The sequence below is a fragment of the Streptomyces sp. NPDC002851 genome (assembly GCF_053591935.1).
Genome location: NZ_JBSFUT010000035.1, coordinates 1 through 90,536 on the forward strand (window position 1 = coordinate 1; position 90,536 = coordinate 90,536).

Below are 90,536 nucleotides of genomic sequence, written 5' to 3' on the forward strand. Positions count from 1 at the left end.
GACGAGCGCTCCCCCAAGCTCTCAACTGCGTTCGAGCAGGGAGGTACCCCCCTGCGCGATATCTGCGGCGGGGTCCGGGGCGGCAGCCCCGAAGCGGCTGCAAGCTTTCGGGAAGGGGCGGGTAGGGGACCAATCACCCACCCCACAACCCGCAGACACGACAAGGGCCCGGCCCCCCAACACCGGGGGACCGGGCCCAGGCCCGAGCACAGAGCATCCGGGTTACGGCGCCTACTGAGGCCCCACCGACTGCTCCACGTACTGCAGAATCGCCGCACAGTCGAGATCCCCGAGCCCCTGCTCCACCGCCCCCGAGAGCGCGGACCACGACGCCGCAGACGTCGGCATCGGCACCTGGAGCCTGCGGGACTCGTCCAGAACCAGGCCCAGGTCCTTGCGCATCAGCGTGAGCCGGAAGTCCGGGTCGTCGAAGGCACGGCGCGCCATCACGCCGCACTTGAAGCGCATCACCGGCGAACTGAAACCACTCGCGGCGATCGCCTTGATGACCGCCTCACGCGGCAGCCCGGCCTGCTCCCCGAAGACCACGGCCTCCGCGAGCGCCTGCATCTCGATGCCCATCAGCAGATTGAGCACGAGCTTCATGGTGGCGCCCGCACCGACCGCACCCAGGTGCGTGATCTCCTTGCCGAGCGCCTCGAACACCGGTCGGGCCGTGTCCAGATCCTCCGCCGGGCCACCCACCATGAAGCGCAGTTCGCCCGTACGGGCGTGCTCCGCGTTGCCGAGGATCCGCGAGTCCAGGAACCGGAAGCCCGCCCGCGTCACCCGTACATCCAGCTCCTGCGCGAACGCGGGCGGCACCGTACTCAGATCCGCGACAAGGGCACCCTTGGGCAGCGTCGAAAGCGCGCCGTCCTCCCCGAGCACCCCGTCACCGACGGACCCGGAGCCGAAAAGCACCCGCTCCACCACCGCGGCCTCGGCGAGGCTGAGCACGAGCAGATCGGCACCCTCGGCGGCCTGCGCCGGAGTGTCCGCGACCTTCGCCCCGAGCTCCCCGAGCCGCTCGCTCTTGGCCCGGGTGCGGTTGTACACGGTGACCTCGAAGCCGGACTCGACGAGCCGGGCGGCCATGCCCGAGCCCATCGCGCCCAGGCCGAGGAAGCCGATACGCCGTACAGCCATCGTCACGCCTCCTATTCCGATTCCGACAGGGTCAGACCGCGCTCGGGGCGCCGGCCGGGGCGCCCGCCGGGGGGCCGCCCGCCGGAAGGCCGGACGGCACGATGCCGATCTCGGTGAGGATCCGCGGCACGTCGTCGCTGATCCAGGACTCGGCCACCAGGCCGTTCTCGATCCGGTGCATGTCGACGCCGTGCACCTCGAAGGTGCGGCCGGTGGCCGGGATGCCGAACAGCGGGCCGGTGTGCGTACCCGTGGTGTGGAAGCGGTTCGTCACCAGGTCGCCCTCGCCGACCATCTCGTCGATGTTCACGGTGAAGTCGGGGAAGGCGGTACGCCACAGGGCGACGGCCTTCTTGAACGCCTCCGGCCCGCGCGGCAGATCGAGACCCGCGGTGTGCACCTGGTAGTCCGGGGTGAAGAAGGAGTCGACGAAGCTCACGTCGCCCTTGTTCATGCCTTCCTCGGTGATCCGGCGCACCAGTTCCTTGTTGTCCGCGACCGACATTAGGGGGTCCTCCTGGCTAGAAGTCTCCGGCTGTATTGGCGCCGGTTCCGGCTGTACTGACGCCGGTCAGACTCCCGCGCCGGGCGGCTCCCGCGCGTGGGCCCGCCGTCCCACGGCGCCCGGGCACCCTTCCCGGCCGCCCGGGACGATCCCCCGGCCTGCCGTGCCCCAACTCCCTATCGACACCGCGTACTTGAAGCGCACCATCACCGTCACAGATGCAGCACATACGCAGCAGCCGCAGATGTGGGGAGAACCATGCAGAGCCAGAGCGAAACAAGTCACCAACGCGGGGCGACGGACCGCAAGAGCGAAACCGACCGCCGCAACCGCCGGATCACCGTGACCCGAATCGGCGGCAGCGAAGTCCTGGAGGCGTGCACCGAGCCGCTCCAGGCCCCGCCGCCCGGACACGCCCGCGTCCGCGTCGTAGCCGCCGGAGTGTCGTACGGAGACATCCTGCTCCGCAACGGCGTCATCCCCGGCGGCCCCAAGGCCCCCTTCGTACCCGGCTTCGACATCACGGGCGTCGTGGACGCCGTCGGCGACGGGGTCACCGGCCTCGCCGAGGGCGACCGAGTCGTGGCCCTCATCCGCAAGGGCGGCTACGCCGAGCAGCTGACCGTGCCCGCCGAGCGCTTGGTGCCGGTGCCCGAGGAGACCGACCTCGTACGCCTCGCGGCCGCGTCCCTCAACTACTTCATCGCGCTACAGATGCTGAACCGGGTCGCCGGGGCGTCCGCCGGGGCGTCCGCCGGGGCGGATGGAGCCAAGCGGGTCCTCGTGCACGGCGCGGCCGGCGGCGTCGGCACCGCCGTACTCCAACTCGCCCGCACCAGCGGCGTCGAGGTGTACGGCACCTGCTCGGCGGCCAAGCACGACCTGGTGGCTTCGCTCGGCGGCCACCCCATCGACTACCGCACGGAAAACTTCGTCGACGTGATCCGGTCCCTGCCCGACGGCGGCGGCGTCGACGCCGCCCTCGACCCCATCGGCGGCGCTCACTTCAACCGCTCCTACGCGACGCTGCGCCGCGGCGGCATCCTCATCGGCTACGGCCAGAGCGCCGCACTCGTCGACGGCAAGGCCAAGCTGTCGATCGGCGCCCGCGGCATGCTCGGCGGCATCTTCGGACCCAAGCTCCTTCCGGACGGCCGCCGCACGCTCTTCTACAACGCGTGGAGCCTGGAGAAGAAGCAGCCGCACGCCTACCGCGAGGACCTCCTGGAGGTCGTACGCCTCCTCGACGAGGGCACCATCGCCCCGGTCATCGCCGACGTCCTGCCACTGAGCCAGGCCGGACAGGCCCACAAGCTCCTGGAAGAGTCCGCCGTACGCGGAAAGATCGTCCTGGTCACGGACGAGGAGGCACGATGAGCACCGACCACACGATGAGCACCGACCAGCTGCCCACCGCGGCAGAACTGCGCGCACGGCCCATCAAGGACCGCGCCGACGCGATCGAGGCGCACATCTGCGGCGAACTGAAGGCCGTCCTGGACATCCCCCCGGCCCACCGCTTCAGCCCCACCCGGCCGCTGCACACCCAGGGCGTCGACGCGATCACGGCCCTGCGCCTCAAGCGCCACCTGGAAACGGCCCTGGAGATCCCGATCGACACGAACACCCTGCTCCGCGACGAAACGGTCCGCGAACTGTCCCTCCTGCTAGCGGTCAAAATCGAAAACGAGGCCGCAGCAGAAGCAGCCTTCGTCACCATCACCTCCCACGCGGCCTGACCCCTCGCCCCCGGCCTCCCGCCCCCGCCCGACCGGGGCGGGGGGCGGCGAACTCCGGGAGGCCACGCACCGTTGACGCATGCGGCTCAGACCACACGGTGTTCCCATCGCAGCGCGGGATCCTCCCCGATCCAGTAGGTGTGAGCGCAGGCAGTGACGCGCAACCGCACCATGCTGATGTCGGGTTCCCCGGCGTCCTGCCACGCGGTGAGCGCCTGCTCGATGTCGTCCCACAGTCCCACGGGGCCGCCCGGCCTCTCCCGTAACAGCTGCGGATCAGCTGGAGGCGGCCCCTGAGCAGCCTCGTCGCCGCGTTGTCGCCCGGTCCGCCCCGGATCCGCGACGAGTGCGTTGAGTGTGTCGAAGTGCGCTTGTCACCCCGGGCCGCCTATGCGCTCCTCGGCGTCTCCCCGCGCGAACACCGCGCAAAGCCCGCCCCGCCGACCGGCGTGACGTCGCCCCGTACTACCTGGCACAGGCCGCGTGATCAGCCCTCTGATCAATCAGGGGATCCCCCGTGCTTTCCGGGCCGACGCCGCCTGCGGCGGGTCACGCAGACCTTGCCGCGTTGAGCCGGGAGTCAGAGCTGGACCTCGTGGCCGAGCGGGTGGGACCGGCTCTTGCGCGCATCACCCCTTGGTCTGCTGCGCGGCCTCGATGATGCCCCGTACGGCCCGACCGATCCGGTCGGCGGCCAGCTGAGGGTCGGGCTGCCCGGCGTCCAGCCAGCCGATGACGGCGTCGGTCGTGAATGCCGGGATCACCCGCGCTGCCCAGTCCAGCCAGGGCCCCGCGGGGATGCGCTGGGCGAGATTGTGCTGGGCGATCTCGGCCGAGGCCGCGGTGAGGGTGTCGATGAGGTCACGGAACTCCGGCTCTCGGGCTGCGTGGTGGAACAGCAGCCGGAAGCCGTCGGGGTCAGCCGAGGCGGCGCGGAGCAGGGCAGGGATCGAGTCGTCGTCGAAGTCATCGCTGCCCACTGTCTCGGCCAGCCGCGTGCAGGCGCGGTCGAGGACCGCTCGGTACATGTCGGCCTTGGACTCGAAGTGCCGGTAGAGCATCACCCGGGTGAGGCCCGCCTCGCCGGCGACATCGTCGAGGCTGGTGGCGGCGAAGCCGGCGCGCGCGAACGCCCGGGTGGCCGCGTCGAGGATCTGCTCCCGCCGCTCGTCCCGCCGCATCCGCCTGACCGGCTCAGGTCCACCGGGAATCACTTGCTCTGCCGCCACCGGATCACCCTCCTCTTGTTTATGTGCAAGTATACAAGTAGCTTTGTTTAAAGTTGAGTATACAAAAGAGCGTCAACTTGGGAGGCGCCATGACCATCCAGCTGCCCTTCGCTCAGACCGGCCCGCTGCACGTGCCGCCGATGCTCCGCACGCTGCAGGGCCAGGGCGCCGTGCACCGGATCCGCACCCGGGTCGGCGACGACGCCTGGCTGGTCACCGGTTACGACGAGGTGCGCCGCCTGCTCGACGACGACCGGCTCGGCCGGTCCCACCCCGACCCGGACAAAGCCGCGCGCTCCAGTGAGTCGGCTCTGTTCGGCGGCCCGCTGGGCAACTACGACACCGAGAAGGTCGACCACGCACGGATGCGGTCACTGCTTCAGCCGCACTTCACGCCGGGCCGTATGCGGGCATTCCGCCCACGCGTTGAGAACCTGACCACGCAACTCCTGGACGACCTGGTGGAGCAGGGGCCGCCGGCCGACCTCAACACCGCGTTCGCCCTCCCGCTGCCGATCCTGGTGATCTGCGAGCTGCTGGGGGTGCCGTACGAAGAGCGCACCCAGTTCCGCGCCTGGACGCAGGCCGCCGCCGACGTACTCGACCGGACTCGCTCCGAGCAGGGGCTGGGGGACCTCTTCGCCTACGGCCAGGAGCTGGTGGCCCGCAAGCGCCGCCAGCCCAGGGACGATGTGATCTCCCGGCTCTGTGCGACCGACGGAGTCGGCGACGAGGAGATCGCCATGCTGTCGATGGCGCTGTTGTTCGCCGGCCACGAGACCACCGTCGTTCAGATCGGCCTCGGGGCGCTGCTCCTGCTCACCAATCCGGACCAGTGGCAGGTACTGCTGAGCGACCCCGGCCTGATCCCGCTCGCGGTCGAGGAGATCCTGCGCGCCCCGGGCAAGGGTGGGGGCGGCATCCCGCGATACGCCCACACCGATATCGAGATCGGCGGCGTCACCATCCAAGCGGGGGACCTTGTCATGGTGGACAACGGCGCCGCCAACCACGACAGGGCCGTCTTCACCGACCCCGACCGTTTCGAGGTCACCCGGCGGGCGGCCTCACACCTCACCTTCGGGCACGGCATGCGCTACTGCATCGGCGCGCCCCTGGCCCGCATGGAACTGCAGGTTGCCTTCGGCCGACTCGTCCCGCGTTTCCCGGAGATACGGCTTGCCGTGCCGGTCGAGGAACTGCGCGTCCGCGGTGACGTGCTGACAGGCGGCCTCGTGGAACTGCCGGTCACCTGGTGATCAGGGAGCGGATATAGGTCAGAACCTGGCCGCTATGCCCCCTAGCTTGGTCCTGTCCGACGACGAATGACGGACGACGCATGACGGGACAGGACCAACAAGGCAGAGGCGGAGATCATGACGACCCCGACCCCGACCCCGACCACCGGCGAGCGAGCCGACCTCCTGGCGCAGCTGGCCAAGCACCGGCACATGCTGCGCTTCACCACCCGTGACCTGACGGACGAGCAGGCCGGGCTGCGCACCACCGCCAGCGAGCTGTGCCTCGGCGGGCTGATCAAACACGTCACGTCAGTTGAGCGGAACTGGGTCGGCTTCATCCTGGACGGCCCGGCCTCGATGGGCGACTTCACCGCCATGACCGAAGCCGACTGGGCCGCTCGGGCCGACGAGTTCCGCATGCTGCCCGGAGAGACGCTGACGGGTGTCCTTGACGCCTACGCGGACGTGGCACGCCGTACCGACCAATTCGTCCGCACTCTCCCCGACTTGGACGCCACCCAGCCGCTGCCCAAGGCACCGTGGTTCGAGTCGGACGAGCGGTGGTCGGCCCGCCGGGTGCTGTTGCACATCCTCTCCGAGATCGCCCAGCACTCCGGCCACGCCGACATCATCCGGGAGTGCCTCGACGGGGCGAAGAGCATGGGCTGAGCAGCCCTCGGGCCCGGCAGGCCCCGCATGCCCCGCCGGGCCCGCTAAGCCCTACGCATGGCTCAACGCCCGCAGCACATTCAGCCGCGCCGCCTGCCGCGCCGGGCGCAGCCCGGCCAGGACGCCCGCCAGGACGCCGACCGCCAGGATCAGCCCCACCCGCAGCCACGGCACCGCGAAGACGCTGGTGCCCTCCGCGTCCGAGGCGCGGACCAGGACCCAGCCGAGTACCCCGCCGAGCAGCAGGCCGCCCATCGCGCCGAAGGCCGCGACCAGGACGGACTCCCAGCGGACCAGGGAGCGGAGTTGGGCCCGCAGGGCGCCCACCGCGCGCAGCAGGCCCAGCTCACGGGTGCGCTCGTGGATCGCGAGGGTCAGGGTGTTGGTGATGCCGAACAGGGCGATCAGGACCGCGAGGGCCAGCATCGCGTACACCAGGGTGAGCATCATGCTCATGCCTTCGGCGGCCGAATCGGCGTACTCCTCACGGGTGTTGACCTGGAGCGAGCCGTACGGGGCGGCCGCGTCCTCGACCGCGGTCTTCCCGGCGGTGGCTGGGTCGATGCCGTCGCGGAAGACGACCGCGACGAGCGAGTCCGCGTCCTGGCCGCGGTGTGGCGCCCATGCCTCGCGCGTGAGGACGTAGTCGCCCGCCAGCTCGGTCTCCCCGTACACCGCGCCTACCGTGAAGTCCTCGTGCTTGCCGTCGGTGAAGGTGAGGCGGAGGACCGAGCCGACCTTCATGTCCCTCTTGTCCGCTTCCGTGCGGGACACCGCCAGCTCGTCGCGGCCGAGACCGGCGAACGAGCCGTCCACGGCGCCGAGTTCGAGCACCGCGGCCGCCTGCTCCGGGTCGGTGACCGTGAGCTGACGGCCCGCGCCGTCGACCTTCGCGACGCCCTTGCCGAGCCCCACCGCGGTGTCGACCTCGTCGAGTGCGGCGAGCTTCGGCGCCAGCTGCGGGCTGACCCCGCCGCCCGCGCCGCGTTGGGCGGCCCCGGCAGAGGACGTGGAGACGGCCACGTCGCCCGCGAACGAACGCGACACGGTCTCGTCCATGGTCGCCTGGAGGGACGAGGCGAAGACCGTGAACAGGGTGACGACGGTGACGCCGATCATCAGGGCCGTCGCCGTGGCCGCGGTCCGCTTCGGATTGCGCCGCGCGTTACGCCGCGCGAGCCCGCCCGTGATGCCGCGCAGCCGGGACAGCGGCGCCCCCATCACCCGTACCGCCAGAGCCGAGGCCACCGGGCCGAGCACGATGAAGGACACCAGGAGCAGCACCGCCCCCGTCCCGCCTAGCCATACGTCGGGCGACAGCGCGCCGTACACCGCAAGGCCCACGCCCACCACCGCGGCGAGCGCGCCGAGTACGGTCCGCGCACGCGACGCCCCCGACGGGTCCGTGGCCGTCTCACGCAGCACCGCGAGCGGCGCCGTACGCCCGGCGTGCAGCGCGGGAAGCAGCGCCGAACCCACCGACACCGCGACGCCCACCGCGACCGGAAGCAGCAGCGACAGCCACGAGACCACCAGGCCGCCCGGCGGCAGACCCATGCCGACCGCCGTGAACAGGGCGTACAGGCCCTTCGCCATGCCCAGGCCACCGGCCACTCCGGCCACCGAGGCGGCCAGGCTCACCACGGTCGCCTCGATCAGCGTCGAGCCGAGCACCTGCTGCCGCGAGGCGCCCAGGGCGCGCAACAGGGCGTTGTCGCGGGTGCGTTGGGACACCACGATCGCGAACGTGTTGTGGATCGAGAACGTGGCGACGAGCAGCGCGATGCCCGCGAACACCGTGAGCAGCGTGGTGAACAGGTCGAGGAACCGGCCGGAGATCATCTCCTGGCTCTCCTCGGTCGCCTCCGTGCCGGTCAACGCCTCCGCGCCCTTCGGCAGTACGGGGGCGATACGGTCGGTCAGCTCCTGCTGACTCACGCCGTCTTCGGCACGTACCGAAATGGACGCCGCCTGACCGGGCTTGGGCATCAGATGCCGCTGCGCCTCGTCCAGGGTCATGGCGGTGAAGACCTGCTGGCCCATGCCGTCCGCGCCGCCGAACGTCGCGATGCCGACGACCTTCACGTGCAGCGGGTCGGGGGTGCGCAGCATCGCCTTGTCGCCGACCTTCAGGCCGCCCGCGGTGGCCGCGCCGCGGTTCACGACCACCTCGCCGGCGCGCTCGGGTGCGCGGCCGTCGGCCAGGTCGTACGGGTTGAGCTGGGCGTCGGTGATCCAGTTCCCGGCGAGCGGCGGCGGGCCCATGCTCTTGCCCACCGGCTTGCCGTCGGCGTCCAGAAGCTGGCCCTGGCCCTGCACGCTGGGCGCTGCCGCGGCCACGCCGTCGACGCCGCGGATCTTCTCCACCAGCGACGTCGGCACGGGCTCGCGGGCCGCCGCGGCGTTCCCCGCCGTGATGACGTCCGCGCTGCGGACCACCGCGTCGGTGCCGGTGTTGGACGTGGCGAACAGCGAGTCGAAGCTGCCCCGCAGCGTGTCGCCGAGGATCAGCGTGCCCGCGAGGAACGACGTGCCGAGGAACACGGCGAGCACGGTGCCGACGAACCGCCGCTTGTGCAGGCGCAGCGACTTCCACGCGAGCCGCAGGGGCGCGGCGAGCCGCTGCCCGGGTCGGCTACTCATCGGGCCGCTCCTTCGAGTACTACGGCCTCGTCGGCCTCGAAGGGCGTCGCGTCGCCGTCGCGCCGCACGCTCAGCGGGTCGAACCGCTTGAGCCGGTCCAGGACCCGCTCCGCGGTCGGCGCTTCCATCCGGTCCACCAGGCGCCCGTCCGCGAGGAAGATCACCTCGTCGGCGTGCGCGGCGGCCACCGGGTCGTGCGTGACCATCACGACCGTACGGCCCATCTCCCGCACCGCACGGCCGAGCAGCCGCAGCACCTCGTCGCCGGAGCGCGAGTCCAGGTTGCCGGTGGGCTCGTCGGCGAACACCACCTGCGGATCGGACGCGAGGGCGCGGGCCACGGCGGTGCGCTGCTGCTGCCCGCCGGAGAGCTCGCTGGGCCGGTGGTGCAGGCGGTCGGCCAGGCCCACGACGTCGATGACCGTATCGACCCACTCCCGGTCCACGCGGGCCCCGGACAGCTGCTGCGGGAGCGTGATGTTCTCCTCGACGGTCAGCGTGGGCACCAGGTTGAACGACTGGAAGACAAAGCCGAGCCGCTCACGACGGAGCAGCGTGAGCTGCTTGTCGCTCAGCGAGCCCAACTCGGTGTCACCGATGAAGACTTGACCGGACGTGAGGGTGTCCAGGCCCGCCGCGCAGTGCAGCAGCGTGGACTTGCCGGACCCGGACGGGCCCATGATCGCGGTGAAGCGGGCGGCGGGAAACTCGACGCTGACCCCGTCCAGGGCGCGGATCCGCGTTTCGCCGTTGCCGTACACCTTGCTGGCATCGACTGCTCGGGCGGCACTGGGCATCGGGCACCATCCTTCTGACGTGCGGGGAACATGATCGGCGGGGAGAACATGATCGGTGGGATCGTGATGACCAGACTGTCGTCCGCCGCCTGCGATGTCGTCGTACGACAGGAGGCGCACGGGCTGCTTCCGGCGCGGTAGCCGGGGCGGGCCCGGGCCTCCCGACGTCCACCTCGGCCCGCTGCAGAACCTCAGGCGGCTTCGGCGGCTTCGGCAGCCTCGATCGCATCGAGCACCGCCGCCGTGTCCGACAGATCCGGAAGTACGAGCTCCGCCCCGGCCGCGGCCAGTTCGGCGGCGTCGGCGCTGCCCGTGGCCACCGCCACCACCGCGAAGCCCGCCGCGCGCGCCGCGGTCACCTCCGCCGGAGAGCTGAGCAGCAGCACGGCGTCGGCCGCCGCGGCCCCGCCGCCGTCCGCCTTCTCGACCTTCGCGCAGGCGGCCGCGGGCAGCGCGTCCCACTGCTCGGCGTCCGAACCGTAGCCGCCCACCGCGAGGTTGAGGTACCGGTCGACACCCACGGCACCGACCTTCAGCGCCGCCAGCGGCTCCAGGTCACCGGTCACCAGGGTCTGCTCCCGGTGGCCGCGCAGCCGCACCCCGGCGAGCGCCTCGGCGACACCCGGCGGCCGTCCGACGGCCGCGAGCGCGTCCCGGCGCTCCGGCTGCGCCCGCACCAGCTCCTCGACGGCCCGGGCAAGCAGCTCGGGCAGCTCCTCGTCCGGGACGCCCCCGGCGGTCAGGGTCTCCCGAAGGATCTGCGTGTCCGTGCGGGCTGCCGCCGACAGCGCGGCCGGTGCATCCGTGCACGAGCGGCCGGAGATCTTGCTGCATATCTCGCCGTAGCTCTGCGCATAACCGCTCTCGCGGTTCGCGAGAATTCCGTCCAGGCCCCAGAGAACAATGCGACGCCGACCCATGGTTCCGCTCCTCGGTGGTGGGGTGGTTGCCTGCGCACTTCCTTACGCGGGCTCATTAAAGCGGCGCTGGTACGGGCCCAGGAATGGCCGGATCTTCCGTCTGACCGGGGCGTTTTCCCGGCCGGGTGGGACTGGCGACCCGTGACACAGGGACGACACAAGCCCGAGCGTGTACGCCAGGGGCTGCCGGGAGCAGTGGGAGGACGTGTCCGACAGGCTGCCACCCCAACTGTCCGATGCGCCCGACGATCACACGGAGAGGTGGCCGATGTCGGCTCAGGAGAACAAGGAACTCGTCCGTTATGTCACCGAAGAGGGCTTCAACAAGGGCAACACCGACTTCGTCGACGAGGTGTTCGCGGAAGACTTCACGGTCCATATAGACGGAGTTTCACTGCCACGCGGCCCCGAGGCATTCAGGGCCGCGGTCGCCATGTGGCGCAACATGGCGCGGGACTTCCGTATCGACATCGAGGAAATGATCGGTGACGGCGAGCTCGTGGTCTGCAAGTTCACCGCCACGGGACAGCACGCGGCGAGTTTCCTCGGCATCGCCGCGACCGACAAGGAATTCACCCTGCGGGGCGCGGACGTGCACCGCGTCGTGGACGGCAAGGTCGTCGAGTCCTGGATCAGCGACCACATCACCGCGGTCCTGATGCAGATCGGAGCGCTGGTCCACGCCGAGCCCAACCCATCCGCGTGGACATGACAGCACGCCACGCCACAAGAGGAGAACACGACATGCAGCGAAGCGACACTTCTGCCGGCACCGTCTGGGCCTGGGGCGACAACACCTTCGGGCAGGTCGGCGACGGCACGACCACCCACCGCAGCCTCCCGGTCCAGGTGCCCGGGCTCGACGGCGTGGCGCAGCTGGCCGGTGGCGGCGGCCACACCGTCGTACGTCGCCACGACGGCACGGTCCTCGCCTGGGGCCGGAACGACTACGGCCAGGCCGGGGACGGCACCACCGACCACCGCAGCGCCCCCGTCCCCGTCACCGGCCTCCCCAAGGTGAAGACCATCGTGGGCGGCGGCGGCCACACCCTCGCCCTCCTCGACGACGGCACCGTCAAGGCCTGGGGCCACAACGGCCGCGGCGAGGCGGGCGACACCACCACGGACAACCGCACCGAAGCGGTCACCGTCACCGACCTCGCGAACGTGGCGGCGGTCGCCTGGGGCGGCGGACACAGCGTCGCGCTGCGCGCCGACGGCACCGTCTGGGCCTGGGGCCACAACCTCTTCGGCGGCCTCGGCGACGGTAGTACGGACACCCGCCTCGCCCCCGTGCGGACCCTGGAGATCGACGGGGTCACCGAGGTCGTCGGCGGCGGCGGCCACACGCTCGCGCTGCGCGAGGACGGCACCCTCTGGGCCTGGGGCCGCAACGACCGCGGCCAGGTCGGCGACGGCACCACGGAGACCCGGCTGACCCCGGTCCCGGTGCAGGGCCTGGACGACGTCAAGGTGCGCTCGTTCATCTGCGGCTACTTCCACTCCCTGCTCGTCGACGAGGACGGCACCCTGTGGGCGTGGGGCAACAACGACAGCGGTCAGCTCGGTGACGGCACCACCACCAACCGCAGCCTGCCGCAGCGCGTCGAGGGACTGCCGCCGGTCGCCGCGGTCGCCGGAGGCGGCGGCCGCAACGAGTTCGGCCCCGGCGGCCACACCCTCGTCCTCGGCCAGGACAACACCCTGTGGGCCTTCGGCCTCAACGACGCCGGTCAGCTCGGCGACGGCACCACCGAGAACCGCACCCGCCCGGTCCAGGTCCTCGGCCTCGACGACGGCCGCACCACCACCGCCATCTTCGCGGGCGGCGGCTACAGCGGGGCACTGCGCGACTGACCCGCACCCATGGACGCGCGGCTGTGCCCCGCCCGGTCGACGGAGACCGGACGGGGCACAGCCGCGTGCTGCGACGGCGCGCTCAGCCTCGGATGTCACCGCGGCGCCGCCGCCGCGTGTTCGAGGTGGCCCGAGGGCAGCGGGAAACGGGCCCGCACCCGCGTACCCGTACGGTCCGGCGCATCGCCCGCGGGGCCGAACTCCGCGCATCCGCCCAGGGCTTCGGCGCGACGCCGGATCGAGTCGAGGCCGATACCCAGACCGATCCCGTGGCCGTCGCCGCCGGATGACGGGACGCCGACCTGGTCGCCACCAAACCCCACACCATCGTCCGTCACCTCAACCGTCAGCTCCGCCCCCGGCCCCTGAGCGACCCGGACCACGACCCGCCGTGCCTCCGCATGCTTCACCGCATTCGTCAGCGCCTCATTCACCACGAGATACGCGTTACGAGCAAGGTCCTCCGGCAGCGTCAGCGGATCCGCCGGCGCCTGAAGAACGAAACCCATCCGGTCACCCGCCGCCCGCGCAAGCACCGCGACCCGCTCCTCCAAAGCCGCCACCAGATCCATCCGGCCCACCGACGGCTCACTCAACTCCCGCAGCACCTTACGGACCTCACCCACCGCATCCTCCGTCGCCGACGAAAAGTCGTCCAGAAGCGCCGCCGCGGCCTTCGGATCCCGCAGCACCAGCGTGCGCAGCAGATCGGTATGCATCCGCACCGAAGCGAGCACGGGCCCGATCCCGTCATGCAGATCACGCTGCAACCGATCCCGCTGCGACCGCGACTCGGCAAGCGCGAGATACCGCAACGTCGCCATGGCGGCAAGGTCCGCCCGCAGCTTCGACGACTGCGGCCCACCGGCCGACGCCAGCGCAGGCAACGTCAGAAAAAGCGCCACCGTCGCACACCCTGCCCCGGCCACGGCGGGCAGCAACTCCACAACAAGAAACGGCCCTTCGGACCCGTACCGACGCATCAGCGAACGCGTCCCGAGACAACCGGTCAGAAAGAGAACGGCGAACAACCCGGCCCAAGCGAGCCGAGAGCGGATGTCCTTGCTGCGCATGGCCGGGTACTCCGTATCTTCCGTCGTCATCTTCCGTCGTCAATAAGCGACTTCGAGGGTCCGGCGGTACGCGTCCGCGTCCTCGACCCGGTCGAGCAGACACCGCGCCAGATCGGCCCGGGACAGCGACCACGCGCCACGCAGCGGTCGGTCGACGGCGACGCGATAGCCACCGACCGCGGCCCCATCGGTGAGACGCCCCGCGCGCACCACGGTCCACTCCAGATCGCAGCCGCGCACCAACTCCTCCATCGCCGCCATATCGGCGTACGGCCGACGCAGAATCCGCTGCAACAGCCCCTTCACCACGACCCGTTGGGCAAGAGGCAGATCCCGGCTCTCCTGCAACCCGGTCGTCGACACCACAAGCAGCCGCTTCACCCCGGCCTGCCGCATCGCACCGGCAATGGCCCCCGTACCGGCCGAATACACCGTGGTGGCATGCCGCTTCATACCGATCCCGAGCGCCGAGACGACCGCGTCCCGCCCCTCGACAGCCGCGCCCAGCGACGCGGGATCGAGGACATCGACACGGGCGAGCGTGAGCCGCTCCTGCCGCGGCTCCGTCACCGCCTCGGGCCTGCGCGCCGCGGCGGTCACCTCATGGCCCGCGGCCAGGGCCTGCCGCACCACGGCGCTGCCGGTACCGCCCGTCGCACCGAACACGGTCAGTTTCATCTGCCGTCTCCCTCAGGTGAGTTGGCGCCGCTCCGGTCGTCGTACGCCTCGGCATCGACGCTACGGCCGGGCGGAGCGCGCGGCGTCCGGTCCCGCGCGGCATCGGGCTGCGCGGCCCTGCGTACGGACGTACGGCGAGGCGCGTACCCCGGACGGGACAGGCGCCCGGCGGGGCGGGACCGCACGCCCCTGTCCGTGGGCGCGGTGACCGTCACGATCGGGGCGACCGGACGCAGGAGGAGGGATTCACCGATGTACGACCGACCGCCTGCCCTCGCCGCGCGTGCCGCCACCGCATGCCGCGCCGCACTGTGGGGCGGGGTGCGCTGGGTGCTGCGGGCGATGGTGCACATGGGCTGGAGCCACGCGCCGACGGGCGTGGACCCGTACACCTCGGGCGCGCTGGAGTGGGTGGACCAGGTAGGCCGCCCCGACCCGAAGGCTGAGGCCCCCGACGCCGCCCGGGTGGCCCGCCTGGAACAGCCCCCGCCGGGCCACCCGGAACGGCTCGCCTGGCCGGAGCCGATGTCCGCGCAGGAGCGGGAACTGTGGGGGCAGTTGGACGACCGCGCGGCCTAGGGCCCGTCTCGGGGAGACGGGCCCTAGGTCCACTGGACACGAGTCGGTCAGCCCGTCAGGGACAGGAGCGGGAAGGCGTCCAGGCCGGGGCGGTGCTTGGTCAGCAGGGCGCGGACGTGTTCGGTCAGGCGCCAGTCGTGGCCCAGGTCCTCGACGGCGCAGCGGACGGTCGCGTACCGGGCGTCGGGGTGGGCGGCGCGCTGGGTGCGGAGCCAGGTGTCCAGTTCGTCCAGGAAGGTGTCGTCGTCGATGTGGGTGCGTGCGGTGTGCGGCCGGGCGGCTCGTCGGCGTTCGCGTTCGATCTCGCTGAATCCGTACAGCTTGAGGCTGATCTCCTCCGCGTAGGCCAGGGTGTTGGCGCGGGTTTCCACCAGGCCCTGGGCCAGCGGGTTGTGGTCCAGGGCCTGGGCGAGGGGCAGGTGCCAGACGCGGCCGCTGTGGCCGGTGAGGGGGATCGGGCCCGACCTGGTGACGCAGCGGCCGCGCAGCCCGGTGGCGGCCGCGGCGAGCAGGGTGCTGGCCTCGGACGGGTGCCAGCGGAAGACGTCCGCCGCCCAGGTGGGGACGGTGGGGTCGAGCTCGGTGCCGTGGCCGGTGAGGCGGGGCAGCAGGGTCGCTTCGGGCAGCTCGCCGTCGAGGCCGGGGGCGGCGACGTGGACGGTGGTGCGGACGCCCGTCAGGTGGCAGGCGGCGAGTGCGAGGGCGTCGAGCAGAGGGCTGGCGAGGGTGGGTTCGTCGCCGTGGGCGAGGATGTCGCCGCCCATGTCGACGACGTTGAGGTGGTCGACGCCGAGGGTGCGGGCGGTCCGCTCGATCTGGTCGGCGAGGTTTTCGATTCCGGGGTGTGGGTCGAGGAGTGCGAGTGTCGTGGGCAGGTGTGCGGCGAGGCGGGGCAGGGTGGAGGCGCGCGGTTCGATCGCCTTTGTGTCGGCGGTGATGAGCGGCACCGGTAGGGCGTCGTGGTCGAGGATCGTGAAGTCGTCCGGGGCCAGGGGGCCTGGGAGCGGGTCCACGGTGGGGCGCTCCCAGGCGTAGGTGAGGACGACGGCGTCGGCCTCGCCGCCCAGGCTCGCGTGGACGAGGGCGGTGCCGATCGGGTCACCGCCCCCGCCCGCCGCGATGAACAGCTCGGTCACGAGGCCGCCTGCGCCGTGCGGATGCCCGAGATGCCGACCGGCGTGCCCATGTGCTTCTGGGCCCGCTTGTTCTGCTCGTGCAGCCCCTCGTAGTAGTCGCGGTCCAGCTGGATGACGTGGTCGGAGAAGAACATCCAGGACAGGATGTCGCGGTACTTGAAGCCCTTGGGGGTGAGCTGGATACGGCGGCCGAGGCGGCGCAGGAGTCCGGTCTCCTCGGCGGCGTCCAGGATGGGCTCGAACAGGTGGGCCTTGTCCTGGTAGCCGAAGCGGTCCAGTTCGGCGAGGTCCAGGTCGAAGGTGTCCAGGACGAGGCGCTTGCGGATGATCTCCTCGTGGTCGAGGACGAAGCCGGTGACGGGCTGGAGCGCGTGGGCGTTTGCCTGGGTGATGTAGTCGGCGACTTCGGTCATGGACGGTTTGACCGAGCCCACCATGTAGTCGAGGACACCGGTGTAGGAGCGGGCGCCGACGCCGAGGCCGAGCAGCGGCACGCCGTGGAAGGTGAGCACCTTCTGCTTGTAGCCGCCGCGGCCGAGCTTCTTGTAGCGGACGGAGCCTTCCTGGACGTAGCCGTGGTCGGTGAAGACCTGGCGGGCGTAGTCGTAGCGCTCGTACAGGTTCGGGGACTGCGCGTACTGGTAGGCGCCCGTCTTGGAGAACCAGGCGTCCGGGCGCACGGTCAGGAAGTACGTGCTGATCGTGGCCGGGTTGAGTTTGGCGAGTTCGTCGACGGAGGTCCGCCAGGTCTCGTCGGTCTGGCCGGCGAATCCCATGATGAGGTCGGTCGACAGGTCCGGCAGGCCCTTGTCGTGGGCGATCTCGATGGCCTTGCGGATGACCTGCTCGCCCGCCTGGCCGCGCCCGGCCTCGCGGATCTCCTTCGGTACGAGGGACTGGATGCCGATGTTGGCGCGGGTCAGGCCGAGTTGCAGCAGACCTTCCAGGGTGCCGGGCTCGTTGACGATCGAGTCCGGTGTGGCCTCGATGGCCACTTCCTCCACGGTGGAGCGCCAGTTGGGGTAGACCTCGTCCAGCGTGCTGAACAGCTGCTCGAAGTGGCGCAGGGACAGCAGGCTCGGGGTGCCGCCGCCGATGTAGATGGTGCGCAGGCGGCGGGCGCGGATGATGTCGGCGTGGTCGCGCAGCTGGGTGCACAGCGCGTTCATGTACGCCGTGTAGACGTCCGCGTCCTCGCTGATCACGGTGTACAGGTTGCAGAAGCCGCACTTGTAACGACAGAACGGCACATGCAGATACAGGTTGAGCTCGGGCACCTGATACAGGCTCAGGTCCTGTTTCCAGGCCTCCTCGGCGGTCCAGCGGCCGTCGAGCGGCCGGTAGGTGGAGCGCGACGGGTAGGAGTAGTTGTACGGCGGGATGACGCCCTGGCGGATGTAGTCGTCGAGCTGTGCGGCGTAGCCGTTGTTCACGCGAAGTCGGGCCTCTCGTAAGCGAGTTGATGTGTGGTTCGTCCGAGAGTCAAGCCGCGATCGGGGGCCGGGACCCAGGTGCGGTACCCACGAATCCCGGCCTCTTGGGAGCGCGCACTCCTGTGGGAAGACCCGAACTCCTCCGGAGCGGTCGCTTCCGCAAAGCGGAAGCTCTAGGATCCCGCGTCCGGGTCGGCGGCTGGAGCTTGCTACAAGCGTGGTCGCGAAATCAACGCCGTGCTCTGGTGGTTACGTTCATGGCCGTGCCCCGGCCGGTGCGGTCTACTGCGCTGCGTGAAGAACATCCTGCTGATCGAAGCACTCGCAAACTCGGGCCCCTATCTCCTGGATGCCGCCCGGGCACTCGGAGCGCATGTCTACGTCGCCACCCACGAGGACGTCTACGAGAGCTATCCCGAGGCGCTGCGCGATCAGATCCACGGCACCGTATTCACCGACCTCACCGACCCGGACCGGGCGTTGGCGGAGCTGGCCGCGTTCGCCGGGACGACGCGGATCGACGCGGTGGCCGGCTGCTGGGAGTTCTTCACCCCGCTCGTCGCGCACCTGGCCCAGTGCCTCGGGCTGCCCGGCAACGACCCGCGGCGCGCCCACGCGTGCCGGAACAAGGCGGCGATGGCCGAGGCCTTCTCGGCGGGCCAGGTCCCGGCTCCCCGAACGATCAGCGTGCGTACGGCCGGGGCGGCGGCGCGTGTCCTCGACTACGCCGGCATTACGTTCCCGGTCGTCGTCAAACCGGCCGAGCAGGGCGGCTCCTGGGGCGTCAGCGTGGTCAAGAGCCCCGAAGAGCTCGACGCCGCCGTACGGCACGCCCAGTCCTGGCCGATCGCCGCCCCGCACGGGCTGCCCATGGACCAGAGGGTCGTCGTCCAGGAGTACATCCCCGGACCCGAGTTCAGCCTCGACACCGTGGTCCGGCGCGACGAGTACTTCCACCTGCCCGTGGTCGAGAAGCACACCACCGGCGGCGTCTACCGGGCCGAGACCGGTCACACCTGCCCCGCCGAACTGCCGCCCGCCGACCTCCGCGACCTGCGGGCGGCCACCGAACGGGCCCTGAAGGCGCTCGGCATCCGCAACGGAGTCGCCCACACCGAACTCAAGATCTCGCCCGAGGCGGGCCCCGTCGTCATCGAGGTGGGCGCCCGCCTGCCCGGAGACCACCTTGTGGACGTCGTACGCCGTGCCTCCGGCATCGACGAAGCCCGGGCCTACCTCCAGGCCGTCCTGGACGAGAAGCCGGACGTTCCCGCGCCCCGGGAGGGCGCGTGCGCGATCCGGTTCCTCACCCCGCCGCGCGCAGGCACCTTCCAGGGGGTGACCATCCTCGGCCAACACGGCGGCCTGGTCGACCAGCACATCACCACCCCGCCCGGCGCCGCCGTCGGCAGCGCCCACGACAACTCGGCCCGCATCGGCCACCTCGTCCTCACCGCCCCCACTCCGGGCCAGGCCAACGCCGACGCCGCACACGTACTGGCCCACACCCGCATAGAAGTGAACTGACATGCAGCGCATCGCCTTCCTCAGGTCCGTGCACATCCAGCGGGCCGACCCGTACATCCACGGCATCGCCCCCGTCCTGGAGCGGCTCGGTGCCGAGGCCCGCCTCTTCCACACCAGCGGTGACTGCGGCCCCGACCTGTTCCCGGGTACGAGCGAGCGGCTCGACCGTGCCGCGACGCCGGACGAATTCGTGGAGCGGATACGCGCCTGGGGCGCCGATGCCGCCGTGGCGATCTCCCTGCCGGACGAGAACGCCCTGCGCGACGCCGTCGTCAAGACCAAGCTCGAAGCCCTCGGCATCCGCACCGTCATGACCCCCCTCGCCGCCACGCGCGTCCTGTGCGACAAGTGGGAGACCAAACGGGTCCTGACCGCACACGGCCTCACCACCCCGCCCGCCGTCCTCGTCGACAGCGACCTCCTGAGCGGCCGGGCGCTGCCCGTCCCGGCCTACCCGGACGCCGTCCGCCTCGCCGCTCAGGACCTCGGCTATCCCCTCCTGGCCAAGCCGCTGTGGGACTCCACCAGCATGGGCATCGAGTTCGTTCCCGATCCGGGCGCCCTCGAGAGCTACCTGGCCGCCCGCCCGGCGGCACACGCGGTCCTGGAGAAGTGCGTCCGCGGACAGCTCTGTTCGGTCGACATCGTCGGCGCCGGGGGCCACTACACCGTCCTGCCGCTCATCCGGACCGGCACCGCGGGAGGCCCGCCCGCGTTCACCTTCGAAGACCTGCGGTACGCCGACCCCACCCGGGACGACGACTTCCGGCCCACCGCGCGGCGCCTGGTGGACCTGTGCACGGAACTCGGGGTCGAGGGGTCCGTCAACGTCGACATGATCCATGCCGACGGCGTCTACCACGTCCTGGAGATCAACCCCCGGATCGGCGGCGCCACCACGCTGTCCATCGCCGCCGGTGGGCTCAACACCTTCGTCGCCCTCCTCGACATCCTGAACGGCACCTGGCCGACCCGAACCGGCGGCGAGGCGTGCGCTCCCTCCGATCGCTACGCGATCGAATGCCTCACCGCGAACCCCACGCCCGCGCTGCTCGCCGAACTCCGCGCCCGTATCGACCTCGTCACCTGCCACGACCTGATCGTCGACGGCCACGACCACGGCGGAATCCTCACGTTCACCGTGGACCTGGGCGACGAGCGGCGTGTGGTGAAGGAACTCACCGAACTGTCCGCGCAGACCGGCTTCATCGCGGCCCCCATGCTCGACAAGATCCGCCGCCTCCTGACCCCCGCGAACCGGTGAGCATCCGCACCGGCAGGCGAGCGGCACGCCGTCGCGCCGACGACGGCGGCCGGGCGGGGCGCCGCGGGCCCATGGCCAAGGCAGGGCTGCCCGTGCTCACCGGAGCGGGCCGCTTCGTCGCCGCTCACGCGGTCGACAGCCTCGGCACCGGGCTCATGTACGCCTTCACCGTCGTCTACCTCAGCCACGCCACCCCCCTCTCCCTCGCGGAGATCGGCGCGGCGCTCACGCTGGGGAACCTGCTCGCGCTGCCCGCCCCCGCACTCGGCGGGACACTCCTCGACCGCTACGGTCCGAAAGCGGTCGTCGCGGCCGCCAACCTCGTCTGTGCCGCCGGGTTCACGGTCTTCCTCGTGGTCCGCTCCGCCTGGCAGATCAGCCTCGCCTACCTCGTCATCCAGGCCGGGATCAACCTGTACTGGACGGCCGCCCGCAACCTGGTGCCGCTCGCCTGCGTGCCCGGCGAGGAGCGCCTGTGGTTCGGGTTCATCTCGTCCCTGCGCAACCTCGGCATCGGCGCGGGCGCCGCCGTCTCCGCCGTCGCCCTGGCCCTGTTCGGCCCGGACAGCCTGTACGTGCTCATCGCCGCGAACGCGGGCACGTTCCTGTGCGCGGCGCTGCTGTTCCTCACCTGGAAGCCCGCCCGAAACCCGGCCGCGCCGGACGACAGCGGCGGCACGGACGACAGTGGCGGACCGCACGACAGCGGCGGCACGGACGAGCCCGGCCGACCGGACGACAGCGGCGGCCGCCCGCCCCGGCGCGGCAGCTGGTCGGCCGTGCTCCGCGACGGCCGCTACCTCCTGCTCGTCGCCGCCAACCTGGGCTTCGTCCTCGCGCAGATGGTGCCGCCGGTCCTGCTCGCCGTATACGTCACCGACACACTGCACGCGGGCGCGTGGATCCCCGGCACCCTCCTGGTCGTCAACACCGCCGCCGTCGCCGCCCTCACCCCCGCCCTCACCCGCCGCGCGGCCCGCCACCGCCCGCACCGCGCGATCGCGGCCGGATTCCTCATCGGCGCCGCCTCCTTCGCCCTCTTCGCCGCCCCCCTCGCCTGGACGGGCGCACCCGCCTGGACCGTCGCCACCGTCCTGGTCGCGGCGATGCTCCTGTTCACCCTCTCGGAGATCCTCAGCTCTCCCGCGCTCAACGAACTCTCCGTCGCCCTGGCCCCCGCCCGGGCCAACGGCCGCCACCAGGCCGCCTTCCAACTGTCCTGGTCCATCGGCGGCGCCGCGGCACCCGTCGTCCTCACCGCGCTCCTGAGCCAACAGCCCGTCCTGCCCTGGCTGCTCCTCGCCTCCCTCAGCCTGCTCGCCGTCCCCGCAGCCCACGCCCTCGCCCCAGCCCACGCCCACGCCCCGCCCGACCGGGAGAAACCCCAGCCGTGAACCCCACCCTCAGCCACGACATCAGGGACATCCCCGCCACCGCATGGGACACCCTCGCCACCCCGGCCGGTCTCTACCTCTCGCACCAGTGGCTCGCCGCGGGGCAGCACGACCCCACCGCACAGGCCCGCTACGCCATGGTCCACGACGAGGGCCACCTCATCGCCGCCGCACCGCTGTACCTGGTCGACACCGAACCCAACACCCTCTACCGCGTGCACGAACTCATCCCCGACCGCACACCCGCCAGAACCCTGCTCGCCGGAGCCCGCCGCGGCTACCTCAACGCCCCCCTCCTCCACCCCCGCCTCACCCCCGACCAGCGGCGCGCAGCACTCACCCACCTCGTGGCGGCCGCCCGCACCCTCGCCACCGCCCACCAGGCACAGCCCTGGTGGCTCTACGTCACCGACACGGCCGCCACCGAACTCGCCGAAGCCTGCGGCACCGGCACCGAGCCTGTGCGGCTGAGCCAGGACGCCCACATCCCGCTGCCCGGCAGCACCTTCGACGACTATCTCGCCGCCCTGCCCTCCAAGCGACGCGTCACCATCCGCCGCGAACGCCGAGCCTTCGCCGAAGCGGGATACGAACTCCGCACCCTACGGCTCTCCGCATGCGCCGACACCGCAGGCGCACTCCTCGCCCAACTCCAGGAACGCCACGGCCACCCCGCCGACCCCGCCGCCATGGCCCGCCTCCTGCGCGACCAGGCCGACGGCATGGCCGACACCGGAACCGTCCACGCCGCGTACGCCGGAGACCGCATGGTCGCCTTCAGCCTCCACTACCGCCACGCGGGCACCGTCTGGCTCCGCGCCACCGGCTACGACTACGCCCAACTGCGCGGCGCCCACGAGTACTTCAACCTCGTCTACTACCTCCCCATCGAGCACGCCTACGCCCACGGCGCCACCGCTCTCCACCTCGGCATGGAATCCCTCCGCGCCAAAACCCTCCGGGGAGCGGTCACTTCGCCGCTGTGGGCGATAGAAGGGGCTTGAGTGGGGCGATGGAAGGGGCCTGAGCGGGGAGTCGATCCGACCCATTACGGCAACGTCGGCTCCTGCCCCTCCGGGAGCGCGATCCCCGACTGAAAGGCGAACACGACGAGCTGGGCCCGATCACGCGCCTGAAGCTTCACCATCGCGCGGCTCACATGCGTACGCACCGTCGCCGACGAGATGAACAGCTTCTCCGCGATCTCGTCGTTCGACAGACCCGTGGCCACCCACGCCACCATCTCCCGCTCCCGCTCCGTGAGCGTTCCGAGCAGCTTGTGCGGCGTCGCCCGCTGAAAGCGCCGGCTGACGAACTCCCCGATCACCCGCCGGGTCACCGTGGGGGAGAGCAGCGAGTCGCCGCGCGCCACCACCCGTACCGCATGCAGGAGTTCCTGCGGCTCGGCGTCCTTGACGAGGAACCCGCTCGCCCCCGCCTGGAGCGCCTCGAAGACATAGTCGTCCAGCTCGAAGGTGGTCAGGACGATCACCTTGGTCCCGGACGTCTGCGGCGACGCGGTGATTTCACGCAGCGCCTCGAGGCCGTCCATCTCCGGCATCCGGATGTCGAGAAGCAGCAGATCGGGGCGGACCGAGCGGAGCAGCTCCAGGGCCTGGCGGCCGTCCGACGCCTCCCCGACGAGCTCCAGGTCCTGCTCGGCCTCGATCAGCGTGCGCAGCCCGAGCCGGACCAGCTTCTGGTCGTCGGCGATCGCGATACGGATCATCGTCCGGTTTCCCCCAGAGGTAGGTATGCGTGTACGTGGAAGCCGGGGGCGCCGTCGGGGCCGCGTGGCCCGTACTCCAGGGTGCCGCCGAGTGCGGCGCAGCGTTCCCGCATGCCGACGAGCCCGAAGCCGCTGCCCGCCGCCGGTGGGCCGACCGGCGCCCGTGGGCGGCCCTCGTCGGTGACCTCGATGTCGAGTCCGGCTTCTGTGCGGGTGACGTGGACGTGGGCCCGGTCGGCGTCGGAGTGGCGCAGGACGTTTGTCAGTGCCTCTTGGACGATGCGGTACGCGGCTCGGTCCACCATTGCGGGCAGTTCCTCGGACTCCAGGACGTCGTCGATCCGGCAGTCCACGCGTAGGCCGCTGTCCGTCATGCGTGCTGCGAGCGTGCCGAGGCGGGTGAGCTCTCGTCCCGTCGGCTCTTCGTGCGGCGTACCGCTCCTGCTCCCGTTCCGCGAGCGCTCCCGCTCCTGTTCCCTGAACACCGCCAGTGTGGAACGCAGTTCGTCCAGGGCCTCCTTGCTCGTCGTCCGGATGGACGCGAGTGCGGTGCGGGCCGCGTCCGGGTCCTTGCCGCTCACATGCAGCGCGATGCCCGCCTGCATGCTGATCACGGAGAGGCTGTGGCCGACCAGGTCGTGGACCTCGCGGGCGATGTCGAGGCGTTCCTCGGAGGCGTGCCGTCGGGCCTCCTCCCGCCGCACCCGCGTCGAGGATTCGCGCTGTACGCGCAGGACGGCGCCGATGCACCAGGGCAGTGCGATCCAGACGAGTGCGGAGAGTTGGAGGAGTACCTCGGTGGTATGGGTGGCCGGGCCGGGGGCCGTCGGCCAGAGCGACAGCTGGGTGGCGACCGCTACGGCGAGGGCGAGCGCCGCACGGCGCAGCGGATGGCGGGCCGCCACCGTGAACACCGCGACGCCCAGCGGGAAGACGACCGGGCCGTGCGGAAAGCCGAGCGCCAGATAACAGGCGCCGCCGAGCGTCGTCGCCGCGAACACCGCGAGCGGTGCCGTCCGCCGCCACGCCAGTGCGCCGCCGACCGCCACCAGGAGCGCGTACCCGAGCCAGGTCAGCTCCTGGCGCGGTGGTACCTGCCACTGCTCGGCCCGCCAGGAGCCGAGCACGGTGACGGCCGTGAGCAGCACGGCGAGCACCGCGTCCGGCACGGCTGCGCGTCGCGAGAGCGATGAGCGGGCCCGCATGAGCATGACCATACGGGGCGTGGGTGCCCCTCGTGGGGGCACAACTGGCGCCTCACGCCCCTGTCGCGTCGGGCCTGCCCCCTGACACCCCGGCCCGTACCCCTGAAGCCTCGCCGCCTGCCCCTGACATCCGGCCCCGCGCCCGGCCCGGCGCCCGCCCCTGCCCCCTCGCCCGTACGTACGTCCGTACTCCCCACGGCGTACGCGCGGTTACGGCGTCACGAGGACGGCCGGGGCGGGGGCCGCTCACCATACTGAACGCCGTCGACCGGCCCCGGAGGGGCGACCGGGACGAGAAGGGGGCTCACGTGAAAGGCGAGCAGGAAGGCAGACAGGACGGCAGACAGGACGGCAGACAGGAAGGCAGACAGGACGGCAGACAGGACGGCGAGCAGGCGGTGCGCTCGGTGGCCGTCGCGCTGGCCGCGGGAACCCTGTCGATCGAGCAGGCGGATGCCCGGATCGCCGCGGTGTACGCGGCCCGCACCCCGCAGGAGCGGGCCCGGCTCACCGCCGACCTGGCGCCACCCACCGCCGGGCACGGCCCGCACCCGCGCGGCGGCTGCTGTCCGCTGCTGCTGCCGCAGATCGCCGCGGTCACCGGCGTCTCGCTCGCGTTGCTGCTGCTGTGGGCGGCGCTGCCGGAGACCTGGTTCTGGCCCGTGGTGCCCATCGTCGCCATGGTCGCGGCCGTCGTGGTCCACGCCCGCCGCTGCCCCTTCAACTCGGCCAACACCGCCACCGCCAACTCGGCGCCCGCGTACGTACGACAGAAGGAGAGCGAAGGATGAGTACGAACAACGGCGGACAGGCGCCGGAGCCCGGGCAGGGGCCGAGCCACCGCCAGATCATGGTGATCTTCAGCGGGCTGCTCCTGAGCATGCTGCTCGCCTCGCTCGACCAGACCATCGTGGCCACCGCGCTGCCGACGGTGGCGGGCACGCTCGGCGGTTTCGACCAGCTCTCCTGGGTGGTCACCGCCTACATGCTGGCCGCCACCGCCTCCACCCCGCTGTGGGGCAAGATCGGCGACATGCGGGGCCGCAAACAGGTCCTGCTCGCGGCGGTCGTCGTGTTCCTCGTCGGCTCCGCGGCCTGTGGACTCGCCCAGGACATGGGGCAGTTGATCGCCTTCCGGGCGCTGCAGGGCATCGGTGCGGGCGGTCTGATGGCGATGTCCATGGCGGTCGTCGCCGATATCGTGCCGCCGCGTGAGCGCGGCCGCTACCAGGGCTACATCCAGGGCGTGTTCGCGCTCGCCAGCATCGTCGGGCCGCTGCTCGGCGGCTACTTCGCCGAGCATCTGACCTGGCGCTGGATCTTCTACGTCAACCTGCCGCTCGGCGCGATCGCGCTCGTCGTCCTCGCCGTCGTACTGCGCATCCCGGCGCAGCGCTCGCCGCACCGCGTGGACTACGCGGGCGCCGCGCTGCTCGTCGGCGCGGTCTGTGCGCTGCTCCTCATCACGGTGTGGGGCGGGCAGGAGTACGCCTGGGCGTCCTGGCAGATCCTCGCCCTCGCCGTCGCCACGGTGGTGCTCTTCGCCCTGTTCGTACGGCAGGAGCGCCGCGCCGCCGAGCCGATCCTGCCGCCGCGCCTGATGAAGGACCGGGTCGTCGTCTGCGTCAGCGCCGGACTGTTCGCCACCACCTGCGTGTTCTTCGCGGCGACCGTGTTCCTGCCGCTGTATCTCCAGATCGTCAAGGACCAGGGCGCCACCGAATCCGGGCTGCTGCTGCTCCCGATGCTGCTCACCGGCCTCGCCGCGACGACCGTCTCCGGCCGGGTCATCACCAAGACGGGCCGCTACAAGATCTACCCGGTGATCGGCATGGCCCTGATGACCGTGGCGATGCTGCTCTTCGCCACCCTCGACCGGGACAGCTCCACGCTGACCGTCACGCTCTACATGATGCTGATGGGCCTCGGCTTCGGCCTGGTCACGCAGGTCCTGGTGATCGCCGTGCAGAACGCCGTCGAGCGCCGCGACCTCGGCACCGCCACCGCGTCCGCCAACTTCTTCCGCTCCCTTGGCGGTTCGGTGGGCGTGGCGGTGTTCGGCGCGGTCTTCGCGGCCGGTCTGACCCGCTGGCTGCCGCGCGAGGTGCCGGGCGACGCGGCGAAGGGCCTCGACAGCGAGGCGCTGCTCGCCGGTCCTGAACAGGTCCGCGCCCTGGCCGCCCCCGTGCGGGACGGCGTCGCGGACGCCCTGGCGCACGCGCTCACCCCGGTGTTCCTGACCGCGGCACCCATCGCCGCCCTCGGCCTGGCCGCGGTCCTCGCGCTGCGCGAGGTCCCGCTTCAGCAGCGACAGGGCCCGCCGCCCGGCAAGGCAGGACCGGGCAAGGCCCAGGCAGGCGTCGCCAACGGCACGAAGGGAAGTACGTCATGACCACCACCTGGCACGCGATGTTCTACCCGCTCAAGGACGACGCCGACCGTGCCGCGGGCGCCGCCCTGCGTACCGCCGAACACATCGACACCGAGGTACGCGGCGAGGGCGGCCGCCCGGTCGGCCACCTCCTCGGCAGCCTCGTCCTGGTGTCCGACGGCACGGCCGTGGTGGCGTACGAATTCGAGGGCCCGCTGCCCGCGGCCGTATGGCACCTGCGGACACGGGTACACGCCGACATGGTCGAGCCCGCTCTGCGGCCGCATCTGAGGGACGTTCAGCCGGCGGAGTGCGTGATCCACAGCCTGTCCGGCGTTTGAGGACGAGCCCCGTTCAGGGGCGAAGGGGGGGGGCGCGGGGGGGCGCAGCCCCCAGTTCCCCCAGCCCCGGCTGACGGCACAGAACTTCGGGCCTAAGCCCCTAGCCCGGCCCGCCGAGCAGCCACCGCCGCCTCCGTCCGGTCGGAGACACTCAGCTTCACAAAGATCCGCGACAGATAGTTCCGCACCGTCTTCGGCGAGAGCCCCAACTGCCGGGCGATCGTGTGGTTTCCGCGGCCGTCCGCGATGAGTTCGAGCACCGCACGCTCGCGTTCCGTCAGTTCGGGGAACGGCACCGCCGCCGCCTGCCGTGGCTTCGTCAGGTGGTCCACGACCTGCGCGGCGGCCTTCGTCCCGAACACCACATTGCCGGAGTGCACCAGGTCGATCGCCCGGCTGATCTCCGTAAGGCCCGCGCCCTTGAGCAGGTAGCCGCGGGCGCCCGCCCGTACCGCCGCGAGCAGCGTGTCGTTGTCCTCCATCATCGTGAGGAACAGGATCGCCGTCTCGGGCCGGTGGGCCAGGATCTGCCGGGTCGCCTCCACCCCGCTCAGGCCGGGCAGATCCATGTCCATCAGTACGACGTCAGGGCGCAGTTGGCGTGATTCGCTCAGTGCCGCCGTGCCCGTCGTCGCCTCTCCGATCACTTCGATCCGCGCGTCACCGGAGAGCAGCGTCCGCAGTCCGGCACGGAACACCGGGTGATCTTCGGCGATGAGGACCCGAACTCTGCCCTCTCTGCCCGGTCTGCCCTCTCTGCCCTGTCCTTCTGGCGCTCGTATCGGACCCTCTTCCACGCACGCACCGTCCAACGCAGTCACGCTCGCCCCCTGTCGTGAGCCTGAGCCTTTTCCGGCATTGCCTTTCTGGCACTGGCCGAATGTAGACCGTTGACGGACGGCGGCGAAACGCCTGTCAGGGCCCGCGAAAGCGTCCCGCAAGCCCGCGCAAACGTCCCGCAAGCGGTGGCTGATTCCCTGCTCAGCCGGGACGGGCGCCCCACGACACCGGGACAACTCGGCCGGGACGCTCAGCCACTCAAGAGCCTTGGCCACCAAGAACAAAACCTTGGCCACCAAGAGCAAAAGAGAGCCTTGCCCACCAAGAGCAACGTCACCGCCCAACGCTGAGGAGTTACGGCGCATGGCTGTCCGAACCCCGAGCCCCACCAAGGAAGTTCTGCTCGCCGCCTACCGCACGATGCGGACCATCCGCACGTTCGAGGAGCGGCTGCACGAAGAAGTGCCCCGCGGCGAGATCCCCGGCGCCGTCCACCTCTACACGGGCCAGGAAGCGGTCGCCGCCGGAGTCTGCGCCCACCTGCGCCCCGAGGACCACATCGCCAGCACCCACCGCGGCCACGGCCACGCCCTCGCCAAGGGCTGCGACCCGACCGCGATGATGCTGGAGATCTACGGCAAGCAGGGCGGCCTGTGCGACGGCAAGGGCGGCTCCATGCACATCGCCGACTTCGACCTCGGCATGCTCGGCGCCAACGGCATCGCGGGCGGCGGCGCACCCCTGGTGTGCGGCGCCGGGCTCACCGCGAAGATGCGCGGCACCGATGACGTCGCGGTCGCGTTCGTCGGCGACGGCGGCGCCAACCAGGGCGCGTTCACGGAGAGCCTCAACCTGGCCGCCGTATGGGAACTGCCCGTCGTCTTCGTCGTCGAGAACAACGGCTACGCGCAGGCCACCGGCACCCGCTACCACCTGCGCGGTCTCGACGTGTCCGAGCGCGCCGCCGGTTACGGCATCCCCGGCGTCACCGCCGCGGGCGACGACTTCACCACCGTGTACGAGGCCGCCGGCGAAGCCATCGCCCGTGCCCGGTCCGGTGAAGGACCCACCCTCCTGGAATTCCGTACGCCTCGCCTGCGCGGCCACATGGAGGGCTACGACAAGGAGACGTACCGCGGCGACGGCGAGGTCGACGAGCTGTGGGCCAACCACGACTGCCTGCAGCGCCTCTCCGACCAGCTCACCGTCGCCGGACTCGCCACCGACGGCGACCTGGCCGAGCTCGACGCCGAGGCCCAGGAGGCCATCGACCGGGCGGTCACCGCGGCCCGCACCGCGCCGCAGCCGCCCCGCACCCAGCTGACCACCGACGTCTACGCGTCCTACGCGGACAACGCGTCCCACTCGTCCCACTGAGGAGCCGGAAGACATGGCGCGCACCCTGCCCTACCTGAAAGCGATCTCCGAGGGCCTCGCCCAGGAGATGCGCCGCGACGAGAACGTGGTCCTCTTCGGCGAGGACAGCGTCGGCGGCACCGGCTGCGACGGCGAACTCGGCGCCGCCTGGGGCCCGACCGCCGGACTCCACCTCGAGTTCCCCGGCCGCATCCTCGACACCCCGATCACCGAGGCCGCGTTCGTCGGCGCCGCCGTCGGCGCCGCCGCCACCGGTCTGCGGCCCGTCGCCGACATCCTCTTCTCCGACTTCGCGGGCGTCTGCTTCGACCAACTCCTCAACCAGGCCGCCAAGTTCCGCTACATGACCGGCGGCCGCGCCAAGCTCCCCATGGTCGTCCGCACCATGTGGGGCGCGGGCCTGCGCCGCGGCGCCCAGCACTCCCAGGCCCTCTACCCGCTGTTCGCGCACATCCCCGGCCTCAAGGTCGCCGTGCCGTCCAACGCGTACGACGCCAAGGGCCTGATGATCCAGGCGATCCGCGACGACGACCCGGTCATGTTCTTCGAGCACAAGATGCTCTACTTCGTGCCCGGCGAGGTCCCCGAGGAGCCCTACACGGTGCCCTTCGGCAAGGCCGCGACGGTCCGCGAGGGCCGCGACTGCACCATCGTCGCCATCGGCCTGATGGTGGGCCGCGCGATGGAGGCCGCGGCGCAGCTCGCCGAGGAGGGCATCGACTGCGAGGTTGTCGACCCGCGCACCGTCTCGCCGCTCGACGAGGAGACGATCCTCGCCAGCGTACGGCGCACCGGCCGCCTGATCATCGCCGACGAGGCCAGCCCGCGCTGCTCCGTCACCGGCGACATCGCCGCGCTCGCCGCCCGCGACGCCTTCGACGCGCTGCGCGCCCCCGTGCAGACCGTCACCCCGCCGCACGCCCCGGTGCCGTTCAGCCCCGACCTCGAGGACGCGTACGTGCCCGGCGCCGACCGGATCGCCGCGGCGGTCCGTACGACGGTCGGCACCCTCGCACGCGTCTGACCCGAACCCTCGTCAACCGTCTCAACTCAGGGAGAAACACATGAGCGTCCACCCCAACATCCAGCTGATGCAGAACGTCTACGACGCCTTCGGCCGCGGCGACGTCGACACCGCCGCCTCCTACTGGACCCAGGACTGCACCCACCACTACCCGGGCCGCAGCCCGCTCTCCGGCTCCCACAGCGGCCTGCAGGCGACCATCGACTTCGCGGGCAAGATGTTCGAACTCTGCGAGGGCCAGCTCACGATGAAGGTCCTCGACATCGGCGCCAGCGACGACTACGCCTACGCCCGCGTGATCACCTCCTACGCCCGCAGGACCCCGGCCGGCCAGGAGAAGAAGGTCGACATGCCCTTCATCAACATCATGCGGATCATCGACGGCAAGATCTCCGAGTTCTGGACCTACCCCGCCGACCAGTACGCCATGGACGAGTTCTGGACGGACTGACCGGACCGGCTCGCCACCTCAACTACGAGGAGAAACGGGAGATCCCGCGCATGACCACAGTGATCATCGGGGGCAGCGCCGCCGGCCTGGCCACCGCACTGGCCCTGTCACAGCAGCGCCGCGACAACGTCCTGATCCTGGACCGCACCGCAGAGGTGCCCGGCACGCTCGACGAGGCCCACGCCTGGACCCGGCCCACGGTCCCGCAGGGCGTCCACTCGCACGCCTTCGGGTCGCTCGGCTGCAACATCCTCAAGGAGCGCGCCCCCGAGATCTGGTCGGCCCTGCTCGCCGCGGGCGCCAAGGAGATCCACCTGACGGACTCCACCCCGCCGACCTTCGGGCCGTACGTCGTACAGGCCGGGGACGAGGACCTGCGGATGCTCACCAGCCGCCGCTCCACCTTCGAGTGGGTCCTGCGCAAGGAGGTGCTCGCCCAGCCCGGCGTGAGCTACCGCGGCGGCGTCACCGTACGCGACCTCGTCTACAGCGAGACCGACCCGAAGCAGGTCACCGGCGTACGCCTCGACGATGACACCGTCATCCAGGCCGACCTCGTCGTGGACGCCGCGGGCCGCCGCTCGCCGGTCACCAAGTGGCTGGAGGAAGCCGGTCTGCCCGCGCCGCGGCCGCGCGGCGAGAGCTGCGAAATCACCTACTACACCCGCCACTTCAGGCTCCTCGCCGACCAGGCGCCGGGCCCGCTCAACCGCGGCTTCGGCGCGGGCGGCCTGTGGAACCACTACACGGGCGTCCTGTTCCTCGGCGACAACGACACCTTCTCCATCGCGCTCGGTGTCCTGCCGGGCGACAAGGACCTGAAGAACGTACGCAACGAAGAGGCGTTCACCGCGGCCCTGCGCGCCACGCCGCTGCTCGCCCCCTGGGTCGCCGACGGCGTCAGCGAGCCGATCACCGAGGTGTACGCGATGGGCGGCCTGGACAACATGCTGCGCACGCTGCCCGAGGGCGCCGACCCGGTGGCCGGTCTGATCCACGTCGGCGACGCCGTGTGCACCACCAACCCGGCCTACGGGCGCGGCGTTTCGCTCGCCCTCGCGCACGCGTACGAGCTCGCGGACGTGCTCGCCAAGCATCCCGAGCCGACGGTGGAGCAGGCACGGGCGGCGGCGGAGGCGAGCGAGGCCCTGTTCACACCGTGGTTCGAGGACTCCGTGGCCAACGACCGGGCCCGGGCCGGACTTTGGAAGGCCACCGTGCACGGGGGTGGGGCGGCGGCCGGCGGTCCTCCCGGTGCGGCGGGTGGGCCGCCTCCTGGGGTCGGGGGTCCGCCTCCTGGTGCGGGTGGTCCTCCCGGTGCGGCAGGCGGTCCTCCGGCTGGTGGTCCTCCGCCGCTCAACTTCGGTATGGTCGTGGCCGCTTCGGCCGCCGATCAGACCGTGTGGCGCCGCGTCGCGCGGGTCATGATGACCCTCGACACCCCCGACACCCTCTACTCCTCACCGGAGATCGCCGAGCGCGTCTTCAAGGTGCTCGCCTCCGGTCCGCCGCCCCAGCTCCCGGGCGCGGAACGCGCCGACCTCATCCAGGCCGTGGGCACGGCCGCCTGAACCCAGGCCGGCCCGTCCTTGATCGACCTCCAGCCACCGTCGATCCACCCCCCCCAGCCACCGTTGACCCATCCCCCAGCCACGACGCCAATGAACGACCTTGGAGGCTCTTCTAGATGTCTGTCCAGTCCCCGTCCGCGACCCCCGACCGCGCGCCCCAGCGCGGCGGGGAGGCGTCGACCCCGGGGTACGGCGGTGTCCTGAGCATCGCCGTGTTCTTCCTGTTCTTCATCCTCGGCCTGATGTTCCACAGCGCCCTGGCCACCACCACCTACCCCGCCGCCGACGACCCGGTGAAGCTGATCGTCGAGTGGCGCCAGGACAACGCCGACGTGTCCCGCATCTCCGGGGCCGCGCTGAGCATCTCCGCCCTCGTATTCGCCTGGTTCAGCGCCTGGTTCGCCACGGTGATCAACCGGACGGGGCGTACGCAGGCGGCGCTCGTCGTCTACGCGGGCGGGCTGTTCTCCGCACTCGGGCTCTTCATGTCCGGCGTGCTCCAGTGGGTCGCACAGCGCCCGGAGACCCTGGCCGCCGAGCCGGTCCTGCGCGTCGTGCACCAGATCACCTTCGTACTCGGCGGACCCCTGGTGGTCACCAGCCTCGGCCCGATCGTCGCGATCGGCGGCATCGCCCTGATGCGCTCCGGTCTGCTCTCGAGCTGGCTCGCGTACGTGGGCGTCGCGCTCGGCGTGCTCTGCCTCGGCTCGGTGGTCATGCTGCTGCCCGAGGACGGCAGCCTGACCTACCTCGTGCCGCTCGGCAGGTTCCTGTCGCTGCTGTGGCTGACGGTGGTCGCCGTGCTGCTCGCCCGCCGCGTCGGCAAGGAACGCGGCTGACGCACCCGTAACCGGCCGAAGGCCCTCGCGCACACCGCGCGGGGGCCTTCGCCCGATCCCGTAAGACACCGGATTTCCGTACGACCCCGGATTCCGTACTGAGAAGGATGGTCAAGGATGGTCATGGATATGGTCATGAATCACGAGCCCCTGCACACCGAAGCCCTCCGCGCCCGCCTGGCCGAGCTCCAACTCCCGTACAAACTCGACGTGTTGACGAGCGTCCCGTCCACCAACGACGCGCTCGCCGCGGCCGCCCGCGACGGCGCCCCGGACCGCACCGTCCTGCTCGCCGAGGAGCAGACCGCGGGCCGCGGTCGGCTCGCCCGCACCTGGTCCTCGCCCCGCGGCGCCGGCCTCTACCTCAGCGTCCTGTTCCGCCCTGAGGGCGTGCCCGCGGCCCGGCTGCCGTGGCTCTCGCTGCTCACGGCCCGTACGGCCGCCCGTACCGTCACGGAGCACACGGGCCTGGCGACCCGCCTGAAGTGGCCCAACGACATCCTCGTGGGCCCCGGAGAGGCGAAGTGCGCGGGCATTCTGGCGGACGCGGTCGACTCCGGCACAGGCGGTGTGGTGATCGGCATCGGCCTCAACACGGCCCATGCCCGGGAGGAACTGGACGGTCTGCTGGAGGCTCCCGGCCACCGACCCACCACGTCCCTCACCCTGGAGGGCGCCAAGGTCGCGCGCGCCGACCTCGCCGTGGCTTTCCTGCACAACCTGCACCGCGCCGAGGCGTCCTGGCGGGCGGCCGGGGGAGACCCGGAGGCCTCGGGCCTGCGCGCCGCGTACGAGGCGGACTGTGCCACCGTCGGCGCCGCGGTCACGCTCGAACTCCCCGACGGGACCACGCTCTTGGGCGATGCCACCGGCCTGGACGACCAGGGCAGGCTGCTCGTCCGCACCGCCGACGGCACCGGGCACGCGCTGTCCGCCGGCGACGTCGTACGGACGCGTCAGCGCCCTTGAGGACTACGGGCCATCAGGCACACGAGCGCCGCCCCGGCGCTCACCACGGCCCCCACGGCCGCCACCGGCCGCACGGAGGACGGGTCGATCGCGAACGCCCCCGCCACCACGAGCAGCAGCAGCGAGAACGGCAGAAGAGGAAGCGGAAGAAGAGGAAGGTTGCGAAGAGGAAGGTGAAGGAGTTTCTTCATCGGATTCCTCGGATTCCTCGCTCGACGACAGAGAAGGAAACGGGCCCTGCGAACGCCCCGCCCCACGCCGAGCAGCAAACCGACCACCCGACCCGCTGGTCAACGCACCCCGGCCCCCACCCCCGAAACACCCCGCGACCGCCCTCACCGGCCCCCCGCAACCTGCCACACGGCCCGCCGCCACCAGCCCCTTGCTATGACCTTGCTGCATCCGCGCTGCTTCCGCCGCTCCTGTGCGACCGCCCCCACTGCTACCACCCTGCTACCATGCCAAGCATGAGCAGCACACGGAAGCAGACCCAGGTACGTCTGGAGCCAGAGGTGCTCGCCGCAGGCAAGGAAGCGGCACGCGCCCGTGGCCTCGACTTCAACCACTACGTGGAGCGCCTCATCGACGAGGACACCACCGGCGCCCGCGCCGCCGGAATGGCCGCCGCCCAGCGCTTCCTCGACCAGCACGCCGGATACCTCGACCAGCTCGAAGCCGACCTGGACCGGCAGCACGCAGACGTGGACCGGCAGCACGCCGCCCCCGCACCGAAGCCGCGGGGTGCCGCCGCGTGAGCATGTCCCTGCACGTCGACCTCTCCTGGATCCTTGAGGTCGCCGAGCGCGCCGGCCACCACGACCCCGCGCCCGACGACCTCGGGGTGCCGATCGCGGCCGTCGCCCGCCACCGGGCCGAACTCCTCGAGCAGCCCGTCTACGGCGGCCCCTACGCCCGCGCCGCGGCCCTCGTCCACACCCTGGGCCGCTGCCGCTGGCTGGAGCGTTCCAATCTCACCGTCGCCTGCGCCGTAGCCGTGATGTACCTCAACGCGAGCGGCATCCCCGCCGAACCCACCAAGGACCAGCTCACCCAGCTCGCCGAGCTCCTGTACGACCCCCGCTGCACCGCAGCCGCCATCGCGGAACAGCTCCGCACCTGGCACCCCTGACGTACCGGCCCCGGCCCACCATCACTTCTCGGACGCCATGGCCGCGTTGGACGTCGTGGACGTCGTGGACGTCGTGGACGTCGTGGAGGTCTTGGATGAGGCGCGAGGCCGCGAACGCGAAATCGCCACCCCCACCAGACAGAGCGCCCCGCCCAGCAGCGTCGCCGGACCGGGAACCTCGGCCAGGAAGGCCCAGGACATCAACACCACCAGGGCGGGCACCGCGTACGTGGTGGCGCCCATCCGTCCCGCTGTCGTGCGGGCAAGGGCGTACGCCCAGGTGGTGAAGGCGAGCGCGGTCGGCACCACGCCGAGATAGAGCATATTGAGTGTGGCCGAGAACGGGGCCTGCGGCAGCTCGCTCACGAGCTGTCCCGCGAACGGCAGGCACGCCACCGTACCCACCAGACACCCAAAGGCCGTGACCTGCAACGGAGTTCCGTACGACAGAGCAGGCTTCTGAGCGATCACCCCGGTCGCGTACGCCAACGCGGCAGCAACGCACAACACCACGCCAAGCACCGGGGCACTGCCTCCGTCCGACATGGACAGCCCCACCACGGCCGCCCCCGCGAAGGAAACACCCAGCCCCAACAGCAGCCGAGCAGGCAGCCCTTCACCCAGCAACCGGGCACCAAGCAGCGCCATCAGAATCGGCCCGATGTTCACGAGCAGCGCCGCAGTACCCGCATCCACCAGCCGCTCACCCCAGTTGAGGGCCACCATGTACCCCCCGAACCAGACCACACCGGAAATGACAATGCCCCGCCAGGCCCCCCGCGGCGGCAGCCCTTCACGCCGCACGACAACCAGAGCGAGCAACACCAAGGACCCCGCGAGCAGCCGGCCGAGCGCAAGCGCACCGGGAGAGTAGGAACTTCCCGCGCTCCGAATGGAAACGAAGGCCGAGGCCCAAGCAAGCACGGTGAAGCAAACGGCACCCGCGGCAAGCACGCGAGGCCCACGGGAGGAAGAGGAAGGAGTGGACGAAGAAGGCGAAGAACGTGAAGAAGGTGAAGAGGACAAAGAAGAGGACAAAGAAGAGGAAGAGGGCGAAGGCGAAGAGGGGGAGGCCATGCGAAGAACCCTAGAAGCCCATCATTTCGGCGTCCACCGAATTAACGATGGGGTGCGGCTCACTCCCAATCGGAGGACTTCAGCCCCAGGGACTCCCCGAAGGCCCGCTCACCCGCCTCCGTCACCACTACCGCCCGACCGCCACCCTCGGCCCGGACACACCACTCCAACTCCAGGGCAAGGGCGCACAGTCGCGCCCCCACCAATCCGCCCAGATGCCGGCGCCGCTCGGTCCAGTCCAGACACGAGCCGGCCAGCGGACGGCGCCCCTGCCGACCCAGATCCACCCCGACCCGCCGGCACCAGGCCCGCCCCTCTTCGCTCAGCTCAAAGACATCCGCGACGGACAACAGCCCACGCTCCGCCATCGCATCGGTGATGGCCATCCCGAACCGCCCGGCGAAGTGGTCATAGCAGGTACGGGCCCGGGCGAGCGGATCCGGCGCGGCGACCACCGGCACGGTGTGCGCGGCATCCCGATCCGGCACGGCGTACGAGACAAGCGAATCCACGAGCCGAGCAGTGTCCCCGTCAGCGATCCGCACATAGCGGTGGCGCCCCTGCCGCTCGACGACACAGAGCCCGGCGTCGAGCAACTTGCCGAGATGCCCGCTGACGGTCGACGGCGACACTCCGGCGATCCGAGCCAACTCCCCAGCAGTCCAGGCACGCCCTTCAAGAAGAGCCATACAGATGGCAGCGCGAGTCTCATCCGCGAACGCATGGGCAAGCGCAGCAAGCCGAGCGGCCGGTGCAGCGGCGGTTGCGGAGGCGGGTGCAGGGCGATCAGTCACACCTCCAGAATGCCCCAACCCTTCGCCAAGCGCCGAACCAATCCGCCTACCAATCCGCCTACCAATCCGCCTGCCAACCCCCTACCGAACGCCCTCACGGCGCCGTAAGGTAACGGCCGCTCGTTTTGATGTCGGGGGAAGGCGGGGACGCGCAATGGCGGCAGAGCCCAAACAGGAGCGCGCGCTGAAGACCCGCGATGACATCCTCCATGCCGCAGCCAGCGCCTTTGATGAGCTCGGCTACCGGGGTGCCAGCATGCGGGAGATCATGCGGCGAGCGGGTGTGACGCTGGGGGCGGTGTACTTCCACTTCGACAGCAAACAGGAGCTGGCCCGCGCTGTGATGCTGGCCCAGCCCGGCGTTCTGACCGCGAACCTGAACTCCGACGGGCTACAGCGGGTCGTTGACTTCTCGATGGAGTGGGCGCACCAGGTGAACGTCAATCCGCTGATCCGGGCCGCGGTACGCCTTGCCGTGGAGCAACAGGCACACGGCATCGGAGATGACGTCTCGTATCAGGACTTCGAGGAGATCTTCACGGAGTGGCTGGAATCGGCCCGTGACAAAGAGGAGTTGGTTCCGAACGCCGTCCCGGCCGTCGTAGCGGAGTTCTTGGTCGGTGCGTTCACGGGGATTCAGCACTACGCGCACCTGTCGGGCGGTTCGTCGACACTGTCTGACCGCGTGGTGCGGATGTGGCGACTGCTGCTGCCCGGGGTGGCTCGGAGTGAAGTCGTCGAACGGATCGTTCTGGATCCGGGCCGGGGACGCATCAACCTCGCATAGGCCGAAGGGGACCGGCCTCGGCGGTAGTACGCGTCGCGGTGAGGCGGCGTAGAACACCTCCTGATGCCAGCGCGAAGGAACTGCCTGAAACCGGCCGGTTTGTCAGTAACTGCCTTATTTATTAATGCATTTGAGTAACGATCAGGGTTTGTCAGTATAATCGAACGCATGATCTGGTTTGACTTCGGCGGGGTGCTGTCCCCGCCACTGGGGGAGTTGTTTGCCATGTACGAGCGCAAGACGGGGGTCACCCCTGAGCAGCTCTGGTGGGCGATGAGCGAGGTGTCCGCGGAACGGGGCGTGGCGCCCTTGGCGCCGGTCGAACTGGCCACCATCACCGAGGCGGAATGGGGCCGCGCGCTGGCCCGTGTCCTGGCGGCCCGCTTCCCGGGGATCGACCTCTCCCGGGCGTGCCTGGAGACCTTCGGCGAGCAGTGGTTCGACGGCGTCGCGGCGAATCCCGCGATGGTGGCAGCGGTGCGGACCGCCCGCGAGCACGGCCTCGGCGTGGGCATCCTGACCAACAACGTCGTCGAGTGGGAGCCGTACTGGAAGGCCATCGTGGCTCCCGCGGGACCCGTCGACCACGTCGTCGACTCCTGCCGGGTCGGCCTGCGCAAGCCCGAACCGGAGATCTTCGACCTCGCGGCGCGGACCGCGGGCGTCGACCCGGCCCGCTGTGTCCTCGTCGACGATGCCGCCGCCAACTGCGAGGCGGCCCGGGACCGGGGCTGGCGGGCCGTGCACTTCCACGACAACCCCGGGGCTCTCGACGACCTTGCCCGCCTCACCGGTCTGCCCGCGTTCCGCGCGGCCGCGTGCCACGCCCCCGCATAGCGCCCCACGCCCCCGCATAGCGCCCCACGTCCCCGCATAGCGCCCCACGTCCCCGCACAGCGCTCCGCGCTCCGCGCTCCCGGCCGACCCATCGACGGTGTACGACGACCAAGGGATGCTCATGGAACACAGCACAGTGCTCGGCACCACCAGCGTCACGTACATACCCCAGCTCGATCCGTCCCCGCGCTACCAGCCGCTGCCCGGCCACTCCGACGGCGGGCTGCCGCGCATCCTCCTGCCCAGCGGCCACACCGCCGTGCACCTGACCCGCTACGCCGACGTCCACCAGGTGCTCACCGACCCGACGTTCAGCCGCAGTGCCGCCAATGCCGAGGACGGGCCGAGCTTCCTGCCCACGCCGCTGGCGCCGGAGCTGCTGATCGCCCTCGACCCGCCGGAGCACACCCGGATGCGGCGCGTGGTGACGGGCGAATACAGTCCCGGAGGCGTGGCGCAGCTGCGGTCCGTGCTCGACGAGGTGCTCGACGAACGGCTCGCCGCGCTCCGGGCCGAGGACCGCCCCGACCTGTTCCGCACCGTGCTCGACCCGCTCCCCGTCCGGGTCACCTGCCATTTCCTGGGCATCCCCGCGGCCGACATCGACCACTTCCGTGCCTGGTCCCGGACCGTGCAAATGGCCCTCCCCGACGACGTTCCCACCCTCGTCGACCACTTCACCAAGGTGTACGGCTATCTCACCGAACTGGTCACGGGAGCGCGGCCGACCCAGCCGGGCGGCTTGGTCGACCGCCTCGTCGCCGGGCGCGACCGCACCGAACCCCCGCTGACCGACGCGGAGTTGGTCGGCCTGCTGATCGGCGCCCTGGTCGGCGGCGACCAGAACGCGCTGTCCGTCCTGACCAAGGCGGTCTACGCCCTGCTCTGCGCACCGGAGCTGTGGCGGCGCCTGGTGGACGAGCCCGGCATCGCACCGCGCCTCGCCGAGGAGCTGATCCGGCTCATCCCGCTCGGCTCCATCTCGACCTTCCCGCGGATCGCCACCCGCGACGTGGAGCTCACCGGTGGCGCCGCCGTCCGCGCCGGTGACGTCGTCTATGCCGATGCCTTCGCGGCCAACCGCGACCCGGAGGTCTTTGCGGACCCCGAGACCATCGACCCCGACCGGGACGGCAAACGGCACCTGCAGTTCGGCTTTGGGATGCACCACTGCATGGGCGCCGCGCTGTCCAGGATCGAGATCACCACGGTGCTCACCCGCCTCGCACACGACTTCCCCCGCCTCTCCCTGGCCGTGGACCCGGCGATGCTGCCCTGGGACCACGGGATTCTGCTGCGGCGGCCGACCTCGCTGCCGGTCCGCTGGTAGGAGAACGGTTCAACCGACGCGTACAGCGGCGTCGCCGCCCCGGGGAGCCGGAATCCGGGGCCGCGGCGCGACGGTGGCGGTGACGGTGGCGGTGAGGACCTCCTCGCCGCCCTGCGCCGCCACCACCCGGGTCCGGTGGCCCCCCTGGCTGTCGGACAGCGGCTCGGCCGTGATCCGGCACGGCGCGTCGAGCTCGGCGAACTGGAGGAACACCGCGTCGAACGCGACGGGGTAGAACGGCTCGCCCGGGTGGCTCGCCCGGGCGGCCTGACGGGCCCCCTCGAGCAGCAGCATCCCCGGGCTGTGGTCCATCGGGTGGTCGAAGAGGACCGGGTGGGAGGTGTCATTTCGCAGCAGCCAGTGGTCGTGGTGCTCGGTCCGCGCGAGCACCACGTCCATGTCCCGGTCCCGCCCGACCAGAGCCGCCGGCACCGGCGCGGGCGGTGCGGGGGCCGCGGCGACCACAGCCTCCGGATCGCTGTGGGCGCCGCGCAGCCGCCGGTAGACGGCGGGCGCGTGGCAGGAGAACTGGGTACTTGCCGTGCCCAGGCGCGCACCGTCCCGGAAGGCGGTGACGTCCATGGTTAAGGAGGTCGGCGGCGCCGTGGGGCGGCGGCGGTTGGCCGTGCACGCGATGTACAGATCGACCTCGGCCGGGTCATGGGCGCGGCCCATCGCGGCCGGGGCGACCTCGTAGTTGAGGTAGTGCCAGATCAGATGGTGCCCGAACGGTATCCCGTAGCCCGCGTGCGAGAGCAGCGGAAAGCACTGGCGCACGCTCTCGGCGAAGAAGAGCGGGTCGTACAGCTCGCCCGTCGAGTCGTAGAAGCGGTGCCGAGTGGGCCACCGCGCGGACACCACGAACGAATCCTCGCACGGCTGCTCCCAGCCGGTCAGCAGGACCTCGGCCACGTCGCGCTTGTGGACGTAGTGAGGCGGGACGGTCGAGCCGTCGAGGGCAGGCGCGACCGGATGGACAGCAGGCATGGAAGCCCCCCATTGCATGGATGCGTTGAATCCTTAGCCGTGCTCAGTTGGCGTAGATACGCCGCACCAGCAACATAACGAGTGCTCTTTTTGTTGTCGAGGCATGACTTGAAATAATGTTCGACCAACTACGGGAGCAGCGTGGGTAGTTGGCGCCTTGAACTGGGAGGTAGAGGCCGCAATGCGACGCCGGTGGCCGCTGCGGGGGGCGGTGACCGGACCGCCCAACGAGGCCCGGACGCGCCAGACTTGGCTGGAACCGCTCGGTCACGTTCCGTATCGAAGGGGTCGCGGCGTCGGCGTGCTTGGCTGGGTCCCGTCGTATCGCGAGAAGTCGCGGACGGGCGAGCAGAGGTGCTCAACAGGCGCTTTGCCGGAGCCCTGTCTTCGAACGCCCCGCATGATCGTGGACCAACCGGGTAAAATAACGGGCGTTATTTATTGGTTCGCGAGAAAGACAGGGCCCAACATGGCGGAACCCAAACAGGCGCGCGCCCTGCAGACCCGTGAGCACATCCTGCGTGCCGCAGCCGGGGCGTTCGACGAGCTGGGTTACAAGGGCGCCAGCATGCGCGAGATCATGCGGCGGGCGGGCGTCACGCTCGGGGCGGTGTACTTCCACTTCGAGAACAAGGAAGCCCTGGCCCGCGCCGTCATCCTCGCCCAGCCGCAAGAGATGGTGCCGCGCCTGGAGTCCGAAGGGTTGCAGCGCCTCGTGGACTTCACCCTGGTGTGGGCACACCAGCTGAACGTGAATCCGCTGATGCGGGCCGCCGTGCGGCTGGCCGTGGAGCAGAAGACGCACGGGATCGGTGACGACGTCTCGTACGGCGAGTTCGAGTCCCTCTTCGCGCAGTGGCTGACGGCGGCGCACGAGCTCGGGGAACTGGTCCCCGGGACCGACCCGGAGCCGGTCGCCGAGTTCCTGGTCGGGGCGCTCACCGGAGTCCAGCACTACGCGCATCTCTCCGGCGCCACCTCGGCCCTGCCCGGACGCGTGTCCCAGATGTGGACGCTGCTGCTGCCCGGCATCGCGAAGCCTGAGGTGGTCCAGCGGGTCGACGTCGACGCGAGCCGGGGGAGGTAACGTGCGCGGGGCGCCGACGGGCCGGCCGTGACCTGGCCCTGGCCTGCTGGCGTGAATCAGTACAACTGGCCAATGCCGAGGGGGACTTACTGCCATGCAAGGTGCGGGCGGCAGAGGGTACTTGCTGAGTGGTTTGACGATCATGATCACCGGGGCGTCCAGCGGGATCGGTGCGGCCGCGGCCCGCCTGTTCGCCGCCGAGGGCGCCTCGGTCGCGCTGGTGGCCCGGCGCGCGGACCGGCTGGCGGAGCTGACGGCGGAGATCGACGCGGCCGGTGGCCGAGCGCTTGCCGTGCCCGGGGACGTCACCGACGCGGAGGACGTCCAACGGGCGGTCGAGGAGACGGTACGGGCCTTCGGCGGGCTCGACGGGGCGTTCAACAACGCCGGTTGGGGCACCGCCGGGACCCTGCTGCACGAGACCGAGGACGCGGTGTTCCACCAGGTCATGGACATTAACCTGGGCGGCGTCTGGAACTGCCTCAAGGCCGAGATCGGCGCCATGCTGGAAACCGGAAAGGGCGGCTCCATCGTCAACACCGCCAGCATCGCCGGAGTGCTCTCCACCGGCGCCGTGGCGCCGTACGTCGCCGCCAAGCACGCGGTGATCGGCCTGACCCGGGCCGCCGCGACCGAGTACGGTCAACAGGGCATCCGGGTCAATGCGCTGGTCGTAGGCAGCACCCGCACCGAGCTGATCCAGGACGTCCTGGACCAAGTGCCGGAGCTGGAGGAGGGGTTCATCTCCCGCTCCGCGCAGAAGCGCATGGCCGACCCGGTGGAGGTAGCGCAGGCCGCCGCCTGGCTGTTCAGCGGTCGGTCGTCCTTCGTGACCGGCGCCGCCGTGCCGGTGGACGGCGGCTGGACGGCGTCGTAGGGCCTGTGCCGGAAGACCCTCCCCCACCCGGAGGGCGGGGGAGGAGGCGCCTCCTGCTCGAGAGCAGTCGAGGTGGGGGAGGGACTTACGACACAGGACCTGGTACGCACCCCTCGGAACGCCTGCCGGTGCGGGGCTGCCGGAACGGCACGCAACGGCAGGCGGACCACGTGGGGTTACGAGACCGGCTGCGGCACCTTGCCGAAGACAGGGGCGACATGACGCTTCGGGAGCGAGGGCGTCGTGTCCGGCGCCTTCGGTGACCTCCGCCCGTCCCCGTGGGCGCTGCTCCGCTCCATCGGGGTGTCCGTCCATATTGCCGGTCGTGCGGCGAGGCGATGGTAGGCGTATGCGGCGGACACCAGCGTCATGTGGTGGTGCCAGCCGGGGAACGAGCGGCCCTCGAAGTCGAGGAGCCCGTGGTCCCGCTCCAGGGTGGCCACCGTCGTACTCGTACCGGAGCTGAGCCGGGTGAGCGCGGCGAGCCGCTCGAACCGCTGGTCCGTCATGCTCGTCAGCCAGACCCGGGCCGGCCGCTGCCACGTGGCCCGCGAGGTGGTGAACGCCCGGTAGACGCCCGGCACGTTAGGCAACTCCACCAGGCCGGACAGGACCTGTACGTGGCCTGGATCCCGGTGCGGCGCGGCCGCCGTGGAGGTGCGTGCGCGCTGCCCGCCACGCTGCAGGAACTCCTGGACGCCTAGGGCGACCGGGGGGTACGGCGCGGTGCCGCGCGGGCCGGAGGAGCGGGGCCTGGCCGGGAGCACCTGCAGGTCCGGGGGGACCCCGAGCACGAAGTCGCGGCCCTGCTTGCCGAGGCCGCCGATCAGCGGCACGACGTTGGTGTACTCGCTGAGGTTGGCCACCACCGGCACCGGGCCCAGGGAGGTGCGGGCCGCCTGGGTCCCCACCAGGTTGAGCGCGTGCGCCCACAGTGGCCGGTGCCGGGCCGAGTCGGGGACCTTGGCGCGCTCGCGCAGCAGCTCGTCCTCGTCCCACTGGTCCGGCAGCATCACACGCCAGTCGACGGGCAGCAGCGCGCTGTCCGTGGCCAGGAACACGCCGACGCCCAGCTGGCAGCGGATGGTGCGGCCGAGCTCCGGCACGAACCGGCGGTGCACCCCACAGGAGTGCTCGCCCCGCTTGGGTAGCACGGCCGTGCCGATGGTCCAGGCCAGCGGCGTGCTGCGCTGTTCCACCAGGCGGGTCAGCTCCTCGCGGGCCGGCCGCCAGTCCCACGGGCTGGCGTTGATGAACTGCTGCAGGGACTGCGACGCGGTGGGGGAGCTGGAGACCGATGCGGCGATCCGGCGGATCGACTTCTTGCCCGGAGTGTTGAGCAGACCCTCCAGATACGCCTGGGCCCAGCGGCGCTGGTCCGCCCTGGCCAGGCTCCCGAAGAGCGCGGTGGCGAACGCGGACAGCGGAGTCTTCTCCTCGGGTATGTCCCCTAACTTCTGCTCGAGCATGGTGCGTTCCCTCCGTTGCGGACCCGATCACAGAACAATAGCGAACGATCGATATGTTTTTTGTACGGCACCTGACGCGACTCGCGCAAGTCCTTTGGCGGGGGCAGATGGTGCGCGTCGGGAGGCCGCGAGCTCGGTCATCCGCAGGTCGAAGTCCTCGCCGTGCAAGGCGAGTTGGCCGTGCGGGTGCAACGGCTCAACTATGGGTGCCCGGTGGCCGGTTCGATGGTCACCGTGGCGGTGAACGCCCGCTGACCCCCCTGGGACGCGTTGACGCTGACCCGCTCCCGGCCCCAGACGTCGGGGTCGGCGGGCTTCGCCGTGACCAGACAGGGCTGGTCGAACTCCACGTAGCGTAAGAAGGACACGTCGAATGCGACGGGGACCGAAGCGCGGGGCATGGCCCGTGCGTGTGCGGCCTGGCTCACCGCTTCGAGGAGCACCATGCCGGGCACGTGGTCGTGCGGGTGGTCGAACAGGACGATGTGCCCGGTATCGACCCTGAGCCGCCAGGTGTGGGCCGACTGAGTGGGCGTCAGGACGACGTCCCGGGCCGCCGTGCGGCCGACCCGGAACGGCGCCTCGGCTGTGGTGAGCGGCAGCGCCCCCTCAAAGGCCTTGCGCGCGTCCGCGTACCTGCCCCGCAGGCGGTCGTAGATCGCCGACGGGTGCGCGGAGTACCACAGCTCGGCGGTGGCCAGGTCGGTGCCGTCGCGGGTGGCCTCGACCCGCGCGGACAGGTGCACCGAGCCGAGCCGACGCCGCGTCACCGCGGTGTGGGTGATCCTGAGGCGCACCTCGACCGGCTCGGAACTCGTCTGCAGGGCCTCGGCGTTGATGCCGCAGCGGATGAGCTCCCAGCCGAGCCGGTGGCTCAGTGGTATCGCATGGGCCGTGTGGGAGAGCAGCGCAAGCGCCTGGCGGATGCTCTCCGCGACGAGGAGCGGGCAGTAGCGCCCGGCCTCGGTGTAGAAGGTGTGCCTGCTCGGCCACTCGACCACCACCTCGTGTGTCGCATCCGAGACCTCGTGCCAGGCCGCGACGAGCGCTTCGCCCTCGACCTTCTTGCGTACCCATTCCTGAACCGCGGCCACAGAGGGCGCCCGGGTGGCTCTGCCGGTCCCGTCAATGCTGCTGATTGCCATACGAGTTCTCCCCTGGAACGCGCGCGGGCAGCTAGCGCACGGCGACTGTGGATCGAGCCTCTGCGCCGGGATAAAATAGAGAGCACTTTTTCTTTTTGTCGAGGCAGACCTTACGGAGTGTGCTGGAGATGGCGGAGCGGGCTGTGAAGCAAGAGAGGGCAGTGCGTACTCGTGCATCTCTCCTCCGCGCGGGTGCGGAGGTGTTCGGAGAGCGCGGCTTCGCCGGCGCCAGCGTCACGAACATCGCGGCGCGCGCCGGGCTGACGCTCGGCGCCATGTACTTCCACTTCCACTCCAAAGAGGCCCTGGCCCGCGAGATCGTCACCAACCAGCCGGCGCAGGTGGTGCCGCCGCAGGAGTCGGAGGGGCTGCAGCACGCGGTCGACATCACGCTGACATGGGCGTACAAGCTGCTCGACGACCCCATGCTGCTCGCGGGCGCACGGCTGGTCATGGACCAGGAGTTCTTCATCGAGCCGGAGCAGAACTCGCACCACCAGTGGACCCAAGTCCTCTGCCAGGACTTCGCCGTCGCCCGGCGCAAGCGCCAACTGCGGGCCGGAGTGGACGAGGAGGCCCTGGCCCGCCTGGTGGTCAACGCCTGTACCGGCGCGCAGATGCACGCCCGCATGGAGAGCGGCCACCGGGACCTGCCGCAGCGCGTCGAGGAGATGTGGCACTGTCTGCTGCCCGCCTTGGCCGTGCCGAGCGCCATGGCGCGCCTCGAGTTCGACGAGTCGAGAGGGCGGGGCACTCGCTGACGACCGGGCCGGCCCCGGTCAACTCGGCTGGGCGGAGTAGGGGAAGCCGGTCGCGCGGCGCAGCAGTTGCTCGCCGTCGTTGACCCCAAGGCCCCGCAGGGCCAGTCGCCAGACGCGGGTGAGCAGGGCGACGGCGCTCTGCGCCGAGCCCTCGTCGGCCGGCTCGTACGCGCGGTCGCGAATCCAGGTCTCAGCGCCGCTGACCAGCAGGACGGCCAGCGTGGACACCGCCACGGGATCGATGCCCGGGCGTAGTTCGCCGCGCCTTGCCGCCTCCCGCAGCCGCTCGAGCAGCGCGGGGGCCCACAAGGAGGTCCAGCTCTCCGACGGCGACTGACACTCCCGGAAGAGGCGGGTGGCGGCCCGCACTGGAACCTCCTCCTCCAGGAGCATGACGAGTGCGACGGAGAGGTTGATCACGGTCTGGAGCGGCGGGTCGTCCGCCATGGCCACCCGGTCCACCGCGTCCAGGACCGCCGACTCGCCGCACGTCTGGACCGCGTTGGCCACGATCGCCTTGTTCGAGAAGTGGAACGTCAGAGCGCCCATGGAGATGCCGGCGGCTTGGCTGATCCGTGCGAGAGAGGTGGCGCTGTAGCCATTGCGGTCGAACTCCAGGGCTGCCGCCCGCAGTAGGGCCTGGCGGGTCCGTGCCGCCCGTTCCTGTCTCATAGTGCTCCCTCCTGGCCCGGAAGATCACGCGGTTGAATTGCTCTTTATAAAAAACAAAAACCACACTACTATTTTCAAGTTCGAACTGCCGTAGAAGGAAGGCGACATGGACATCAGGTTCCTGGGTCCGTTGATCGTCGAGGAGAGCGGAGTGCCCATCACGCCCGTCGCGGCGACGACCGGGCAGGTGCTCGCGCTGCTCGCGGTGTCCGCCAACCGCGTCGTGCCGACGGACGTGCTGATCGACGAGGTCTGGCCCGACGGTCCGCCCCCGCAGGCCTGGATCGAGCTGCGGTCCCATATCGACGCGTTGCGTGCCCAGATCGCGACGGCGCTGCGCAACCGCGGACGGCCCGCACCGGGCGCGGCGGCCGCCCCCGCGCCCGCGGCGGCCGACGTCCTGGCCGACCTGCCCGGTGGCTACCGCCTGAACAGCGGCACCGGCACCATCGACGCCTGGGAGTTCGAGCGGGCCGCGGGCGCCGGATACCGGGCCATGGAGCGGGAGGACTTCGACGCCGCCGCCCGCCGCCTGCGCCAGGCCCTCACCCTGTGGCGGGCACGCGCCTTCTCCGACGTCGTCGCCGGGCCGCACCTGGAGACGGAGATCGCCCGTCTGGGACAGTCGCGCCGCCGCGCCTTCGACCAGTGGATCGAGGCCACACTGCGCCTCGGCCGGTACCGCGAGCTGACCGCGGACCTGGCCGTGCTCCACGACCCCGGCCCGTTCAGCGAACATTTCGTGATCGCGCTGCACCGGTGCTCCGACTACCGCCAGGCGCTGGCTGTCTACCGGCAGCTGCGCCGGGGTCTCGAGGCCGAGCCGGGCAGCGGCGCCGGGCGCCCCGCCCCGGTCGATGTGCCCGTACTGCCGGTCGCGCGGCGGCGCCCGACCCTGCCCGTGAGACTTGACTGATTTCTCCGTACTTGACGAAGTGCGCCCCATCGGTTGGTCGCGAGAAGCACCGGCGCTCATGATCGGGTGAGTCAGCAAACCAGCCGCTCCGCGCCCGGATTCGGGCCCGCCGCAGTCGAACCTCTCTCCGTCGCTGTGAAGCCCGCGTCGGCCCGGTTGTTGCCAGGCTTCGCCCCCGATCAGGCAGGTCAAGGAACTTGGAGCGAGATACACCATGGAGAACAAAACAGCCATTGTCACCGGCGCCGCCGGAGGCATCGGCGCCGCCGTCGTCCGGTCCCTGGCCGGACGCGGCACCGTCGTCGCCGCTGTCGACCGCGATGCAGAGGCGCTCGCGGAGACCGTCGCCAAGCAGGAGGCGGACGGCCTGCGGGTGACGGCCGTACCCGGCGACGTCACCGACCCCACGGCGGTACGCGCCCTGGTCGACACGGTCGAACAGCAGCTGGGGCCGGTCGAGTTCCTGGTCAACGCGGCAGGAATCCTGCGCCTCGGAGAGGTCAGGACGTTCAGCGACGAGGACTGGGCGGCCACGTTCATGGTCAACACCAGTGGCGTGTTCCACATGTCCCAGGCCGTGGTCGACCGGATGGTGGAGCGCCGCACCGGCGCGATCGTCACCGTGGCCTCCAACGCGGGCAGCACACCGCGCGCCGAGATGGCCGCCTACTCCGCGTCCAAGGCGGCCGCCACCCTGTTCACCAAGTCGCTCGGCCTTGAGGTCGCCCGGTACGGCATCCGCTGCAACGTCGTGGCACCGGGCTCCACCAACACCCCGATGCTCAGCTCCATGTGGCACGACGAGTCAGGCCCCAAGGGCACCATCGAGGGGCGCCCCGAGGTGTACCGGCTCGGCATTCCGCTGCGCAAGCTCGCGCAGCCCGAGGACGTCGCCGCCGCCGTCGTCTTCCTGCTGTCCGAGCAGGCCGCGCACATCACGCTGCACGAGCTGACCGTCGACGGCGGGGCGACGCTCGGCGCATAGGGCGGTCTTCCGTCTCACGTATCCGTGCCGTCGGCTCGGTTGCCGCTCCTGGGGGCTGCGCCCCCAGACCCCCCGTTCATCGCGCTGAACGCGCTCGTCCTCAAACGCCGGACGGGCTGTTCTTGCCCAACGAGAGGACCCGTATGCCCGGCCTCCCGACCATCGACAGCTATCCGATGCCGACCGCCGGTGACCTGCCTGCCAGCGTGCCGGCGTGGACCGTCGACCCGAGCCGTGCCGTGCTGCTCGTCCACGACATGCAGCGCTACTTTCTCGAACCCTTCCCCGGGCAGATACGCGACCAGCTTGTCACCAACGCGGCGGCCCTGCGCGAGCACTGTGCCGCCACGGGCATGCCCGTGGCCTACACCGCGCAGCCGGGCGGCATGACCCCGGAACAGCGCGGACTGCTCAAGGACTTCTGGGGCCCCGGCATGCGGGTCGACCCGGCCGACCGCGCGGTCGTCGACGCGCTGGCCCCCGCCCCGGGCGACTGGATGCTCACCAAGTGGCGCTACAGCGCGTTCTTCCGGACCGACCTGCTGGAGCAGATGCGCGTCCACCGGCGCGACCAGCTCGTCGTCTGCGGCGTCTACGCCCACGTCGGTGTGCTGATGAGCGCCGTGGAGGCGTTCACCAACGACATCGAGACGTTCCTGGTGGCCGACGCCGTCGCCGACTTCAGCGAGGCCGACCACCGCCTTGCCCTGGACTACGCGGCCAGGCGCTGCGCGGTCGTCACCACCACCAAGGACGTCATCGGATGACGCGGACCGAGGAAGGACGCCCCATGACCCGTCAGCCGCTCGACCGGGTGCTCACGCCGAAGCCGCCGGCCTTCGCGCTACTGCACCGCCCCGAGACGACCGGACCCGGCGCCCTCGAAGTCCTCCTGGGCCGGATCTCCCTGCCCAGGACGCTCGCGGCCATCCCGGTGCCCGACGCGGCGGCCGGCACGGGTGAGCCACACCAGGAGGTGCTGGCCCTCGTGCCCTACCGACAGCTCGCCGAGCGCGGCTTCGACTGCCCCGACGACGGCTCACCGCTGATCGCCCTTGCCGTCACCGAGCAACAGACGGTCCCGCTCACCGAGGTGCTGCGGCGCGTCGAGGACGTCCCCATCGAGCTCAGCAACGGACACTTCGACGTCTCCGACGACGCCTACGCGGAGATCGTACGCAAGGTGATCGCCGACGAGATCGGCACCGGCAAGGGCGCGAACTTCGTCATCAAGCGCTCCTTCACCGCGGACATCACCGACTACGGCGTGCCCACCGCGCTCGCGTTCTTCCGCAGACTCCTGGAGCGCGAGCAGGGCGCGTACTGGACGTTCATCGTGCACACCGGCGATCGCACCTTCGTCGGCGCTTCTCCCGAGCGGCACGTCAGCCTGCACGACGGCACCGCGGTCATGAACCCCATCAGCGGCACCTACCGCTACCCGGCGTCCGGGCCCACCCTGCCCGGCGTCATCGAGTTCCTCGCCGACCGCAAGGAGGCCGACGAGCTCTACATGGTGGTCGACGAAGAGCTCAAGATGATGGCCCGCGTCTGTCCCGACGGCGGCCGCGTGGTGGGCCCGTATCTCAAGGAGATGGCGCGGCTCGCGCACACCGAGTACTTCATCGAGGGCCGCACCGACCGCGACCCGCGCGAGATCCTCCGCGAGACGCTGTTCGCCCCGACCGTCACCGGCAGCCCGCTGGAGAGCGCCTGTCGCGTCATCGAGGGGTACGAGCCCCACGGACGCGGCTACTACAGCGGCGTCGCCGCCCTCATCGGCCGGGACGCGGGCGGTGGCCGCACCATGGACTCCGCCATCATGATCCGTACCGCGGACATCGAGAACGACGGCCGCATCTCCATCGGCGTCGGAGCCACCCTGGTGCGCCACTCCGACCCGGAGTCCGAGGTGGCCGAGACCCGGGCCAAGGCCGCGGGACTCCTCGCCGCCCTGGAAGAGCGCGCCTCGGCCCGGTTCACCGCGCACCCGGAAGTCCGTGCCGCCCTCGCGGAGCGCAACACGTCCATCGCCGACTTCTGGCTCGCCGACGACGCGCGCCGGGCCCGGCCCGAGCCGGCCCTGACCGGGCGCAGGGTCCTCATCGTCGACGCGGAGGACACCTTCACGTCGATGATCGAGCAGCAACTGCGCGCCCTGGGCTGCGAGGTGACGGTGCGCCGCTTCGACGAGCCGTACTCCTTCGACGGCCACGACCTGGTCGTCATGGGCCCCGGCCCCGGCGACCCGCGCGAGTCCGGCCACCCGAAGATCGCTCACCTGAACGCGGCGGTGCGTACCCTCCTGGCCGAGCGGCGGCCGTTCCTCGCCGTCTGCCTCAGCCACCAGGTACTCAGCCTCCGGCTCGGCCTCGAACTGCGCCGCCGTGACGTCCCCAACCAGGGCGTACAGCGCGAGATCGACCTGTTCGGGAGGCGTGAACGGGTCGGCTTCTACAACACGTTCGCCGCCCGCAGCCAGGAGGACAAGGTCGAGGCCCCCGACGGCACCACCGTCGAGATCAGCAGGGACCCGCAGACGGGCGAGGTGCACGCCCTGCGCGCACCCCACTTCGCCTCCATGCAGTTCCACGCGGAGTCCGTGCTCACCCAGGACGGGCCGCGCATCGTGGCCACGCGCCTGGTCGAGCTGGCCGAGGGGGCGCTGGCTGCGCGGTGAGCGTGTCTTACGGAACACGTATGCGTGCCGTCGGCCCGGTTGCCGCCCCTGGGGGCTGCGCCCCCAGACCCCCGCTTTATCGGCCTGAACGGCCTCGTCCTCAAACGCCGGACGGGCTCAGTTGTTGCACCGCCCAACGCGACCTGACGTACCGCCGTACGACCTGACGACTTTCGCGGACCGCGATTGGCCCACGCACGGGACCGGCCCAGGATGACCTGTGCCGGCGCACCCCGAACCGCCTCCCCGCCAAGCTTCCTTCGACTAGGAGCCGTGAGCATCCCGTGAACCCCCAGGCGAGCACTGCGGCAGCCGAGCCGGCTGCCCCTCTCGAGTGGACCGAACTCGACCGGCGCGCCGTCGACGTGGCGCGCTGCCTCGCGGTGGACGCGGTGGAAGCGGCAGGACATGGCCACCCCGGTACCGCCATGAGCCTGGCGCCGGCCGCCTACCTGCTCTTCCAGCGGCTGCTGCGGCACGACCCCACCGACCCGCAATGGGCCGGCCGCGACCGCTTCGTACTGTCCTGCGGGCACTCCAGCCTGACCCTCTACAACCAGCTCTACCTGTCCGGTTACGGCCTCGAGCTCGCGGACATCAAGGCCCTGCGCACCGAGGGCAGCCGCACCCCGGCCCACCCCGAGTACGGGCACACGCCGGGCGTCGAGACCACCACCGGCCCGCTGGGCCAGGGGCTCGCCAACGCCGTGGGCATGGCGATGGCCGCCCGCCGCGAACGCGGCCTGCTCGACCCGGACGCTCCGGCCGGACAGTCGCCCTTCGACCACACCATCTGGGTCTTCGCGTCCGACGGCGACCTGGAGGAGGGCATCAGCCACGAGGCCAGCTCGCTCGCCGGGCACCAGAAGCTCGGCAACCTCGTGGTGCTCTACGACGACAACCGCATCTCCATCGAGGACGACACCCGCATCGCCCAGTCCGAGGACGTCCTCGCGCGCTACCGGGCGTACGGCTGGCACGTGCAGCAGGTCGACTGGACCACCGACGACGGCTACGCCGAGGACGTCCCCGCCCTGCACGCCGCCCTGGACCATGCCCGTGGCGTCACCGACCGGCCCTCGCTCATTGCGCTCCGCACCGTCATCGGCTGGCCCGCGCCCACCAAGCAGAACACCGGCAAGATCCACGGCGCCGCCCTCGGTGCCGAGGAGGCCGCGGCCACCAAGGCCGCCCTGGGCCTCGATCCCGAGCGCTCCTTTCAGGTGCCCGACGACGTGCTCGCGCACGCCCGCAAGGTCGTCGACCGCGGGCGCGCCGCACGCGCCGCCTGGGACAAGCGCTACCTGGACTGGCGGTCCGCCTTCCCCCAGCGGGCCGCCACGTACGACAGGTTCTCCGCCCGCCTCCTTCCCCCTGGGTGGGCGGAGAACCTGCCGGCCTTCGAGCCCGGACAGGAGATCGCCACCCGCAAGGCCTCGGGCGAGGTGCTCTCGGCCCTCGCCGACGCCCTGCCCGAGCTGTGGGGCGGCTCCGCCGATCTGGCCGACAGCAACAACACCACCATGAAGGGCGAACCCTCCTTCATCCCCGAGGAGTCGGCCACGGCAGCCTTCCCCGGGCACCGCTACGGCCGCACCTTGCACTTCGGCATCCGCGAACACGCCATGGGCGCCATCCTCAACGGCATCGCCCTGCACGGCGGCACCCGCCCCTACGGCGGCACCTTCCTGGTCTTCTCCGACTACATGCGCCCCGCCGTCCGGCTCGCCGCGATGATGCGGCTGCCTGTCACCTACGTGTGGACCCACGACTCCATCGGCCTCGGCGAAGACGGTCCGACGCACCAGCCCGTGGAGCACCTGTGGGCGCTGCGCGGCATCCCCGGCCTGGACATCGTCCGCCCCGCCGACGCCAACGAGACCGTGGTCGCCTGGCGCACCGTGCTCGAACACCACGACCGCCCCGCCGGGCTGTGCCTCAGCCGCCAGAACCTGCCCGTCCTGCGCCGCGGCGACGGCGGCCTCGCACCGGCCGACGGCGTCGCGCGCGGCGGCTATGTCCTGGCCGAGGCCGACGGCGGCAGCCCCGAGGTCGTCCTCGTCGCCACCGGCAGCGAAGTCCAAGTCGCCCTGGCCGCACGGGAGATCCTCCAACAGGAGGGCACCGCCACCCGTGTGGTGTCCATGCCGTGCATCGAGTGGTTCCAGGAACAGAGCCAGGAGTACCGCGACACGGTGCTGCCGCCCCGCGTGCCCGCTCGTGTCTCCGTCGAGGCCGGCACCGCGCTCGGCTGGTACGCGCTGCTCGGCGAGACCGGCGAGGCCGTCAGCCTCGAACAGTTCGGCGCCTCCGCCCCGTACCGCACGCTCTACCGGCAGTTCGGCCTCACCCCCGAACGCGTGGCCGCCGCCGCGCGCACCAGCCTGAACAGGGCGAAGTGAGGCGGCCGCGCCCCGGGGAGCGGTCCCGGTCGCCGGGATCGTCGCCGATCGACTTCACCTGACCGATCCGACCCGATCTGATCCGACCTGGCCTGGGGGAACCTGACAGATCATCAATTCCGAAGTGGGCTCTTTCACATGTCGCTGCCAGAATCCGGTGCCATGCGCGCTGCGTACATCGAGGAGTTCGGCCCTCCGGATGCCATTCGCTACGGCGAGCTTCCCGTTCCCCGTATGGGTTCCACCGACGTCCTGGTCGACGTCACCGCGACCACGGTGAACCCGGTGGACACATACGTCCGTTCCGGAGCTCTCCATACGTGGGTGGACTTCCCGTTCGTGACCGGCCGCGACCTCGTCGGCACCGTCGCCGACGTGGGGCCGGGCTGTACCGGCTTCGCCGTCGGCGACCGGGTGTGGTGCAACAGCCTGGGGCACGACGGCCGACAGGGCGCGGCCGCCGAACAGGCGGTGGTGGCCGCCGACCGCCTCTACCGCCTGCCCGACGGCGTCGACCCGGAGGTGGCGGTCGCCATGGCCGACCCGGGTGCCATCGCCTACCGGACCCTGTTCACCCACGGCATGCTGCGGCCGGGGGAGACGGTGGTGGTCATCGGGGCCGGGGACGACCTGGGCCGTGCCCTGGTGGCCTTCGCCGCCCGGGCCGGAGCCCGGGTCATCGCCACGGCCGACGCGCAGGACGTCGAGTACGGCGCGTCCCTCGGCGCCGCCGAGGTCTTCGACCGCCGATGCCCCGAGCTTGTCCGGAAGATCCGTGGCACCAGCCCGGACGGGGTCGACCTGTACGTGGATACGGCGGGTGTGAACACCGTACGGACCACCGTCGGCCTGCTCGCCCCGCGCGGCCGGGCCGTCCTGCTTGCCGGGGCGCTGGCCAAGCCGGTCGTGCCGGCCAGCGTCCTCTTCCTGGAGCGCGGCTCGGTCGTCGGGTTCTCGGTCGTGCACGCCCCGGCCGCCGAGCTCGCCGAGGCGGCCGCGGGCATCAACCGGCTCCTCGCGGCCGGACTGCTGTGCCCCCGGGCCACCGAGGTCCTCCCGCTGAGCGCCACCGCCGAGGCGCACCGGCGCGTGGGGCAGCAGGCACCGGACCGGCGCCAAGTGATCCTGCGCCCGGACTCATCAATGAGCCCGTCCGGCGTTTGAGGACGAGCGCGTTCAGCGCGATAAAGCGGGTTCTGGGGGCGCGGCCCCCAGGGGCGGTAACCGAGCCGACGGCGTGGATACGTGATCCGCAAGACACGCCTAGGCCGGAAGTGGTGCCCCGCGGCCGGGGAAGGGGCTGCCTGTCAGGGCGAGCAGCGGCGTGGACTTGACGGCCGTCTCCTCGAACTCGGCCTCCGGTGACGACAGGGCGATCACGGCGCCCCCCACGCCGTACCGCAGGCGCCCCTCGGTGAGCACCGCCGTGCGGATCACCACGCTGAGGTCGGCCGCGCCCGACAGCGAGAAGTAGCCGATCGCGCCCGAGTACACCCCGCGCGGCCCGGCCTCGAGCCCGTCGGTGATCTCCATCGTCCGGATTTTCGGCGCGCCGGTCATCGAGCCCGGCGGAAATGCGGCGCGCACGCAGTCCAGGGGCGAGCAGTCCCGGCGCAGCCGTGCTCGTACCGTGCTCACCAGCTGGTGGACCGTCTCGTACGTCTCGACCTGGAAGATGTCCTCGGCCTCCACCGACCCGATCTCAGCGGCCCGTCCGAGGTCGTTGCGGACCAGGTCCACGATCATGAGGTTCTCCGCGCGGTCCTTCTCGTCCGTCAGTAGCTCCGCCACCAGCGCGGCGTCCTCCTGCGGTGTGGCTCCCCGCGGCCGCGTCCCCTTGATCGGCTTGGACTCGACCAGGCCGTCCGCGGTGACGCGCAGGAACCGCTCCGGAGAGGTGCTCAGCACCGACAGCTCCCCGAAGCGGAGCAGCGCACCGAACGGTGCGGGGCTGACGCGGCGCAGCAGCCGGTAGCTCGACCAGGGTGTGAACGTGCCGTGTGCCTCGGCCATGTTGGTCAGGCACACCTCGTAGCTCTCGCCGGCGGCGATCTCCGCCAACGCGGCGTCCACCAGGCCGAGATACTCCTGTCGGTCGTGCCGGAGCGTCACCTTGGCGCCGTCCGCGGGCCGAGGCGTCAGGGGCACCTCGGCCCGCGGACGGCCCGACAGCGTGCCGAGGGCGTGCGCGGTGTCCCGCAGCCAGCGGTCCGCGGCGTCCGTACGGCCCTCCTCCACGAGCGCGAGCAGGTACGTGGTCCCGGTGGCGTGGTCGAACACGACGGCCCGGTCGGCGAAGACCATGGCGGCGTCCGGTTCCTCCGCGCGGTGCGTCGCGCTGCCGCCGCACTCCGCCTTGAGCTCGTAGCCGAGATAGCCGACCCAGCCCAGGGCGAAGTCGAAGGGCAGCTCGGGCACCGCCGTACGCACGGCGGCCAGGTCGCGGTCCAGCCACGCCAGGAAGTCCCCCGAGACCACCTCGGCGCCCGCCGCGGAGCGCACGGTGACGGTGTGGGTCCACACGTCGGCCTCGGCGACCCGGGCCAGCGGTCCGGCCGCGTCCCCCATGATCGAGAAGCGGCCCGCGGCGTCGCGCGAGGCCTGCCCCGTGCTGCTGTCCAGCCAGAAGACGGTCTCGCTCGTCCCGAACAGCTCCTCGAAGACCACCTCGTCGTTCCAGCGGGTCTCCAACTCCTCGACCAGCACGCGCAGGTGGCGTCGGCCTTGTGCCGTTGCCGTTGTCCTTGCCGTTGTCCTTGCCGGTGTCGGAGACGGTGCGGCGGTCGGCCGTGCGGGTGCCGTGAGGTCCGGCTCCGCCGTGCGCGTCGGACGGTCCGGGTGCCACTGGCGGCACAGCCGCACGAAGTTGCCGAGCAGCGCCTTGCCGTAGCGCGTGCGGATCGATTCGGGGTGGAACTGCACCCCCCACATCGGCCGACTGCGGTGCCGCAGCCCCATCAGGACACCGTCCGGAGTCCACGCCGTGGCCTCAAGGGACTCCGGCAGGTCGGTCACGGCCAGCGAGTGGTAGCGCACCGCCTCGAACGGTGAGGGCAGTCCGGCGAAGAGCTCGTCGCCGTGGTGCAGCACCGGTGACAGGCGGCCGTGCCGGGGCTCCGGCGCCCGCGCGACGGTGGCGCCGTGCGCCAGGGCCACGCCCTGGTGCCCCAGACAGATGCCGAGCAGCGGGAGCTCGCAGCGCTCCACCAGCTCGCGGCAGATCCCGAAGTCGGCGGCGCGCTCCGGAGTTCCGGGGCCGGGCGACAGGACGACCGCGTCGACCTCGGCGAGGCGCCCGAGGTGCCAGCCGGGGTCGTCGTTACGCACGACGACCGGCTCCTGTCCGGTGATCCCGGCCAGGTAGTGGACGAGGTTGTGGGTGAACGAGTCGTAGTTGTCGACGATCAAGATACGCACGGGCACTTCCGTCATCCTCGTGAAACCGTCATCCGGAGTTCTCATGAGGCCGTACGGGCCCCGGCTCCGGCATGGGAGCCGACCCGCGCCACGGACACCTCGATCAGCATGTGCTCGACCAGCTCCCGGCCCTCCCGGATGCGGATGCTTCGCAGCGCCCGCAGCTCGCGTCCGGACTCGTCGGCGATGGCGTACAGGCACGGAAGGTCGCCGCGGTCACTGAAGTGCAGCAGCGCCGAGCCGCCCGCGGTCGTCCACAGCGGCGCCTCCACGAGGTAGCGGCGGTGGGCGGCGTACCCCGGGTCGACATAGGCCTGTTCGTGGAGCGACGCGTAGCGGTAGTCGGCCGGGGCCAGGACGAAGTTGGAGTGCCAGTACACCGTGTCGAAGCGCTGGTCCGGCGCGAGCGCGTGGAACAGGTCGCTGTGCCGGCTGGACACCTGGCGGGCGACGCCGTGCCGCGCCGCGTTCCGGGCCGCGTTGTCCACCGCGTACGGGTTGATGTCCGTGGCGAGTACCCGCTCGCAGCCCGCCAGGGCGGCGCTCACCGCGATGATGCCGGTGCCGCAGCCCACTTCGAGGAACGAGCCGTGCCGCGGGATCTGTGCTTTCTCCGTGAAGCCGAGCAGTTCCATGGCGGCGTCCGTCGACGCCGAGTACGGCGGGGCGAACACCTCGGGCAGCAGCTCCCACTCGCGGCCCCGCATGGTGAACCGGCTCGGCCGCTCGCTGTCCGTGCGTGCCTCGCGACTTCGCTCCAACGACCGTATATAGCTTCGGATTTGCAATGTCAGCCCCTCCCTGGGCGAAGCGGACTGCCCCGCGCCCCGGGCATGAGCCTCGGCCAGAGCGATGCCCGGCAGGAAGGTGGTCTCGAGACACCACGCGGGCGCCGCGGCGGTGTCCCCAACACAGCTCGACGACATTTGCCCAGGTCAACGTTGACGGGCTGATTCTGCGAGAACTAGTTTCGGCCAGGCCGAGCATCGCTTTGGCCTAAAAATGGGGGAAATGTGACATGCCTGGCTATGTAAGTCCCGAGGGGGATCCCGTACTGACCGTCCTGGAGCTGCTCGCGGAGGAAGCACCGGCAAGCCGCCTCGAAGCGCTGCTGCAGCGTGTGCGCCGGGGCAGCCCGGACCCCGAGACGCTCGACCGCGTCGAACGGGCCGTGCAGCTCGCCCGGGACGTGCATGTCTCCCTCAACCGCAGCAAGCACCGCGAGGCCGGATTCGCCGCGCTCGTCGACACCGCCCGGGACCTCACGTTCCCCTACGATCTGGACACCCTCCTGAGCGTGATCACCCGGCGGGTCAGATGGCTGCTCCACTTCGACATGACGTACGTCAGCCTCCGCGACGCGGAGGGCGAGATGCGCATCCACACCTCGGAGGGCTCCACCACCGCGCTCAACACCGGACTCAAGATCGAGCCCGGCCTCGGCCTCGGTCACCAGGCCGTGCTCTCCGGAGCCCCGCTGTGGACGGCCGACTACCTGAACGACGACTCCATATCCCACGGCGCCAGCATCGACCGGGTGGTCGAGGCGGAGGGGCTGCGCGGCCTCATGGCCGTACCGCTGCGCCACGGCGACACGACTGTGGGCGTGCTCTACGGCGCGGACCGCAAGGTTCGCCACTACACACCCGACGAGATCGGCCTCATCTGTTCCTTCGCGGACCTCGCGGCCGTGGCCATAGAGCGGGCCGGGCTGCTGCAGCAGATACAGGACCAGGTGGCCGAGCTCGAACTCGACGGGTTCCGCACCCGCACCACCCTCGTGCGCTTGGAGCAACTCGGCGAGGCCTACAGCCGCATCATGAGTCTGCTCGTCTCCGGCGCGGACCTGACCTCCGTGGCCAAGGCCGCCGGTGACGCCCTGGACGGCACCCTGCAGATGCGCGATCCGGCCGGCCGCGTCCTGGCCGCCGGGGGAGACCTCTTGGACCTGGACGAGGACGCCGTGGCCAGGGGCGTCCTGGAGGCGCACGTACAGCGTGGCCCCGTCGCCGCCGACGAGCGGACCTGGATCACCCGCGTGACCGCGGGCACGGAGGACCTCGGCGTCCTCGTGCTGCGGCCGATGACCCCGCTGGTGGGTCAGGACACCTGGCTGCTGCAGACGGTCGCGCAGGCCTTCGCCGTCCACCTGCTGATGCAGCGCAGCTCGGCCGTCGCCGAAGGGCCGGTGCGCGACGAGTTGTTGGACGAGCTCCTGGCCTTGTCGGCCCCCGCGCAGCCGCCGCACCAGATGCTCCAGCGGGCCCGCAGGCTCGACATCGACCTGGAGCTGCCGCACGTCCTCGTCGTGGCCCGGCCCGAGGGCGGCGAGCAAGGCCGGGCCGTGGTGTGGGCCTCCTCCTACGCGTACCGGATGTCCGGCCTCAAGACCGTGCAGAGCGGCTGCATCGTGCTGCTCCTGCCCGGCACGGACGCCTCCGGTGCGGCCCGCGCCGTCTCCGACGAGCTCGGCCCGCTGCTCGGCCACCCGGTCTCCGCCGGGGCCGCGGGGCCGGACCGGGGGGCCGCCGAGGTCCCCCGGATGTACCGGGAGGCCGTGCGCTGCCTGGACGCGCTCACCGCCCTCAACGGCGTGGGCTGTGCGGCCTCCGCACACGAACTCGGCTTCCTCGGCCTGCTCCTGTCCGACGACTACGACGTCGACGGCTTCATCGACTCCGTCATCGGCCCGGTCCTCGAGTACGACGGGGAGCGCCTCACCGAGCTCACCCGCACGCTTGAGGCCTACTTCGCCTCGGGCGGCAGCCCCACCAACGCCGCCGAGGCGCTCCACGTCCACCCCAACACCGTCTCTCGCCGCCTGGAGCGCATCACCGAACTCCTGGGCACTCAGTGGCAAAAGCCCGGGCAGGCCCTCGAAGTGCAGCTGGCGCTGCGGCTGCAGCGGGCCCGCGCGGTGCTGCGCGGCTCGGCCTGAACGGCCTCGTCCTCAAACGCCGGACGGGCTGAATTGTTGCCCCCGCCCACAGCACCGCCGGACCGTACGAGGTGATCCGGCAGCGCCTCAGGCGACGTACTCCAGGGCGTAGGCGCCCGTGGACAGCACGGTCGCCGCGTGCGCCGCGGAGGCGAGGGTGATGTGGCGGTGCCAGCCGCGGTAGGACCGGCCCACGAAGTCGCGCAGCCCCGCCGCCTGGCCGATCTCGGCGAAGTCCCGGTCCACCCGGTGGATCAGCTTCGTCAGCCGCAGCAGCGGCACCACCGGCGTCTTCGTCAGGTCGGTGAGCCACATCTCGACCGGCGGCCGCCGCGGGTCCAGCCACTCGCCGAGCAGCAGCATCGGACGCTGCCGGCCCACCTGCGGGTCCGTCAGGGACACCCGCACCACCGACGCGAGAGACGTGCGCGCGGCGCCCTGCCGGGCCGCGTCGGGCCAGTGCACCGGTCGGCGCAACCCCTTCATCGACTCCAGGATCTGCTGGGCGGGCAGCGGCCCCGCGCCGAAGCCCGGCATAGCGCGGTCCGCCACCGTGAGCCGGCACGACGTGCCGATCCGGCCAAGCACCGGCACCCCGGCCCTGCCGAGCCGCGTCAGCGTCGGGCGGACCACGTCGCCGCGCAGATCAAGCAGTACCGGTCGACGCGGCGCGTTCCCGTGCACCGCGGTGTCCAGAGCGACAGCGGCGGCGCACTCCTCCTGGCTCTCGCACCACACGCCCTCGGGCACCTCCGCGCGATCGCGCCGCTCCTGGTCGACGACCCACTGATCGGGCAGGAACAGCCGCCAGTTGACCGGGGCGCTCAGCTCCTCCGAGGCGAACCACAGGCCGAATGCCTGCTGACCGCGGAGCATCTGGCCCGACTGCGGGGCGAACAGCCGGTCCACGCCCACGGAGTGCTCGCCGGCCTTCGGGATGTGCATCGAGCGCACCACCCAGGCCTGCGGGGCGATGGCCCACTCCACGTACGAGGCGAGTGCGGACCGCATGGGCCGCCAGTCCCACGTCGAGCTGGAGATGAAGTGGTGCAGGCTCTGCTCGGCGGTCGTCCCGCCGACGTGCGCCGCGATGTTCCGGATCGACTTGCGCCCCTTGGCCAAGAGCAGGCCGCGCAGATACTGCTCGGCCTTCTGACGCTGGTCCTTCCTGCGGAGTGCGGAGAACAGGGTGGAGCCGAGCTCGGTGACGATGTCGTCGGACACCGCGGTGCCGTCCGGCACCTGGGACGGGCGGCGTATCGGAAACGGTTCGACGACATTCCTGCTCGTGACAACGGGCGTAGGCACAACGGTCCCCCATACGGTCGGGCAGCCCTTTCGACTGCCCTTCCACCGTCGCCGTCCGGGCAGGTCCCGAACGAGGTGCGCTGCTCACCCAGTTGGGCCGCGCCGAGGTGCTTGGACCACCGGACGGCGCCCGCGGAGCCCGCTGCGGGCACGGGGCGCGGCTCCGGCGGCGAACGGAGGGTGTGGTCGGGGCACTGGGTGGGGCCTGTTGCGGCGCGGGACGAGTCGTCCGCACCCCGGGCCGGGAGACTTGACGGACTGGCGCGGGGTGCGTTGCCGGACACGGCGTAGATCCACAGGATGGAACTCCGTCGGTCCTCCATCCGGGCGATTCGACGCCGACCTCCCTTCGTGAGCAGACCGAGGCGCCGAGTCCGCGGCCCAGGACCTGTCGTCGAACTCCCGCCCGCTCCACGGCGGCACGCACGCGGACCCTCCGGGACAACGGAGCGGCACCGTTGCCGTTCCCTGCCCATCGACTCGCCCACGGGACACCGCCCGCCGCCGGCCCGGGCCACCCCTGCCTCCCCGACCGCACCGCCCAGGCCCGAGCAGGCCTGGAATCCGAGAGAGGAACCCCATGCCCACGGATCCCGACCGCAGGATCGGCCTCTGGCTCGGCAGCATGGTCGACGAGGCCGCGTACGCACACCCCGACGGCGTGGTCCTCATCGACCACGACCTCGACGTCCTGCCGGACACCCCGCGCGCGTTCACCATCGCGGAACTCGCCCGTCACATCGCCGACTTGGCGGCCCGGCTGTGGGCGGCGGGAGTGCGTACCGGCGACCACGTCGCCCTGCACAAGAGCGCCAACTTCGACATCTACCTGCTCGCCTGCGCCGTCGCCCAGGTCGGGGCGGTCCCGGTGATGCTCTCCCCGGCCCTCGAGGCCGACACCGTGGCCACGCTGCTGCGCCGGCTCGGCCGCCCGCACCTGCTGACCGACACCGACAAGCTCACCGGCACCCTGGCCCATCTCCCCGTCGCCGACCTGGCGGACCGCGTCCTCGTCCCAGCCGGACAGCACCCGGGCGCGGTGTCCCTCTCAGACCTCGCCGGTGCCCCCGAGGTACCCGCGGTGCGTACCGACCCCGAGAGCGCGGCCCTGATGACGCACACCTCGGGCACCACCGGAACGCCCAAGCTCGTGGTGCACTCCGCGAGTTCGCTGCTCGGGCGGCTGCGCCCGCAGGAGCGGCTCGCGAACGCCTTCCGGGAGGGCGAGCGCGCCCTCATCCACGTGTCGTTCGTGCACTCCCGGCTGTTCCTGGCCCTCGCGGTCCTGCTGCCGCGCGGCGTGCCCGCGATCGTGCTGCGTGACGGGGACGCCGAGCATGTGGCGCGGCTGTCCACCGAGCTGCGGCCCAGCCTGCTCGAAACCCACCCCAACAGCTTCATGGAGTGGGAGCCGCTGGCCGACGACCCGAGGCGGCCGTTCGCCAACGTCAAGTACTTCAGCAGTACGTTCGACGCCATCCACCCTGGCACCATTCAGCACCTTCTGAAGGCGTCGGACCGCCGCTTCCCGCTCTTCTACCAGATCTACGGGCAGAGCGAGTGCGGCCCGGTCGCGGGCCGCGCCTACACCCGGCACGGCGCCTCGGCCATCGACGGCCGCTGCCTGGGCCACCCGATGCCCGGCACCTCCGAGATCCGGGTGGTCGGCCGCGGCGGCGAGGAGCCGGGCCCCGACTCGCCCGGTTACATCGAGGTGCGCACCCCGGGCCGGGCGTCGACGTACTACGCCGAGGACGAGCGGTACCTGGAGCAGCTCACCGACGACAGCTGGTGGCGCATGGGCGACGTCGACTATCTCACCGACCAGGGCTGCGTCCACTTGCTCGACCGGGAGGTCGACCTCATCCCGGCCCTGCGCAGCACGCTGGAGGCCGAGGACACCATTCTGGCCCGGCTCCCGGAACTCACCGAACTCGTCTTCGTACCCGGTCCGCGTCAGGAGCCCGTCCCCGTGCTCTGCACCCTCGAGGACCGTTCCCTGGACCCGGATCGCTGGCGCGCGGCGGTCCGGGACCTGCCCGCCGTCATCGCCCCGCCGGTGCAGATGAAGCTGGACGAACTGCCGCGCACCGCAACGACGAAGATCAAACGGCGTGAACTGGCCGCGCGCCTGGGCACCGCGCCGACGGACTGACGGCAGCCCTGGGCCGCGCCGTCCGCACGAGACCTGCCGGACGTGCCAGGCGTGCCGGGCGTCCCGACCACAGTGCCGACCCGGACAGAGACCGAGGAGACGAAAGAGCGATGTCGAAGACAGTCGTCGCCGGTGGCGGCATCGGCGGCCTGGCCGCGGCGGTGAGCCTGGCCGCGCACGGCCACGAGGTGACCGTCCTGGAACGCAGGGACACCTTCGCCGAGTACGGGGCCGGGATTCAGCTGGGCCCGAACGCCTTCAGCGCCCTCGACCGGCTCGGCGCCGGTGCGGCGGTCCGCGACCGTGCCGTGTTCATCGACGCGCTGCGGCTGATGGACGGCACGACCGGGCAGACGGTCGCCCGGATGCCGCTCACCCGTGCCTACCGGGAGAGGTTCAAGAACCCGTACGCCGTGGTGCACCGGGGCGACCTGTACCAGCCGCTCCTCGACGCCTGCACGGCATCGGACCGCATCGAACTTCTCGCCGGGAAGGACGTGGTGACGTATGAGCAGACGGCCGCCCACGCCACCGCCGTCACCCGCGCCGGGGAGCGCTTCTCCGGGGCGGCCCTGATCGGCGCCGACGGCATCCGCTCCGCGATCCGTGCCCAGCTGATAGGCGACGGGCCGCCGAAGGTCTCGGGCCACACCATCTACCGGTCCGTGATCCCGATGGAGCGGGTCCCCGAAGCGCTGCGCTCGAACACGGTGACCCTCTGGGCCGGGCCCAAGTGGCACTTCGTGCACTACGCGATCGGCGGCGGCGAGTTCCTGAACCTCGCGGCCACCCGCGACGACGGCGCACCGCGGGCCCTCGTCGCCGAGCCGGTCGACAAGGCCCACGTCCTGGGCGAGTTTCCCGGCCTGGGCGACACGGCCCGCGCCCTGCTCGAACTCGGCGACCAGTGGCGGGCCTGGGTGCTCTGCGACCGCGACCCGGTCGCGGACTGGACCGCCGGCCGGGTCACCCTGCTCGGCGATGCCGCGCACCCGATGCTGCAGTACGCCGCCCAGGGCGCCTGCATGGCCCTCGAGGACGCCGTCGTGCTCGGCGACCTGCTGGGCGGCATGCCGTCCGACACCGTCCCGCAACTCCTGGAGAAGTACAACGCCGTGCGCCGTGAGCGCACCGCCAGGACCCAGCTCGTCGCCCGGGAGATGGGGCGGCAGCTCTACCACCCCGCCGGTGCGGCGGCCGTGGCACGCAACGCCATGCTCTCCGCGCTCTCCGAGGACGAGCTGTACGACAAGGTCGACTGGCTGCACGGCGGCGGGGTCGACCCGGCGTAGCCCAAGGACTGACCTACGACTGGCCTAGGACCGACCCAGGATCTGGGGCCTGTGTCGCCCCGGGCCCGGACGAGAGGCCTCGGACGGCCGCAACCGAACACCATCCCGTATCGGGTCCCTTCTGCCCGGACCCCGCACCCTTCGGAGACATTCCTGTGGACGACACCCTGCTTGATATACGGCTGGAAACCGCCCTTCAGCAGCCCGAGTGGGACGACTACGAGCAGACCGGCCTTGTCCGCAAGGAGCTCTCCCTCAGGGCGCCGTTGGTACAGGCCGCCGACGTGCGTGCGCTGCGCGCCCAACTCGCCCGCGTCGCCCTGGGCGAGGCCCACGTGGTGCAGGCCGGGGACTGCGCCGAGAACCCGGACGACAGCACCCCCGAACACGTACACCGCAAGGCCGCCGTGCTCGATCTGCTCGCCGGATCGCTCAAGCTGGTCACCCGCAAGCCCGTCGTGCGCATCGGCCGCATCGCCGGACAGTTCGGCAAGCCGCGCTCCAACAACACGGAGCTGGTCGACGGTGTCGAACTGCCCGTCTACCGGGGCCACATGGTCAACCTGCCCGAGCCCGAGGCGGAGAGCCGCAGAGCCGACCCGATGCGGATGCTCATCGGATACATGGCGGCCAGCGAGATCACCCGCAACCTCGGCTGGCGCGGCGCCCGCCGCGCCCACGCGGAGTCGACCGTGTGGACCAGCCACGAGGCGCTGCTCCTGGACTACGAGGTCCCCCTGGTCCGCGAGGAGCGGACGGGCGAACTGCTGCTCACCTCCACGCACTTCCCCTGGATCGGAGAGCGCACCCGCCAGGTCGACGGCGCGCACGTCGCGCTGCTCGCCAAGGTCGTCAATCCGGTCGCGTGCAAGGTCGGGCCCAAGATGGCCGTGGACGAACTGCTCGCCCTGTGCCAGCGGCTCGACCCGGAGCGCGAGCCCGGTCGGCTCACCCTCATCGCGCGGATGGGTGCCGATGCCGCCGCCGAGCGGCTGCCCGCCCTGGTGACCGCGGTCCGCAGGGCCGGGCATCCCGTCATCTGGCTCACCGACCCGATGCACGGCAACACCATCAGCACGCCCTCCGGGCACAAGACCCGCCTGGTGCCGACCGTGGAACGTGAGGTGCGCGCCTTCAAGTACGCCGTGCAGGCGGCTGGTGGTGTTGCGGGCGGCCTCCACCTGGAGACCACTCCCGACGACGTCACCGAGTGCGTGCGGCACGAGGCCGCCATGGCCCGGGTCGGCCATGTCTACACCAGCTTCTGCGACCCGCGCCTCACTCCGGCCCAGGCGGTGTCCGTGGTGACCGCCTGGGCGGACTGACCGGCAGGCGGCCTTCCCCGAAGCGCCCTCCGGTACGGCCCGTTGCCGTACCGGAGGGCGCTTCGTGCTGTCGACGCGGCCGCGCGCGTCTCAGGCGGGCGCGAGCAGCGCGTCGGGTGCAGCGGGCAACTGCCGGCCGAGCAGCGAGCGCAGCCTGTTGTAGGGCGCGGTGTCCCCGGCGAGGACGCCGCCGATCAGCGTGTGCGCCGAACCGTCCAGGACCAGCTTGGCGTAGCGGTCGCCGCCGCGGTCGGCGCGGATGAACTCGACGGCGCCTTCGGTGCGCGCGTGTGCGTCCCCGAAGCTGGCGACCTCGACCCCCAGGAGCTTGAGCTTCGTCGACAGGTCCGCCCCGGCGAAGACGGCGGCGCGATCGCCGGTCAGCTGCCCGGCCACGGTCTCGGCCATCCGGCAGCCCGGCGTCACCAGGCCGTAGCACCGGCCGTCCACGGCCGCACACTCGCCGACGGCCCAGATCCGCTCGTCCGCCGTACGACAGTGGGCGTCCACGCGGAAACCGCCCCGGTCACCCGTCTCCAGGCCCGCGTCGGCGGCGAGTTCGTCGCGCGGGCGCACTCCGGTGGAGAACACCACGAGGTCCGCGTCGACGACCCTGCCGTCGGCGAGCGTCACCGACCGCACGGCGCCGTCGGCACCCGCGTCGACCGACCGCAGCCCGACACCGCAGTGCGGCCGCACCCCGAGCTCCGCCACCTGGCGCCCGAGCACGGCACCGGCTCCCTCGTCCAGTTGCAGCGCCATCAGCCACGGCGCCGCCTCCACGACGTGCGGGCGCATGCCGAGCGCCTGGAGTGCGCCCGCCGCTTCCAGGCCGAGCAGGCCGCCGCCGACGACCACGGCCGGTCGTCCCGGGCGCGCCGCCGCGCGGATCGCGGCCACGTCGTCGATGGTGCGGTACACGTGGCAGCCGGGCAGGTCGTGCCCCGGTACGGGTGGGACGAACGGCCGCGAGCCGGTGGCGAGCACCAGCGCGTCGTAGCCCACGCGCGTGCCGTCCGCGCACAGCACCGTGGCGGCGGCGCGATCGACGCGCACCACGGGCACGGCCAGGCGCAGCTCCACCCGGCCGTCGTCCGCGAAGCCGGCGCCGGGCAGCGCGAGTTCACCCGGCGGGGAGCCGCGCGCGTACCTGGACAGGGCGATCCGGTCGTACGCCGGAACCGGTTCCTCGGCCAGGACGACCACCCGCCAGGCGGCGTCCCGGTCCCGGGTACGCACCTCCTGGACCAGGCGGTGGCCCGCCATACCGTGGCCGACCACGACCAGGACGCGACTCATCGGGGCTCCTCACTCATCGGGGCTCCTCACGCCGTGCGTACGCGGAACACCATCCGCGCAGGTCGTCGCCGCAGCCGCCGCAGCCCGTGGTCGCCCGGGTGCGGGCAGCCAGCTCGCCGACGGTACGGGCACCGGCGCGCCAAGCGGCGGCCAGGTCCTCGCCCGTGACGTTGTTGCAGTGGCACACCACGGCGTCCGCGGGCAGCTCGCCGCGCGCGTAGTCGGGCGGCGCGCCGAGCAGCAGGGCGAGCCGGTCGGCGGGCGCCGGCTCGGCGCGCTGGTGCAGCCGCACCACCGTCGCGATGGCGCGGCCGAGCCCGAGCAGGGTCGCGCCGCACACGCGCCCGTCGCGCAGCGAGAGCCGGGCGTACCGGCCGCGCGCCGCGTCGTGGAACACCGCGGTCTCCTCGGCGCCGTCCGGCGAGCCGAGGCACACCAGGTCCATCTCCCGTGCCTTCAGGCGCAGCAGAGGCAGGGTCCCGGTGTAGCGGGCGGTACCCCCGCAGAGCAGTACGGCCAGGACCTCGGCCTGCTCCCACGCGGCGGCGTGCCCGCCGTACGGTCCGGTGCCGCCGACCGGCTGCGCGCAGTCGCCGAGCGCGTGCACGCGCGGGTCGTCGGTGCGCAGCTCCTCGTCGACCAGGACGCCTGAGTCCACCCCGAGCCCCGCGGCGCGGGCGAGGGCGACGCGCGGGGCGGCACCCGTGCACAGCAGCACGCTGTCCGCGGCGACCCACCGCCCGTCGTCCAGGCGGAGCTTGCCGTTCTGGTACGCCTCCGCGGTGCGGCCCAGGCACAGGTCCACGTCAAGCGCGGCCAGGCGCGCGGCGAGCAGCTCGCCCGCCCGCGCCTCAAGGCGCCCATCGAGCGGATACGGTCCGCGGTGCACCAGCGTCACATCCCGGCCGCGGCGGCGCAGGGCGAGCGCCGCCTCCACCGCGAGCGGGCCCCCGCCCACGACCGCGACCGACGTGGACGGCTCAAGCGTCGCGCAGTCGGACAGCGTCCGCAGCGGCGTGACGCCGTCGGCGAGGCGGCCGTCCGGGCCGTGCGCCCAGGGCAGCGCCGGGACCAGCGGGGCGGCACCGGTGGCCAGGACGAGGCGGTCGTACGGATAGCGTGCCCCGTCACTGCCGTGCACGAGGCGCCGCCGCCGGTCGACGGCGGTGACCGCCACCCCGAGCCGCAGACGCGTGCCCTCGGGCGGGGCGGGCAGCCGCAGCGCCCCGGCCGGGAGCGTACCGTCGAGGACCAGGCCCAACGACGGCCGCTGATAAGCCGGTTCCGCTTCGGCACCGAGCACGGTGACATCGCCGCGGTGGCCGTGCTGGGCCAGCCGCTCCACCAAGCGGTGCGCGGCCGGGCCGTATCCGGCCACGACGACGCGTTCGGTCCCCGGTGCGCTCACGGTGCCGCCTCGATCCGGACCGCGCACACTTTGAACTCCGGCATCCGGCTGCGCGGGTCGAGCGCGGCGTTCGTGATCAGGTTCGCGCGCCCCTCGCCGGGAAAGTGGAAAGGCACGAACACCGTGTCGGTGCGCAGCGAAGCCTCGTACCGCACCCGGGCGAGCACGCTGCCGCGCGCCGAACTCACCCGCGCCAGCTGCCCGTCGGCGAGCCCGGCGCGCCCCGCGGTGTCCGGGTGCACCTCGACGAACGGCTCCGGCTCGGCCTCGGCGAGCGATGCCACCCGCCGGGTCTGCGCGCCCGACTGGTACTGGGCGAGGACCCGCCCGGTCGTCGCGTACAGCGGGAAGCCCTGGCTCGGCAGCTCCGCCGAGTCCCGGTGCTCGACCGGTGCGAACCGGGCCCGGCCGTCCGGGTGCGCGAACCGGTCGAGGAACATCCGCGGTGTGCCCGAACTCCCCTCGGGACACGGCCAGTACAGCGCGTCACCGCCGTCGAGACGGTCGTAGTCGATGCCCGAGTAGTCCGCAGGCCCACCCCGCGTCGCCCGGCGCAGCTCCTCGAACACCTCGCGGGGTGTGCGCGGATACCGTTCGGCCGGCTCGCCGAGCCGGGTCGCGAGCCCGTGCAGCACCTCGAGGTCGCCGCGCACCCCGGGCGGCGGGTCGAGGAGCCGACGGCGCCGCAGCACCCGCCCCTCCAGGTTGGTGAGGGTCCCTTCCTCCTCGGCCCACTGCGCAACCGGCAGCACCACATCGGCGAGACGGCTGGTCTCGGACGGTACGAAGTCGGCGACCACCAGCAGGTCGAGCCGGGAGAGCCGCTCGGTGACATGGCCCGCGTCGGGCGCGGACACCACCGGATTGGAGCCGAGCACGAGCAGCGCCCGCGGCCCGTCGGCACCGCCGAGCGCATCGAGCAGCTCGTACGCGCTGCGCCCCGGGCCCGGCAGCCGGTCCTTGTCGACGCCCCACACCGTGGCGAGGTGCGCCCGGGCCGCCGGGTCGAGCAGGGAGCGGTACCCGGGCAGCTGGTCGGCTTTCTGCCCCATCTCCCGCCCGCCCTGGCCGTTGCCCTGCCCGGTCAGCGTGCCGAAGCCGCTGCCGACGCGCCCCGGCAGCCCCAGCGCGAGCGCCAGGTTGATGAACGCCGCCACCGTGTCGCTGCCCTTGCTGTGCTGCTCGGCGCCGCGGCCGGTGAGGACGTACCCGCGCTCGGCCTCGGCGAGCAGCCGCACCGCCGCGCGCAGCTCGGCCACCGAGACGCCCGTCACGGCCTCGACCCGCTCCGGCCACCAGGACACGGCCCGCGCCCATGCCTCCTCGAACCCGGCGGTGCGCTCCTCGACGTAACCCCGGTCCAGGTGCCCGTCCGTGACGGCGAGGTGCAGCAGGCCCAGGGCCAGGGCGAGGTCCGTGCCGGGCGTCGGCTGCAGGTGCAGCGCCGCGCGCCCGGCCGTGCGGGTGCGCCGCGGATCGATGACGATGAGGGCCGCCCGGTCCAGGTGGCGCAGGAGCGGCGGCATCGTCTCGGCCGGATTGGCGCCGGCGAGCAGCACCACGTCGGCGTGGCCGAGATCGGTGACCGGGAACGGCAGCCCCCGGTCCACGCCGAACGCCGCGGTCTGCGCCGCGGCCGCCGACGCCATGCAGAAGCGGCCGTTGTAGTCGATCTGGCTTGTGCCGAGCGCCAGGCGGGCGAACTTGCCGAGCAGGTAAGCCTTTTCGTTGGTGAGCCCGCCACCGCCGAAGACCGCCAGGGCGTCCGGACCGTGCGCCGCACGGATCTCCGCCAGGCGCCGCGCCACCAGGTCGAGGGCCTCGTCCCAGCCGGTGGCGGCGAGCCGCCCGTCGGCGCCGCGCACCAGCGGTGCGGTGAGGCGATCCGGCACGTCGAGCACGTCCGGCGCGGTCCACCCCTTCTGGCACAGACCGCCCTGGTTCACCGGGAAGTGCGGGTCGGGGCGGACCTCGACGGCGCCGCGGTCGCCGGCAAGGAGGGTGCCGCACTGCAGCGCGCAGTACGGGCAGTGCGTCGCCGTGGCCGGGACGCCTCCGGTGGATGTGGCCACGGCGTCACACCCGCCCCGCGGTCCTCGACCGCACCGGCTGCCCGGCCCGGGCCCGTGCGACACCGGGGGCGGTGCCCTCGTCGCGGCGGCGCAGATACACGCCTCGGGTGACGGCCAGGCAGATCGCGTAGAAGCCGAGGAACACCGCGAACGCGACCGTGCCCGAGCCGGACGAGCCGTAGGCGGAGCGGAACGCCAGGTTGATGCCGACGCCGCCGAGCCCGCCGACCGCCCCAGCGATGCCGATGAGCGCACCGGACATCCTGCGGGCGCGGGCGAACGCCGCCGTGGCGTCCCGGCCCGAGGCGATGGCGCGCTCCGCCTCCAGGGCGTGCACGGCGGGGATCATCTTGTACGTCGACCCGTTGCCGATGCCGCTGAGCACGAACAGCACCGTGAAGGCGATCACGAACAGGGGGAACGACCTGGCGGCCGAGGCGACGAGCAGCGCCGCGGTACCGCCCGCCATGGCCGCGAAGGTCACGAACGTGACCCGTGCGCCGCCCCACCGGTCGGCCAGCCTGCCGCCCAGCGGGCGCGCAAGGGAGCCGAGCAGCGGCCCCAGGAAGGTGTACGAGGCCGCCTGCAGGGCGCTCGCCCCGAATTCGCTCTGCAGCACCAGGCCGAAGGCGAACCCGAAGCCGATGAACGAACCGAACGTGCCGACGTAAAGGAGCGAGATCCACCAGGTGTGCCGGTGTGCGGCGGCCTCCCGCAGCGTGCCCGGCTCGGTGCGCGGCGAGGCGAGGTTGTCCATCCGCAGCGCCGCGGCAAGGGACACCAGGACGATCAGCGGCAGATAGATGGCCGCCACGTACGACGGGTGCGTGTCCCCCGCCGTCGCGATGATCAGCAGGCCGAGCAACTGCACCACGGCCACGCCCAGATTGCCGCCTCCCGCGTTGAGTCCGAGTGCCCAGCCCTGATGCCGCTGCGGATAGAACGCCGTGATGTTCGTCATGGACGACGCGAAGTTGCCGCCGCCGACACCCGCGAGGGCGCCGATGACCAGGAACACCCACAGCGGCGTCTGCGGACGCTGCACGAAGAACACGGCCAGGCTCGCCGGGACAAGCAGCACCGCCGAGGCGAACACCGTCCAGTTACGGCCGCCGAACCGGGCCACGGCCGCGCTGTACGGCAGCCGCAGCACCGCGCCGACCAGCGTCGGCACCACCACGAGCAGGAACTTCTCGGACGGCGAGAAGGTGAAGCCGATGTCCGGGGACATGAAGAGGACCAGGACCGACCACAGGCTCCACACCGAGAACCCGATGTGCTCCGACAACACCGAAAGGACCAGGTTGCGGCGGGCCACAAACCGCCCCTCGCGTTCCCAGAACGCCTCGTCCTCCGGGTCCCACCGCACGATCCACCGCCCGGCCGCGGGCCTGGCCCGGCCCGCGGCCCGCTGCGGGGACGTTATCTGGGGGGACGTCACGACGAAGCTCCGCTCACGGCTGGGCCCAGGTCCGGTGCCGGAAGTTCCGCCTTCGGGGCGTCCGCCCGACGGGTGGTCACCGCGACTTCCGGGACCGGCCCCAGGGCGCGGTCGACCAGGTGTGCCGCGCCCCCGGTGTAGCCCACGGGATCGCACAGTTCGGCCAACTCGGCGGTGGTGAAGCGCCCGCCCAGGCCCTCGGCCGTGGCGAGCACCTCGGCCAGCGGCACCCCGGTGCGCTGCGCCTGCTGCGAGGCCTCGGTCAGCAGCCGCTTGGCGGCCGCCCTGCCAAGCTCCGGCGTCAGCACGGCGGCGATCCGCTCCGACACGACCTGACTTCCCGTCAAATTCAGGTTGGCGCGCATCCGGGCCTCGTCGACCCGCAGCCCCTCGGCGAGCTCCACGGCCGTGTGCGCCGCACCGCCCGCGAGGCGCAGGCACTCACGCAGCAGCAGCCACTCGGCGTGCCACACTCCGCCCGAGCGCTCGTCCTCGGTCACCAGACACTGGGTCAGCGCCCCGGACAGCGCGGGGACCTGCAGCGCGGCGGCGCGGACAAGGGTTGCCAGGACCGGGTTGCGCTTGTGCGGCATCGCCGACGAACTGCCCCGGCCCGCCACCGTCGGCTCGGTCACCTCGCCGGTCTCGGTGCGGGTCAGTGCCTGCACGTCGACGGCGATCTTTCCCAGGGCGCCGGTGGTGACGGCGAGGGCCGCCGCCACGTCGGCCAGCGGCGTCCGCAGCGCGTGCCACGGCAGCACCGGCCGCGCCAGGCCCGTCTCGGCGGCGAACGTGTCGACGAACTGGTCCAGATACGCCTCCCGGTCGAGCACACCCTCGCTGTCGAGCACGGCGTACTCCAGATAGCCGGCCAGCGTGCCGGCGGCGCCGCCCAGCGATGCCGGCAGCCCCGTGTCGAGGACCCGCGCCAGGCGCAGATCCGCGTCGAGTACCAGCGCGCGCCAGCCCGCCGCTTTCAGGCCGAAGGTCGTCGGCACGGCGTGCAGCGTCAGCGTGCGCCCGGCGACCGGGGTGTCCCGGTGCCGGGCGGCCAGTGCGCCGAGCGCGGCCGCCACCCGGCCCAGATCCGCCCGCACGAGCCGCAGCGCCCGGGCCGTGACCAGCATCGCCCCGGTGTCGAACACGTCCTGGCTGGTGGAACCGCGGTGCACGTATTCGGCCGCCGCTGGATCGCGCTCCGCGACCAGCCGGGTCAGCTCCTTCACCAGGCCCACCACGGGGTTGGCGGCCTCCCGGGAGCCGAGCGCCAGCTCCCGCGCGTCGAACAGCTCCGCCCGCGCCACCGCGGCGATCACGTCCGCCGCGCCCTCGGGCAGTGTGCCGAGCCGTGCCTGCGCCCGGGCCAGTGCCGCCTCGGCGTCCAGCATGCCCTGCAGCCACGCCTCGTCGGACACGGCCTCCTCGACGGGGGAGCCGACCCGCACCGGGGAGAGCAGTCCCGTATCGAACCCCGCCCGCGCGGTCACACGATCACCCCCGACAGGTCGGCGTCCGTCACCATCGGGTGCAGGCCGTCGGGCACATGGGCCACCGGAGGCAGACGGAGGGCGGCGCGGGCGATGGCGTCGGAGTCACCGAGGGTCACGGAGTCCACGCCCGGGCGGATGCCGGCGGCCGTGACCCAGTGCACCGACTCGGTGGGCACGCCGTAGGCGAAGCGGCGCGGATGCGCCTGGCCGCGGCCGTCCAGGAGCCGGTAGGGCCGCTCCGTGACAGCCAGGCCACCTGTCTCGTACGCGGTGCCGTGGCTGCTGTCGATCCGGTACGGCGCCGCCTGGTCGGTGTTGAGCAGGTGCTGGAGCAGCGGATCGGCGGTGCGCCGCAGGTCGGGCTCGGGCAGCCGGGCCTCGATCAGGACCGTGGCCGGCACCGGCGTGCCCGGCACCGCCTGTGACTCGGCGACGAACCGCGGCGTGGTCGGGTCGACGCGCACCTGCGTGCCCGGACCGGTCAGCGTGAGCACCCCGGCCTCGATCAGCGCGATCATCTCCTCGATGCGGGAGGTGGGCGGGCCGATGGACAGGAACGCGTTGAGCGGCGTGTACCAGCCTTCGAGGTCGTCGCGGTGCGAGTCGCCGTCCAGCCCGCCGTGGTCGACCGCGAGGCGGATCTCGTTGCGCAGGTCGCGCAGCACGTCGAGGGCGGCCTTCAGCGGGCCGCTGACGTTGCCCTCACGGGCCGCGCGCACGTCGTCGGCCAGGTATCCGAGGAGCCACTCCTGGAAGTCCGCGCGGTCGGTGAACTCCCGCTCCCCGTACGGACGCGACAGGCGCTCCCAGTCCCAGTGGTCGGCCTCCTCGATGCCGTACTCCGCAAGCAGGGCCGAGGGGTCGTCGGCCGGTTCGAGGGCCAGGAAGCGGTCGGTGAACTCGGCGCGCAGACCGTCGCGGCCGCGGGAGTCGAGCAGCGTGCCGTAGTACACGCTCTGCACCTCACGCGAGATCAGCGGCCACAGCTCCGCGTTGAACGACACGTTGTTCCGGTCGCCGCCCCGGCGCAGCAACGCGATGAACTCGGGTGTGAGCAGCCGCGGGAAGTAGCGGCCGTGCGGGCCCTTCTCGTTCTCGCCCCGCGCGTGGTACGGGATGCCGCGCCGGGAGAAGGCGTACAGCTTCGGCTCCCGGCCCGAGGGGCGGTACGCGAGGCGCTCGCCCGCACGCACGAAGGTGCCGCCGCGCCCCGCGGTGAACAGGGCCATGTAGTCGAAGAAGTTGAGGCCGAGCCCGCGCAGCAGCACATTCTGCCCCGGCTGAATCCCGCTGAGGTCCACGTCGGCGGGGTTGCTCGGCGTGATGTACGTGAGGTGGTGAATCCGCGCCAGTGCGGCCGCCCGCTCCTCCCGCGCCGAGAGCCGGGCCGGCGTGTGCCCCAACGCCAGGATCACGCCGTCGAGTTCGTTGAGCCGGGTGCCGTCCTCCAGGCGCACGCCCTGGGGCCCGCCCTGGATGCCGTGCACGTCGGACATCGCCACCGCCCGCGAACGGTGTACCCGCACCGTGACGTGTGCGGGCGCCCGGTCGATCAGGCGCCGGAAGCAGTCGTGCAGGTACTCGCCGTAGAAGGCCCGCGTGGGATAGGAGTTGGGGCCGAGCTCGCGCGCCTCGCGGAGCGTGGCCGCGGCGTAGTCGCTCGCCTCGCCGAGCAGCGCGAGCGAACGGGCCCACGCATAGAGGTTCGGCCCGTCCTCGATCGGCCCGTCGATCTGCGACGAGCGGTCGGTGAACACGGTGATCTGCGAGGTGACCGTGTTCATAAGGAGCTGCCGGGACTGGTCGGAGCGCCACACGGCACCGGCCCCCGGTGCGTGCGGATCCACCACGTGCACCGTCACCGCCTGGTGACGCCGTTCCTGCCGCTCGTTGGCAAGCAGCCGTTCGAGGACGGACAGTCCGCGCGGTCCGGCCCCCACTATGCACAGTTCGACATGACTACCGCTCACGCGGACTCTCCGTTCTGTACGGGCTGGGTCCTGATGACTCCCACACCCGGTCGGCCATGCCGGGAGGTCCGGCACGAGAGAGCCGTGCTTGCGTGGGCCGCGCCGGGCGGCGGCCTGGTGGGGAGATGCTCACGGAGGATGCTGAGCCCCCGGAGCGCTGGTCAAAGAGGTGCGCGAGGCTCCGTCAAGTCGCGGCGCCCACCGGTCGTCGCTCTTTCCCGTACGACCTGACGGATTTGGGCAGCACGCTTTGTCGGCCGGTCGCCGCCCTCCCCAGGATGAGGCCGTCCGCGGCCGAAGGACGCCCCATCAGCGTCGAAGCCGCCGTCACCTCGTCGATGGAGCACCTTCCACCATGACCAATGTCGCCGTGATCTACTACTCGTCCACCGGCAACGTGCACCGGCTCGCCGAGGCCGCCGCCGAGGCCGCCGAGAAAGCCGGCGCGCACGTGCGGCTGCGCAGGGCCGCCGAACTGGCCCCGGAGTCGGCGATAGCGCGGAACGAGGACTGGGCCGCCCACGCCGCCGCGACGCGCGACATCACCGAGGCCTCCCTGGCCGATCTGGAATGGGCCGACGCGATCCTGTTCGGCACCCCGACCCGCTTCGGCCTGCCCGCGGCCCAGCTCAAGCAGTTCCTCGACAGCACTGGCGGCCTGTGGTTCCAGGGCAAGCTGATCAACAAGGTGGTGTCCTCGTTCACCTCCACCTCCACCGCCCACGGAGGGCAGGAGAGCACCATCCTCGCCCTGAACAACACCTTCTACCACTGGGGCGCGATCATCGTTCCGCCCGGCTTCGCCGACCCGGTCCAGTTCGATCAGGCGAACGGCAACCCGTACGGCGCCAGCAGCGTCTCCGGCAACCAGGCCGCCAACGTCGCCCCGGACAACCTGTCGTCGGTCGCCTTCCAGGCCCGCCGGACCGTCGAGATCGCCGGCGCCCTGCACCGCGGCATGAAGGCGGCCTGACGCTGGGCGCCCGAGCCTCGGAGCACGCCCATGAAAGGTGAACGCATGCATCACGCCCCGCCCGCGAAGCGCCCCGGGGCAGGCGCCCCCGAATGGGACGCCACGTCCCTCGACCTCGACGCCTACCTGCGACGCATCGGCTACGACGGCCCCCGCACCGCCACCGCCGACGTGCTGCGCGGATTGCACCGCGCGCACATGTCGACGATGCGCTTCACCAACCTCGACCTCTTCATGGGCCTCGGTGTGGCCCTCGACCTGCCGAGCCTGCAGCGCAAACTCGTCGACGACCGCCGCGGCGGCTACTGCTTCGAGCAGAACCTGCTCTTCGCCGCCGCCCTGGAGCGCCTCGGGTTCACCGTCACCCGGCACCTCGCCCGCATCCGCCGCGGCAGCAGCGCGGTCCGGCCGCGCGCCCACGCCGTCCTCCTGGTCGACGTCGAAGGCGGGCGCCTCCTCGCCGACACCGGGTTCGGGGACGAGGGGCTGATCGAACCCATCCCGCTGCTCGACGGAGCCCAGCTGACCGTGGGCGCGTGGACCTGGCGGATCGAGCTCGACGATGACGAGTGGGTGCTGCGGTCCCAGCGCCCCGACGGGTGGTTCGACGTGTACGGAGTGCGCCTGGAACGCCACTTCCCATGCGACTTCGAGACGTCCAACCACTACACGGCCAGCCACCCGCGCTCGGTGTTCGTCGGGCAGCTCATCGTCCAGCGCGGTGACGAACAACGGCGCCACACCCTGCAGAACCTGGACCTCACCACACAGCACCCCGACGGCCGCCGCGAGCACCGCCGGCTGGCCCCCGAGGAACTGGCGCCCGTCCTTGAAGACGTCTTCGGACTCACCGTCACCGCGCAGGAGAGGCCGCTGCTGCAAGCGGCCGTCGCCACCGCCGCCGCGGCACGCCCGAAGGCCACCGCCACCCTCTGACGCCGAGGAGACCTCGCCATGTTCCGGATCCCAGCCCCGCGAAACGGCCTCTGCCTCGGGACCGTTCCCGAGCGGGCCGCGGCCGACCACCCCGACACCCTGATCACGCTCGACCACGACCTGCAGGCCCTGCCCCAGGTGGGGCGCAGCCTCACCTACGCCGAACTCGCCGGCCTCATCGACGACTTGGCGGCCCGGCTGTGGGCCTCGGGTATCCGCCCCAGCGAACACGTCGCGCTCTACAAGGCCCACAACTTCGACATCTACCTCCTGGCGTGTGCCGTCTCCCGCATCGGCGCGGTGGCGGCCCTGCTCTCCCCGGCCCTGGACGGCGACACGGTCGCCGCCCTGCTGCGCCGCCTGGAGCGGCCGCACCTGATCACCGACGACGACAAGCTGGGCGGGGACCTCGCCGGCCTGCCCCTGGAGGAGATGGCCGACCGGGTCGTCACCGTCGACCAGGGCGGCAAGGGCGGCATCCGCCTCGCGGACCTCGCCGGCTCACCGCGCCGCACACCGGTCCTGATGCACCCCGACCACCCGGCCCTGATGACCCACACCTCGGGCACCACGGGCGTGCCCAAGCTGGTCGTCCACACGTCCCGCTCGCTGCAGGGCCGCCTGCGCCCCCAGACGAAGCTCGCCTCCCTCATCCGCACCCGTGAGACCTACGCCGTCCACGTCTCCAACGTCCACTCCCGGATGTACATGGCGCTCGGCGTCGCCCTGCCCAAAGGCATGCCGGTCGTCATCATGAACGAGGGCTCCGCCGAGCACGCCGCCGACCTGTTCGCCCGCACCCGCCCGGGCTTCCTGGAAACCCACCCCAACTCCTTCATGGAGTGGGAGGAGTTGGCCGACGATCCGCGCGGCCCGCTGTCCAACGTCAAGTACTTCAGCGGCACGTTCGACGCCATTCACCCGCCCACCATGCGCAAGCTGCTCACCGCGTCCCGGCGTACCAACCCGCTGTTCTTCCAGTTCTACGGGCAGAGCGAGTGCGGGCCGCTGGTGGGCCGCTGGTACACGAAGAAGAATGTGCACAAGGCCGACGGCCGCTGCCTCGGCTTCACCATCCCCGGCATGACCCGGCTGCGGGTCGTCAGCCGCGACGGCAAGCGCCCCACCAAGGCGAGCCCCGGCTTCATCGAGGTGCAGAGCGACGGGCGCGCGGTCAACTACTACGCGGAGGAGGAGCGTTACGCCAAGGAGTGCCACGGCACGTGGTGGCGCACCGGCGACGTCGGCTACCGCACGCCCCTCGGCTGCGTGCACCTCCTGGACCGCGAGGTCGACATCATCCCCGGCATCGACAGCACCCTCGAGGTGGAGGACACCGTCCTCGGCCGCCTGGAGGAGCTCTCCGAGCTCGTCCTCGTGCCCGGCCCGGGCAAGGAGCCGCTGCCGGTCGTATGCACCAAGCACAACGAACCCCTTGACCCGGAGCGCTGGCGCCGTGCGGTGGCCGACTTCCCCCAGCTCGCCAACCCCGTCCAGATGCCGCTGAGTGAACTGCCGCGCACCGCCACCATGAAGGTGCAGCGCATCGAGCTCGCCCGTCGGCTGCACGAGCGGCTGGAGCACGCCGCATGACCGACGCCAACGCCAAGACCGCCAAGACTGCCAACACCGCCAAGGCCGATCACGCCGCCGGGGCCGGTGCCGCCCGCCCAGGGAGCGACGTCGACGTCCTGATCGTCGGCGCGGGCCCCACCGGCCTGCTCGCCGCGTCCGAACTGCTGCGCCGTGGCGTCAAGGTGCGCGTCATCGACCGCGCTCCTCAGCCGCTGAAGGTCCCCAAGGCACTGTCGCTGTGGCCCCGGGCCGTGGACATCCTCGACGACCTGGGTGTGGGGGACGGCCTGCGCAAGGCGTCCATCCGCATTGACGCGTTCAGCTACTTCTCCGACGGCCGTCCGCTCGCCTCCTTCCCGATCCCCGCCGAGTACGCGGCCCGCAGCCTGCCGCAGTACGACACCGAGCGGCTCCTTACCGAGCGTTTCCACGCGCTCGGCGGCAAAGCGGAGCGCGGCGTACGGCTCCTCGCGCTCGACGGCGTCGACTACTCCGGCCGTATCGATGCCACCGACGGCGTCACCGCCATCCTGGAGCACGGCGACGGTGTCGTCGAGCGCGTCCGCGTACCCTTCGTGATCGGCGCCGATGGAGCGGGCAGCTCGGTCCGCGGCCAGACCGGCACCGGCTTCGAAGGCAGCACCTACGAGATGGCGTTCGCCCTCATCGACACCCACATCGAGGGGCAGCTGCCGCACGACGAGATCCTCTACTACCAGGCCCCGTCCGGCACGCTCGTCATCGTGCCGATGCCGGACGATGTCTTCCGCTTCCTGTGCGTGATGCCGAGCGCCAGTCAGAGCGTCAGCGTCGACATGATGCAGAAGCTGGTCGACGAGCGCGGCCCCCGCGGCATCAAGCTCACCGACCCCGTCTGGCAGACCGTCTTCAAGGTGCACGCCCGGCACGCCACCGACTTCCAGCGCGGCCGGGTCTTCCTCATGGGCGACGCGGCCCACGTGCACAGCCCCGCCGGTGGGCAGGGCATGAACAACGGCCTGCAGGACGCGCACAACCTGGCCTGGAAGCTCGCGGCGGTGATCCACGGCGATTCGCCGTCCTCGCTGCTGCTCGACTACGGCGCCGAGCGCGCCCACATCACCCGGCGCATCGTGCGCGACACGGACATGCAGACCCGCGCCTGGATGGCCGGCAGCCGCGCCAAGGTCGTCGCCCGCGATGCCCTGTTCCGCCTGGCGGACCGCACCGGCGCCGTCACGCGCTTCTATACGCCGATCCTCGCCGGCCGACGGCTCGCCTACGAGGTCGTCCGGGCGACCCAACTGCCGTCCCGCCGCTCCCGCTGCGCGCTGCGCGCCAAGCTGCCCGGCGGGCTGCGCGTCGGATCGGTCTTCCCGCGGCCGCTCGCGCTTGGGTACGGCATGAGCGGCCCGGAGGCGGACCCGTCCCAGTGGACCGTCGTGGCCGTCACCCCCACCGGGCGCGGCGCCTGGCAGGAGGACATCCAGCGGCTCGCGGCGCGCCGGAAGCGCCTGCGGGTGCTCCCGCTGCGGCGCCGCGAGCTCACGTCCTTCGGCGGCTGCCGGGACGCCCACTACTACCTGGTCCGGCCGGACGGCCACATCGCCGCGCACGGACACGAACGGGACCTGGACCGCCTGGAAGCCGAACTGGACGCAGTCCTTGTGGCCCGGCCCTGACCGGCTCCCGGCCGCCGCTGAGGAAGGAGAGTTCATGAGCACCGCCACGACCGTGGCCATCGCCTACCACTCCGGCTATGGGCACACCGCCGTGCTCGCCGAGGCCGTCCTGGACGGAGTGGCCGACACGGGGGCCACGGCCGTGCCGATCGCCGTGGACACCGTCACGCCCGAGCAGTGGGCGGCCCTCGACGCCGCGGACGCCATCGTCTTCGGCGCCCCCACGTACATGGGCTCCGCCTCGGCGGCGTTCCACACCTTCGCCGAGGCGACGTCGGGCCGCTGGGCCAACCGGGCCTGGACGGGCAAGGTGGCCGCCGGGTTCACCAACTCGGGGGCGATGAACGGGGACAAGCTGCACACCCTGCAGTACTTCTCCGTCTTCGCCGCCCAGCACGGCATGCACTGGGTCAACCTGGACCTGCTGCCGGGGTGGAATTCGAGTACCGGCTCCGAACACGACCTCAACCGCCTGGGCATCACGCTCGGAGCCGGTGCCCAGACGGACATCGACCGAGGAACGGACGGGGTGTCCAAGTCGGACGCGCAGACCGCCTTCCACCTGGGGGCACGGGTCGCCCGCGTCGCGGCGGCCCTCACCGCCACCATGGCTCCCACCGCCGCGGCCGGCTGACGCGCCCGCCGCACACCGCGCTGCTGCCGGTCCCGTGCAGGGACCGGCAGCAGCGCGTTTGCCTCTGAGAGGGCCGGCCTAGTTGCCGGCTTCCTTCTCGACGATGACCTTGATCCGGTCCAGGGTGGCCGCGACGTCCTCGGCCAGCTTGTCGTTCCACTCGGTCACGAACCGCTCCTGGTCGTCCTCCGCAAGGCCCGCAATGATCTTCGCGAGGCCTTCGGTGAGCTTGCCGAGGCAGAAGTGGTGCACGACGCGGCTGCCGCCGCCCGCCGCCGCGGAGATCTCGTACGACCAGACGCTGTGCTGCCGATTGCGCTCGCTGTCGAGGATCGACCAGCGGAAGACCCGGCCCGGCTCGGCCTCGATCACCTCGGACTCGGTGGTCCACGGACCTCGGATCACCGGCGCCCAGGCGACCACGTCCGTCCCGCGCACATTGTCGCCGCGGAAGATGGAGCCGACCGTCCCGGGCTCGCCCTCGACCCAGGAGCCGCCCGTGCACTCGGGGCTCCACTCGCCGCTGCGGCCAAGGTCGCTGACGACGTGGTAGACCGCGTCCGGGGACGCGGAGATCACCGTCTCGGCACGCACCTCGAAGATCGCCGAACGGCCGCCGGCAAGATTCGTCATGATGAAGACCCTTCTTCCTGGATGTCCTTGATATCCGTACGCAACACAAGGCGTTTGCCGTGCAGTTCGCCCCGCTCCATGCGGAGGTGGGCCGCACGGGCGGCGCTCAGCGGCACCGTCTCCGTGGCCCGGGGGCGCAGCCGCTTCTCGGCGAGCAGCCGGTTGATCGACACCGCCGCCCGGGCCAACTCGTCGGTGGACGCATGCGAGATCACAAAGCCCAGGACCGAGGCGTCCTTCATGAAGAACGGCCCCGCCGGAAGCGTCGGCCGGGACGCCACCCCGGCGAGCAGCACGATCCGCCCGCGCGGCGCGAGCAGTTCCACCGCGGCTTCCAGGTCGTGGTCGCCGTAGGTGTCGATGTGCAGGTCGACGCCGCCACCGGCGAGGTCCTTGACCTTGGCCGCCAGCTCGGGGTCGTGGTAGTCCACGGCCTGAGCCGCACCCAGTGACCGGCAGTACTCCGCGTCCCGCGGGTGGCACGTCGCGATGACGCGGGCACCGGCGTCGACCGCCATGGTGACCAGGGCGCTGCCGACGTTGCCCGCGGCCCCGGCCACCAGGACCGTCTCGCCCGGCCTCACCTTGCCGTGGGCGAACAGCGCGAGATGGGCCGTGCCCGCGGGGTGCGCCACGGCGACCGCGTCGGCCGGGTCGACGCCAGCAGGCAGGTGGTAGAGCCGGTCCGCCGACACCGCCACCTGCTCGGCGGCGGCGCCCTGCCGCCCTTCGTGCCCCAGGCTGTTGGACCACACCAGGTCACCCACGGCGAAGCCGTGCGCACCGGGACCGGCCTGGGCGACCCTGCCGACCATGTCGCGGCCGATGACGAAGGGGAACGGCAGCGGAGTGCTGAACACCCCTTTCCGGACGAACGTGTCCACCGGGTTGACCGTGGTCGCGATGGTGTCGACCAGCACGTCGGTGGGACCGGGGACGGGACTTGGCAGCTCGCCGAACCGGATGCCCTCCGGCGGCCCGAGCTCCTCGATATAAGCAGCACGCATGGGCCAAGGAACCCACACACCCACCCGCGCTGCCCACCGCGGACCGGCCTTTCTGTCAGGTCAGCGACGCGTCCCCGAAGGACTCCAGGAGACGGCGCAGCAGGCGCGAGAGTTGCTCGCACTCTTCCCGGCTGAGGGCCGACAGCATCCGCTCCTCGTTGTCCAGGTGCAGCGGGAAGATGTCGTCGATGAGCTGGATGCCCTTCTCGGTGAGCTGGATCTGCACGGAGCGCCGGTCGCCGCCCGAGGGGCGTACCCGCTCCACCAGGCCTCTGGCCTCCATGCGGTCGATGCGCTTGGTCACGGCCCCCGAGGTGACCATGGACGCCTTGAGGAAGGCACCGGCCGTCATCCGGTACGGCGGACCCGACCTGCGCAAGGTGGTGAGGACGTCGAACTCGCCCGCCTCAAGACCGTGCCGGGTGTCGAAGACCCTCAACTCCCGCTCCAGGAGCCGGCTCAGCCGCTGGACCCGGCCCACGACGCCCGTCGGCCAGGTGTCGAGGTCGGGGCGTTCCGCGCGCCAGAGATCCCGGATGACGTCCACTGCGTCTGTCATGGAGACTCCAGAGTAGGTATCTGAGCAGTCAAAGACCCGCCGGTCAGATACTAGAGCTGTTCGTATGAGGAATGACGAAGCTTAGCGCGGCACCCTCACCGACCCGATGACGGTGTCGCCGCTCAACGAGCTCATCGACGCCCTGACCGACCGGGCCCCGACGTGACCTGACGGACTTCTCGGGGGCGCGTTGAGCGCTCCCGGGCGCGGTCCGATGCTGCTCGGGAGAGAGGGTCCGGGCCACGTCCGGCCCGGTCGCCGTCGCGGCCGGTGCGCTGGCGGAGAGCACGGGCGTCGGAGCGACGCCGGGCCGACGACGGCCACGCCGCCCGACCGGCCCCGAGGGCCCCGGTGACCCCGGGGCCCTCGGTCGTTGCCGGCTGCCCCGCCTCGCCCCTACGTCCGAGGAGTACGCACACCATGACCTCCAGCCTTACGTCCGACGCCCCGGCCCTCCGCTCCGCGACGTCCCCCGGACCCGTGGTGCACACCCGGGCCGGTCGAGTCCGCGGGGCCGAGGAGCCCTACCGGCAGCGGCCGCTGTACGTGTTCCGCGGCATCCCGTACGCCGAACCCTGCGTCGGCGACCTGCGCTTCGCCTCCCCGCGGCCGGTACGGCCGTGGACCGGAGTCCGTGACGCCACCGCCTTCGCCCCGGCCTTCCTCCAGGCGGGCGCCCCCGACAGCCGCGAAGACGCGCTGTACGCCAACGTCTGGACGCCGCATCCGGGCGGACGCCTGCCCGTCCTGGTCTACGTCCACGGCGGCGGCTGGCAGGTGGGTGCCGGAAGCGTCCCCACCTTCGACGGGGCCAAGCCGGCCGCCCTGGGCGGGCTCGTCGTCATCACCTTCAACTACCGCCTGGGAGCCTTCGGCTGGGGACTGCACGAGGACCTCACCGACCCGGACACCGGGCTCGCGGGCAACTGGGGCCTGCAGGACCAGGCAGCCCTGCTGCGGTGGGTACGGGACAACGCCGAGGCCTTCGGCGGCGACCCCGGCAACATCACGCTGTGCGGCACGTCCGCCGGGGCGGTCACCGCCCGCCTGCTCACCGGCGCCGAGCCGACCCGCGGCATCGCCCGCAGGCTCATCGCCATCAGCGCCAGCGTGCCCTGGTCCCCGGCGATGTCCCTGACCCCGCAGGACGCCGCGACGGCGTACGAACGCCTCGCCGCCGGCCTGGGCACCACGGTCCCCGGGCTGCGTACCGTACCGGCAGCGGCCCTGGCCCAGGCCTGGCAGGGACTCTTCGACGGGCCGCCCGCCCAGCGCGCCCTGGGCAGCGGCCGGGAGTACCGCGGGCCGGTCCTCGACCCGGCCACCGGGGTGGCGGCGGAGCCGGTGCTGCCGTCCGTGCCCGTCATGTCCGTCCACAACCGCACCGAAGGGTCGTTCTTCACCGACCCGCACACCGTGTCGTTCCCCCCGGCACCGCCCGTGCCGGAAACCGAGGACGAGCTACGCGCCGCGGTGCGGGACGTCATGCTCAAGTGCACCCCGGACGTCTCCGACGACCTGCCCGGCGCCTGCCTGCGCGCCTACCGGGCGGCCGCCGCCGACGAGGGACGGCCCGCCGACCGGCTCTCCCTGTGGACCGAGATCTGGGGTGACGCGCTCTTCCGCTACCAGATCGTGCGACTGGCCGAGCGGCACGCGCACGAGGGCACCTCACGCCAGTACGTGATGGAGTTCGCCCATCCCGTCCGCCCGCCGCACTCCGGGACCCCGCACGACGCCACCTCCAAGTTCCTGTTCGGCTCGCACGCCCACCCGGCCTTCATCGGCCAGTTCGGCGACGGCCCGCTGGAACGTCAGGTGTCGGACACCTTCATCGACCTCGTGGCCACCTTCGCGCGCGGCGAGGAACCCCACAGCGCGCACGCTCCGCGCTGGCCCGAGTACCGCCCCGGCACCCCCACCGCCCTGGTCCTCGGCGGCCCCGGCACGGCCCGCGTCGACGCCCCCTCCAAGCTGCACCAACTGCGCTTCTGGGACGACCTCGACTGGCACCCCGGGGCCTGAAAGGCGGCCAACGTGACGGACTCCCGGACGACTTGACGCAGTGCCGCGCCCCACATGGCGTGGCCTTGGGACCGGACGGAAGATCAGCAGCGCCTCTCGGCGGAACGACACCCGTCTGGACAATCGACACACATCCGCGCCGTGCACCGGGCTCGCCACGGTGGTCCTCGGCGCTGACCGGAGGAGCAACCGCCCGTGATCTCGTGGCCCCCCACGTACTACACCGCCGCCGACCACTACGCCCGCGAGCAGGAACAGATCTTCGAGCGCACCTGGCAGTGTGTGCTGCGCTCGTCCGAGATCCCCAGCGTGGGCTCGTACGTACGCGTGCGCGTCGGGCGCGAGGACCTGCTCGTCGTGCGCAAGCGGAACGGCTCGATCGGCGCGTACATCAACGTCTGTCGGCACCGCGGCGCCGAGCTGTGCACCACGGACCGCGGCGAGTTCGGCAAGTCCATCCAGTGCCCGTACCACGGCTGGACCTTCGACCTCGAAGGACAGCTGGTGGCGGCGCCGTTCATGCGGGACCTGCCGCCCGAGACCCGGGAGCGGCACCTGTTCAAGGTGCAGACCGCCGAGTGGCTCGGCTATGTCTGGATCAACCTCGACTCCGCGGCGGCGCCGCTCACCGACCAGGTCGGCCCGCTGCTGCGTGAGCGCTTCGGCGACGTGGATGTGCCCGGGCACTACGAGCCGGAGCGGCTCGAGGTCGCCAAGACGGCCACGTACGAGGTCAATGCCAACTGGAAGATCCTCTTCGAGAACTTCTGCGAGTGCTACCACTGCCCGACCATGCACCCGGAGATCTGCAACATCCTGCCCAGCTGGCGCGGTGGCTACGGCACCGTCAGCGGGCCCGACGGCCCGAAGGCGGAGGGCTCGGCGCTGTCGCCCGACGCCACCGGCTTCTCGCTCTCCGGCAAGGCCGCGGCACCCGTGCTGCCCGGTGTGCCGGAGCGGGACCACCGTGCCTTCCACGGGCTGCTGTTGTGGCCCAACGTGCACCTGATGTTCATTCCCGACCACGTGATGTGCATGCGCTTCGAGCCGATGGCGGCGGACCGTACCAAGGTCGTCGTCGACTGGCTGTTCGCCCCGGAGGCCATCGCCACCCCGGGCTTCTCGCCCGACGACGCGGCGGCCCTGGTGGACGTGACCGCGCGGGAGGACTTCGAGGCCTGCGAGATGGTGCAGCGGGCCGCGCACTCGAAGTACTTCGAGGAATTCCACACCCCGCACGAGGCACTCATCCAGGACTTCCGGGCCTGGCTGCTCGACTCGCTCGGCGAACCGCGCCAGGCGGCCGAGGTGGCGGAGGCATCGTGACCGACGCCGTCGTCGCCGGACTGCTTGCCGGTTACGGCCTTGCCATCCCGGTGGGCGCGGTCGCGGTGCTGATGGTGAACATGACCGCGGCGACGTCCTTCAGGACCGGCGCCTCGGCGGCGCTCGGCGCGGCCACCGCCGACGCCGGGTACGCGGTCGCGGCCGTGCTCGGCGGCAGCGCCCTGGCAGCGGCCCTGCAGCCGCTGCTCGGGCCGCTGCGCTGGGCGGCGTTCGCGATCCTGGCCGTCATGGCCGCGCGCATCCTCCTCGGAGCGCTGCGGAGCCGGGCCGAGCCCGCCGAAGACGCGGGACGCCGGCAGCGCATGACCCCGCTGCGGGCGTACGCCGCCTATCTCTCCCTGACCGCGCTCAACCCGTGGCCGGCGATCTACTTCGTGGCACTGATCTTCGGTAACCAGGCCCGAGGGCCCATGAGCGCGGCCGAGTCGGTGGTGTACGTCGCCGCGATCACCGTGGCCTCGGCGAGCTGGCAGCTGCTGCTTGCCGGCGGTGGCGCCATGCTCGGCGGCGTCCTCACGAGCCGCCGCGGCCGCGTCGCTACCGGGGCGGTCTCCAGTTGCCTGATCTTCGGCCTGGGGCTGCACATGGTCCTGGGCTGAGGGCCGGTCCGGGAGTTGGCGAAGCGGGGAGGCCCGACCGGAGATCGGGGCCCGGTGCTACTTCAGATCGGTGAGGAGGTCATCGAGGGCCTTCTTGAGGGCTGCGGAGTTGGCCGGGTCGAACCAGGTGGTGCGGATGCGTTCGTTGTTTCCGTTCGGGGTCTCGTGGTCGGCCGCGAGTTGGGACAGGGAGCGGCTCTCGTCACTCAGGGCGCGTCCGACGCCCTGGAAGAGTCCGCGGATGTAGCGGTCGGCGTCGTCGGGGGTGATGCCCTGGTCGGCGGCCCACGAAGTGAGTGTGGCGAGGTACCAGTAGTGGGCGGTCAGCGTCCCCGTCAGCGCGGAGAAGACGTTGAAGGCCGCCTCGTCCGCGACGGGGAGCACTCCGCCCATCTGCTCGAAGAGGGAGTTCACTTCCGGGTGCGACGGGTAGGTCACCGTGACGGAGCGGCGTTCGCGTATGGCGGGCAGGGGGATGGCCCTCACCAGTGGGGCGTCGGTGGCGAGTGTCTGGCGCAGGTCGTCGTTGCCGACGCCGGCCATCACGTTGACCACCACCTTGTCGCCGTCCACCCGCACGCCGGCCAGGGCATCGTGCCGGTCCTGGCGGCGTACGGCGATCATCACCAGCTCGGAGCGGTCCACCACCTCCTGGTTGCCGGCGCAGACCTGTACGCCCTCGTAGCGCTCGGACAACTCGGCGGCCGTGCGGGCTCCCCGGGGAGAGAGGAACACCTCCGGCGACGTGCCGGCCCCGTCGCACAGGCCCGTCACGATGGCCCGGCCGATCTCGCCCACGCCGATGATGCCGATGCGTTTCAATTCCTATGCCTCCATGGTGCGTTGCTGGCAACCTCATCCGGCTCGAGACGTGCTCGACAAGACGGACCCTAGGGCCTAACGCCGTACGACAGCGAGCTGAGCCAGCACGATGCCCATGAGCATCATGGAAGATCCGATCAGCTGTGCCGGTGTCAGCACCTCGCCGAGTACCACGTAGGCGAGTACGGCCCCGGCCACCACTTCCAGGGTCAGCATCAGGCTGGCCGAGGTGGGCGGGAGGCGACGCTGCGCCGCAACACCGAGCGCAAGCCCTCCGGCCATGCCGATCACGCCCACCCAGATCACCAACGCCCATACCGGAATGGTCCAGCCGTTCAGCGCGGAGTCCCGGGAGAGTGCCTCGAGGGGGAACGGCTGGAACAGGCCGACGAGCGTGAGTGCCGCAGCGCCCACGGTGGTGCCCCACGCCGACATGACGAGCGGTTCGTAGCTGCGCAGGCCTCGTTCGGCGAGCAGGAAGCGGCTTGCCAGGGTCAGCGCGGCGAGGAACGCCAGCGCCATGCCGAGACGATCCAGATCGCCGCCGGACCAGATTCTCCCGATCAGCGCCAGGCCGCTCAGGGTGAGCGCGATACCCGCCCACACCAGGCCGGAGATCTGTTTGCGCTGGACGAGCCGTACCCAGAGTGCGACAAGGACCGGGGACAGATACTCCACCAACAACGCAATACCTACGGGGAGCCGGGCCAGGGCCATGGTGAACGCGACCTGGTTCAGGGCGAGGCTGACCGCCCCGTACAGCAGAACCAGCCACCAGTCGCGAGCCCGGATGCGCAGGCGTCCGCGGTGCACCATCGCGGCGATGAGCATGAGCAGCGCGGCGCCTACGATCGCCCTGGCCTGGATGATGTTCACTGCCGTGAGACCGGCCGAGCCCATGGCCTTCAGCGCCGGAGCCGCGCCTCCCATCGCGATGGCGGCTCCGACCGCCAGACCGAGCCCAGGCAGGATTCCGCCCTTCCCGTGCTCGCTGAGGGCGGGCACGCCGAGCGGAGGTTTGCCGCTATGGACCTTCAGATCCGCCATCGCGCTGTGACTTCCTTGCCTTCGTGGGTCGAGTCAGCCGGTGTTGGCTAGGGCCCGTCTCCCCGATCTTCGTGGATCTGCCCGCGGCGTCTGGTGCGGTGCATCGGTGTGCGGCCGGATCGCCCGCGTACTGGGCGTACGTGGGTGATTCGGCCGTGCGGCGAGGTGCCGTGCCAGG

80 protein-coding genes and 1 pseudogene are annotated in these 90,536 nt (G+C 71.6%); 46 read left to right on the forward strand and 35 right to left on the reverse strand.

All coding sequences use genetic code 11. The features are described 5' to 3' along the window. Positions 1–231: 231 nt before the first annotated feature. Entirely contained in the window at positions 232–1,149 is a 918-nt protein-coding gene (locus tag ACWD10_RS29525) for an NAD(P)-dependent oxidoreductase (protein WP_451096358.1), read from the reverse strand. A gap of 31 nt (positions 1,150–1,180) precedes the next feature. Continuing rightward, positions 1,181–1,654: an ester cyclase gene (locus ACWD10_RS29530; RefSeq protein WP_451096360.1), complete on the reverse strand. Its 474-nt coding sequence runs from the start codon at positions 1,652–1,654 to the stop codon at positions 1,181–1,183. A 258-nt stretch (positions 1,655–1,912) separates the two neighbouring features. Between ACWD10_RS29530 and ACWD10_RS29535 the strand changes: the two genes are divergently transcribed. Together ACWD10_RS29535 and ACWD10_RS29540 are read left to right on the forward strand one after the other, a co-directional pair. Further along, positions 1,913–3,031 carry a medium chain dehydrogenase/reductase family protein gene (locus ACWD10_RS29535; protein WP_451096362.1) on the forward strand — a complete coding sequence of 373 codons (1,119 nt, stop codon included), beginning with the start codon at positions 1,913–1,915 and terminating at the stop codon, positions 3,029–3,031. Next, positions 3,028–3,393, forward strand: a complete 366-nt coding sequence (locus ACWD10_RS29540) for an acyl carrier protein (RefSeq protein ID WP_451096364.1) — start codon at positions 3,028–3,030, stop codon at positions 3,391–3,393. The genes ACWD10_RS29535 and ACWD10_RS29540 overlap by 4 nt, the downstream gene beginning before the upstream one ends. Positions 3,394–3,479: 86 nt before the next feature. Here the strand turns inward: ACWD10_RS29540 and ACWD10_RS29545 are convergent, their stop codons facing one another. Both ACWD10_RS29545 and ACWD10_RS29550 read right to left on the reverse strand, forming a co-directional pair. Then, complete coding sequence (locus ACWD10_RS29545) at positions 3,480–3,635, reverse strand: hypothetical protein (protein ID WP_451096366.1); 156 nt, start codon at positions 3,633–3,635, stop codon at positions 3,480–3,482. Between the two features lie 387 nt (positions 3,636–4,022). Beyond that, a complete protein-coding gene (locus tag ACWD10_RS29550; RefSeq protein WP_451096368.1) occupies positions 4,023–4,622 on the reverse strand; it encodes a TetR/AcrR family transcriptional regulator in 600 nt (199 codons plus the stop codon). A gap of 89 nt (positions 4,623–4,711) precedes the next feature. Between ACWD10_RS29550 and ACWD10_RS29555 the strand changes: the two genes are divergently transcribed. Together ACWD10_RS29555 and ACWD10_RS29560 are read left to right on the forward strand one after the other, a co-directional pair. Then, positions 4,712–5,881, forward strand: a complete 1,170-nt coding sequence (locus tag ACWD10_RS29555; protein WP_451096369.1) for a cytochrome P450 — start codon at positions 4,712–4,714, stop codon at positions 5,879–5,881. A 117-nt stretch (positions 5,882–5,998) separates the two neighbouring features. Further along, positions 5,999–6,532, forward strand: a complete 534-nt coding sequence (locus ACWD10_RS29560; RefSeq protein ID WP_451096371.1) for a DinB family protein — start codon at positions 5,999–6,001, stop codon at positions 6,530–6,532. Positions 6,533–6,583: 51 nt separating this feature from the next. Here ACWD10_RS29560 and ACWD10_RS29565 read toward each other — a convergent pair whose 3' ends face one another. From ACWD10_RS29565 to ACWD10_RS29575, 3 genes are all read right to left on the reverse strand, one after another. Continuing rightward, the gene (locus ACWD10_RS29565; protein ID WP_451096373.1) at positions 6,584–9,175 is read right to left on the reverse strand and encodes an ABC transporter permease; all 2,592 of its coding nucleotides are present in this window, start codon (positions 9,173–9,175) and stop codon (positions 6,584–6,586) included. After that, on the reverse strand, positions 9,172–9,972 hold the full coding sequence (locus tag ACWD10_RS29570; protein ID WP_451096375.1) for an ABC transporter ATP-binding protein: 801 nt from the start codon (positions 9,970–9,972) through the stop codon (positions 9,172–9,174). Before ACWD10_RS29570 ends, ACWD10_RS29565 begins: the two co-directional genes overlap by 4 nt. A gap of 191 nt (positions 9,973–10,163) precedes the next feature. Then, positions 10,164–10,892, reverse strand: a complete 729-nt coding sequence (locus ACWD10_RS29575; protein WP_451096377.1) for a hypothetical protein — start codon at positions 10,890–10,892, stop codon at positions 10,164–10,166. A gap of 268 nt (positions 10,893–11,160) precedes the next feature. On the opposite strand from ACWD10_RS29575, the gene ACWD10_RS29580 reads away from it, so the two are divergent. Beyond that, the gene (locus ACWD10_RS29580; RefSeq protein WP_451096379.1) at positions 11,161–11,604 is read left to right on the forward strand and encodes an ester cyclase; all 444 of its coding nucleotides are present in this window, start codon (positions 11,161–11,163) and stop codon (positions 11,602–11,604) included. Between the two features lie 32 nt (positions 11,605–11,636). Beyond that, complete coding sequence (locus ACWD10_RS29585; protein WP_451096381.1) at positions 11,637–12,749, forward strand: RCC1 domain-containing protein; 1,113 nt, start codon at positions 11,637–11,639, stop codon at positions 12,747–12,749. Between the two features lie 95 nt (positions 12,750–12,844). Here the strand turns inward: ACWD10_RS29585 and ACWD10_RS29590 are convergent, their stop codons facing one another. Together ACWD10_RS29590 and ACWD10_RS29595 are read right to left on the reverse strand one after the other, a co-directional pair. Then, positions 12,845–13,822 carry a sensor histidine kinase gene (locus ACWD10_RS29590; RefSeq protein WP_451096383.1) on the reverse strand — a complete coding sequence of 326 codons (978 nt, stop codon included), beginning with the start codon at positions 13,820–13,822 and terminating at the stop codon, positions 12,845–12,847. A gap of 39 nt (positions 13,823–13,861) precedes the next feature. Next, positions 13,862–14,500 carry an NAD(P)-dependent oxidoreductase gene (locus ACWD10_RS29595; RefSeq protein WP_451096385.1) on the reverse strand — a complete coding sequence of 213 codons (639 nt, stop codon included), beginning with the start codon at positions 14,498–14,500 and terminating at the stop codon, positions 13,862–13,864. A gap of 252 nt (positions 14,501–14,752) precedes the next feature. Here ACWD10_RS29595 and ACWD10_RS29600 point away from each other — a divergent pair, with 252 nt between their 5' ends. After that, complete coding sequence (locus ACWD10_RS29600) at positions 14,753–15,079, forward strand: DUF6059 family protein (RefSeq protein WP_451096387.1); 327 nt, start codon at positions 14,753–14,755, stop codon at positions 15,077–15,079. Positions 15,080–15,126: 47 nt separating this feature from the next. Here the strand turns inward: ACWD10_RS29600 and ACWD10_RS29605 are convergent, their stop codons facing one another. Then, complete coding sequence (locus ACWD10_RS29605) at positions 15,127–16,215, reverse strand: DUF1152 domain-containing protein (protein WP_451096389.1); 1,089 nt, start codon at positions 16,213–16,215, stop codon at positions 15,127–15,129. Next, positions 16,212–17,648: a coproporphyrinogen-III oxidase family protein gene (locus ACWD10_RS29610; RefSeq protein WP_451096391.1), complete on the reverse strand. Its 1,437-nt coding sequence runs from the start codon at positions 17,646–17,648 to the stop codon at positions 16,212–16,214. The genes ACWD10_RS29605 and ACWD10_RS29610 overlap by 4 nt, the downstream gene beginning before the upstream one ends. 294 nt (positions 17,649–17,942) lie before the next feature. On the opposite strand from ACWD10_RS29610, the gene ACWD10_RS29615 reads away from it, so the two are divergent. From ACWD10_RS29615 to ACWD10_RS29630, 4 genes are read left to right on the forward strand one after another with little or no spacing between them, the layout of a single operon-like run. Beyond that, a complete protein-coding gene (locus ACWD10_RS29615; protein WP_451096393.1) occupies positions 17,943–19,175 on the forward strand; it encodes an ATP-grasp domain-containing protein in 1,233 nt (410 codons plus the stop codon). A gap of 1 nt (position 19,176) precedes the next feature. Beyond that, a complete protein-coding gene (locus tag ACWD10_RS29620; protein ID WP_451096395.1) occupies positions 19,177–20,439 on the forward strand; it encodes an ATP-grasp domain-containing protein in 1,263 nt (420 codons plus the stop codon). Next, positions 20,436–21,833 carry an MFS transporter gene (locus tag ACWD10_RS29625; RefSeq protein WP_451096397.1) on the forward strand — a complete coding sequence of 466 codons (1,398 nt, stop codon included), beginning with the start codon at positions 20,436–20,438 and terminating at the stop codon, positions 21,831–21,833. Before ACWD10_RS29620 ends, ACWD10_RS29625 begins: the two co-directional genes overlap by 4 nt. Further along, positions 21,830–22,837, forward strand: coding sequence for a GNAT family N-acetyltransferase (locus tag ACWD10_RS29630; protein ID WP_451096399.1), 1,008 nt, complete (start codon positions 21,830–21,832; stop codon positions 22,835–22,837). The genes ACWD10_RS29625 and ACWD10_RS29630 overlap by 4 nt, the downstream gene beginning before the upstream one ends. A 44-nt stretch (positions 22,838–22,881) precedes the next feature. Here ACWD10_RS29630 and ACWD10_RS29635 read toward each other — a convergent pair whose 3' ends face one another. Further along, positions 22,882–23,562 carry a response regulator gene (locus ACWD10_RS29635; protein WP_451096401.1) on the reverse strand — a complete coding sequence of 227 codons (681 nt, stop codon included), beginning with the start codon at positions 23,560–23,562 and terminating at the stop codon, positions 22,882–22,884. Beyond that, positions 23,559–24,767, reverse strand: a complete 1,209-nt coding sequence (locus ACWD10_RS29640) for a sensor histidine kinase (RefSeq protein ID WP_451096403.1) — start codon at positions 24,765–24,767, stop codon at positions 23,559–23,561. Before ACWD10_RS29640 ends, ACWD10_RS29635 begins: the two co-directional genes overlap by 4 nt. Before the next feature lie 308 nt (positions 24,768–25,075). Here ACWD10_RS29640 and ACWD10_RS29645 point away from each other — a divergent pair, with 308 nt between their 5' ends. Genes ACWD10_RS29645 through ACWD10_RS29655 form a run of 3 tightly spaced genes read left to right on the forward strand, consistent with a single transcriptional unit; the run spans position 25,076 to position 27,479 of the window. Then, on the forward strand, positions 25,076–25,558 hold the full coding sequence (locus ACWD10_RS29645; RefSeq protein WP_451096406.1) for a DUF1707 domain-containing protein: 483 nt from the start codon (positions 25,076–25,078) through the stop codon (positions 25,556–25,558). Continuing rightward, a complete protein-coding gene (locus tag ACWD10_RS29650) occupies positions 25,555–27,159 on the forward strand; it encodes an MDR family MFS transporter (RefSeq protein ID WP_451096408.1) in 1,605 nt (534 codons plus the stop codon). Before ACWD10_RS29645 ends, ACWD10_RS29650 begins: the two co-directional genes overlap by 4 nt. Next, the gene (locus tag ACWD10_RS29655) at positions 27,156–27,479 is read left to right on the forward strand and encodes a SchA/CurD-like domain-containing protein (RefSeq protein ID WP_451096410.1); all 324 of its coding nucleotides are present in this window, start codon (positions 27,156–27,158) and stop codon (positions 27,477–27,479) included. The genes ACWD10_RS29650 and ACWD10_RS29655 overlap by 4 nt, the downstream gene beginning before the upstream one ends. A gap of 92 nt (positions 27,480–27,571) precedes the next feature. On the opposite strand, the gene ACWD10_RS29660 is transcribed toward ACWD10_RS29655, so the two are convergent. After that, the gene (locus ACWD10_RS29660; RefSeq protein ID WP_451096507.1) at positions 27,572–28,261 is read right to left on the reverse strand and encodes a response regulator; all 690 of its coding nucleotides are present in this window, start codon (positions 28,259–28,261) and stop codon (positions 27,572–27,574) included. Between the two features lie 361 nt (positions 28,262–28,622). Between ACWD10_RS29660 and ACWD10_RS29665 the strand changes: the two genes are divergently transcribed. The 6 genes from ACWD10_RS29665 (at position 28,623) to ACWD10_RS29690 (ending at position 34,490) form a co-directional block, all read left to right on the forward strand. Continuing rightward, positions 28,623–29,636: a thiamine pyrophosphate-dependent dehydrogenase E1 component subunit alpha gene (locus tag ACWD10_RS29665; protein ID WP_451096412.1), complete on the forward strand. Its 1,014-nt coding sequence runs from the start codon at positions 28,623–28,625 to the stop codon at positions 29,634–29,636. 13 nt (positions 29,637–29,649) lie between these two features. Continuing rightward, positions 29,650–30,660 (forward strand): alpha-ketoacid dehydrogenase subunit beta, encoded by a 1,011-nt coding sequence (locus ACWD10_RS29670; RefSeq protein WP_451096414.1) that lies wholly within the window; start codon positions 29,650–29,652, stop codon positions 30,658–30,660. A 40-nt stretch (positions 30,661–30,700) separates the two neighbouring features. After that, a complete protein-coding gene (locus tag ACWD10_RS29675; protein ID WP_451096416.1) occupies positions 30,701–31,111 on the forward strand; it encodes a nuclear transport factor 2 family protein in 411 nt (136 codons plus the stop codon). A 50-nt stretch (positions 31,112–31,161) separates the two neighbouring features. Beyond that, the gene (locus tag ACWD10_RS29680) at positions 31,162–32,682 is read left to right on the forward strand and encodes an NAD(P)/FAD-dependent oxidoreductase (protein WP_451096418.1); all 1,521 of its coding nucleotides are present in this window, start codon (positions 31,162–31,164) and stop codon (positions 32,680–32,682) included. A gap of 116 nt (positions 32,683–32,798) precedes the next feature. Next, the gene (locus tag ACWD10_RS29685; RefSeq protein ID WP_451096420.1) at positions 32,799–33,521 is read left to right on the forward strand and encodes a hypothetical protein; all 723 of its coding nucleotides are present in this window, start codon (positions 32,799–32,801) and stop codon (positions 33,519–33,521) included. Positions 33,522–33,656: 135 nt separating this feature from the next. After that, positions 33,657–34,490 carry a biotin--[acetyl-CoA-carboxylase] ligase gene (locus ACWD10_RS29690; RefSeq protein ID WP_451096422.1) on the forward strand — a complete coding sequence of 278 codons (834 nt, stop codon included), beginning with the start codon at positions 33,657–33,659 and terminating at the stop codon, positions 34,488–34,490. Here ACWD10_RS29690 and ACWD10_RS29695 read toward each other — a convergent pair. Continuing rightward, positions 34,478–34,681, reverse strand: a complete 204-nt coding sequence (locus tag ACWD10_RS29695; protein ID WP_451096424.1) for a hypothetical protein — start codon at positions 34,679–34,681, stop codon at positions 34,478–34,480. The genes ACWD10_RS29690 and ACWD10_RS29695 overlap by 13 nt on opposite strands. Positions 34,682–34,957: 276 nt before the next feature. Between ACWD10_RS29695 and ACWD10_RS29700 the strand changes: the two genes are divergently transcribed. Continuing rightward, positions 34,958–35,245 (forward strand): hypothetical protein, encoded by a 288-nt coding sequence (locus tag ACWD10_RS29700; protein WP_451096426.1) that lies wholly within the window; start codon positions 34,958–34,960, stop codon positions 35,243–35,245. A 2-nt stretch (positions 35,246–35,247) separates the two neighbouring features. Continuing rightward, entirely contained in the window at positions 35,248–35,619 is a 372-nt protein-coding gene (locus ACWD10_RS29705; protein WP_451096509.1) for a fic family toxin-antitoxin system, toxin component, read from the forward strand. Positions 35,620–35,640: 21 nt separating this feature from the next. On the opposite strand, the gene ACWD10_RS29710 is transcribed toward ACWD10_RS29705, so the two are convergent. Both ACWD10_RS29710 and ACWD10_RS29715 read right to left on the reverse strand, forming a co-directional pair. Beyond that, complete coding sequence (locus ACWD10_RS29710) at positions 35,641–36,645, reverse strand: DMT family transporter (RefSeq protein WP_451096511.1); 1,005 nt, start codon at positions 36,643–36,645, stop codon at positions 35,641–35,643. A 110-nt stretch (positions 36,646–36,755) separates the two neighbouring features. Next, complete coding sequence (locus ACWD10_RS29715; RefSeq protein WP_451096428.1) at positions 36,756–37,490, reverse strand: ArsR/SmtB family transcription factor; 735 nt, start codon at positions 37,488–37,490, stop codon at positions 36,756–36,758. 154 nt (positions 37,491–37,644) lie between these two features. On the opposite strand from ACWD10_RS29715, the gene ACWD10_RS29720 reads away from it, so the two are divergent. The 3 genes from ACWD10_RS29720 to ACWD10_RS29730 all read left to right on the forward strand — a co-directional run bounded on the left by ACWD10_RS29720 (position 37,645) and on the right by ACWD10_RS29730 (position 40,444). Next, positions 37,645–38,277 (forward strand): ScbR family autoregulator-binding transcription factor, encoded by a 633-nt coding sequence (locus tag ACWD10_RS29720; RefSeq protein ID WP_451096430.1) that lies wholly within the window; start codon positions 37,645–37,647, stop codon positions 38,275–38,277. Positions 38,278–38,445: 168 nt separating this feature from the next. Next, entirely contained in the window at positions 38,446–39,114 is a 669-nt protein-coding gene (locus ACWD10_RS29725) for an HAD family hydrolase (protein WP_451096432.1), read from the forward strand. A 121-nt stretch (positions 39,115–39,235) separates the two neighbouring features. Continuing rightward, positions 39,236–40,444, forward strand: coding sequence for a cytochrome P450 (locus tag ACWD10_RS29730; RefSeq protein WP_451096434.1), 1,209 nt, complete (start codon positions 39,236–39,238; stop codon positions 40,442–40,444). 9 nt (positions 40,445–40,453) lie between these two features. On the opposite strand, the gene ACWD10_RS29735 is transcribed toward ACWD10_RS29730, so the two are convergent. Next, positions 40,454–41,431: a ScbA/BarX family gamma-butyrolactone biosynthesis protein gene (locus tag ACWD10_RS29735; protein ID WP_451096436.1), complete on the reverse strand. Its 978-nt coding sequence runs from the start codon at positions 41,429–41,431 to the stop codon at positions 40,454–40,456. A gap of 469 nt (positions 41,432–41,900) precedes the next feature. Between ACWD10_RS29735 and ACWD10_RS29740 the strand changes: the two genes are divergently transcribed. Next, positions 41,901–42,518, forward strand: a complete 618-nt coding sequence (locus ACWD10_RS29740; RefSeq protein WP_451096439.1) for a ScbR family autoregulator-binding transcription factor — start codon at positions 41,901–41,903, stop codon at positions 42,516–42,518. 142 nt (positions 42,519–42,660) lie between these two features. After that, positions 42,661–43,395, forward strand: a complete 735-nt coding sequence (locus ACWD10_RS29745; protein WP_451096513.1) for an SDR family NAD(P)-dependent oxidoreductase — start codon at positions 42,661–42,663, stop codon at positions 43,393–43,395. Between the two features lie 329 nt (positions 43,396–43,724). Here ACWD10_RS29745 and ACWD10_RS29750 read toward each other — a convergent pair. Together ACWD10_RS29750 and ACWD10_RS29755 are read right to left on the reverse strand one after the other, a co-directional pair. Continuing rightward, positions 43,725–44,864 (reverse strand): annotated as a pseudogene (locus tag ACWD10_RS29750) (IS701 family transposase); the annotation flags it as partial. Positions 44,865–45,064: 200 nt separating this feature from the next. Next, positions 45,065–46,009 (reverse strand): ScbA/BarX family gamma-butyrolactone biosynthesis protein, encoded by a 945-nt coding sequence (locus ACWD10_RS29755; protein ID WP_451096441.1) that lies wholly within the window; start codon positions 46,007–46,009, stop codon positions 45,065–45,067. A 128-nt stretch (positions 46,010–46,137) separates the two neighbouring features. Between ACWD10_RS29755 and ACWD10_RS29760 the strand changes: the two genes are divergently transcribed. Beyond that, on the forward strand, positions 46,138–46,770 hold the full coding sequence (locus ACWD10_RS29760; RefSeq protein ID WP_451096443.1) for a ScbR family autoregulator-binding transcription factor: 633 nt from the start codon (positions 46,138–46,140) through the stop codon (positions 46,768–46,770). Positions 46,771–46,788: 18 nt separating this feature from the next. On the opposite strand, the gene ACWD10_RS29765 is transcribed toward ACWD10_RS29760, so the two are convergent. Next, positions 46,789–47,442: a TetR family transcriptional regulator gene (locus tag ACWD10_RS29765; RefSeq protein ID WP_451096445.1), complete on the reverse strand. Its 654-nt coding sequence runs from the start codon at positions 47,440–47,442 to the stop codon at positions 46,789–46,791. A 106-nt stretch (positions 47,443–47,548) separates the two neighbouring features. Between ACWD10_RS29765 and ACWD10_RS29770 the strand changes: the two genes are divergently transcribed. The 6 genes from ACWD10_RS29770 to ACWD10_RS29795 all read left to right on the forward strand — a co-directional run bounded on the left by ACWD10_RS29770 (position 47,549) and on the right by ACWD10_RS29795 (position 55,589). Then, positions 47,549–48,358 carry an AfsR/SARP family transcriptional regulator gene (locus tag ACWD10_RS29770; protein WP_451096447.1) on the forward strand — a complete coding sequence of 270 codons (810 nt, stop codon included), beginning with the start codon at positions 47,549–47,551 and terminating at the stop codon, positions 48,356–48,358. Positions 48,359–48,572: 214 nt separating this feature from the next. Further along, entirely contained in the window at positions 48,573–49,343 is a 771-nt protein-coding gene (locus tag ACWD10_RS29775) for a 2,3-dihydro-2,3-dihydroxybenzoate dehydrogenase (RefSeq protein WP_451096449.1), read from the forward strand. Between the two features lie 143 nt (positions 49,344–49,486). Further along, positions 49,487–50,110 (forward strand): isochorismatase family protein, encoded by a 624-nt coding sequence (locus ACWD10_RS29780; protein ID WP_451096451.1) that lies wholly within the window; start codon positions 49,487–49,489, stop codon positions 50,108–50,110. 23 nt (positions 50,111–50,133) lie between these two features. After that, the gene (locus ACWD10_RS29785) at positions 50,134–52,023 is read left to right on the forward strand and encodes an anthranilate synthase family protein (RefSeq protein ID WP_451096453.1); all 1,890 of its coding nucleotides are present in this window, start codon (positions 50,134–50,136) and stop codon (positions 52,021–52,023) included. Between the two features lie 284 nt (positions 52,024–52,307). Further along, positions 52,308–54,425 (forward strand): transketolase, encoded by a 2,118-nt coding sequence (tkt, locus tag ACWD10_RS29790; protein ID WP_451096455.1) that lies wholly within the window; start codon positions 52,308–52,310, stop codon positions 54,423–54,425. Positions 54,426–54,587: 162 nt separating this feature from the next. Continuing rightward, positions 54,588–55,589: an NADPH:quinone reductase gene (locus tag ACWD10_RS29795; protein WP_451096457.1), complete on the forward strand. Its 1,002-nt coding sequence runs from the start codon at positions 54,588–54,590 to the stop codon at positions 55,587–55,589. 99 nt (positions 55,590–55,688) lie between these two features. On the opposite strand, the gene pabB is transcribed toward ACWD10_RS29795, so the two are convergent. Then, on the reverse strand, positions 55,689–57,842 hold the full coding sequence (gene pabB / locus ACWD10_RS29800; protein ID WP_451096515.1) for an aminodeoxychorismate synthase component I: 2,154 nt from the start codon (positions 57,840–57,842) through the stop codon (positions 55,689–55,691). A gap of 41 nt (positions 57,843–57,883) precedes the next feature. Next, on the reverse strand, positions 57,884–58,603 hold the full coding sequence (locus ACWD10_RS29805; RefSeq protein ID WP_451096459.1) for a methyltransferase domain-containing protein: 720 nt from the start codon (positions 58,601–58,603) through the stop codon (positions 57,884–57,886). Positions 58,604–58,860: 257 nt separating this feature from the next. Between ACWD10_RS29805 and ACWD10_RS29810 the strand changes: the two genes are divergently transcribed. Continuing rightward, the gene (locus ACWD10_RS29810) at positions 58,861–60,780 is read left to right on the forward strand and encodes a helix-turn-helix domain-containing protein (protein ID WP_451096461.1); all 1,920 of its coding nucleotides are present in this window, start codon (positions 58,861–58,863) and stop codon (positions 60,778–60,780) included. Between the two features lie 87 nt (positions 60,781–60,867). On the opposite strand, the gene ACWD10_RS29815 is transcribed toward ACWD10_RS29810, so the two are convergent. Then, on the reverse strand, positions 60,868–62,040 hold the full coding sequence (locus ACWD10_RS29815) for an IS701 family transposase (RefSeq protein WP_451096517.1): 1,173 nt from the start codon (positions 62,038–62,040) through the stop codon (positions 60,868–60,870). Between the two features lie 628 nt (positions 62,041–62,668). Here ACWD10_RS29815 and ACWD10_RS29820 point away from each other — a divergent pair. From ACWD10_RS29820 to ACWD10_RS29830, 3 genes are all read left to right on the forward strand, one after another. Next, positions 62,669–64,243: a class I adenylate-forming enzyme family protein gene (locus ACWD10_RS29820; protein WP_451096463.1), complete on the forward strand. Its 1,575-nt coding sequence runs from the start codon at positions 62,669–62,671 to the stop codon at positions 64,241–64,243. A gap of 110 nt (positions 64,244–64,353) precedes the next feature. Continuing rightward, a complete protein-coding gene (locus tag ACWD10_RS29825) occupies positions 64,354–65,535 on the forward strand; it encodes a 3-hydroxybenzoate 6-monooxygenase (RefSeq protein WP_451096465.1) in 1,182 nt (393 codons plus the stop codon). Between the two features lie 155 nt (positions 65,536–65,690). Next, positions 65,691–66,860 carry a 3-deoxy-7-phosphoheptulonate synthase gene (locus ACWD10_RS29830; protein ID WP_451096467.1) on the forward strand — a complete coding sequence of 390 codons (1,170 nt, stop codon included), beginning with the start codon at positions 65,691–65,693 and terminating at the stop codon, positions 66,858–66,860. Positions 66,861–66,950: 90 nt separating this feature from the next. Here ACWD10_RS29830 and ACWD10_RS29835 read toward each other — a convergent pair whose 3' ends face one another. Genes ACWD10_RS29835 through ACWD10_RS29860 form a run of 6 tightly spaced genes read right to left on the reverse strand, consistent with a single transcriptional unit; the run spans position 66,951 to position 76,540 of the window. Then, the gene (locus ACWD10_RS29835; RefSeq protein ID WP_451096469.1) at positions 66,951–68,159 is read right to left on the reverse strand and encodes an NAD(P)/FAD-dependent oxidoreductase; all 1,209 of its coding nucleotides are present in this window, start codon (positions 68,157–68,159) and stop codon (positions 66,951–66,953) included. A 13-nt stretch (positions 68,160–68,172) separates the two neighbouring features. Next, entirely contained in the window at positions 68,173–69,567 is a 1,395-nt protein-coding gene (locus ACWD10_RS29840; protein ID WP_451096471.1) for an FAD-dependent oxidoreductase, read from the reverse strand. Further along, complete coding sequence (locus ACWD10_RS29845; protein WP_451096473.1) at positions 69,564–71,639, reverse strand: molybdopterin oxidoreductase family protein; 2,076 nt, start codon at positions 71,637–71,639, stop codon at positions 69,564–69,566. The genes ACWD10_RS29840 and ACWD10_RS29845 overlap by 4 nt, the downstream gene beginning before the upstream one ends. A 4-nt stretch (positions 71,640–71,643) precedes the next feature. Next, entirely contained in the window at positions 71,644–73,080 is a 1,437-nt protein-coding gene (locus tag ACWD10_RS29850; protein WP_451096475.1) for an MFS transporter, read from the reverse strand. Next, positions 73,077–74,567, reverse strand: coding sequence for a 3-carboxy-cis,cis-muconate cycloisomerase (gene pcaB, locus ACWD10_RS29855; protein ID WP_451096477.1), 1,491 nt, complete (start codon positions 74,565–74,567; stop codon positions 73,077–73,079). The genes ACWD10_RS29850 and pcaB overlap by 4 nt, the downstream gene beginning before the upstream one ends. Further along, the gene (locus ACWD10_RS29860; RefSeq protein WP_451096479.1) at positions 74,564–76,540 is read right to left on the reverse strand and encodes an FAD/NAD(P)-binding protein; all 1,977 of its coding nucleotides are present in this window, start codon (positions 76,538–76,540) and stop codon (positions 74,564–74,566) included. Before ACWD10_RS29860 ends, pcaB begins: the two co-directional genes overlap by 4 nt. Before the next feature lie 355 nt (positions 76,541–76,895). On the opposite strand from ACWD10_RS29860, the gene wrbA reads away from it, so the two are divergent. From wrbA to ACWD10_RS29885, 5 genes are read left to right on the forward strand one after another with little or no spacing between them, the layout of a single operon-like run. Then, a complete protein-coding gene (gene wrbA / locus ACWD10_RS29865; protein WP_451096481.1) occupies positions 76,896–77,513 on the forward strand; it encodes an NAD(P)H:quinone oxidoreductase in 618 nt (205 codons plus the stop codon). Positions 77,514–77,558: 45 nt separating this feature from the next. Further along, the gene (locus tag ACWD10_RS29870) at positions 77,559–78,449 is read left to right on the forward strand and encodes an arylamine N-acetyltransferase family protein (protein WP_451096483.1); all 891 of its coding nucleotides are present in this window, start codon (positions 77,559–77,561) and stop codon (positions 78,447–78,449) included. 18 nt (positions 78,450–78,467) lie between these two features. Continuing rightward, on the forward strand, positions 78,468–80,042 hold the full coding sequence (locus ACWD10_RS29875) for an AMP-binding protein (protein WP_451096485.1): 1,575 nt from the start codon (positions 78,468–78,470) through the stop codon (positions 80,040–80,042). After that, entirely contained in the window at positions 80,039–81,685 is a 1,647-nt protein-coding gene (locus tag ACWD10_RS29880; RefSeq protein WP_451096487.1) for an FAD-dependent oxidoreductase, read from the forward strand. The genes ACWD10_RS29875 and ACWD10_RS29880 overlap by 4 nt, the downstream gene beginning before the upstream one ends. Before the next feature lie 34 nt (positions 81,686–81,719). Next, on the forward strand, positions 81,720–82,319 hold the full coding sequence (locus tag ACWD10_RS29885; protein WP_451096489.1) for a flavodoxin family protein: 600 nt from the start codon (positions 81,720–81,722) through the stop codon (positions 82,317–82,319). A 78-nt stretch (positions 82,320–82,397) separates the two neighbouring features. On the opposite strand, the gene ACWD10_RS29890 is transcribed toward ACWD10_RS29885, so the two are convergent. Genes ACWD10_RS29890 through ACWD10_RS29900 form a run of 3 tightly spaced genes read right to left on the reverse strand, consistent with a single transcriptional unit; the run spans position 82,398 to position 84,518 of the window. After that, positions 82,398–82,952, reverse strand: coding sequence for an SRPBCC family protein (locus ACWD10_RS29890; protein ID WP_451096491.1), 555 nt, complete (start codon positions 82,950–82,952; stop codon positions 82,398–82,400). Next, the gene (locus tag ACWD10_RS29895; RefSeq protein ID WP_451096493.1) at positions 82,949–83,959 is read right to left on the reverse strand and encodes an NADPH:quinone reductase; all 1,011 of its coding nucleotides are present in this window, start codon (positions 83,957–83,959) and stop codon (positions 82,949–82,951) included. Before ACWD10_RS29895 ends, ACWD10_RS29890 begins: the two co-directional genes overlap by 4 nt. Before the next feature lie 55 nt (positions 83,960–84,014). Next, complete coding sequence (locus ACWD10_RS29900; RefSeq protein ID WP_451096495.1) at positions 84,015–84,518, reverse strand: MarR family winged helix-turn-helix transcriptional regulator; 504 nt, start codon at positions 84,516–84,518, stop codon at positions 84,015–84,017. Positions 84,519–84,938: 420 nt separating this feature from the next. Here ACWD10_RS29900 and ACWD10_RS29905 point away from each other — a divergent pair, with 420 nt between their 5' ends. From ACWD10_RS29905 to ACWD10_RS29915, 3 genes are all read left to right on the forward strand, one after another. Next, positions 84,939–86,543, forward strand: a complete 1,605-nt coding sequence (locus ACWD10_RS29905; RefSeq protein ID WP_451096497.1) for a carboxylesterase family protein — start codon at positions 84,939–84,941, stop codon at positions 86,541–86,543. A gap of 195 nt (positions 86,544–86,738) precedes the next feature. Next, entirely contained in the window at positions 86,739–87,869 is a 1,131-nt protein-coding gene (locus tag ACWD10_RS29910) for an aromatic ring-hydroxylating oxygenase subunit alpha (RefSeq protein WP_451096499.1), read from the forward strand. Then, positions 87,866–88,489, forward strand: coding sequence for a LysE family transporter (locus tag ACWD10_RS29915; RefSeq protein WP_451096501.1), 624 nt, complete (start codon positions 87,866–87,868; stop codon positions 88,487–88,489). Before ACWD10_RS29910 ends, ACWD10_RS29915 begins: the two co-directional genes overlap by 4 nt. A gap of 57 nt (positions 88,490–88,546) precedes the next feature. On the opposite strand, the gene ACWD10_RS29920 is transcribed toward ACWD10_RS29915, so the two are convergent. Beyond that, positions 88,547–89,311, reverse strand: coding sequence for an NAD(P)-binding domain-containing protein (locus tag ACWD10_RS29920; RefSeq protein WP_451096503.1), 765 nt, complete (start codon positions 89,309–89,311; stop codon positions 88,547–88,549). 75 nt (positions 89,312–89,386) lie between these two features. Continuing rightward, positions 89,387–90,358, reverse strand: coding sequence for a DMT family transporter (locus ACWD10_RS29925; protein WP_451096505.1), 972 nt, complete (start codon positions 90,356–90,358; stop codon positions 89,387–89,389). Between the last annotated feature and the right edge of the window lie 178 nt (positions 90,359–90,536).

Bases quoted from the DNA above. Each gene is read 5' to 3' on its own strand.
- ACWD10_RS29925 (WP_451096505.1), bottom strand. From the start codon at position 90,358: ATGGCGGATCTGAAGGTCCATAGCGGCAAACCTCCGCTCGGCGTGCCC.
- ACWD10_RS29755 (WP_451096441.1), bottom strand. From the start codon at position 46,009: ATGGCAATCAGCAGCATTGACGGGACCGGCAGAGCCACCCGGGCGCCC.
- ACWD10_RS29560 (WP_451096371.1), top strand. From the start codon at position 5,999: ATGACGACCCCGACCCCGACCCCGACCACCGGCGAGCGAGCCGACCTC.
- ACWD10_RS29670 (WP_451096414.1), top strand. From the start codon at position 29,650: ATGGCGCGCACCCTGCCCTACCTGAAAGCGATCTCCGAGGGCCTCGCC.
- ACWD10_RS29720 (WP_451096430.1), top strand. From the start codon at position 37,645: ATGGCGGCAGAGCCCAAACAGGAGCGCGCGCTGAAGACCCGCGATGAC.
- ACWD10_RS29690 (WP_451096422.1), top strand. From the start codon at position 33,657: ATGAATCACGAGCCCCTGCACACCGAAGCCCTCCGCGCCCGCCTGGCC.
- ACWD10_RS29580 (WP_451096379.1), top strand. From the start codon at position 11,161: ATGTCGGCTCAGGAGAACAAGGAACTCGTCCGTTATGTCACCGAAGAG.
- ACWD10_RS29835 (WP_451096469.1), bottom strand. From the start codon at position 68,159: ATGAGTCGCGTCCTGGTCGTGGTCGGCCACGGTATGGCGGGCCACCGC.
- ACWD10_RS29785 (WP_451096453.1), top strand. From the start codon at position 50,134: ATGACCCGTCAGCCGCTCGACCGGGTGCTCACGCCGAAGCCGCCGGCC.
- ACWD10_RS29575 (WP_451096377.1), bottom strand. From the start codon at position 10,892: ATGGGTCGGCGTCGCATTGTTCTCTGGGGCCTGGACGGAATTCTCGCG.
- ACWD10_RS29595 (WP_451096385.1), bottom strand. From the start codon at position 14,500: ATGAAACTGACCGTGTTCGGTGCGACGGGCGGTACCGGCAGCGCCGTG.
- ACWD10_RS29695 (WP_451096424.1), bottom strand. From the start codon at position 34,681: ATGAAGAAACTCCTTCACCTTCCTCTTCGCAACCTTCCTCTTCTTCCG.
- ACWD10_RS29555 (WP_451096369.1), top strand. From the start codon at position 4,712: ATGACCATCCAGCTGCCCTTCGCTCAGACCGGCCCGCTGCACGTGCCG.
- ACWD10_RS29745 (WP_451096513.1), top strand. From the start codon at position 42,661: ATGATCACCGGGGCGTCCAGCGGGATCGGTGCGGCCGCGGCCCGCCTG.
- ACWD10_RS29620 (WP_451096395.1), top strand. From the start codon at position 19,177: ATGCAGCGCATCGCCTTCCTCAGGTCCGTGCACATCCAGCGGGCCGAC.
- ACWD10_RS29590 (WP_451096383.1), bottom strand. From the start codon at position 13,822: ATGCGCAGCAAGGACATCCGCTCTCGGCTCGCTTGGGCCGGGTTGTTC.
- ACWD10_RS29880 (WP_451096487.1), top strand. From the start codon at position 80,039: ATGACCGACGCCAACGCCAAGACCGCCAAGACTGCCAACACCGCCAAG.
- ACWD10_RS29675 (WP_451096416.1), top strand. From the start codon at position 30,701: ATGAGCGTCCACCCCAACATCCAGCTGATGCAGAACGTCTACGACGCC.
- ACWD10_RS29780 (WP_451096451.1), top strand. From the start codon at position 49,487: ATGCCCGGCCTCCCGACCATCGACAGCTATCCGATGCCGACCGCCGGT.
- ACWD10_RS29570 (WP_451096375.1), bottom strand. From the start codon at position 9,972: ATGCCCAGTGCCGCCCGAGCAGTCGATGCCAGCAAGGTGTACGGCAAC.
- ACWD10_RS29565 (WP_451096373.1), bottom strand. From the start codon at position 9,175: ATGAGTAGCCGACCCGGGCAGCGGCTCGCCGCGCCCCTGCGGCTCGCG.
- ACWD10_RS29825 (WP_451096465.1), top strand. From the start codon at position 64,354: ATGTCGAAGACAGTCGTCGCCGGTGGCGGCATCGGCGGCCTGGCCGCG.
- ACWD10_RS29730 (WP_451096434.1), top strand. From the start codon at position 39,236: ATGGAACACAGCACAGTGCTCGGCACCACCAGCGTCACGTACATACCC.
- ACWD10_RS29875 (WP_451096485.1), top strand. From the start codon at position 78,468: ATGTTCCGGATCCCAGCCCCGCGAAACGGCCTCTGCCTCGGGACCGTT.
- ACWD10_RS29600 (WP_451096387.1), top strand. From the start codon at position 14,753: ATGTACGACCGACCGCCTGCCCTCGCCGCGCGTGCCGCCACCGCATGC.
- ACWD10_RS29685 (WP_451096420.1), top strand. From the start codon at position 32,799: ATGTCTGTCCAGTCCCCGTCCGCGACCCCCGACCGCGCGCCCCAGCGC.
- ACWD10_RS29635 (WP_451096401.1), bottom strand. From the start codon at position 23,562: ATGATCCGTATCGCGATCGCCGACGACCAGAAGCTGGTCCGGCTCGGG.
- ACWD10_RS29775 (WP_451096449.1), top strand. From the start codon at position 48,573: ATGGAGAACAAAACAGCCATTGTCACCGGCGCCGCCGGAGGCATCGGC.
- ACWD10_RS29765 (WP_451096445.1), bottom strand. From the start codon at position 47,442: ATGAGACAGGAACGGGCGGCACGGACCCGCCAGGCCCTACTGCGGGCG.
- ACWD10_RS29700 (WP_451096426.1), top strand. From the start codon at position 34,958: ATGAGCAGCACACGGAAGCAGACCCAGGTACGTCTGGAGCCAGAGGTG.
- ACWD10_RS29810 (WP_451096461.1), top strand. From the start codon at position 58,861: ATGCCTGGCTATGTAAGTCCCGAGGGGGATCCCGTACTGACCGTCCTG.
- ACWD10_RS29530 (WP_451096360.1), bottom strand. From the start codon at position 1,654: ATGTCGGTCGCGGACAACAAGGAACTGGTGCGCCGGATCACCGAGGAA.
- ACWD10_RS29725 (WP_451096432.1), top strand. From the start codon at position 38,446: ATGATCTGGTTTGACTTCGGCGGGGTGCTGTCCCCGCCACTGGGGGAG.
- ACWD10_RS29705 (WP_451096509.1), top strand. From the start codon at position 35,248: ATGTCCCTGCACGTCGACCTCTCCTGGATCCTTGAGGTCGCCGAGCGC.
- ACWD10_RS29870 (WP_451096483.1), top strand. From the start codon at position 77,559: ATGCATCACGCCCCGCCCGCGAAGCGCCCCGGGGCAGGCGCCCCCGAA.
- ACWD10_RS29540 (WP_451096364.1), top strand. From the start codon at position 3,028: ATGAGCACCGACCACACGATGAGCACCGACCAGCTGCCCACCGCGGCA.
- ACWD10_RS29760 (WP_451096443.1), top strand. From the start codon at position 46,138: ATGGCGGAGCGGGCTGTGAAGCAAGAGAGGGCAGTGCGTACTCGTGCA.
- ACWD10_RS29650 (WP_451096408.1), top strand. From the start codon at position 25,555: ATGAGTACGAACAACGGCGGACAGGCGCCGGAGCCCGGGCAGGGGCCG.
- ACWD10_RS29885 (WP_451096489.1), top strand. From the start codon at position 81,720: ATGAGCACCGCCACGACCGTGGCCATCGCCTACCACTCCGGCTATGGG.
- ACWD10_RS29895 (WP_451096493.1), bottom strand. From the start codon at position 83,959: ATGCGTGCTGCTTATATCGAGGAGCTCGGGCCGCCGGAGGGCATCCGG.
- ACWD10_RS29585 (WP_451096381.1), top strand. From the start codon at position 11,637: ATGCAGCGAAGCGACACTTCTGCCGGCACCGTCTGGGCCTGGGGCGAC.
- ACWD10_RS29795 (WP_451096457.1), top strand. From the start codon at position 54,588: ATGCGCGCTGCGTACATCGAGGAGTTCGGCCCTCCGGATGCCATTCGC.
- ACWD10_RS29905 (WP_451096497.1), top strand. From the start codon at position 84,939: ATGACCTCCAGCCTTACGTCCGACGCCCCGGCCCTCCGCTCCGCGACG.
- ACWD10_RS29735 (WP_451096436.1), bottom strand. From the start codon at position 41,431: ATGCCTGCTGTCCATCCGGTCGCGCCTGCCCTCGACGGCTCGACCGTC.
- ACWD10_RS29535 (WP_451096362.1), top strand. From the start codon at position 1,913: ATGCAGAGCCAGAGCGAAACAAGTCACCAACGCGGGGCGACGGACCGC.
- ACWD10_RS29820 (WP_451096463.1), top strand. From the start codon at position 62,669: ATGCCCACGGATCCCGACCGCAGGATCGGCCTCTGGCTCGGCAGCATG.
- ACWD10_RS29665 (WP_451096412.1), top strand. From the start codon at position 28,623: ATGGCTGTCCGAACCCCGAGCCCCACCAAGGAAGTTCTGCTCGCCGCC.
- ACWD10_RS29740 (WP_451096439.1), top strand. From the start codon at position 41,901: ATGGCGGAACCCAAACAGGCGCGCGCCCTGCAGACCCGTGAGCACATC.
- ACWD10_RS29525 (WP_451096358.1), bottom strand. From the start codon at position 1,149: ATGGCTGTACGGCGTATCGGCTTCCTCGGCCTGGGCGCGATGGGCTCG.
- ACWD10_RS29640 (WP_451096403.1), bottom strand. From the start codon at position 24,767: ATGCGGGCCCGCTCATCGCTCTCGCGACGCGCAGCCGTGCCGGACGCG.
- ACWD10_RS29680 (WP_451096418.1), top strand. From the start codon at position 31,162: ATGACCACAGTGATCATCGGGGGCAGCGCCGCCGGCCTGGCCACCGCA.
- ACWD10_RS29890 (WP_451096491.1), bottom strand. From the start codon at position 82,952: ATGACGAATCTTGCCGGCGGCCGTTCGGCGATCTTCGAGGTGCGTGCC.
- ACWD10_RS29900 (WP_451096495.1), bottom strand. From the start codon at position 84,518: ATGACAGACGCAGTGGACGTCATCCGGGATCTCTGGCGCGCGGAACGC.
- ACWD10_RS29655 (WP_451096410.1), top strand. From the start codon at position 27,156: ATGACCACCACCTGGCACGCGATGTTCTACCCGCTCAAGGACGACGCC.
- ACWD10_RS29770 (WP_451096447.1), top strand. From the start codon at position 47,549: ATGGACATCAGGTTCCTGGGTCCGTTGATCGTCGAGGAGAGCGGAGTG.
- wrbA (WP_451096481.1), top strand. From the start codon at position 76,896: ATGACCAATGTCGCCGTGATCTACTACTCGTCCACCGGCAACGTGCAC.